The sequence below is a fragment of the Sphingomonas sp. genome, assembly GCF_041661825.1.
In the GTDB taxonomy this organism is placed as follows: domain Bacteria; phylum Pseudomonadota; class Alphaproteobacteria; order Sphingomonadales; family Sphingomonadaceae; genus Sphingomonas.
Window position 1 is genome coordinate 115,343 of the sequence record NZ_JBAZTU010000007.1, and the last position, 113,624, is coordinate 228,966.

At 66.2% G+C, this 113,624-nt stretch carries 108 protein-coding genes, 1 tRNA gene and 2 pseudogenes (1 of these 111 cut by a window edge); 49 read left to right on the plus strand and 62 right to left on the minus strand.

All coding sequences use genetic code 11. The annotated features are described in order from the left end of the window. From WC729_RS27915 to hisG, 10 genes are all read right to left on the minus strand, one after another. Positions 1-198, minus strand: a complete 198-nt coding sequence (locus tag WC729_RS27915; protein ID WP_372857963.1) for a DNA gyrase inhibitor YacG — start codon at positions 196-198, stop codon at positions 1-3. 1 nt (position 199) lies between these two features. Next, a complete protein-coding gene (locus WC729_RS27920; RefSeq protein WP_372857964.1) occupies positions 200-1,168 on the minus strand; it encodes a ribonuclease in 969 nt (322 codons plus the stop codon). Then, on the minus strand, positions 1,161-1,730 hold the full coding sequence (locus WC729_RS27925; protein WP_372857966.1) for a nucleoside triphosphate pyrophosphatase: 570 nt from the start codon (positions 1,728-1,730) through the stop codon (positions 1,161-1,163). The genes WC729_RS27920 and WC729_RS27925 overlap by 8 nt, the downstream gene beginning before the upstream one ends. Before the next feature lie 11 nt (positions 1,731-1,741). After that, positions 1,742-1,960 carry a translation initiation factor IF-1 gene (gene infA, locus WC729_RS27930; protein WP_010162480.1) on the minus strand — a complete coding sequence of 73 codons (219 nt, stop codon included), beginning with the start codon at positions 1,958-1,960 and terminating at the stop codon, positions 1,742-1,744. Between the two features lie 105 nt (positions 1,961-2,065). Then, positions 2,066-4,030, minus strand: a complete 1,965-nt coding sequence (locus WC729_RS27935) for an alpha/beta hydrolase family protein (protein ID WP_372857968.1) — start codon at positions 4,028-4,030, stop codon at positions 2,066-2,068. Between the two features lie 200 nt (positions 4,031-4,230). Beyond that, on the minus strand, positions 4,231-6,366 hold the full coding sequence (locus tag WC729_RS27940) for a sodium-translocating pyrophosphatase (protein WP_372857970.1): 2,136 nt from the start codon (positions 6,364-6,366) through the stop codon (positions 4,231-4,233). 99 nt (positions 6,367-6,465) lie between these two features. Beyond that, complete coding sequence (thiL, locus tag WC729_RS27945) at positions 6,466-7,365, minus strand: thiamine-phosphate kinase (RefSeq protein ID WP_372857971.1); 900 nt, start codon at positions 7,363-7,365, stop codon at positions 6,466-6,468. A gap of 126 nt (positions 7,366-7,491) precedes the next feature. Beyond that, the gene (gene nusB / locus WC729_RS27950) at positions 7,492-7,947 is read right to left on the minus strand and encodes a transcription antitermination factor NusB (protein ID WP_372857972.1); all 456 of its coding nucleotides are present in this window, start codon (positions 7,945-7,947) and stop codon (positions 7,492-7,494) included. Then, the gene (hisD, locus tag WC729_RS27955) at positions 7,944-9,254 is read right to left on the minus strand and encodes a histidinol dehydrogenase (RefSeq protein WP_372857974.1); all 1,311 of its coding nucleotides are present in this window, start codon (positions 9,252-9,254) and stop codon (positions 7,944-7,946) included. Before hisD ends, nusB begins: the two co-directional genes overlap by 4 nt. A gap of 124 nt (positions 9,255-9,378) precedes the next feature. Then, positions 9,379-10,041 carry an ATP phosphoribosyltransferase gene (gene hisG / locus WC729_RS27960; RefSeq protein WP_372857975.1) on the minus strand — a complete coding sequence of 221 codons (663 nt, stop codon included), beginning with the start codon at positions 10,039-10,041 and terminating at the stop codon, positions 9,379-9,381. A 66-nt stretch (positions 10,042-10,107) separates the two neighbouring features. Here hisG and WC729_RS27965 point away from each other — a divergent pair, with 66 nt between their 5' ends. Continuing rightward, positions 10,108-11,151: a DUF2332 domain-containing protein gene (locus WC729_RS27965; RefSeq protein ID WP_372857976.1), complete on the plus strand. Its 1,044-nt coding sequence runs from the start codon at positions 10,108-10,110 to the stop codon at positions 11,149-11,151. Between the two features lie 123 nt (positions 11,152-11,274). On the opposite strand, the gene WC729_RS27970 is transcribed toward WC729_RS27965, so the two are convergent. From WC729_RS27970 to WC729_RS27990, 5 genes are all read right to left on the minus strand, one after another. Next, positions 11,275-12,162, minus strand: coding sequence for an alpha/beta fold hydrolase (locus tag WC729_RS27970; RefSeq protein WP_372857977.1), 888 nt, complete (start codon positions 12,160-12,162; stop codon positions 11,275-11,277). A gap of 115 nt (positions 12,163-12,277) precedes the next feature. Next, entirely contained in the window at positions 12,278-13,177 is a 900-nt protein-coding gene (locus WC729_RS27975) for a pirin family protein (RefSeq protein ID WP_372857978.1), read from the minus strand. Then, positions 13,174-13,620 (minus strand): NUDIX hydrolase, encoded by a 447-nt coding sequence (locus WC729_RS27980; RefSeq protein WP_372857979.1) that lies wholly within the window; start codon positions 13,618-13,620, stop codon positions 13,174-13,176. Before WC729_RS27980 ends, WC729_RS27975 begins: the two co-directional genes overlap by 4 nt. After that, entirely contained in the window at positions 13,617-14,318 is a 702-nt protein-coding gene (locus WC729_RS27985; protein WP_372857980.1) for a glutathione S-transferase, read from the minus strand. The genes WC729_RS27980 and WC729_RS27985 overlap by 4 nt, the downstream gene beginning before the upstream one ends. 2 nt (positions 14,319-14,320) lie before the next feature. Continuing rightward, on the minus strand, positions 14,321-14,605 hold the full coding sequence (locus tag WC729_RS27990; protein ID WP_372857981.1) for a BolA family protein: 285 nt from the start codon (positions 14,603-14,605) through the stop codon (positions 14,321-14,323). Between the two features lie 40 nt (positions 14,606-14,645). Between WC729_RS27990 and WC729_RS27995 the strand changes: the two genes are divergently transcribed. Next, the gene (locus WC729_RS27995) at positions 14,646-15,257 is read left to right on the plus strand and encodes a J domain-containing protein (protein ID WP_372857983.1); all 612 of its coding nucleotides are present in this window, start codon (positions 14,646-14,648) and stop codon (positions 15,255-15,257) included. A 30-nt stretch (positions 15,258-15,287) separates the two neighbouring features. On the opposite strand, the gene WC729_RS28000 is transcribed toward WC729_RS27995, so the two are convergent. The 9 genes and pseudogenes from WC729_RS28000 to WC729_RS28040 all read right to left on the minus strand — a co-directional run bounded on the left by WC729_RS28000 (position 15,288) and on the right by WC729_RS28040 (position 19,844). After that, complete coding sequence (locus WC729_RS28000) at positions 15,288-15,689, minus strand: DUF899 family protein (protein WP_372857984.1); 402 nt, start codon at positions 15,687-15,689, stop codon at positions 15,288-15,290. Positions 15,690-15,804: 115 nt separating this feature from the next. After that, a pseudogene (locus WC729_RS28005) lies at positions 15,805-15,954 on the minus strand (DUF899 family protein); the annotation flags it as partial. A 14-nt stretch (positions 15,955-15,968) separates the two neighbouring features. Continuing rightward, the gene (locus tag WC729_RS28010) at positions 15,969-16,631 is read right to left on the minus strand and encodes a dihydrofolate reductase family protein (protein WP_372857985.1); all 663 of its coding nucleotides are present in this window, start codon (positions 16,629-16,631) and stop codon (positions 15,969-15,971) included. 88 nt (positions 16,632-16,719) lie between these two features. Further along, positions 16,720-17,208 (minus strand): VOC family protein, encoded by a 489-nt coding sequence (locus tag WC729_RS28015; protein ID WP_372857986.1) that lies wholly within the window; start codon positions 17,206-17,208, stop codon positions 16,720-16,722. A 53-nt stretch (positions 17,209-17,261) separates the two neighbouring features. After that, positions 17,262-18,044 carry a VOC family protein gene (locus WC729_RS28020; protein ID WP_372857988.1) on the minus strand — a complete coding sequence of 261 codons (783 nt, stop codon included), beginning with the start codon at positions 18,042-18,044 and terminating at the stop codon, positions 17,262-17,264. A gap of 46 nt (positions 18,045-18,090) precedes the next feature. Continuing rightward, positions 18,091-18,498, minus strand: coding sequence for a DUF1428 domain-containing protein (locus tag WC729_RS28025; RefSeq protein ID WP_372858127.1), 408 nt, complete (start codon positions 18,496-18,498; stop codon positions 18,091-18,093). A gap of 18 nt (positions 18,499-18,516) precedes the next feature. Then, a pseudogene (locus tag WC729_RS28030) lies at positions 18,517-18,810 on the minus strand (DUF1428 domain-containing protein); the annotation flags it as partial. Positions 18,811-18,943: 133 nt separating this feature from the next. Further along, on the minus strand, positions 18,944-19,378 hold the full coding sequence (locus tag WC729_RS28035) for a DoxX family protein (RefSeq protein WP_372857989.1): 435 nt from the start codon (positions 19,376-19,378) through the stop codon (positions 18,944-18,946). A 22-nt stretch (positions 19,379-19,400) separates the two neighbouring features. After that, positions 19,401-19,844: a VOC family protein gene (locus WC729_RS28040; protein WP_372857990.1), complete on the minus strand. Its 444-nt coding sequence runs from the start codon at positions 19,842-19,844 to the stop codon at positions 19,401-19,403. 75 nt (positions 19,845-19,919) lie between these two features. On the opposite strand from WC729_RS28040, the gene WC729_RS28045 reads away from it, so the two are divergent. The 8 genes from WC729_RS28045 (at position 19,920) to WC729_RS28080 (ending at position 28,113) form a co-directional block, all read left to right on the plus strand. After that, positions 19,920-20,618: a winged helix-turn-helix transcriptional regulator gene (locus WC729_RS28045; RefSeq protein WP_372857991.1), complete on the plus strand. Its 699-nt coding sequence runs from the start codon at positions 19,920-19,922 to the stop codon at positions 20,616-20,618. 106 nt (positions 20,619-20,724) lie between these two features. Next, on the plus strand, positions 20,725-21,729 hold the full coding sequence (cobS, locus tag WC729_RS28050) for a cobaltochelatase subunit CobS (RefSeq protein WP_372857992.1): 1,005 nt from the start codon (positions 20,725-20,727) through the stop codon (positions 21,727-21,729). 214 nt (positions 21,730-21,943) lie between these two features. Continuing rightward, positions 21,944-22,723, plus strand: coding sequence for a hypothetical protein (locus WC729_RS28055; protein WP_372857993.1), 780 nt, complete (start codon positions 21,944-21,946; stop codon positions 22,721-22,723). After that, positions 22,720-24,549, plus strand: a complete 1,830-nt coding sequence (gene cobT, locus WC729_RS28060) for a cobaltochelatase subunit CobT (RefSeq protein WP_372857995.1) — start codon at positions 22,720-22,722, stop codon at positions 24,547-24,549. The genes WC729_RS28055 and cobT overlap by 4 nt, the downstream gene beginning before the upstream one ends. Before the next feature lie 13 nt (positions 24,550-24,562). Next, the gene (locus WC729_RS28065; protein WP_372857996.1) at positions 24,563-24,808 is read left to right on the plus strand and encodes a ribbon-helix-helix domain-containing protein; all 246 of its coding nucleotides are present in this window, start codon (positions 24,563-24,565) and stop codon (positions 24,806-24,808) included. 5 nt (positions 24,809-24,813) lie between these two features. Then, on the plus strand, positions 24,814-25,167 hold the full coding sequence (locus WC729_RS28070) for a GIY-YIG nuclease family protein (protein ID WP_372857998.1): 354 nt from the start codon (positions 24,814-24,816) through the stop codon (positions 25,165-25,167). Positions 25,168-25,410: 243 nt separating this feature from the next. Then, positions 25,411-27,864: a TonB-dependent receptor gene (locus WC729_RS28075; RefSeq protein WP_372857999.1), complete on the plus strand. Its 2,454-nt coding sequence runs from the start codon at positions 25,411-25,413 to the stop codon at positions 27,862-27,864. 105 nt (positions 27,865-27,969) lie between these two features. Next, the gene (locus WC729_RS28080) at positions 27,970-28,113 is read left to right on the plus strand and encodes a hypothetical protein (RefSeq protein ID WP_372858001.1); all 144 of its coding nucleotides are present in this window, start codon (positions 27,970-27,972) and stop codon (positions 28,111-28,113) included. Position 28,114: 1 nt separating this feature from the next. Here WC729_RS28080 and WC729_RS28085 read toward each other — a convergent pair whose 3' ends face one another. The 3 genes from WC729_RS28085 to WC729_RS28095 form a co-directional block, all read right to left on the minus strand. Then, on the minus strand, positions 28,115-32,740 hold the full coding sequence (locus WC729_RS28085) for an NAD-glutamate dehydrogenase (protein ID WP_372858002.1): 4,626 nt from the start codon (positions 32,738-32,740) through the stop codon (positions 28,115-28,117). A 242-nt stretch (positions 32,741-32,982) separates the two neighbouring features. Continuing rightward, positions 32,983-34,557, minus strand: a complete 1,575-nt coding sequence (locus WC729_RS28090; RefSeq protein WP_372858004.1) for a terminase — start codon at positions 34,555-34,557, stop codon at positions 32,983-32,985. Further along, positions 34,550-35,005, minus strand: a complete 456-nt coding sequence (locus WC729_RS28095) for a helix-turn-helix domain-containing protein (protein WP_372858005.1) — start codon at positions 35,003-35,005, stop codon at positions 34,550-34,552. Before WC729_RS28095 ends, WC729_RS28090 begins: the two co-directional genes overlap by 8 nt. A 178-nt stretch (positions 35,006-35,183) precedes the next feature. On the opposite strand from WC729_RS28095, the gene WC729_RS28100 reads away from it, so the two are divergent. From WC729_RS28100 to WC729_RS28115, 4 genes are read left to right on the plus strand one after another with little or no spacing between them, the layout of a single operon-like run. Further along, positions 35,184-38,030, plus strand: a complete 2,847-nt coding sequence (locus tag WC729_RS28100; RefSeq protein WP_372858006.1) for an SNF2-related protein — start codon at positions 35,184-35,186, stop codon at positions 38,028-38,030. Positions 38,031-38,033: 3 nt separating this feature from the next. After that, positions 38,034-38,915: a hypothetical protein gene (locus WC729_RS28105; protein WP_372858007.1), complete on the plus strand. Its 882-nt coding sequence runs from the start codon at positions 38,034-38,036 to the stop codon at positions 38,913-38,915. A gap of 4 nt (positions 38,916-38,919) precedes the next feature. Then, a complete protein-coding gene (locus WC729_RS28110; RefSeq protein ID WP_372858010.1) occupies positions 38,920-40,566 on the plus strand; it encodes a site-specific DNA-methyltransferase in 1,647 nt (548 codons plus the stop codon). Continuing rightward, complete coding sequence (locus tag WC729_RS28115; RefSeq protein WP_372858011.1) at positions 40,559-43,273, plus strand: DEAD/DEAH box helicase family protein; 2,715 nt, start codon at positions 40,559-40,561, stop codon at positions 43,271-43,273. Before WC729_RS28110 ends, WC729_RS28115 begins: the two co-directional genes overlap by 8 nt. 409 nt (positions 43,274-43,682) lie before the next feature. Here WC729_RS28115 and WC729_RS28120 read toward each other — a convergent pair whose 3' ends face one another. Beyond that, positions 43,683-44,918, minus strand: a complete 1,236-nt coding sequence (locus WC729_RS28120) for a diguanylate cyclase domain-containing protein (RefSeq protein ID WP_372858014.1) — start codon at positions 44,916-44,918, stop codon at positions 43,683-43,685. Between the two features lie 161 nt (positions 44,919-45,079). On the opposite strand from WC729_RS28120, the gene WC729_RS28125 reads away from it, so the two are divergent. The 4 genes from WC729_RS28125 to WC729_RS28140 are packed head-to-tail and all read left to right on the plus strand — an operon-like array spanning position 45,080 to position 47,214. Continuing rightward, positions 45,080-45,778, plus strand: a complete 699-nt coding sequence (locus WC729_RS28125; RefSeq protein ID WP_372858015.1) for an SRPBCC family protein — start codon at positions 45,080-45,082, stop codon at positions 45,776-45,778. Then, a complete protein-coding gene (locus WC729_RS28130; protein ID WP_372858016.1) occupies positions 45,778-46,110 on the plus strand; it encodes an ArsR/SmtB family transcription factor in 333 nt (110 codons plus the stop codon). Before WC729_RS28125 ends, WC729_RS28130 begins: the two co-directional genes overlap by 1 nt. A 1-nt stretch (position 46,111) precedes the next feature. Then, positions 46,112-46,375: a toxin-antitoxin system YwqK family antitoxin gene (locus tag WC729_RS28135; protein WP_372858017.1), complete on the plus strand. Its 264-nt coding sequence runs from the start codon at positions 46,112-46,114 to the stop codon at positions 46,373-46,375. Then, the gene (locus tag WC729_RS28140; protein ID WP_372858019.1) at positions 46,372-47,214 is read left to right on the plus strand and encodes a methyltransferase domain-containing protein; all 843 of its coding nucleotides are present in this window, start codon (positions 46,372-46,374) and stop codon (positions 47,212-47,214) included. The genes WC729_RS28135 and WC729_RS28140 overlap by 4 nt, the downstream gene beginning before the upstream one ends. A 23-nt stretch (positions 47,215-47,237) precedes the next feature. On the opposite strand, the gene WC729_RS28145 is transcribed toward WC729_RS28140, so the two are convergent. The 4 genes from WC729_RS28145 to WC729_RS28160 form a co-directional block, all read right to left on the minus strand. Then, positions 47,238-47,762 (minus strand): DUF6438 domain-containing protein, encoded by a 525-nt coding sequence (locus tag WC729_RS28145; RefSeq protein ID WP_372858020.1) that lies wholly within the window; start codon positions 47,760-47,762, stop codon positions 47,238-47,240. Positions 47,763-47,841: 79 nt separating this feature from the next. After that, entirely contained in the window at positions 47,842-49,236 is a 1,395-nt protein-coding gene (locus tag WC729_RS28150; protein ID WP_372858021.1) for an efflux transporter outer membrane subunit, read from the minus strand. Continuing rightward, a complete protein-coding gene (locus WC729_RS28155; protein WP_372858023.1) occupies positions 49,233-50,381 on the minus strand; it encodes an HlyD family secretion protein in 1,149 nt (382 codons plus the stop codon). Before WC729_RS28155 ends, WC729_RS28150 begins: the two co-directional genes overlap by 4 nt. A gap of 1 nt (position 50,382) precedes the next feature. Continuing rightward, positions 50,383-52,044: an MFS transporter gene (locus WC729_RS28160; RefSeq protein ID WP_372858024.1), complete on the minus strand. Its 1,662-nt coding sequence runs from the start codon at positions 52,042-52,044 to the stop codon at positions 50,383-50,385. Positions 52,045-52,243: 199 nt separating this feature from the next. Here WC729_RS28160 and WC729_RS28165 point away from each other — a divergent pair, with 199 nt between their 5' ends. Then, entirely contained in the window at positions 52,244-53,203 is a 960-nt protein-coding gene (locus WC729_RS28165; protein ID WP_372858025.1) for a hypothetical protein, read from the plus strand. Here the strand turns inward: WC729_RS28165 and WC729_RS28170 are convergent. Next, positions 53,196-54,479 (minus strand): hypothetical protein, encoded by a 1,284-nt coding sequence (locus WC729_RS28170; RefSeq protein WP_372858027.1) that lies wholly within the window; start codon positions 54,477-54,479, stop codon positions 53,196-53,198. The genes WC729_RS28165 and WC729_RS28170 overlap by 8 nt on opposite strands. Positions 54,480-54,662: 183 nt before the next feature. Here WC729_RS28170 and WC729_RS28175 point away from each other — a divergent pair. The 9 genes from WC729_RS28175 to WC729_RS28215 all read left to right on the plus strand — a co-directional run bounded on the left by WC729_RS28175 (position 54,663) and on the right by WC729_RS28215 (position 60,850). After that, a tRNA-Thr gene (locus WC729_RS28175) sits at positions 54,663-54,738 on the plus strand. A gap of 151 nt (positions 54,739-54,889) precedes the next feature. Further along, the gene (locus WC729_RS28180) at positions 54,890-55,387 is read left to right on the plus strand and encodes an Arm DNA-binding domain-containing protein (protein WP_372858029.1); all 498 of its coding nucleotides are present in this window, start codon (positions 54,890-54,892) and stop codon (positions 55,385-55,387) included. Next, complete coding sequence (locus WC729_RS28185) at positions 55,375-55,707, plus strand: hypothetical protein (RefSeq protein ID WP_372858030.1); 333 nt, start codon at positions 55,375-55,377, stop codon at positions 55,705-55,707. The genes WC729_RS28180 and WC729_RS28185 overlap by 13 nt, the downstream gene beginning before the upstream one ends. A gap of 1 nt (position 55,708) precedes the next feature. Then, a complete protein-coding gene (locus tag WC729_RS28190) occupies positions 55,709-56,317 on the plus strand; it encodes a hypothetical protein (RefSeq protein WP_372858032.1) in 609 nt (202 codons plus the stop codon). 182 nt (positions 56,318-56,499) lie between these two features. After that, the gene (locus WC729_RS28195; RefSeq protein WP_372858033.1) at positions 56,500-57,312 is read left to right on the plus strand and encodes a universal stress protein; all 813 of its coding nucleotides are present in this window, start codon (positions 56,500-56,502) and stop codon (positions 57,310-57,312) included. A 591-nt stretch (positions 57,313-57,903) separates the two neighbouring features. Further along, complete coding sequence (locus tag WC729_RS28200) at positions 57,904-58,560, plus strand: NAD(P)H-dependent oxidoreductase (RefSeq protein WP_372858035.1); 657 nt, start codon at positions 57,904-57,906, stop codon at positions 58,558-58,560. Between the two features lie 234 nt (positions 58,561-58,794). Next, on the plus strand, positions 58,795-59,604 hold the full coding sequence (locus WC729_RS28205) for a universal stress protein (RefSeq protein WP_372858036.1): 810 nt from the start codon (positions 58,795-58,797) through the stop codon (positions 59,602-59,604). 82 nt (positions 59,605-59,686) lie between these two features. Further along, positions 59,687-60,133, plus strand: coding sequence for a potassium channel family protein (locus WC729_RS28210; protein WP_372858038.1), 447 nt, complete (start codon positions 59,687-59,689; stop codon positions 60,131-60,133). Positions 60,134-60,286: 153 nt separating this feature from the next. Next, a complete protein-coding gene (locus WC729_RS28215) occupies positions 60,287-60,850 on the plus strand; it encodes a transcriptional regulator (RefSeq protein ID WP_372858039.1) in 564 nt (187 codons plus the stop codon). On the opposite strand, the gene WC729_RS28220 is transcribed toward WC729_RS28215, so the two are convergent. Then, on the minus strand, positions 60,847-61,473 hold the full coding sequence (locus WC729_RS28220; RefSeq protein WP_372858040.1) for a hypothetical protein: 627 nt from the start codon (positions 61,471-61,473) through the stop codon (positions 60,847-60,849). The two genes, WC729_RS28215 and WC729_RS28220, sit on opposite strands and share 4 nt — an antisense overlap. Before the next feature lie 281 nt (positions 61,474-61,754). On the opposite strand from WC729_RS28220, the gene WC729_RS28225 reads away from it, so the two are divergent. Continuing rightward, positions 61,755-61,937, plus strand: coding sequence for a hypothetical protein (locus WC729_RS28225; protein ID WP_372858041.1), 183 nt, complete (start codon positions 61,755-61,757; stop codon positions 61,935-61,937). 65 nt (positions 61,938-62,002) lie between these two features. Here the strand turns inward: WC729_RS28225 and WC729_RS28230 are convergent, their stop codons facing one another. Beyond that, positions 62,003-62,206, minus strand: coding sequence for a DUF5818 domain-containing protein (locus WC729_RS28230; RefSeq protein ID WP_372858042.1), 204 nt, complete (start codon positions 62,204-62,206; stop codon positions 62,003-62,005). 145 nt (positions 62,207-62,351) lie between these two features. Between WC729_RS28230 and WC729_RS28235 the strand changes: the two genes are divergently transcribed. From WC729_RS28235 to WC729_RS28245, 3 genes are all read left to right on the plus strand, one after another. Then, on the plus strand, positions 62,352-63,149 hold the full coding sequence (locus WC729_RS28235; protein WP_372858044.1) for a universal stress protein: 798 nt from the start codon (positions 62,352-62,354) through the stop codon (positions 63,147-63,149). Positions 63,150-63,266: 117 nt separating this feature from the next. Then, a complete protein-coding gene (locus tag WC729_RS28240; protein WP_372858045.1) occupies positions 63,267-64,586 on the plus strand; it encodes a glycosyltransferase family 4 protein in 1,320 nt (439 codons plus the stop codon). After that, on the plus strand, positions 64,555-64,809 hold the full coding sequence (locus tag WC729_RS28245; RefSeq protein WP_372858046.1) for a hypothetical protein: 255 nt from the start codon (positions 64,555-64,557) through the stop codon (positions 64,807-64,809). The genes WC729_RS28240 and WC729_RS28245 overlap by 32 nt, the downstream gene beginning before the upstream one ends. 332 nt (positions 64,810-65,141) lie before the next feature. Here the strand turns inward: WC729_RS28245 and WC729_RS28250 are convergent, their stop codons facing one another. Both WC729_RS28250 and WC729_RS28255 read right to left on the minus strand, forming a co-directional pair. Next, complete coding sequence (locus WC729_RS28250) at positions 65,142-66,752, minus strand: phosphoenolpyruvate carboxykinase (protein WP_372858047.1); 1,611 nt, start codon at positions 66,750-66,752, stop codon at positions 65,142-65,144. Continuing rightward, positions 66,749-67,039 (minus strand): hypothetical protein, encoded by a 291-nt coding sequence (locus WC729_RS28255; RefSeq protein WP_372858048.1) that lies wholly within the window; start codon positions 67,037-67,039, stop codon positions 66,749-66,751. Before WC729_RS28255 ends, WC729_RS28250 begins: the two co-directional genes overlap by 4 nt. Before the next feature lie 138 nt (positions 67,040-67,177). Here WC729_RS28255 and WC729_RS28260 point away from each other — a divergent pair, with 138 nt between their 5' ends. Both WC729_RS28260 and WC729_RS28265 read left to right on the plus strand, forming a co-directional pair. Continuing rightward, entirely contained in the window at positions 67,178-67,507 is a 330-nt protein-coding gene (locus WC729_RS28260) for a helix-turn-helix domain-containing protein (protein ID WP_372858050.1), read from the plus strand. Then, positions 67,497-69,164: a SulP family inorganic anion transporter gene (locus WC729_RS28265; RefSeq protein WP_372858051.1), complete on the plus strand. Its 1,668-nt coding sequence runs from the start codon at positions 67,497-67,499 to the stop codon at positions 69,162-69,164. Before WC729_RS28260 ends, WC729_RS28265 begins: the two co-directional genes overlap by 11 nt. Before the next feature lie 82 nt (positions 69,165-69,246). Here WC729_RS28265 and WC729_RS28270 read toward each other — a convergent pair whose 3' ends face one another. Together WC729_RS28270 and WC729_RS28275 are read right to left on the minus strand one after the other, a co-directional pair. Beyond that, the gene (locus WC729_RS28270) at positions 69,247-70,359 is read right to left on the minus strand and encodes an AI-2E family transporter (protein ID WP_372858052.1); all 1,113 of its coding nucleotides are present in this window, start codon (positions 70,357-70,359) and stop codon (positions 69,247-69,249) included. A gap of 4 nt (positions 70,360-70,363) precedes the next feature. Continuing rightward, positions 70,364-71,224 (minus strand): universal stress protein, encoded by an 861-nt coding sequence (locus tag WC729_RS28275; RefSeq protein ID WP_372858054.1) that lies wholly within the window; start codon positions 71,222-71,224, stop codon positions 70,364-70,366. Between the two features lie 260 nt (positions 71,225-71,484). On the opposite strand from WC729_RS28275, the gene WC729_RS28280 reads away from it, so the two are divergent. Together WC729_RS28280 and WC729_RS28285 are read left to right on the plus strand one after the other, a co-directional pair. Then, complete coding sequence (locus tag WC729_RS28280; protein WP_372858056.1) at positions 71,485-72,126, plus strand: alpha/beta hydrolase; 642 nt, start codon at positions 71,485-71,487, stop codon at positions 72,124-72,126. A 41-nt stretch (positions 72,127-72,167) separates the two neighbouring features. Beyond that, on the plus strand, positions 72,168-73,184 hold the full coding sequence (locus tag WC729_RS28285; RefSeq protein WP_372858059.1) for a zinc-dependent alcohol dehydrogenase family protein: 1,017 nt from the start codon (positions 72,168-72,170) through the stop codon (positions 73,182-73,184). Between the two features lie 40 nt (positions 73,185-73,224). Here WC729_RS28285 and WC729_RS28290 read toward each other — a convergent pair whose 3' ends face one another. The 4 genes from WC729_RS28290 to WC729_RS28305 all read right to left on the minus strand — a co-directional run bounded on the left by WC729_RS28290 (position 73,225) and on the right by WC729_RS28305 (position 81,888). Beyond that, positions 73,225-74,424 carry an acetate/propionate family kinase gene (locus WC729_RS28290; protein WP_372858060.1) on the minus strand — a complete coding sequence of 400 codons (1,200 nt, stop codon included), beginning with the start codon at positions 74,422-74,424 and terminating at the stop codon, positions 73,225-73,227. A 3-nt stretch (positions 74,425-74,427) separates the two neighbouring features. Then, on the minus strand, positions 74,428-76,836 hold the full coding sequence (locus tag WC729_RS28295; protein ID WP_372858062.1) for a phosphoketolase: 2,409 nt from the start codon (positions 76,834-76,836) through the stop codon (positions 74,428-74,430). A 109-nt stretch (positions 76,837-76,945) separates the two neighbouring features. After that, entirely contained in the window at positions 76,946-79,564 is a 2,619-nt protein-coding gene (gene mgtA, locus WC729_RS28300; RefSeq protein WP_372858064.1) for a magnesium-translocating P-type ATPase, read from the minus strand. Positions 79,565-79,710: 146 nt separating this feature from the next. Further along, positions 79,711-81,888 carry a copper-translocating P-type ATPase gene (locus WC729_RS28305; RefSeq protein WP_372858065.1) on the minus strand — a complete coding sequence of 726 codons (2,178 nt, stop codon included), beginning with the start codon at positions 81,886-81,888 and terminating at the stop codon, positions 79,711-79,713. Between the two features lie 264 nt (positions 81,889-82,152). Between WC729_RS28305 and WC729_RS28310 the strand changes: the two genes are divergently transcribed. The 4 genes from WC729_RS28310 to WC729_RS28325 all read left to right on the plus strand — a co-directional run bounded on the left by WC729_RS28310 (position 82,153) and on the right by WC729_RS28325 (position 85,798). After that, on the plus strand, positions 82,153-82,395 hold the full coding sequence (locus WC729_RS28310; protein ID WP_372858067.1) for a hypothetical protein: 243 nt from the start codon (positions 82,153-82,155) through the stop codon (positions 82,393-82,395). A 35-nt stretch (positions 82,396-82,430) separates the two neighbouring features. Continuing rightward, positions 82,431-82,586, plus strand: a complete 156-nt coding sequence (locus tag WC729_RS28315) for a hypothetical protein (RefSeq protein WP_372858068.1) — start codon at positions 82,431-82,433, stop codon at positions 82,584-82,586. A gap of 2 nt (positions 82,587-82,588) precedes the next feature. After that, positions 82,589-84,151: an AAA family ATPase gene (locus WC729_RS28320; protein ID WP_372858129.1), complete on the plus strand. Its 1,563-nt coding sequence runs from the start codon at positions 82,589-82,591 to the stop codon at positions 84,149-84,151. Positions 84,152-85,027: 876 nt separating this feature from the next. Continuing rightward, the gene (locus tag WC729_RS28325; protein WP_372858069.1) at positions 85,028-85,798 is read left to right on the plus strand and encodes a Crp/Fnr family transcriptional regulator; all 771 of its coding nucleotides are present in this window, start codon (positions 85,028-85,030) and stop codon (positions 85,796-85,798) included. 134 nt (positions 85,799-85,932) lie between these two features. Here the strand turns inward: WC729_RS28325 and WC729_RS28330 are convergent, their stop codons facing one another. After that, positions 85,933-86,559 (minus strand): murein L,D-transpeptidase catalytic domain family protein, encoded by a 627-nt coding sequence (locus WC729_RS28330; RefSeq protein WP_372858071.1) that lies wholly within the window; start codon positions 86,557-86,559, stop codon positions 85,933-85,935. 300 nt (positions 86,560-86,859) lie between these two features. On the opposite strand from WC729_RS28330, the gene WC729_RS28335 reads away from it, so the two are divergent. Continuing rightward, complete coding sequence (locus tag WC729_RS28335) at positions 86,860-87,843, plus strand: L,D-transpeptidase family protein (protein ID WP_372858072.1); 984 nt, start codon at positions 86,860-86,862, stop codon at positions 87,841-87,843. Between the two features lie 236 nt (positions 87,844-88,079). After that, positions 88,080-88,697 (plus strand): response regulator transcription factor, encoded by a 618-nt coding sequence (locus WC729_RS28340; protein WP_372858073.1) that lies wholly within the window; start codon positions 88,080-88,082, stop codon positions 88,695-88,697. A gap of 18 nt (positions 88,698-88,715) precedes the next feature. On the opposite strand, the gene WC729_RS28345 is transcribed toward WC729_RS28340, so the two are convergent. From WC729_RS28345 to WC729_RS28370, 6 genes are all read right to left on the minus strand, one after another. After that, complete coding sequence (locus WC729_RS28345) at positions 88,716-90,047, minus strand: glycoside hydrolase family 130 protein (protein WP_372858075.1); 1,332 nt, start codon at positions 90,045-90,047, stop codon at positions 88,716-88,718. 205 nt (positions 90,048-90,252) lie between these two features. Then, positions 90,253-91,896, minus strand: coding sequence for an MBL fold metallo-hydrolase (locus tag WC729_RS28350; RefSeq protein ID WP_372858077.1), 1,644 nt, complete (start codon positions 91,894-91,896; stop codon positions 90,253-90,255). 2 nt (positions 91,897-91,898) lie between these two features. Continuing rightward, a complete protein-coding gene (locus tag WC729_RS28355) occupies positions 91,899-92,723 on the minus strand; it encodes a universal stress protein (protein WP_372858078.1) in 825 nt (274 codons plus the stop codon). A 58-nt stretch (positions 92,724-92,781) separates the two neighbouring features. Further along, positions 92,782-95,346: a cation-translocating P-type ATPase gene (locus tag WC729_RS28360; protein WP_372858079.1), complete on the minus strand. Its 2,565-nt coding sequence runs from the start codon at positions 95,344-95,346 to the stop codon at positions 92,782-92,784. A 101-nt stretch (positions 95,347-95,447) separates the two neighbouring features. Continuing rightward, a complete protein-coding gene (locus WC729_RS28365; protein ID WP_372858080.1) occupies positions 95,448-96,290 on the minus strand; it encodes an alpha/beta hydrolase in 843 nt (280 codons plus the stop codon). Positions 96,291-96,440: 150 nt separating this feature from the next. After that, a complete protein-coding gene (locus tag WC729_RS28370) occupies positions 96,441-97,013 on the minus strand; it encodes a hypothetical protein (protein ID WP_372858081.1) in 573 nt (190 codons plus the stop codon). Here WC729_RS28370 and WC729_RS28375 point away from each other — a divergent pair. Further along, positions 97,012-97,809 (plus strand): universal stress protein, encoded by a 798-nt coding sequence (locus tag WC729_RS28375; RefSeq protein WP_372858082.1) that lies wholly within the window; start codon positions 97,012-97,014, stop codon positions 97,807-97,809. The genes WC729_RS28370 and WC729_RS28375 overlap by 2 nt on opposite strands. Positions 97,810-97,859: 50 nt before the next feature. Here the strand turns inward: WC729_RS28375 and WC729_RS28380 are convergent, their stop codons facing one another. After that, positions 97,860-98,510 (minus strand): BON domain-containing protein, encoded by a 651-nt coding sequence (locus WC729_RS28380; RefSeq protein ID WP_372858083.1) that lies wholly within the window; start codon positions 98,508-98,510, stop codon positions 97,860-97,862. Further along, positions 98,482-99,165, minus strand: coding sequence for an ATP-binding protein (locus tag WC729_RS28385; RefSeq protein WP_372858084.1), 684 nt, complete (start codon positions 99,163-99,165; stop codon positions 98,482-98,484). The genes WC729_RS28380 and WC729_RS28385 overlap by 29 nt, the downstream gene beginning before the upstream one ends. 575 nt (positions 99,166-99,740) lie before the next feature. Between WC729_RS28385 and WC729_RS28390 the strand changes: the two genes are divergently transcribed. Next, a complete protein-coding gene (locus WC729_RS28390; RefSeq protein WP_372858085.1) occupies positions 99,741-100,391 on the plus strand; it encodes a BON domain-containing protein in 651 nt (216 codons plus the stop codon). A 106-nt stretch (positions 100,392-100,497) separates the two neighbouring features. Here the strand turns inward: WC729_RS28390 and WC729_RS28395 are convergent, their stop codons facing one another. Then, the gene (locus tag WC729_RS28395; protein WP_372858086.1) at positions 100,498-101,199 is read right to left on the minus strand and encodes a sterol desaturase family protein; all 702 of its coding nucleotides are present in this window, start codon (positions 101,197-101,199) and stop codon (positions 100,498-100,500) included. A gap of 294 nt (positions 101,200-101,493) precedes the next feature. Here WC729_RS28395 and WC729_RS28400 point away from each other — a divergent pair, with 294 nt between their 5' ends. Together WC729_RS28400 and WC729_RS28405 are read left to right on the plus strand one after the other, a co-directional pair. Next, positions 101,494-102,540 carry a zinc-dependent alcohol dehydrogenase family protein gene (locus WC729_RS28400; protein ID WP_372858087.1) on the plus strand — a complete coding sequence of 349 codons (1,047 nt, stop codon included), beginning with the start codon at positions 101,494-101,496 and terminating at the stop codon, positions 102,538-102,540. Then, positions 102,537-103,145 carry a hypothetical protein gene (locus tag WC729_RS28405; protein ID WP_372858088.1) on the plus strand — a complete coding sequence of 203 codons (609 nt, stop codon included), beginning with the start codon at positions 102,537-102,539 and terminating at the stop codon, positions 103,143-103,145. The genes WC729_RS28400 and WC729_RS28405 overlap by 4 nt, the downstream gene beginning before the upstream one ends. 4 nt (positions 103,146-103,149) lie before the next feature. On the opposite strand, the gene WC729_RS28410 is transcribed toward WC729_RS28405, so the two are convergent. From WC729_RS28410 to WC729_RS28420, 3 genes are read right to left on the minus strand one after another with little or no spacing between them, the layout of a single operon-like run. Continuing rightward, the gene (locus WC729_RS28410; protein WP_372858089.1) at positions 103,150-104,400 is read right to left on the minus strand and encodes an MgtC/SapB family protein; all 1,251 of its coding nucleotides are present in this window, start codon (positions 104,398-104,400) and stop codon (positions 103,150-103,152) included. Positions 104,401-104,415: 15 nt separating this feature from the next. After that, entirely contained in the window at positions 104,416-105,087 is a 672-nt protein-coding gene (locus tag WC729_RS28415) for an NAD(P)H-dependent oxidoreductase (protein ID WP_372858091.1), read from the minus strand. Next, complete coding sequence (locus WC729_RS28420) at positions 105,087-105,230, minus strand: hypothetical protein (RefSeq protein ID WP_372858093.1); 144 nt, start codon at positions 105,228-105,230, stop codon at positions 105,087-105,089. The genes WC729_RS28415 and WC729_RS28420 overlap by 1 nt, the downstream gene beginning before the upstream one ends. Before the next feature lie 149 nt (positions 105,231-105,379). On the opposite strand from WC729_RS28420, the gene WC729_RS28425 reads away from it, so the two are divergent. Continuing rightward, positions 105,380-108,037, plus strand: a complete 2,658-nt coding sequence (locus tag WC729_RS28425; protein WP_372858094.1) for a GNAT family N-acetyltransferase — start codon at positions 105,380-105,382, stop codon at positions 108,035-108,037. Between the two features lie 27 nt (positions 108,038-108,064). Then, positions 108,065-108,643 (plus strand): NAD(P)H-dependent oxidoreductase, encoded by a 579-nt coding sequence (locus WC729_RS28430; RefSeq protein ID WP_372858096.1) that lies wholly within the window; start codon positions 108,065-108,067, stop codon positions 108,641-108,643. Here WC729_RS28430 and WC729_RS28435 read toward each other — a convergent pair. The 4 genes from WC729_RS28435 to WC729_RS28450 all read right to left on the minus strand — a co-directional run bounded on the left by WC729_RS28435 (position 108,640) and on the right by WC729_RS28450 (position 111,948). Then, complete coding sequence (locus tag WC729_RS28435) at positions 108,640-109,719, minus strand: L,D-transpeptidase family protein (protein ID WP_372858097.1); 1,080 nt, start codon at positions 109,717-109,719, stop codon at positions 108,640-108,642. The genes WC729_RS28430 and WC729_RS28435 overlap by 4 nt on opposite strands. A gap of 99 nt (positions 109,720-109,818) precedes the next feature. Beyond that, on the minus strand, positions 109,819-110,622 hold the full coding sequence (locus WC729_RS28440) for a universal stress protein (RefSeq protein WP_372858098.1): 804 nt from the start codon (positions 110,620-110,622) through the stop codon (positions 109,819-109,821). A gap of 63 nt (positions 110,623-110,685) precedes the next feature. After that, entirely contained in the window at positions 110,686-111,063 is a 378-nt protein-coding gene (locus WC729_RS28445; protein WP_372858100.1) for a response regulator, read from the minus strand. A gap of 75 nt (positions 111,064-111,138) precedes the next feature. Next, the gene (locus tag WC729_RS28450; protein ID WP_372858101.1) at positions 111,139-111,948 is read right to left on the minus strand and encodes a universal stress protein; all 810 of its coding nucleotides are present in this window, start codon (positions 111,946-111,948) and stop codon (positions 111,139-111,141) included. A 141-nt stretch (positions 111,949-112,089) separates the two neighbouring features. Between WC729_RS28450 and WC729_RS28455 the strand changes: the two genes are divergently transcribed. Further along, complete coding sequence (locus WC729_RS28455) at positions 112,090-112,587, plus strand: hypothetical protein (RefSeq protein ID WP_372858103.1); 498 nt, start codon at positions 112,090-112,092, stop codon at positions 112,585-112,587. A 4-nt stretch (positions 112,588-112,591) separates the two neighbouring features. Here the strand turns inward: WC729_RS28455 and WC729_RS28460 are convergent, their stop codons facing one another. Further along, a complete protein-coding gene (locus tag WC729_RS28460) occupies positions 112,592-113,296 on the minus strand; it encodes a Crp/Fnr family transcriptional regulator (RefSeq protein ID WP_372858104.1) in 705 nt (234 codons plus the stop codon). 265 nt (positions 113,297-113,561) lie between these two features. Next, a protein-coding gene (gene hemN, locus WC729_RS28465; protein ID WP_372858105.1) for an oxygen-independent coproporphyrinogen III oxidase crosses the window boundary here: on the minus strand, positions 113,562-113,624 show its end. Its footprint extends 1,260 nt past the window's final position; 63 of the gene's 1,323 nt are visible here — the last part of the coding sequence; the start codon falls outside the window, past its right edge; it ends in the stop codon at positions 113,562-113,564.

Below are 113,624 nucleotides of genomic sequence, written 5' to 3' on the forward strand. Positions count from 1 at the left end.
TTAATCGGCGTCGTTGGCGCTGTCCAGCCCGGGCGTTGCAGCGGATGGATCTTCCGGATCGGCAGGCCCCGCGGGAAGCCGATACCCCTCGCCGAGCCATTGCAGCAGATCGCGGTCGCGGCAGCCGCGGCTGCAGAACGGCGTATGCTCCGGGGATACGGGCTTGCCGCAGATCGGGCATTTGTCGGTCTTCGCCATATCAGATCGCCTCGAAATCATGGGTCATGCCGGTCCGCCGCGCCAGTTCGGCGAGGAGCGCAGGCCGCGCCGTCAGCCAGGCCAGAACGCCCGGGCGGATCCTGTGGTGCCGTGTGCCCGGTGGCGGGATACGCTCGATCGCGCGGAGCAGCGCGCGCGCCTCCGCGCCCGCCCGGTCGGCGCGGAGCAGCTCGGGCAGCGACACGCGGGCGCGGCGGCGCACGATCTGCAGGAAGCCGAATCCGTTCATCGCGGTGCGCTCGAACGGCAAGGGCAGCGCCGCATCGATCGCTGCCGCCACTGCCTGCCGCGCCGCCTTGCCCTCGATCGTCGGGAAGTCGATGCCGATCGAGCCGCCGATATCGTGCCGCAGGATCGCCGCGCCCACCGCCTGCGCCGCATTGACCGCCAGCGCTTCCAGCGGCGGATAGCCGTCGACATCGAACAGGGTCATCGCCGGCGTCGGCGACAGCCGCAGCGCGCCGCCGGGAAAGGCGATCTCGCCGGTCAGTGCCTCTTCCAGCACCTCGGACCAGCCCGCGGCCTCGAGCGCGTCCGGCTCATGCGCACGCAAAGTGCGGATCGGAAGCCCGGAGGCGGTGATCCGGGCGAGCAGGTCGGGGGCGGGGGCAGGATGCGTGCCTGGTTCGGCCGGCATGGCTTTGGCGAGCTTCGCGCGGCCCGCTTCGGGGATCGCCTCACGCACGATCTCGACCGTAAGCGCCGCACCCTGGGTGATGCCCGCCGGCAAGGGAGAAAGGATCGCCTCGCCGCCCGCGACCGTCACGCGCCCCTCGCGGCCCTTGACGGTGATTTCGACCAGCCGCGCCGCCAGCACCGCGCCGACCCGCAGCGCGCCGTCATCCAGCTCGATCCGTGCCTCGACGATCGCGCCGTCCTCGACCAGCGCGGCGCGCGCCTCGCCGATCCCGGCCTCGAACAACCATTCGATGGGGGCACACTCAGCCAAGGGGCATGCCCGCCGCGATCAGCAGCGCGCGGGTCTCGAACAGGGGCAGGCCGATCACGCCGGAATGGCTGCCGGAGAGGAAGCGCACGAACGCCTCGGCCCGGCCCTGGATGGCATAGCCGCCCGCCTTGCCCAGCCCTTCGCCGCTCGCGACATAGGCGTCGACCTCGGCACTGGTCAGCGGCTTGAATGCGACGATCGTGTCGGAGAGGCGGGTGCGCGCCTTGCCCGCGGTATCGATCACGCACACCGCGGTCAGGCAATGATGGCGGCGGCCGGAAAGCAGCCCGAGCATGCGACGCAGCTCGGCCTCGTCCTCGGCCTTGCCCAGTACGCGGCGGCCCAGCGCGATCACCGTATCGCCCGCCAGCACGATCTCGCCCTCGCCCCGCTCGACCGCGCGCGCCTTCGCCTCGGCCAGGCGCAGCGCATGGTTGCGCGGCGCCTCGCCGGGCAGCGGGGTCTCGTCGATATCGGGGTCGGCGACGCGCGCCGGCTCGACACCGAGCCGCGCGAGAAGGTCGCGCCGGCGCGGGGAGGTTGAGGCAAGAACGAGCCGCACTGGCCCGCGGCTTATTTGAAGCGGTAGGTGATGCGACCCTTGGTCAGGTCGTACGGGGTCAGCTCGACAAGAACCTCGTCGCCCACCAGCACGCGGATGCGGTTCTTGCGCATCTTGCCGGCGGTGTGGCCGAGAATTTCATGGTCGTTTTCGAGTTTTACGCGGAACATGGCGTTGGGCAGAAGCTCCACCACCTGGCCGCGCATTTCGAGCAATTCTTCCTTGGCCAAACAAACCTCTAGCGATGTTGGGAAATCGTGAGCGGGCGCCTTAGCGCCAAAGCGCTCAAAAGGGAAGCCGCGCGTGATTCGCCGGCCGAGCCCGGCGCCCGCCCATCACGCCGGGTTGTTTTCCTTCAGGAACGCCTCGAGCTCCTTCAGCCATTGCACCCGATCCGCCTCTTCCGAGAAATGATGGTCGCCCTTGGGCTGCTCGACATAACGATAGGGCTTGCCCGCCGCTTTCAGCTTCTCGACCATCTCGCGCGATTGCTTCACCGGCACGACCCGGTCGGCCTTGCCGTGCATGATCAGGATCGGGATCGAGAAGTCCGCGGCATAGTTGACCGGCGACACGGCCTTCAGGTCCGGCGCCTGGGCGCGCAGCCAGTCCTTGCGCCGCCCCGCGTTCAGGAAATTGCCGTCGTAACGGACCATCGCCGACATGTCGGAAACGCCGGCATAGGACACCGCGCACCGATAGACGCCCTTGTCGCGCTGCGCTGCCCGGAACGCGGCATAGCCGCCATAGGAGCCGCCGACGATGCAGACGCGCTTCGCATCGGCAATGCCCTCGCCCACCGCCCATTTCACGGCGTCGGTCAGGTCGTCCTGCATGGCCAGGCCCCATTGGCCGCGGCCCTTTTCGGCAAAGCTGTTGCCGAAGCCTGAGGAGCCCCGGTAGTTGGGCTGAAGTACCACATAGCCGCGGCTGGCGAGGAACTGGGCCCACCAGTCCCAGCTCTCGTCGTCGCGCGCGAACGGGCCGCCATGGGGCATGAGGATCAGCGGCAGGTTCTTCGCCGATGCGCCCTTGGGCGTGGTCAGCACCGCCTGGATCTCCAGCCCGTCGCGCGCCTTGTAGCGGATCGTCCTGACGGGAGAGAGCGCGTCGTTGCCAAGGTCCTCGTTCACCTTGGCGAGGACATGCATCACGCCTTCGTCGGGCCGGTAGAGATAATAGGCGCCTGGCCGGTCGGCGCCGCCGACATAGACGATCAGCAGGCTGAAATCGCGGCTCCAGGACGTGATGAGGGCCTGGCGGGTGCCGACCGCCTTGTCGAGATCCGCCTGCACCTTCGCCAGCACCGGGTCGAACCAATGGGTGTGGGGGCGGGTGTCGATATAGCGGGCGCCGATCATCTTCGTGCCGCCGGCGCCGGTGATCAGATTGTCGATATCATATCCCGCCACCCCGAACAGCTTGCTGCCGGTCTTCAGCGAGGCGAGGTCGAGATCATAGACTGCGTCGAAGCCGTCCGGATCGTCATAGGCGATTGCCTTGCCGGGTTCGGGCAGGAACATCGCCGGCACGTTGCCAAGCGTGGCATCCTTGCCGCGGGCCTTGACGACGGTCCGGAAGGAGGCATCGGCATTGTCCCGGTACAACAGCCGCGAACTGCGTCGGTCGTCGTCATAGGCGATGCCCATCCGCACGGTGCCGGTGCCGTCCGCATACCAGTCGAACACCTGCGTCACGGGGTTCACCACGCGCTTGCTCTTGCCGGTCGACACGTCGAATCGCAGCACCTCGGGCCAGAATCCGAGGTCGTCGGAATAGATCGAGGTCTGCATCGACAGCAAAACATTGGGCGATCCGTCGCTTGCGATCCACAACAGGTCGTCGGCATTCTGGGCGGCAGTGGTCTTGCCCAGGATCTGCGTCGCCTTGCCATCGGCGCTGATGCCGATGGCCCGGCGGATATACCATTCGGAGCCCTGAACGCTTGAGATCGCCCCGACCTTGGCGACCAGCCAGTCGTCATTCACCCAGGTCCAGTCGTTCAGGTCGGCATCGCCCGCGCTGAGCTGTTTGGTCTTCTTGAAATCGTCCAGCGGGATGATCGCCAGTCGCTGAATGCCGTTGACGGCGAGGCGCGTCGCGATCTTGCTGCCATTGGGCGACAGCTCGGGTCCTTCCATGAAGGGCAGCCGCGCGAACAGTTCGAGCGGGATCGGGGAAGGCAGCTTCGCCTGGGGCGCGGTGGGGGCCGGGGCGGGTGCTGCCGCCTGGTCCTGTGCCATGACGCTCATCGGCGCGAACAACAGCGCCGCACCCGCACACAACAGCATCCAACGCATGAACAAGCCCCCTGATTCCCCGCGCCTGCCTAGCCTATCCGGGGGGCGGCGAAAAGCGGTCAGGTTACGGATATTAGGGCCGAAATGAAGCGTTTAGCAGTTTTGTAAAATGTAGCGCGCTTACAAAAACCGCGCCGGGATCGCTCCCGACGCGGTCTTGTCGACAGGGGCGGCAGCCTGCCGCCCCTGAAGGGGTGGCTTCAGGCCGCGTGCGCCAATGCAGCGAGCAGCAGCAAGGCCACGATGTTGGTGATCTTGATCATCGGGTTCACCGCGGGACCCGCCGTGTCCTTGTAGGGATCGCCGACGGTATCGCCGGTCACCGCGGCCTTGTGAGCCTCGCTGCCCTTGCCGCCGTGATTGCCGTCCTCGATATATTTCTTGGCATTGTCCCATGCGCCGCCGCCCGAGGTCATCGAGATGGCGACGAACAGGCCCGACACGATCACGCCGAGCAGCAGCGCGCCGAGCGCCGCGAAGCCGCTCGCCTGGCCGGCCACCGCCGTGATGATGAAATACACCACGATCGGCGCAAGCACCGGCAGCAGCGACGGGATGATCATCTCCTTGATCGCTGCCTTGGTGACGAGATCGACGGTGCGGGCATAGTTCGGGCGAACCGTGCCCTCCATGATGCCCGGATTGTCGCGGAACTGGGCGCGGACGTCCTCGACGACCGCACCTGCCGCACGACCCACTGCGGTCATGCCGAACGCACCGAAGCTGAACGGCAGCAGCGCGCCGAGCAGCAGGCCGACGATGACGTACGGATTGCTCAGCGAGAAATCGACCGCGAGATCGGGGAAGTAGATGCCCAGATCGGTCGTGTAGGCGCCGAACAGCACCAAAGCGGCAAGCGCGGCGGAGCCGATCGCATAGCCCTTGGTCACTGCCTTGGTGGTGTTGCCCACGGCGTCGAGCGCGTCGGTGCGGTGGCGGACATCGTCGGGCAGGCCCGCCATCTCGGCGATGCCGCCCGCATTGTCCGTGACCGGGCCGTACGCGTCGAGCGCCACGACCATGCCGGCCAGCGCCAGCATTGCGGTCGCGCCGAACGCGATGCCGATCACGCCGGCGAGCTGATAGGTCGCGATCACGGCGACCGAGATCACCAGCGTCGGCAGTGCCGGGCTTTCGAGGCTGACCGCGAGACCCTGGATGACGTTGGTGCCGTGGCCGGTCTCGGACGCCTTGGCGATCGAGCGGACCGGGCGATAATTGGTGCCGGTATAATATTCGGTGATCCACACCAGAGCGCCGGTAAGCGCGAGGCCGATCATCATGCACCAGAACAGCGCCATGCCGGTGAAGCCGGTGGTGACTTCGGTGTTGCCGTCGAGGAACGATCCCCCGCCGATAACGGTGTTCATGTCGCCCAGGACGTACTGGGTCGCGAAGTAGATCGCCGGGATCGAAAGGATCACCGTGGTCCAGAAGCCCTTGTAGAGCGCGCCCATGATCGAGTTGTTGGCGCCGAGGCGGACCATGTAGGTGCCGATGATCGAGGTGATGACGCAGACGCCGCCGACGAGCAGCGGCAGGGTCATCAGCTGGAACAGATGGTCGGCGTTCGGGAGGAGCAGGGCGATCGAGGCCATGGTCACGCCGATGGTGACGACATAGGTCTCGAACAGATCGGCCGCCATGCCGGCGCAGTCGCCGACATTGTCGCCCACGTTATCGGCGATGGTGGCGGGGTTGCGGGGGTCGTCCTCGGGAATGCCGGCCTCGACCTTGCCCACCAGATCGGCGCCGACATCGGCTGCCTTGGTGAAGATGCCGCCGCCGAGACGCGCGAAGATCGAGATCAGCGAGGCACCAAAGGCGAGCGCGACGAGCGAATCCACCACGATACGGCGATCGGCCTGCACCGCCAGGTCCATATGCGCCTGAGCGATCAGGTACCAGAACAGCCCGGTGATCGAGAGCAGACCCAGGCCCGCGACCAGCATGCCGGTGACCGCGCCCGAACGGAACGCCATGGTCAGGCCGCCCTGCAGCGAGGTGCGCGCGGCTTCTGCCGTGCGGACGTTCGCCTTCACCGACACGTTCATGCCGATGAAACCGGTCACGCCCGACAGGATCGCGCCGATCGCGAAGGCGATAGCCGAGGTGATGCCGAGGAAATAGCCGACCACCACCGCGACGACGACGCCGACGATGGCGATGGTGCGATATTGCCGGCCGAGATAGGCCTTGGCGCCTTCCGCGATGGCGGCGGCGATATCCTGCATCTTCTCGTTGCCGGCACTGGCCGCGAGAATCTGCCGGCTGGTAATGATGCCATAAAGTACGGCGATCAGGCCGCAGATCATGGCCGCATAGACAATCGTCATATATATCCTTCCCCTAATGGTACCGCGCCAGGCCTTTTGGCCTGTGTCCTCGGCATTTGGGCGGAAGGTATAGAGGCGCTCTACGAGAGCGCAAGCCGTTCAGGCAGTGTGCAGAAAGCCCAGCCGTGCCGGTAGTGCCACCGCTTCGGCGGCATCCATCAGGCTCAGTCCGGAACCGATGGAGAAGCGGCCGATCTGGGTGGCTGGCACCGGCAGGTCGAAGCCGGCGGGCGCTGCGAACAGCAGCTGATAATCGTCTCCCGCCGTTGCGGCGGCGATCCGCGCTTCGCGATCGTCGCCGGCGAAGCTGCGATACGCAGTCGACAACGGTACGGCGGCCAGGTCGATTTCGAGCGCCAGCCCGCTTGCCTCGGCCATCCGCGCACCGTCGATCAGCAGCCCGTCGGAGACGTCCATCATGGCATGGACAAGCGGCGCGAGCGCCCGGCCGTCGCCGATCCGCGGCATCGGGCGGCGATAGGCGGCGAGCAGTTCGTCCGGTCCTTCCGCGCCGCGCGCGATGGCGAGGCCCGCGCCGGCATCGCCGATCGTCCCAGTGACGTAGAGCGCATCGCCGGCCTGCGCCCCGCTCCGGGGCGGAGCGGCAGCGTCGGTGCCGAACGCGGTCAGGGTCAGCACGCGCGGGGCGCCCCAGGGCAGCGACACGGTGTCGCCGCCGATCAGGTTGAAGTCGAGTTGCCTGAGCCCATCGATGAAGCCGGCATCCCAGGCGGAATCGCCAGCGAGCGTGTAGTTGAGCATCACCCCGAGCGGCAGCGCGCCCTTGGCGGCCAGATCGGACAGATTCACTGCGCCGAGCTTCCAGGCAACGTCCTCGGCCGGGTCGGAGGGGAGGAAGTGAATGCCTTCGACGATGGTGTCGCTGGTCAGCACGAGCGGCCCGCCCACGTCGAGCAGTGCGGTATCGTCAAGCAACCCCCGTGCCGCTGGATGAAGCGGCAGGGTGCGGAGTGCGGCGAGGAATTCGGCTTCGTTCAAGCGATTCCTCCCCGGAACGGGGAGGGGGACCGCGAAGCGGTGGAGGGTGGCCTCCTCAGATGAAACGCTTGGGACGAGCCCCCTCCACCGTCCTTCGGACGGTCCCCCTCCCCGTTCCGGGGAGGATTAAGAGCGAACATCCTTCGCGATCGCATCCAGCAGCCCGTTCACGAACCCCGCCTCGCGCTTGTCGAAGAACGCATGCGCCACATCGACATATTCCGTGATCACCGTCGCCACCGGCACATCCGCCCGCGCCATCAGCTCGTACGTGCCCGCGCGCAGGATCGCGCGCATCGACCGGTCGAGCCGCTCCAGCGCCCAACCCTTGGCCAGCTTGCCCTTGATCGCTTCGTCGATCTCCGCCTGGCGCGCGACCGCGCCCTTCACGATATCGTCGAAGAAATCGACTTCGGCCTCGGCATATTCGGCGTCCTCGATCGTCGCGCCCAACCGATGCTGGTGGAATTCGTGCAGCAGCGGCGCGATCGCCGTGCCCTCCATCTCGTGCTGATAGAGTGCCTGGGTCGCGGCAAGCCGGGCGGCGGCGCGGGCCGTGGAGCGGGCTGAGGTTCGGCTCATAGGTTCAATTCCGTCTGGTCGCCCGCGAGGCGGAGCGCCACTGATTTCGCATGGGCAGGGAGCCCTTCCGCCTCCGCCAGCGCCACGGCCGCGGGGCCGATGGCGCCGAGCGCGGCGTGATCGAGCTGGAGGAAGCTGGTGCGCTTCATGAAGTCGAGCACCGACAGGCCGGAGGCGAAGCGCGCGCGCCGGCCGGTCGGGAGGACATGGTTGGGCCCGGCGACATAATCGCCGATCGCCTCGGGCGTGTGGCGGCCCATGAACACGGATCCGGCATGGCGAACCCGGTCGAACAAGGCCTGGGGATCGTCGCAGGCAAGTTCGAGATGCTCGGGCGCGAGCCGGTCGACCAGCGGGATCGCCTCGAACAGATCGGCAGTGACGATGATCGCGCCGTTCGCATCCCAGCTTTCGCGCGTCACCTTGGCGGTGGAAAGCTGGCCGATCTGCAGGTCGACCGCATCGGCGACGGCCTTGCCGAACGCGGCATCGTCCGTGAACAGGATCGACTGGCTGGTCGGGTCGTGCTCGGCCTGGCTGAGCAGGTCGGCGGCGATCCAGTCGGGATCGTTCTTCCCGTCAGCGACGACGACGATCTCGCTCGGTCCGGCAACCATGTCGATGCCGACCACACCGTAGAGCTGGCGCTTCGCCTCGGCGACCCAGGCATTGCCCGGGCCGGTGATGACATCCACAGCGGCAATCCGGCCGGTGCCGTAAGCCAAAGCGGCGATCGCCTGCGCCCCGCCGACGCGCCAGATTTCGTCCACGCCGGCGATGTACGCGGCGGCCAGCACCAGTGGATTGACCTCGCCGTCGGGCGTGGGCGTCACCATCACCAGCCGCTCGACCCCGGCGACCTTGGCCGGGATCGCGTTCATCAGCACTGAGGAGGGATAGGCCGCGCGACCGCCCGGGATATAGATGCCGGCGTTCTGAATCGCATTCCACCGCGCGCCGAGCCGGACGCCGGCCGAGTCGGTCGAATCGCTATCTTCGGGCTTCTGCTTCAGGTGATAGGCAGCGATCCGTTCCGCCGCGAGCTCGATCGCGTCGCGCAATTCCGGCTCGAGCCCGTCGAGCGCGGCCAGCCAGTCGGCTTTCTCGATCCGCCAGCCGGTCTCGTTGAGATCGTGCCGGTCGAATTTCTTCGTGAACGCGTGAAGCGCAGCATCCCCTTCGTCACGCACGCTGGCGACGATGGTCCGCACGTCGCGCGCGACATCGGCATCAGCCTCGCGCCGCGCGTTGACGAGCGCGGTGAAGTCGCGCTCGAACCCCGGATCGGAAGTGGAGAGACGGATCATCTAAAAGCCCCTCCCCTTCAGGGGAGGGGTTGGGGTGGGGGATTCCGCCAACCCGAAACGATGACGATTGCGGGAAGGCCCCACCCCCGACCCCTCCCCTGAAGGGGAGGGGAGATAGTGAGCATCACGCCCCATCGCGCATCTCCACTGCCCGCCGGAAAGCATCCACCAGCGGCACCACCTCCGCCCGTGTCTTGAACGCAGCCCGGTTGACGATCAGCCGCGACGTGACCTCGGCGATCACCTCGACCTCGACCAACCCATTTTCCTTGAGCGTTTTGCCCGACGACACCAGATCCACGATCCGCGGCGCCAGCCCAAGCGTCGGCGCCAACTCCATCGCCCCGTTGAGCTTCACGCACTCGGCCTGAACCCCGCGCGCCTCGAAATGCTGACGCGTCACGTGCGGATATTTGGTCGCGATGCGCACATGGCTCCAGCCGCGTGGATCGTCGCCCGCCGCCATATCGGCCGGTTCCGCGACCGACAGTCGGCAATGCCCGATGCCGAGATCCACCGGGGCGTAGAGCTCCGAATAATCGAACTCCGCCAGCACGTCCGATCCCACGATGCCCAGCTGCGCCGCGCCATGCGCGACGAAGGTCGCGACATCGAACGCGCGCACCCGGATCAGGTCGATCCCGGGGTTGCTGGTGGAGAAGCGCAGCGCGCGGCTGTCCTCGTCGGAGAAGGCCGCTTCAGGCGTGATTCCGGCGCGCTCGAGCAGCGGCACGGCCTCGGCGAGGATGCGCCCTTTGGGGACGGCGATGATGATCGGATCGGCCATGAGTGAGCGGGGCTTTACTTGCGCCCCTTCGCGGGCGCAACAGACGCGGCGACAGGAGAAGAGGCCATGTCCAGCGAAGAGAACAACCGCGGCGCATTCCTGATCCAGGAACATTTCTGCACCGTGATGGGCGCGCCAATCACCGCGCGCCTGTGCGCTGCGCTCTCGCTCAGCCTGAATCGCGATACCAGGACCGGCAGGCGCGTGCTCGACTGGCCGGGCGAACCGACCACCGATGCGTTGCCGCTCAGACTGGTCGGCGGGCTGCACGCACTCGACCTTTCCGGGCAGGCACCAGGCTTGTCCGATGTGTTCGCCGGCAAGGTAACCGATTCGGATGCGGTGCAGCAGGTGCTTCGCGACACGTTCCTCGCGCACGACGACGCGCTGCTTCCCTGGCTCGATGGCCCGCCCCAGACCAACGAGGCAGGCCGCTCCGCTGCGCTGATGACGGGCCTGATTCAGGTTGCGCATCGTCACGGCCCGAAGCTGGAACTGCTCGAGATCGGCTCCAGCGCCGGGCTCAACCTGCTGATCGACCGCTTCCACTTCGATCTGGGTGGCGTAGCGGTTGGCCCGGCCAATTCGTCGATCACGATCAAGCCCGAATGGCGCGGCGCACCCCCGCCCGACGTGCCGATCGAGATCGAGTCGGTCCGTGGCGTCGAAATCCATCCGATCGACGTCAGCGATCCCGCCGCCGCCGACCGGTTGCGCGCCTATGTGTGGGCGGACAATCCCGACCGGCTCGACCGCCTGTCGCGCGCCATCGCGATGATCGCCGAGAAGCCGGTGAACCTGACGCAGGGTGACGCGGCCGACTGGGTCGAGGCGCGGCTCGCCGAAGCACAGCCGCCCGGGGTTGCGCGCGTCCTGATGCACTCTGTCGTCTGGCAATATCTCGGCGAAGAGCGCCAGGCGCGGATCGAGGCGGCGATGGCCGTCGCAGCGGAGCAGGCAACGGCGGAGCGCCCGCTTGCCTGGGTGCGCATGGAGCCCAACCGCGTCGCAGCGAAGCAACAAGTGTGGATTCAGAGCTGGCCGGATCATGGCGACCCCATCATCCTCGCCGACGTGCAGGCTCATGGCGCCTGGATCGAACCGGTCTGATGTTCGCAGAAATGTCAGTTACCCTACTGACATTTCCAACCTGTCTCGCCGCTCATGGGACTCGCGTCCTGCGGCCTGTTGATTCAACGGGGTGTCCGCCGCGGCTATCCCACGGGTATGATCTTAGCCAAGCCAGTCCTGGATCGCCTGCGTCACCGCTTCCGGCGCTTCCCACGGCACGAAATGCCCGGCATCGACTTTCACCAACGTCATGTCGGGCACCAGCGTATCGAGCCCCTCGAGCTGGCTCGGCAGCAGCGCCTTGTCGCCCATGCCCCAGATCACCAATGTCGGTTGCTTGATCGGCGGGAAAGGCGCGCTCAGGAAAGCGGGAGGCTCGGCTTCCTCGCCGATCTCCGGCACGACGATCGCGCTGGCGCGGTACCAGTTGAGCATCGCGGTCATCGCGCCCGGCTGGCCCCATTCGTCGAGATAGGCGTCTTTCTCCGCCGCGACGTTCCCGAAATCGGTGTGGCGCATGAAGCTGCCGTCGAAAAAGGCAGGCAGGCCGATCGAGTCGATATATGTCTCGAAGTCGGGGTTGCGGAACGCCCGGATATACTGGCTCGCCTCGCGCTGCGCCGGGTCGTCGAACATCGACTTCTGGAAGACGAACGGGTGCGGCGCGTTGACGATGATCAGCCTCGCGATGCGATCGGGCCGGGTCAGCGCCGCCATCCACGCGATGGCGCCACCCCAGTCATGGCCGACCAGGGTGAAGGTCGCGATCTCGAAATGATCCGCCAGCGCGATCAGGTCGCCGACCATCTTGTCGGGGGTATAGTCGCTGACGTTCGCAGGCTTCGACGACCGCGCAAAACCGCGCTGGTCGGGGGCGAGCACGAAATGGGTCTTCGCCAGCTCCGGGATCTGGTGGCGCCAGGTGCGGTGCGATTCCGGGAAGCCGTGGAGCAGGATGATGGCGGGGCTGGTTGGGTCGCCGGCGACCGCCACGTCGAGGGTGACGCCGGTGGGCAGGTCCACGTGTTGGAGCTCAAAGGTGTCAGGCATGACTCTCTCCTTAAGCCCCTCCCCTTCGGGGGAGGGGTTGGGGTGGGGGAGTCACGGGAACGTTCGAGTTAGTCCCCCACCCCCGGCCCCTCCCCTGACGGGGAGGGGAGAAGAATTACGGATAGCTCACGGTCTTCGGCACCTCAGGAATTGGAATAAATTCCTTCTCGTCCCCCGGCACCTTGGGGAACCGCCCCGCATTCCAGTCTTCCTTCGCCTGGTTGATCCGCTCCCGGCTCGACGAGACGAAGTTCCACCACACATGCCGCGGCGTCGAAAAGGCATCGCCGCCGCACAGCATCACGCGCCCGCCGTCGCGCGACTTGAGCGAGGTCGCGACCCCCGGCTTCAGCACATAGAGCGTCATCGGTGCGAGCGGCACGCCGTCCAGGCTCGCCTCGCCCAGCGCGAGATAGACCGCGCGCTCGTCCGCATCGGCATCGACCGGCACTTCACCGCCGGGATCGAGGATGATGTCGGCATAGATCGTCCCCGCATAGGTCGTGGTCGGTGCGGTCTGGCCCCACAGGCTGCCCATGATGATCCGGGCGCGCGCATTGGGCGTCTCGATCACCGGCAGCGCGGCTTTCTCGACATGCTCGAACGCCGGGTCCATTTCCTCCTGCGCCTCGGGCAGCGCGATCCAGGTCTGGATGCCCGACAGGTCCGGCCCCTGCGCGCGCTGGCCGGCGGGCGAGCGTTCCGAATGGACGATGCCGTGCCCCGCGGTCATCAGGTTCACCGCCCCTGGCTCGATCGTCGCAAAGGTGCCGATCGAATCGCGATGGTCGATCGCACCCTCGAACAAATAGGTCACCGTCGCCAGGTTGATGTGCGGATGCGGCCGCACGTCGATGCCGGTGCCGACTTCGAGATGTGCCGGCCCCATCTGGTCGAAGAACAGGAACGGCCCGACCATCGTCCTGGGCTTGGACGGCAGGGTGCGATGCACCTTGAACCCGCCCAAATCGTGCGTGGTCGGCAGGATGGTCTGCAGCACGAAATCGTCGATCATGAAGCGGCTCCGTTCAGGTCCCGAAGAATCTCGGCAAGGTCTTCGGGATAGATCAGCTCATGGTGCGCGGCGATGGCCTCGCGGTCAAACCATTGCCAGTGCTGCATCACGCGCTGCTCCAGTTCGGTGTGGCGCGCGGTGTCGATCTCGGCGGTGTCGGTGCGGATCAGGAAATAGCGCTCGTCGGCGGTGACCGGCACGCCCTCCAGCGTGACGAACTCGACCAGCCGCCGGAAGATCTCCGGCCCGGGTTCGGCATGGATGCCCGTTTCCTCGATCAACTCGCGCCGCGCCGCCTCTTCATAGGTCTCGCCAGGGTCGACCGCCCCGCCCGGGGTCGCCCAGAAAGGCGGGCGGTCCGCCGCGACGAAGCGGAACAGCAGCACGCGCCCGGCAGGGTCCATCAGCAGGATGCGCGCCGCCGGGCGCTCGGCCAGGCTCATGCCGCGTCGAGCTCGGGATAATGGCGGAAGATGCCGTCCTCGTTGAACGCGATGCGCCGCTCGCTCTCCAGATAGGCCGCGATGCCCGGCAGCGCCACCACCCGGTCGTGAAGCGCGACCAGCCCGGGATAATCGCTCTCGATCGCCGCCATCCGTTTCGGGAACATGTAACGCAGCCCTTCGACGATCTGGAACAGCGAGGTGTCGCCATAGCTCCAGCGCGCGCCGGTCAGCCAGTCGCCCTTGTGCGCCCTGGTCGAGGCCTCGAAATGCTCCAGGAACTTCGGCAAACGCTCCTCGCGCATCGTTGTCGCCGCACGCGCCGCCTCGGGTTTCTGGTCGCGATAATAGTCGGAGATGCTCACCGGATGATGCACATTGTGTACCTCGGCGACGAGATCGGCGACGGTCAGCTGGAGCTGGTTGACCCAGTGGCGCTGCGCCGCCGGCACCAGATCATGCTTCTCGCCCAGATAGAGCAGGATATTGGCGACCTGCGCGACCGTGCCGTCTTCCAGCTCGAGATAGGGCGGGGCGAACGGGCCGTCGGTGCCGTGCCGCTCCATATTCGCCATCAGCGCTTCTTCGTCGGTCTCGCGCGCGCAATCGCGATAGGCGATGCCCGCTGCCTCGAGCGGCAGCCGCACGAATTCTCCGCGCCCCTGGATCGAGGGCCAGTACCAGAGCCTGTACGCCATGCTTATTCTCCCGGCGCGCGCGCCCGGATGGCAAGCGCATGGATGCGCGAGGACAGCAGATCGGCGAGCGCCTGGTTCACCAGCCGCTGGCGCTGGACGCGATTCAGCCCCTCGAAGGCGGGGCTTTCGACGATCACGGTGAAGTGCGATTCGCCCGTGCCGTCATCGCCCATATGCCCGGCGTGCTGGGCGCTGTCGTTGACCACTTCGAGATGCGTCGGTTCGAGCGCTGAAGCGAGGCGGGTCGCGATTTCGGAGGCGACGGGACCGGTGGCGATACTGGACATCGCTCTTATATAGGCCGCTTTGTTCAAATCGGGGAGCCGCGTGGCGCGGGATAGTGAAAAGAAGGATCGACCGAACGCTCGCTTTCACGGCCGTGTGGAAGGGACGGGCAGGCTGTGCGCGCATCCGGGCTGCGAAGTTCCGGGCGAATTCCGCGCGCCGCCGGAGGAAGGCCCGGCCAATGGCTTCGAGGGACCGCGGCCCTATCGCTGGTTCTGCCTCGACCATGTCCGCGAATTCAACGCGCGGTACAATTTCTTCCAGGGCATGAGCGCGGACGAAATCCACGACGCGCAGCGCCCCTTTTCCGGCTGGGAACGCGAAACCCGCGCTTTCACGCAGACGGGTGGCGCCGACCGTCCACCGCGATGGGCCGATTTCAGCGACCCGCTCGACGCGATCGGCGCACGGTTCCAACGCAGGATGGACGAAGCGCGCAAGGACGGCCGGCCTTTGTCGGACAGCGACCGGCGCTCGCTCAAGGTGCTGGGCCTTCCCACCGACACGGACCGCCGCGGCCTGCGCCAGCGCTATGCCGAACTCGTCCGCCGCTACCATCCCGACCGCAACGGCGGCGACCGCAGCCATGAAAAGGCGCTGCAGGAAGTGATCGCAGCCTACACCCAGCTGAAAGGCGCGCCGGCGTTTGCCTGAGCTGACTCCCCCGCTGGGCGAGGGACGGATTCAGTAGGCCAGCTTCGGCTGGAAATCGCCGCGTCCCTCTGGCGTCGTGTCGAACAACGCCCAGAGCGGATCGAGCAGATCATTGTGCCGATAATCCTGCCCTGGCTCGGCGGGCACATAGAGAAGTTCGCTTCCCCAGCAATGCCGCACTGCATCGCCATCCTTTCGGAAGACGTTGAGCACCGGCATGTCCCATTCTTCGCCGGGCTTGAAATCCTGCTGCACCCGCATTGCCGGGCTTAGCTTCAATGAGTCGCCAAAATAATCGGCGTCATAGTCGTTGCCTGCGGTCGACAGGAACCGGAGATGCGGCCAATCGCGATCCCGCGCCCATGCAAGCAGCCTCGCCAGGGGGGACTTCGCGACGATATACAGCGTCACCCGTTCCGGTGCATGCCGCATCACCCCGTCCCAGCTGTCGAGCGTGTGGGTGCAGCCCGGGCAAGGCGCGTCGCGACAGCTCCGAAAGCCTGACCTTCACCGGATTGTCGTCCGGCCCGATCCGTTCGAACACATAATCTTCTTTCGCCACCCCGCCTGGCGGCAGGGCACGGCGCTGCGCCGCGACAGCTTCGATCTGCCGGCGCAATTCCATCTCCGCATCGAGCAATGCGTTGCGCGCGGTCCGGTATTCCTGGCTCTCATTGGGATAAGCGAGATGTTCCATGACAGTGCTCCTTGTCAGCCCTGCCGCGCCATCTTCTCGCGCCGGGCGATCTCCAGCGCCGACGGCGCCTGCGTCGCGAACGATCCGATCGGCACCGGCCCGGCAGGTTCATAGGTCGCGATGATCACCCCGGTGGTCGACACCTTCGCCTCGACCAGTTTCATCGCGCCGGATGTCACGCCCTCGGCGAACAGCCGCTTCCCGCCGCCCAGCACCACCGGGAAGGTCATCACGAACAGCCGGTCGATCAGCCCGGCCGCGAGCAGCGCCGGATATAATTTGCTGCTGCCCTGGATCAGCAGGTCGGGGCCGTCGCTCGCCTTGACCCTCGCGACCCCCGCGGCCGCATCGCCGTTGATCGCGACCGAATTGGCCCAGCCCAGCGGTTCGGTCGACGACGTGACCACATATTTGGTCACGGCATCGAACTTCTCGCCGATCGGATCGCCCTGCTGGAAAGGCCAATAGGCGGCAAAGATGTCATAGGTGAACCGCCCGAGCAGCAGATCGAAATCGTCGCCCAGCACGCCGCCCATCTGCTGCTGCATCACCTCGTCCCACAGGGTCGCGGTCCAGCCGCCCAAAGTGAAGCCGCCGGTCGTGTCCTCCTCGGGCGCGCCGGGGCCCTGGATGACGCCGTCGAGCGACTGGAACACGCCAGCGATGATCTTTCTCATGGAGAATTCCTTGATCGATATGGTGCGGCGCACGCCGCCCGGGCCGTGCTCACCCGACCGGCAAGCGACAACCCGGGCGGCTTCGCGCTCAGGCCACCTTTTCGCCTTCGAAGGCACGCTCGATCGCGGCGATGTCGATCTTCTTCATCTCCATCATCGCATCCATCGCGCGCTTCGCTGCGGCACGATCCGGGCTGGTCATCGCGTCGAGCAGCTTTTGCGGCGTGATCTGCCAGGACAGGCCGAACCTGTCCTTGCACCAGCCGCACGGCCCTTCCGATCCGCCATCGGCGATCAGCGCGTTCCAGTAGCGGTCGGTCTCCGCCTGGTCCTTCGTATGGACCTGGAACGAGATCGCCTCGTTGAACTTGAACAGCGGCCCGCCGTTCAGCCCGAGGAACGGGTTGCCCAATACGGTGAACTCCACGGTGAGCACGTCGCCCGCCTTGCCGCTCGGATGGTCGCCGGGCGCGCGGTGGACCTTGTCGACATGGCTGTCGGGGAAGATGCCGGCATAGAGCGCGGCTGCTTCTTCGGCCTGTCCGTCAAACCACAGGCACGGTGCGATCTTCGTCATTTCACTCTCCTCGATACGCTGAAGGTAACCCCCGTTCTTGTCGGGTCGGTCCGTCACTGGTTGCCCGGGCCGACCACCCCGAACATCACGCCGAGCGTATCGCTCGCGACGATGATGCGATCCCCGCCGGGCACGTCCATCGGCCCGGCATGGACGGTTCCGCCATTCTTCGTGACCTTGGCGGCGGCCTCCTCGATATCCGGCGCGCGGAAATAGAATTGCCAGGCGGGTGGCGGGCCCTGCGGCGGTGCCTGCATGGTCGCGCCGATCGTCTGGCCGCCGGCTTCGACGAAGATGTAATCGCCGTTCTCGCCCATCGGCATCTTGTCGGGATAGGTCCAGCCGAACACCTCGGCGTAAAAGGCATTGGCGCCGGCCTGGTCGGGCGTCGACAGCTCGTTCCAGTTGCACTTGCCCATGCCCATCCGGTCCCAGGCAGTGCTGTCACCTTCGCTGGCGCCGCGCATGACGTAGAAGGGGATGCCCTGCGGGTCGGTGACCATCGCGATCCGGCCGACATCGGGGATGTCCCAGGCGGGCATCATCACCTTGCCGCCCGCCGCCTCGATCTTCTCGACCGAGGCATCGACGTCGTTCACGCCGATATAGAAGAGCCAGGTCGGTTTCGCCCCGCCGGCGACCATCTGCTCGGTCAGGCGGAACACGCCGCCGACGAAGTCGCCGTTGCTGCCGCTGTCGATCATGCGGTAATCCATGTCGCCATCCGGCTTGTCCTGCACCGTCCAGCCGATCACGTCGTCGTAAAAGGCCTTGGACGCCTCGGGATCGGTCGTCATCAGCTCGTACCAGATCGGCGTGCCTTCGGGATTGGCCATCGTCGTTCTCCTGGGGATTTGGGGCCTGGGGATTGGGGGCGGGGCGTCAGGCGTCGAGGATAGGAGCGAAGCCGCCATAGACCATGCGCTTGCCGTCGAACGGCATCTCCGCATCGGCGGACGGCTTCATCCGCTCGTCCTCCATCACCTTGGCCATGCCGGCATCGCGGGTCGCCTTGTCGGGCCATTCGACCCAGGAGAAGACGACTTTCTCGCCCTCGGTCGCCGCCACGGCGCCCTGGAAATCGGTGACCTCGCCTTTGGGCACATGATCGCCCCAGGCCTCGACCACGCGGGTCGCGCCATGGTCGCGGAACACCTCGGACGCCTTGTCCGCCATGCCGCGATAGGCGTCTTGCTTGCCGTCCTCGACCGGCACCAGATAGCCGTCGACATAGCCGGTCGATGCGCCCGTGCCATGGTCCAGCAGCGGGGCGAAACCGCCATAGATCATGCGCTTGCCGTCGAAGGGCATATTGGCCATCTCGGCCATGCGCGGGTCTTCCATCATCTTCTGCATGCCGGATTCGAGCACCTCTTTCGAAGGCCATTCGATCCAGCTGAACAGCACGACCTCGTCGTCCTTCGCCTTCACCGCGCGCTTGAAATCGGTGACCTTGCCGTCCGGCACCTCGTCACCCCAATTCTCGACCATGCGAGTCATGCCGAATTCGCGGAAGAACGGCACTGCCTTGGTGGCGTGGTCGATATAGGCCTGTTTGTTGGCGGCCGGCACGGCCAGCACGAAACCCTGAATATAGCTCATCGATCGTCTCCTAGATGTCCGGCGGGTGCCGGGGGCCCGCCCCGGATGTTTCCGGTGGCGCAATGGGGGCCCCGGATGTTTCCGGCGGCGTAATGGGGGGCGCCCCGGATCTTTCCGGTGGCAGGGTGGGTGGTCAGTCGCGGCGCGCCATCAGCGCACGAAGGGCCGGAGTACGCAGATACAGCCCGGCCCAGGCAAGCACGCCGATATACACCCCGAACAACGTGTGGGTGAACAACGGGCTCCCGATCCGGGCGTGCGTAGCGACCGCTCCGCCGAGATATGCGGTCAGGATGATCGCACCGAGCAGCGCGGTGCGCGGCCAGGCGTAGAGCAGTACCGATCCCAGCGTCAGCACGCCGAGCAGGCGCGCGGTCGCGATATCGGTCGGCCAGCCAAGCGTGGCCATGGTGTCGATCACTGGCTGGATCGGCACGAGCTTGATCGCGCCATCGAGCAGCAGGAACAGGATCACCAGCCCGCTCATCGCGCGTCCGGCGATGACGGCGCCGTTGCGGGGCAGGGCGCCGCGGACCGGTGCGGGCGAGTCGAGAGTGATGGCGTTCATCGTCCGTCTCCTTGAAAGAGGTTCAGGCGTCGACCGGCTCGCCGCCGCCCGACATCGCGGCCATCGCCGCCTCGACGTCCATCCAGGTCAACTCGATGATATGGCCGTCCGGATCCTCGAAGCTGCGGCCGTACATGAAGCCGAAATCCTGCGCCGGGACCGGATCGGGCCGGGCACCGGCGGCAATCGCCTTGGCCAGGGTCTGGTCGACCTCGTCGCGGCTGTCCTCGGTCAGGCAGATCAGCACTTCGCAATCGGTGCGCGCATCGACGATTGTCTTGGAGGTGAAGTCGCTGAACCGGGCATGGCTCAGCAGCATCAGGCTGATCGACTCGGAGAACATCAGCATCGCGGTGCTGCTCTCCTGGCAGAAGCGCTCGTCCTTGGTCCCGCCGATCGCCTGATAAAAGGCGGTCGAGCGTTCGACGTCGGCAACGGGCAGGTTCACGAAGATCATCTTGGGCATGGCAAATCCTTTCCTGTGTGTTTCTGGCGAATCACTGTTTGACGGTGATGACGCATCGAGTTATTAAAAGCAACCATGGAGTTAGAAAAAATAACCGACTCGGCGAAAAAGGCGGAAAAGCGTTGGTATGACGACGCCTGCGGCACCGCGCTGGCGATGGAGCTGGTCGGCGAGCGCTGGTCGCTGCTGATCGTGCGCGAATTGATGTTCGGCCCGCGCCGCTTCGGCGAGCTGAAGAAAGCGCTCGGCGGGATCAGCGCGAATGTGCTGACTCAGCGGCTGGAGGGCATGGAGGAAGTCGGCATCCTCACGCGCCAGAAGCTGCCGCCGCCCGCCTCGGTGCAGGTCTATGGCCTCACCCCCTGGGGTTATGCGAGCGAACGCGCGATCCAGGAGCTTGGCCGCTGGGCGGTGCAGTCGCACCGGCACGACACGACGCTGCCGCTCAGCGCCGCCTCGATCATGCTGTCCTTCCGCACGATGATCGACCGGTCCCGATCGGGCGAGGTGAATCGCACCATCGGCTTCCGTTTCGGCGAGGACGAATTCGTCGCGACGGTCGATGCGGAGGGCATCGCGATTCGCCGGACCGACCCGCGCGCAGCCGATGTGATGGTCGATACCGACCCGGTGACCTTGGCGTCGGTCGTTTATGGCGGGCGCCCGATCGAGGACGCGGAATCGGCCGGATCGTTGAAATTATCGGGCGATCGCCCCCTTGCGGAGCAGTTCGTGACGCTGTTTCCGTTGCCGCCCAAGACGGGTTCGGCTTGACGAACGGTATTTCCGTTCGCACTGAGCTTGTCGAAGTGCCGTTCTTCCTTCTCGATCGTTGAAGAGGAGCAGGGCTTCTGCAGATCAGCCCGAACGGTACGAGATCATGACGGACATACCCAACACCCAGCCCGACAGCCGCGAGACGACGATCATGGACGCCCCCGACAAGGTGGTGAAGGTCCGTGATCTGTTCGGCATCGATTCGGACATGGAGGTTCCCGCCTTCTCCGAGGCGGACGAGCGCGTGCCCGATCTCGATCCCGCCTATGTGTTCGACGGCGACACCACGCTCGCGATCTGCGCCGGCTTCGCGCACAACCGCCGCGTGATGGTCCAGGGCTATCACGGTACCGGCAAGTCGACTCATATCGAGCAGGTCGCGGCGCGCCTGAAATGGCCGTGCATCCGCATCAACCTCGATGCGCATATCAGCCGCATCGACCTGGTCGGCCGTGACGCGATCGTGCTCAAGGACGGCCAGCAGGTCACCGAATTCCGCGAAGGCCTGCTGCCCTGGGCGCTGCAGACGCCGACGGCCCTGGTATTCGACGAATACGACGCCGGCCGCCCGGACGTGATGTTCGTCATCCAGCGCGTGCTGGAGACCGAGGGCAAGTTGACCCTGCTCGATCAGAACCGCGTGATCCGCCCCAACCCCTGGTTCCGCCTGTTCGCCACCGCCAACACGGTCGGCCTGGGCGACACGAGCGGGCTCTATCACGGCACGCAGCAGATCAACCAGGGCCAGATGGACCGCTGGAACATCGTCGTCACGCTCAACTATCTGCCTGCCGCGGTCGAGGCGCAGATCGTGCTCGCCAAGTCGGGCGAATATGACAAGCCCGAGGGCAAGCAGGTCGTCGACAACATGGTCCGCGTCGCCGATCTGACGCGCCGCGGCTTCATCAACGGCGACATCTCGACCGTGATGAGCCCGCGTACCGTGATCACCTGGGCGCAGAACGCGCTGATCTTCGGTGACGTCGGCTTCGCCTTCCGCTTGTCCTTCCTCAACAAGTGCGACGAGGCGGAGCGGGCACTGGTTGCCGAATATTATCAGCGCGTGTTCGGCAAGGATCTGCCCGAGAGCGTGGTCGGCAAGGGTTGAGCCTCGGTTTCACCCATAATCTTCTTCCCCGGCGAAGGCCGGGGCCCAGTTGGGGGACTTGTCTGATCGGCCGAAGCCCGTCTCTTTCTGTTCCGGAATTGGACCCCGGCCTCCGCCGGGGAAGCTCTAATCGGGTGATGTCGAGGTGTTGGCAATGAACGTCAGGCCCGGCTTCCCTCCCAGCAATAGTAGATTGGCAAAAGCCGCGGTCATCATGGCCGCCGCCCTTCTGCTCGCCGCCGCCAAAACCCCCGACTACAAGGTCAAGCCGGCCTCGGTCCCGCTACTCCCCGGCCGCACGCTCAAGGGCGAGCAGATCGCCGTACCCGGCGCGATCATCGCGCAGAGCCCGCTCGGCCGCCCCGAAACGGTGCTGCTGGTCGATCCGATCGCGCTCGACCGGCTCGGCCAGAAGCGCAACTTCACCCGCGAGACGGTGTTCGAATCCGCCCGGGTGGACGGCATCCCCGGCGATCCGCCGGTGGTGTTCTGCGAAACCGAGCAGGATCCGTCGCTCGCCAAGGCGATGGTCGGATCGATGGGGTTCGGGCTGGTCGGCCTGCTCAGGCCGACCAAATTGGTCACGCGCTACTGCCTCTACGACGCGAATGACGACGAGACGCTCGACCATGCGATCCTGATCGGCGCCAAGGGCGATTCGGGCCGCGAGCCCTTCGCGATCACGCCCGCGCATTACGGGCTGATCCGCGGCATGCTGCTCGGCAATGGCAGCGAGTTGCGGCTGCGCTATGCCGGCACCGCGGGCGACAAGGACAGCCTGTCCGTCGATGCCGAGCTGATACTCTACGGCATGAACCGCCCGCTGCCCGAGACCCGGCACAAGATCTCGATCGCGAAGCTCCCGGCGTACGGCGTGATCCAGGGTGCGGTGGTGACCGTGCTCGAGTTCGATCCGGAAACGAAGATCGCGCGGATCAGGATCGACCGCGATCTTGCGCCCGGGCGTTTGGTGGTGCCAGAGCAGAAGCCATGACGACGGAAACGCCCCTCGATCGCTTCAAGGCCGTGCTCGGCGGTGCCGCGCGCGCGATCGCGCACGAGCCCGAGATCGAGCTCGCCTTCACCGCCGACGCGCCGACTCAATCGGGCAAGCATATCAAAGTGCCGATGCCGGCGCGTACCCTGCCGGCCGATCAGGTCGCCGAAGCCCGCGGTTTCGCTGACGGCTTCGCGCTGCGCCTGCGCCACCACAATGCCGCGCTCCACGCGAAGCAGGCGCCCGCCGAGGCGGTTGCGCGTTCCGTATTCGACGCCGTCGAGGGCGCCCGCGTCGAGGCACTCGGCGCACGCGGCTATGCCGGCATCGCTGCCAACCTCGCGACCGCGCTCGACCTGAAGCTGCGCGCCGATCCGATCACCCGCGCGCGCAACCGTGACGAAGTGCCGCTGTCGACCGCGCTCGGGTTGATGGTGCGCGAGCGGCTGACCGGCGCCGAGGCGCCCGCCGTCACGGCGCCGGGCATGGCGCTGGTGCGCGACTGGATCGAGGAGAAGGCCGGCAAGGATCTCGACGCGCTGGCGCTTGCGATCGACGATCAGCGCACCTTTGCCAGCCTCGTCACCCGCCTGCTCGAGGATCTCGAACTGGTCGAGGGCGATATGATCCCCGATGAAGCCGATGAGGGCGGATCCGAGGACGAAGGCACTGACGAGCAGCAGTCCGACGAAGGCGAGGACGGCGAGGGCGAAGGGGAGCAGGGCCAGGGCGAGATCGAGGCGCGCGGCTCGGACCGCGATGCGGAATCGCAGGATGGCGAGGGCGCCGAGACCAGCGACGACGAATTCCAGGACATGGACGGCGAGGCGGGTGATGACGGCGAGGAGGGCATGCTCCCCGTCCGCCCCAACCGGCCCTTCTCCGATTTCGCGCCGCAGTTCGAATATAAGGCCTGGACGACCAGCTTCGACGAAGTGATCGCCGCGACCGACCTGTGCGACGCTGACGAGCTGACGCGGCTGCGTTCCTATCTCGACCAGCAGCTCGTGCATCTGCAGGGTGCGGTGACCAAGCTCGCCAACCGGCTGCAGCGCCGGCTGATGGCGCAGCAGAACCGCAGCTGGGATTTCGACCAGGAGGAAGGGCTGCTCGACGCGGCCCGCCTCGCGCGCGTCGTCGTCAATCCGACTCAGTCGCTCAGCTACAAGATCGAACGCGAGACCGATTTCCGCGACACCGTCGTCACCTTGCTGATCGACAATAGCGGTTCGATGCGTGGCCGCCCGATCTCGATCGCCGCGATCAGCGCCGACATCCTCGCCCGCACGCTGGAGCGTTGCGGCGTCAAGACCGAGATCCTCGGCTTCACCACCCGCGCCTGGAAGGGCGGGCAGGCGCGCGAGACCTGGCTCGCCGCGGGGCGTCCGCCCCAGCCGGGCCGGCTCAACGATGTGCGCCACATCGTCTATAAAAAGGCCGACGAGCCATGGCGCCGCGCGCGCACCTCGCTCGGGCTGATGATGCGCGAAGGGCTGCTCAAGGAGAATATCGACGGCGAGGCGCTGCTCTGGGCGCACAGCCGGCTGATCGCGCGGCCCGAGGAGCGCAAGATCCTGATGGTCATCTCGGACGGCGCGCCGGTCGACGATTCGACGCTCAGCGTGAACTCCGGCAGCTATCTCGAACGCCATCTGCGCCAGGTGATCAACTGGATCGAGACCCGCTCGCCGGTCGAGCTCGCCGCGATCGGCATCGGCCATGACGTGACGCGCTATTACTCGCGCGCTGTGACGATCATGGATGCCGAGCAGCTCGGCGGCACGATCATCGAGCAGCTTGCCGCTCTGTTCGACACTGACTGAAAGCGGAGACTGAATGATCGCCGCGCCGCCGGGCGGGTTTGTCGGCCCGGTCAAGCGATCGGTCACGATCGCCGGCCACGCGACCTCGATCAGCCTGGAACCCTTGTTCTGGGAAGCGCTTGAGGCGGCCGCCGATACCCGCACCCTGCCGCTCAACGCGCTGATCGCGGAGATCGACGCGCTGCGTATCACGGCCGATGACCCGCCCAACCTCGCCAGCGCGCTGCGGAGCTGGCTTTTGGCAGAGCGCCAACCCTAACCGTCATGCCGGACTTGTTCCGGCATCCACCGCTCGGCACTATCTACGGCATGAGAGAACGCGAACCCTGCGTCTATATCCTGGCGAGCGAATTCAACGGTCGCCTCTACACGGGCGTAACCTCAAACCTCATCGGCCGCATCATGCAGCATCGCGATGGCACCTTCGACGGCTTCACTAAGCGCTATAATATCAAACGCCTCGTCTGGTACGAAGTCGGCGACACAATGGAAATCGTCATCGCCACCGAGAAGCGCATCAAAGGATGGTGCCGCGACTGGAAAAAGAATCTCATCGAACGCGACAATCCCAAATGGGATGATCTGGCCGTCGCGCTCGACCTCGACCCTTTGCGTTGAAACACCGGTGGACCCCGGAACAAGTCCGGGGTGACGGTCGTGGACGTCGAATGGCCACCAAAATCCGTCATGCCGGACTCGTTCCGGCATCCACCGCGCCGGCACTTTCTACGGCTATTGGCTCTCGGCACGCTGGAAAGCGAGAGCTCTCACGCACGCCAAGTTAGTGAGAATACCTCTCAATAGCATTGACAATGAGAGTGACTCGCAATAGCCGGACCCCGACACCAAAGGGGACCTTACTTGCGCACCACCAACTCCCGCCGCTCGTCCGGCGTAAACCCGGCTTTCCTCGCTCTTTCGTGTGTCGGCTTCATCGCCTCGGCACCAGCTTTCGCGGCCGAGCCCGCGCGCCCCGCCGACGTCGTGGCAAAGGACGGCGACGATCAGGACCTGCGCGGCGATATCGTGGTGACCGGCAAGAACGAGGTCAGCACCGGCAGCAACAAGGCGACCCGCCCGCTGATCGATACACCTCAGACGATCACCGTGATCAGCGATCAGGTGCTCAAGAAGCAGAATCTGCTGACCTTGCGCGACGCGCTGCAGACGATCCCCGGAATCACCTTCGGCGCGGGCGAGGGCGGCGGTGGCTATGGCGACAGCATCAACCTTCGCGGTTATTCGGCTAACAACGACGTCACCATCGACGGCGTGCGCGACAGCGCGCAGTACAGCCGCACCGAGACGTTCAACCTCCAGCAGATCGAGGTCTATAACGGCGCGAACAGCGTGTTCAGCGGCGGCGGCTCGGTCGGCGGCACGATCAACCTTGTCACCAAGACGCCTCAGGGCAACGATCTGACGATCGTCCAGGCGGGCATCGGCACCGACAATTATTACCGCGCTGCGGTCGACACCAATATGCGGGTCAATGATCTCGTCGCCGTCCGGCTCAATGCCGTCTATCACCGGAACGACGTTCCCGGCCGGGATGTGGAGAAGAACAAGCGCTGGGGCGTGGCGCCGTCGCTCACCATCGGCATCGATTCGCCGACCAGCCTGACCTTCCAGTATCTCCATCAGAAGGACGACAATGTCCCGGTCTATGGCGTCCCCTATTTCCGCAACGCGGTGAATTCAGGGCCGCTGCCCGGTGTCGACGATTCCGACTATTTCGGCATCTCGAATCTCGATGCGCAGAATATCCTGGTCGATCAGGTGACGGTGCGCTTCAACCATGCGTTCAGCGACAAGGTGTCGATCCGAAACCTCAGCCGCTGGCAACGCGTCGGCCAGGATTCGAGCACCAGCGCCCCACAGGGCGTCTTCTGTCTCGCCAATGGCTTCCAGCCGTTGCCCGCGACCAACGTCGCGACCACGCCGCTCGCCTGCGCTGCCCCGCAAAACACGCCCGGCACCTATTATCCGAGCGGCCCGCGCGGCAATATCCGTAACCAGGAGAACCAGCTTCTCTATAACCAGACGGATCTGCGAGCCGTGTTCAACACCGGCGGCCTGGAGCATACCGCGGTCCTCGGCGTGTCCTTCACCAAGGAGGATTACCGCATGATCAACGGCAACGTGCTGCGCGGTACCGACGGCAGCACCATCGCTCAGCCGCCGATCAGCATCTCCAACCCGAACACCGTCTATACGGGGCCGGTGAACTTCATCCAGGCGGGCCATTCGCAGGGCGAGAGCAGCAACATCGCGGCCTATCTGTTCGACACCGTCAAGATCGTGCCGCAGCTCGAATTCAATGTCGGCCTGCGCTACGAAAAGGCCAAGGGAACCTTTCGCGCCGACACCTATTCGATCGTGGTCGGCCCGACGCTCGGGGCCTATACTCGCGGCCTGAACCAGGTCAGCGACGAGACGCTGTTTTCCTATCGCTTCGGCCTGAACTTCAAGCCAATCGAGACTGTCAGCCTGTATGCTTCCTATGGCAACTCCAAGACGCCGACGTCTGCCACGGTGCGACTGGGCTGCGGCACGCTGATCGCGGCGCCTTCCGGCTCGCTCGACCCCTGCGCCGTCGCGCCGGAAAAGGCGGTCAATTACGAGATCGGCGCCAAGGCCGACCTGTTTGGCCGCAAGCTCCAACTCACTGCCGCCCTGTTCCGCAACGAGCGCACCAACTACCGCGTCGCGACCAATGATCCGATCGTGACGACGCTCGCGGTGACCGACGGCCGCTCACGCGTCGACGGCCTCGCGCTGGGCGCCAGCGGGGCGATCACGAAGTCGTGGTCGGTCTTCGCCAACTACACCTATCTCGATAGCGAAGTTCTGCAGAGCGTATCCAATTACTGCCTCGCCAATCCGGGGCCGCGGCCGGGCTCGCCGGTGACCAACCCGTGCGGGAACAACGCGTCGGTTCTCGACCCGCAAAAGGGCCAAGACCTGACCAATACGCCGAAGCATTCGGGCAGCCTCTTCACTACCTATACCCTGCCGTTCGGGCTGCAGATCGGCTACGGCTTGACCTATCAGGGCAGCTTCAAGCTCAATAATAGCGCTCTGGCGGCTCCGCTTGCGGTGCCCGCGACGACAGTTGTGACTCCTGTCTTCGCGTCGAAGTCCTATCTCACGCACCGCGCCTTCCTGTCCTATCCGGTGACGAAGGGCCTGACCGCGCAGATCAACGTGCAGAACTTCACCAACGAGCGCTACTTCACCGGCATCCGCAACAATGGCTGGGCAACTCCGGGCGAGGCACGGTCGGCCGCGCTGAGCATCTACTACAGCTTCTGATCCGACCTTTCCGGCGCGGTGCGGGCCCCGGCCCGCGCCGCGCCGTATTTCCCCTTAATATTGGGGAAAGCGGACGCGCCGTACAGTCCCGCTCAGGAGGGCGAGATGTTCCAGCCACGGCATGACCTGTCCGGCCCGTTCCGGACCGATGACGACGACAGCAGCGCAGTGCACGGCCTGTTCTACGCCGTGCCCGTCAGCCTGATGATCTGGGCCGCGTTGCTCTACTGGCTGTTCCTCGCGCGCTGACCTAGCGCCCCAGCAGCACCCGCGCCTGGCCCGCGATCTGCGCCAGCATCGCGGCGTTCGGCGCCGGCGCGTGCCGGGCCCGATCCACCACTGACTTGAACTGCGCGACGCGGCCGGCATTGGCGGCGAGCCATGTCTCGACCAAAGCCTGCGGATCGCCTCCGCCGCGGCCGAGGAATTCGAGCCGCAGCTGCTGGAAATCGCGCGCGAGCCCGGCGATGAGCAGCCGCTCCCACGGATCGCTCGACGAGATGCGCGCGGCATTGGCCTGCGCCCAGTCGAGCCCGAGCGCCTGGCCGAGCCGGGTGAAGGCCCGCGTCAGCACTGCTTCGTCCAGCCCGAGCCGCTCGCCGAGATCGGCGAGACCGACCGCGCCGTCCAGTTCGAACAGCCGCACCACCTTCTGCACCAGTTTGCGGGGCGCGCCCGCCTCTTCCAGCGTGGCGGCGATGCGCGCGCTCTGCGCGCTCGCTTCCTCGAGCAGCAGCGCCTTGGTCTGCTTGTCGAGCTGCGCGGTGCCCTTGGCCAGCCGCGCCAACGCCGGGCCGGGCCCGGTGCCCGAACGCACCACGCGCAGCAGGTCGGCGATCTGCGAGCGAGTCGCCACCGCGACCTCGTCGAACAGTGCGAGGCGCGCTGCCTCGGGCATGACCGCGGTCTCGATCTCGGCCCAGAGCGCGGGCAGGCCGAACAGCCGCTCGGTGACGACGAACATCGCGGCGATGTCGCTCATCGCCGCGCCTTCTTCCTCGGCGAGTTCGAACGGGTGGAGCACGCCGAGCCGGTTGACGATGCGATTGGCCAGCTTGGTCGCGACGATCTCGCCGCGCAGGCGGTGCTCGTCGATCGCCTTGCCGAACTTCTTGCGCATCGCGGGCGGGAAGGCAGCGTGGAGATCGGGCGCCAGTTCGGCATCGAGGCCGAGATCGGCGAGTTCGATCGCTTCCTGCAGCGCGAGTTTGGCGGTCGCGAGCAGCACGGCCAGTTCGGGCCGGGTAAGGCCATGTCCCTCCTGCGAGCGGCGCAGCAGATCGTCGTTCGAGGCAAGCCCCTCGACCGCGCGGTCCAGTTTGCCCGATGCCTCGAAGATCTCGATCAGCCGGACGTAACTCGGCACCGCCAGCGCGCCGTCATTCTCCGCAATCGACAGCGCGAGCGTCTGGAGGCGATTATCCTCCAGCACGATATGCGCGACGTCGTCGGTCATCGAGGCGAGGAAGGTGTTGCGCTTCTCGTACGCGAGCCGGCCCTCGATCATCTCGCGGTTGAGCGCGATCTTGATGTTGACCTCGTTGTCCGAACAATCGACGCCGGCCGAATTGTCGATGAAGTCGGTGTTGATCCGCCCGCCATGCGCCGCGAACGCGATGCGCCCGGCCTGCGTGACGCCCAGGTTCGCGCCCTCGCCGATCGCGGTGGCGCGGATCTCCTCGGCATTGACGCGCAGCCGGTCATTGGCCGGATCGCCGACCTGGATGTTGTTTTCGGACGCCGCCTTCACATAGGTGCCGATGCCGCCGAACCAGATCAGGTCCACGGGCGCCTTCAGGATCGCCGAGATCAACGCGCCCGGCTCCATCTCGCTTGCGTCGAGCCCCAGCGCGGCACGCACTTGTTTCGAGAGTTTGATCGTCTTGTCAGTGCGCGGGAACACGCCGCCGCCCTTGGAGATCAAGGACGGGTTGTAGTCCGCCCAACTCGAGCGCGGCAGCGCGAACATGCGCGCGCGCTCCTCCCAACTCGCGGCGGGATCGGGATCGGGGTCGAGGAAGATGTGGCGGTGATCGAACGCCGCGACGATCTTCAGGGTCTGCGACAACAGCATGCCGTTGCCGAACACGTCGCCCGACATGTCGCCGCAGCCGACCACGCGGATCGACTCGCTCTGCACGTCGACGCCGCGCTCCGCAAAGTGGCGCTGGACCGAGACCCAGGCGCCGCGCGCGGTGATCGCCATCGCCTTGTGGTCGTACCCGACCGACCCGCCCGAGGCGAAGGCATCGCCCAGCCAGAAGCCATGGTCGAGCGCGATGGCATTGGCCACGTCGGAGAAGGTCGCGGTGCCCTTGTCGGCGGCGACGACGAAATAGGGATCGTCGCCGTCATGGACGAGAACGCCCGCGGGATGGACCACCTTGCCTTCGACGATATTGTCGGTGATCGACAGCAGCGAGCGGATGAACACCCGGTAACTCTCGGTCCCCTCGGCCAGCCACGCGTCGCGGTTGGAGACGGGCGGCAACTGCTTGGGATAGAATCCGCCCTTGGCCCCGGTCGGCACGATCACGGCGTTCTTCACGCGCTGCGCCTTCATCAGGCCGAGGATCTCGGTGCGGAAGTCGTCGCGCCGGTCCGACCAGCGAAGCCCGCCGCGCGCCACCGGGCCCGCGCGCAGATGGATGCCCTCGACCCGCGGCGAATAGACCCAGATCTCGCGCCACGGCACGGGCGCGGGCAGGCCGGGGATCAGATGGCTGTCGAGTTTGAACGCCAGCGCCGCCTGGCCCGCGGGCGCAAAGGCGTTGGTGCGCAAGGTCGCCGCGATCACGTTGCGCAGCGCGCGCAGGATACGGTCGTCGTCGATCGCCGAGACGGCATCGAGCCCCGCATCGATCGCGGCATCGGCGGCGAGGATCGCCTCCACCTTCGGCCCGCCCTTTGCGGCGCGCGCCGGATCATGCGCCGCGCCGAAGCGCTCGATCAGCGCCGCCGCGACCTTGGGCGCGCGCCGCAGCGCATCGACCACCGTCACGAGCGAATAGGGCAGCCCGGCCTGGCGCAGATAACGGAACCAGGCGCGGAACAGCACCACCGACGCCGGCGCCATGCCCGCATCGACGATCAGCCGGTTGAACGCGTCATTCTCCGCCTGCGCCTCGAGCACCGCCGCGACGGCATCCTCCAGCACCGCGGGGTCGCCGCGGGCGGGATTGGCGCTCTCGACCAGGAACTCGTGCACGAATCCCTGCGCGTCGTCGGCCAGCGCGGTCGGCACTTCCTCGATCACGCGGAAGCCGAAATTCTCCAGCACCGGCACCGCATCCGACAGCGCCAGCGCACCGCCGACGCGGTAGATCTTCAGCCGCGTCGCGCCGTTCGCATCGCGGTACAGCCGCGCCGAGCGGTCGCCGGGCGTGTCGAGCCGGCACAGCCGCAGGATGTCGCGCGCTGCCTCCTCCGCACTGCCGGCCGCGCGATAGCCTTGCGGGAAGGTCGCGGCATGGCGCAGCGCGAGCCGCGTCGCCCGTGCGGGTTCCACCGCCTCGGCCAAAGCCGCCTCGACCGCCGGCACCCAGCCGCGCACCATGCGCGCGATGCGGGCGTCGAGCGCCGCCGCATCGGGCATCACGCCCTCACCGCGCAAGTCGATGGTGTAGCGGATCTGCGCGACCACGCTGCCCTCCATCGCGATGCCCCAGTTGAGCAGCCCGCCATTCGCCGCCTCGGCCAGCATGTCGCCGATCGCGACGCGCCGCGCGGTGGTCAGGTCGTCGCGCGGCAGCCACACGAACGCGAACAGATGCCGCCCCAGGATCGATCGCACCAGCACCAGCGCCGGCCGCGGCCGATCCGCCAGCGACATGGCGGTCAGCGCGACATCCTCGAGCGAGGCGACGTCGAACGCCGTGATCAGATCATGCGGCAGCGAGGCGAGCGCATGCGTGAGCGCCTTGCCGGTATGCCCCTTGGGATCGAACCCGAACTTCGCCTCCAGCGCGGCGAGCCGGGTGCGCAGCACCGGCACTTCCTGCGGCGGCGCGTTGAGCGCGGCGCTGGTCCACAGCCCCGCATGGATCGACAGGCCCGTGACCTTCTTGCCTTCACGCACCGGCACCAGCACCAGGTCGAGCGGCACATGGCGGTGCACGCCGGAGATCTGGTTGGACTTGAGCAGTAGCGGTGCTTCCCCGCCCTTCTCGAACCAGGCCATGGCGAGCGTGCGCGACGCCTCGGCCAGGATCGGCACGGCATGCGCATGGCGTGCGATGCCGAGCGGCTTCTCGCCCTTGCCGCCCTGCCACAGTTCATGGCCGAGCAGGGTGAAGTTGCGGTCGAGGAACCACAGCAGCAATTCGCCGCCTTCGCTCGCGGCCAGCGTCTCGGCGTCCGCCGCCATGCGCGCCTGCATCGCGGGCCAGTCGGCCACGGCGGAGCGCACATCCGCCAGATTATGCTCGAGCGCCGACAGGAGCTCGCGCCGCTCGCGCGAATCGGCGCGCTCCATCTCGATATAGATCATCGATTCGGGGGAACCGCCTTCGCCGCTCGCGCCGCCGACGCTGGTCAGTCCGCCTGCGGGATCGCGCGTGACGCTCAGCACCGGGTGGATGATGCGATCGATCACGATGTTCTTCGCGCCGATCGTCGCGGCGATCGAATCGACCAGGAAGGGCATGTCGTCATTGACGATGGCGAGTCGCATCGTGCGGCGCGGTTCGGAGCCGGAGATCGGCTCCAGCGCGATGACGGGCTTGCCCGGCGGCCGGTGTTCGGCGGTGGCGGCGACGAAGGCGGCGGCGTCTGCCCGCTCGGCCTTTCCGAACCCCTGCAATTCCCCTGGAAGTGCGCCCTTGGTCAGCCGAACGGCAAGCGCGTCCGACAGCGATTTCAGCGTGGTCTTGGCCATCCGCGCCCTATGCTCCCGTGGCTTGCGGGCTTCAACCCCCGCCGCTTGCGGCTTCAAGCATTGTGGCGGTGCACAATGAACTCCCTCAAATCTCCTCCTCCTTCCTCCCTCTCCCAGCGGGAGAGGGAAGGGGCCCATCGCGAAGCGATGGGAAGGGTGAGGGTGAGCGTCTCGCGCCCTATCAACCTCACCCTTCCGTCGCTTCGCTCCTCCCTCCCTCTCCTGAAAGGAGAGGGATTTCCTCAATCGTCCCGATAAAGCTCCCGATAAATCCAGGACGCATCCTCCTCCTTCAGCTCCTTGTAGATGTCCTCCCACTCCTCCTCCCGGGTCGGTTGCCGCTCCACCCGGTACCGCTCCGCATCCAGCCAGTTCGGCTGCCGCGGCATCACCGGTTCGGCAAAGGTCAGCGCCAGCGCGTCGGCATCGTCGGGGGAGGCGAGCCCGCGCGCCTTCATATGCGCCTTCTTCTCGAGCAGGATCGACACCTGGTCCGCCGCATAGCCATATTCGACGCCCGTCAGATCGCCCGCCAGCGCCTCCTCGTCCGGGATCGCCCCGCCGCTCAGCCAGCCGCGCATGTTGGTCCACATCTCGGACCTCTTGTTGGCAGTCTGCACCCGCATCTCCCCGGCCCACACCGCCTCGCGCCCCTTCGCGCCGAACCACACTTCATGGACATTCTCGACGCCCAGCTGGCGCAGCCGATCGACCACCGCCCCGCCGATATTGCCCGCATCGACGAAGATCGCATCGGGGTGGAAGCCCTGCACCTGCAGCGCCACGTCCCCGGCGAGCGTCATCGCGTCCACCCCCTGCCAGCGTTTCCACGGCCGCGTCCGCGCATCCCGCCCGCAACGGATGGCGAGCGTCGAATGGTCGTCGCCGAAACGCGCGCAATCCAGCCCGAAGATCACCGGATCCCAGGTCACCCCGCCGAACAGCTCGCGCCGCCGCGCCCCCTCCACCAGGTCATGCCCGATGAACTGCATCGAGGAGGAGGAGGGGAATTGCCCGCGCACGCGCACCCGCACCACGTCGCTGTCCTCGCCGAAGGTCGCGACCAGCTCGTCCAGATAGGCGCGGTTCACCCCCTCCACCGTGCGGCTGTCGATCTGCGCTGCGTTCCACAAATGCCGGTGCCGCCCGAAACATTCGCGGAAAGGGCCGGTATTGTGCGTCGGGTTGCCGAAGGCGAGGAAGATGATCTCGGTCTGCTCGTCGGTCAGCGCACCCAGCGCCACCTCCCACACTTTCGGCGCAATGCCCGATGCCTCGTCGAAGATCAGGATGATGCGCTTGCCCTGGTTGTGCAGCCCGGCGAACGCCTCGGTATTGGCGACGCTCCAGGTGACGAGGTCGGATCGCCAGCTCCGGTCGTGCCCCGCCACATTGGAGACGAGCGCGGTCGCCGTCGCGTTGAACCAGTCCTTGGTGATCGACAGATTGTGCCACTTCACGATTTCCGGCGCGGTCTTGGTCAGCAACTGCACTTCGGTATTGGCGGTCGCGACGATGCGCGTGTCGATGCCGGTGTCGAGCCCCCATTTGATCAGCATCGCGATCAGCGCCGATTTGCCGATGCCGTGGCCGGAGGCGCGGGCGATACGGCACGGCATGTGCCGCGTGGCGGGGTTGGAGAGATGCGCGCCGATCGTCTCCATCACCTCGCGCTGCCAGGCGCGCGGGCCGGACACGCCGGACAGCGGCCCTTCGCCCCAGCGAAAGGCGATGTCGGTGTAGCCGATCGGATCATGCGCCAGCTTCTTCAGCTCGTTGGCGAGCGCCCGGCGTGATTTGGGCAGGGGCTCAGTCATAATCGGGTGTCTTTCCCACGCGGGCAAAGGCCTGCAGGATGATGTCGCCCAGCTCGTCCTTGTCCCGCTCCTCCACGGGGATGCGCCACTCGTCCGGCCGGCGCCGGCGCAGCCATTGCAGCGCCGCCTGCGGGTCGGCGAGCACGCGCTTGGTGAACTGTGCGATGATCGGCTTTTCCCAGGTCGCGAACATGAAGGCGCGCTCGGCGGTATAATCATATCCGCACGCCCGCTGGTACAGTGACACCTCGACCCGACTGTCGGCATGTTCCTTCCCGAGCGTACAAGCAGCGGCGAACGCCTCGTGCTGGTGGCGCCACCGGTAGAAGGTGCGGATAGTGATTTCGAAGAACCGCGCGATATCCTCGTCGCATGCGCCAAGCGCATAGGCTTGACGTGCCTGTTCGGCATATTCGGGGCGATAGCTGGTGGGGCGTCCTCTTGGCATGGGGACTAAATGGACTCGATTCGGTGCAGTTTGAATCGACAAGCGAAAATTTTAGGGTTGGTGCGCGGCGGGCTTAGGAAGGAAGGTTCCGAATTTTTCTGCTTTACCCGCCCGGGAATTAGTACAACATCCGCACGCGTCGCGCGTTTGTGCGGGCCTATCCAAGTGAATGGTTTTCATGCCTGAATATCTGCCGATACAAGCACACTACCATGCCCATCGTTTGACTGTCGCAGGGACAGCTGAAGATGCTTTCACCCGCTCGCTGACATCTGCTCGCGTTGAGATGAACCCACATCAGGTGGACGCTGCACTATTCGCGCTTGCAGCTCCTTACGCGAAAGGGGTTCTGCTCGCCGACGAGGTCGGGCTTGGCAAGACGATCGAAGCTGGCCTCGTCATGTCGCAGAAATGGGCAGAGCAGAAGCAGCGCATATTATTGATCGTCCCCGCTTCCCTACGCAAACAATGGCAGCAAGAGCTCTTTGATAAGTTCTCTCTCAAGAGCCGCATTCTCGAGGCCAAGACGCATAGCGAAATGCGGAAAGCAGGTCAGGCGCGTCCGTTCGAAACGGCTGGCAGCGTGCTTATTAGCTCATATGAATTCGCCGCCAGAAAGGCGGACGAGATCAGGGCCGTAAAGTGGGATCTCGTCGTGTTCGACGAGGCACATCGCTTGCGGAACGTCCATCGCAAGAACACTGCGAAGGGTGCGAAAGCTCTCAAGCATGCGGTCGATGGATGCTTCAAGATATTACTGACCGCCACGCCGCTCCAGAATTCGCTGATGGAGCTTTTCGGTATCGTGTCGATGATCGACGATACGCACTTCGGTGGAGAGAACGCCTTCAGGACTCAGTACGCCGGAGCGGGAACAACGCCTGCGTCGCAGGAGATATTGCGCGAGCGGCTTAAGTCGATTTGTCACCGAACGCTACGTCGCCAAGTTCAAGAAGCTGGTCATATTAATTTCAGGCAACGTCATGCGGTAACCTTCAAGTTCGAGCCATATGATCAGGAAACAAATCTTTATGATATGCTATCCTCATATCTCCAGGACACCGGCACGATAGCTTATGGGGGAAAGACAAACGCCTTGGTTGTCTTGCAGGCGCGCAAGAGTCTCGGCTCCTCGACATTTGCGGTGGCGCGCTATCTCGATACGCTCTTGGAGCGCCTTAGGAAGCAGCAGCGCGCATCACCAGCGATGACCGATGATTTCGAAGATGTCTTCCAGGAAGAGCGGGAGGCTTTCGACGACGGGAGCGATGAGTCAGACGACGCTGTAGTCGATCCGGTAGCGCTCGCGGCTGAAATTGTGCTGGTCGAGTCCATGCGCGATCTCGCACAGTCGATTGGCGTCAATGCGAAGGGCGAGAAGCTGATCAAGAACCTCCCGGAGGTGTTGGATCAGATCAAGGCAAAGGGCGGACAGCGAAAGGCGGTTATTTTCACGGAGAGCGTCCGCACCCAAAAATACCTGCGTCAGCTGTTGACGGATCATGGCTACGAAGGCCGGATCGTCATGATGAACGGCTCCAACAACGACGACGACAGCCGTGAAATCTATGCGCGTTGGAAGGAGCGCCACGCCGGGACTGATCGCATTTCCGGGTCCAAGACGGCGGACATGAAGGCCGCGATCGTCGAAGCGTTCAAGAGCGACGACAGAACCATCCTGATCGCCACCGAAAGCGGTGCCGAAGGCATCAACCTTCAATTCTGCTCGCTGCTTATAAACTACGATCTGCCGTGGAATCCGCAGCGGGTCGAACAGCGCATCGGCCGATGCCATCGATACGGCCAGTTGGTCGATGTCACCGTAGTCAACATGCTCAATATGAAGAATCGGGCCGAGGCGCGTATCCATGAGTTGTTGGAACACAAGCTCCATTTGTTCGAAGGCGTATTCGGTTCGAGCGACGAGGTGCTGGGCATCCTGACCGACGGCATCGATTTCGAAAAGGAAGTGCTGCGCATCATGCAGCAGTGCCGCAGCGACGAACAGGCTGACCGTGAGTTCGACGAGCTGACCGCTCGTATTCATGACAGCATCACCGCTGACCTCGAAGCCGCCCGCGCCAAGGTGCTGGAGAATATGGACGCCGACGTTGTGGCAAAGCTTCATCGCCGGAACGAGGCGCTGGCGCAGATTCTGCCGGAATTCAAACAGCGCCTGCTGATGGTTGCGAAGGCAGAATTGCCCGAGGCGCGGTTCCCTACACCGGACAGCGAAAGTTTCGGTTGGGACGGTAAGCAGTGGACCACGAAATGGCCGCTTGCCGACGAGAATGATTGGCAATTCTTCCGGGTGAACGAGGGGCTGGGCGATGACCTGATCAAGCGAGCGAAGGCGCGAGTGGTTCAGGATGGAGCGGAATATGTGCGCTTCGATCCGTCTGCCTATCCCTATCCGGGGCAGCTTGGTGGCGTGTCTGACCTCATAGGTCAGTCCGGATGGCTCCGCGCATTCAAGGCAACGATGCCTACCGCCGGCGCGGAGCGTGAAGAGGTAATCGTCATCGCGGAAACCGATGCGGGCGAATTGGTGAAGCCGCAGGTCTGCGACAAGATGATGATGGCACCCGCGCAATCGCTGGGGCCAGTCGATGGAAACATCCCCCACGACCGGCTTACGCGGCTTCAGGATTTCGAGTTCGGGCACTTCTCCGAGCGCGTGAAGCGCGAAAACTACGCTTGGTTGATCGAGGAGGAAGAGCGCCTCGGTCGCTATGCCCGCGATATGGAAATCGAGATCGAGGCCCAGATTGCCGACCTCGACGCCGAGCTGAAGGACCTGCAGCGCCAGAAGCTTTCGCCCCTGCTCGACATGGAGGAAAAGGTCGCGATTATGCGTGACATCCGAAAAAAGGAAGGCGCCCGCGACGATCTTAAAATGAGCCAGTTCGAAGCCAAGAAAGCGGTGAATAAGGACATCGGCGACAAACTCGATGCCTTTTCTACACTGTTGGATCAGAAACCGCGGCTTGAGGAAATGTTCACGCTACGCTGGTCGGTTGCGTAGTCGGTGCTGGGCGAGTTCGGTCAAGCACCGCTTTGCCTGGAACTCGATCTTGATAGCTATGAAGGGCATTGGTCACATGTCGCCCGCTTTCGGGGACGTAGTGGATGGGTGGTTGGCGCGCGGGCGACGCTCGAAAGCGCAACCGACATTTTTCGCACGGTGATCGCTGCGGGATGCGACGAATGGGACAATCCTATTCCCGCGTTTCAGGCAGCGCACCTGCTGGAATGCACATGGTCCGATCTGGGGCCGTGCTACGAACCTCCGCCCGAAATACTCGACGACTTGCTTTGCGAGGAGGAGGGACAGGTTTACGCCCGCTGGCAACGGGAAACCAACACCGCGCTGCAACGCCACCTGATTGCGACCGAAGATCGCATCGCGACGCTGGAACGCGCCGCGAGGAGGGAAACCGATCGTCTGCTGCGACAGATCGACGACCTGCGTCGTCGCCGACGCTTCGCTGGGCTAACGAATGAGACACGCTCGATTTTCGACACGCTCATCGCCGAGCTGGACGCGGAAAACGACAATGCCTTTGAAGCATGTCGCTGCCAGGTCGGGCGCATACGGATCGAAGCCGAGCAAGTTGAAGAAAGCCTGTGGCGGCGGGAGGATGTGTTAATCGAGGTCCTGCCCTTCTGCGTCATCGCATGGCACGCACCGCAAGCTATGGAATCATGGGTGCGGGAATCGGCACCGGTAACGCGTGCATCCGCGGAAATGGTGCGGACGACCTTGAGGCAGCAACTGCCAGGTCGTATCCGGGAATTGGAGCTAACGGCGGAGGCCAAACGGCCCTATCGCTGGAACGATGCAGAAGTCCGCGCCCTGGATCGCGACGTTCGGCGGCTGCGGAAAAAATTGAATGAAGTCAGGACATAAGCCGTTGACGAAGAAGACCAAACTCGAATTGACCTGGCCCGGCAAGGAGGAGCGTCCCAAGCTGGAGCCACGCATCCTGATCGAGCATCCCGACAACAGCTATCACGCCGCCACGCGCCGTGAAGGCGACTTGTTCGACAATTTGCTCATCAAGGGCGACAATCTGCTCGCGCTCAAGGCGCTGGAGGCCGACTATGCCGGGCGGGTGAAATGCGTGTTTATCGATCCGCCTTACAATACGGGATCAGCGTTCGAGCACTATGATGACGGCGTGGAGCACTCACTTTGGTTGTCGCTGATTCGCGATCGTTTAGAACTGCTTCGTAAGCTTCTCACGCCTGACGGGAGCATTTGGATAACGATAGACGACAACGAGGCGCACTACCTAAAAGTCCTTTGCGATGAAATATTTGGGCGTTTGAACTTCGTATCCAATATCGTTTGGCAATCAAAGGATACTCCCGGCAATAATGCGACAACCATATCCCAGACGCACAATATGGTGCTGGTTTATCGCGCTTCTGAGGCTTGGGCACCCAATCTCATCCCTCGGAGTGAGAAGCAGATTGCGAACTATAAAAACCTCGATGACGACAAGCGCGGACCGTGGCTTGGTACACCCCTAACTCGCGCAGAATACCGTGAGCGCGACGTTTATGGATTGGTCAACGACGCAGGACGAGAGGTTTGGCCCCCAAAGGGAAGTTCGTGGCGTCGGCCCCCGGCAGAACTCGCAAAACTGAAAGATGATCATCGCATATATTGGGGGAAAAACGGCGATGCCGATTTTCCCGTCGAGAAGAAGTTTCTGAGTGAAGTGAAAGATGGCGTCGTTCCTCAAAGCTGGTGGCCCTATGAATTCGCGGGAAGTACGCGCAATGCGTCTGCGGAGATGAAGGGCTTGTTCGAGGGTGCGAAAACATTCGATACGCCGAAGCCTGAGAGGATAGTCCAGCGTGCGCTGGAGATCGCAACGTTCAAGGAAGACCTTGTTCTGGACTCCTTTGCCGGTTCCGGCACGACAGGTGCGGTTGCGCACAAAATGGGGCGCCGATGGATTATGGTGGAGGTCGGCAGTCACGCCGATACTCTTGTGGTCCCGCGTCTAAAAAAGGTGATCGACGGCACCGATCAAGGGGGTGTTTCAAAAACAGCCGATTGGAAGGGTGGCGGCGGTTTCCGCTATTGCACGCTCGCGCCATCGCTGCTGGAAAGAGATCGCTGGGGCAATTGGGTTATCGCGCGCGAATATAACGCGGCGATGCTCGCAGAGGCGATGTGCAAGCATCTGGGCTTCGCCTACGCGCCATCGCAGGATGAGGCGGAATATTGGCGGCATGGCCAGTCGAGCGAGACGGACTTCCTCTATGTCACGACACAAAGTCTGACGCATGACGCCTTGCGCCTGCTGTCCGAGGAGGTCGGGTCGAAGCGGACGCTCATGGTCTGCGCGCGGGCGTTCAGCGGCAACCTCGATACGATCCCGAACCTGACGTGCCGCAAGATACCCTCGACCATTCTCACCAAATGCGAATGGGGACGAGACGATTATTCGCTAAACGTCGCGGCGTTGCCGGAAGCCGAATCGGAACATGCCGAAAGTGCTGGGCCGCTCTTCGACACGCACGCGGAGGACCGGACCAATGGCTGATGCCAAACCGGTCACGCTGACCCCGAACGAACGTATTCGCCGTCAGGTGGCGCAGCGGCTTTCGCTGCGAACTCCGCAGGAAGCGGCGTTGACGATCCTCGCCGACATCGCCGACCGGATCGACTGGCGCGGTGAGGTCGATACGCAGGTGTTGCTCTTGGAGATTGCGGCCGCCTATCCATCGGTGGAAGACTTCGAGCGCGCCTTTCCCTCACTATGCTTCGCACTGGCGACCGGCGTGGGCAAGACACGGCTGATGGGTGCGTTCATCACCTATCTCTACCTGACGGGCCGATCGAAAAACTTCTTTCTGCTCGCGCCGAACACGACGATCTACGACAAGCTGGTCGAGGACTTCTCGCGCCAGTCCTCCCCCAAATATGTTTTCCGAGGCGTCGCCGAGTTCGCGCAGAACCCGCCGATCATCGTCACCGGCGATACCTGGGACGAAGGGCGCGGCATCCGGGGAAGCCAGCTCATCGGCGACGCGATCATCAACATCTTCAATGTCGACAAGATCAACAAGGAAAGGGGACGTATCCGCAGCTTCCGCGAGACGTTGGGCGAAAGTTATTTCGACTATCTCGCCAATCTCGACGACCTGGTAATGATGATGGATGAAGCGCATCGCTATCGCGCCAAGGCGGCGGCGAACGCCGTCTATGATCTCAAGCCGAAGCTGGGGCTGGAGATGACCGCTACACCCAAGACCGTCGGCGCCAGTCCGAAGGACTTCCGCAATGTCATCTACCGATACGGCCTCGGGCAGGCGATGGCAGACGGTTATGTGAAGGAGCCGGCGGTAGCCACGCGCGAGAATTTCCGCCGCGCCGACTACGACGACGCGCAGCTTGAACGGATCATGCTGGAAGATGGAGCTACCTATCACGAGCAGGTCAAGGTTGAGCTGGAGCTATATGCCCGCCAGTCTGGCCGCGAAGTGGTCCACCCCTTCATGCTTGTCGTCGCCCGCGACACGATCCACGCGAAGGACCTGCACGCCTATCTGGAAAGCGACGACTTCTTCACCGGCGCGTATCGTGGCCGGGTGATCGAGGTTCACTCCAACCAGACCGGCGAGGAAAGCAACGAGGCGATGGCGCGGCTCGTCGGGCTGGAGCACGATGCGCAAACCGATATCGTGATCCACGTCAACAAGCTCAAGGAAGGTTGGGACGTCACCAACCTCTACACGATCGTGCCGTTGCGCGCTTCGGCATCGGAAATCTTGACGGAGCAGACCTTGGGGCGGGGCCTTCGCCTTCCCTATGGGGTGCGCACCGGGAATGAGATGGTCGATACCCTGACCGTCATCGCACATGACCGGTTCGACGAGGTTATCCGGGAGGCGCGCAAGCCCGACTCCGTGATCGCGATGAAGACGCTCACGATCGGCGAAGGCGGCGATATCACGCCCGAGCACCGGGAGGTCGTTTCAATGCCGACGGCCGCTGAGGCGGTCTTCACTGGCTGGCAGCTGGATTTGCCAGGTGCGGGTGGCCCAACTCAGGTTTCCGACGAACACGCCGCCTATGTTCCGCCTACGCCAGAGCAGGTGGCATATGCGGATACGACAATGCAGTTCATCCGCGACAAATATGAGCGCACGCTACCCGGCGGCCTCGCCGATCTTCGCAAGCCCGAGGTCCAGGCCGAGATCGCTCGCGATGTGCGGAAGGCGACCGAGGCGGCACAAGGCACATTGGATACGGTGCTCCCGACGACCAACGTGGAGCAGTTGGTCGCACTGATCGCCATCTCCATCGCCGAAAACAGTATAGAAATTCCCGAGATAGTCGTTCTCCCCAGTCGTGAGGTGAACTTTTGGTTCGACGATTTCGACCTCAAGAACCTTGAGGGCATCCGTTTCCAGCCCAGTTCGGACACCATCCTCATCCGCAATCTGCGGACCGAAACGCAACGCGAACTTGCGCGGTCGCTCGACGGCCCGCGCGAGACGCGCGTGGAGAATTATATCATCCGGCATTTGATGGACTTCTCGGAGGTCGATTACGACAGCCAGGCGGACTTACTCTACCAGCTTGCCGGACAGATGATCGACCGGCTGCGCACCTATCTCCCGACTGAAGAGGAGGTTGAAGCCGTCGCTCTGGAACAGGGCAAGGCGCTTGCCCGGGTCATCTTCGAGCAGATGCGCGAGCATTACAGAGAAACCCCGACGGAGTATCGTGCGCGTCGCGTGCGTTCCTTCAAGGCGTTGAAGCCACAACAGATTGGGGTGAGTCTCACCAAACGCTTGCCTCTAACGGAGGCGGCGACGCCGCTTTCCTCGACCTCAGGCTACTTGTTCTTTGGATCGAAAAAGTGCCCGTATCAGTTTCAGAAGTTCGATAGCGATCCGGAGCGGCGCTTCGCCGCGATAGTCGACAGCGACCGAATGTCGGCGGTTCTGAAATGGCTGCGGCCCGCAAGCGGGCAATTCGACATCGAATATGATCGGGGCCGTCGGTACGAGCCGGATTTCGTCGTCGAATGCACGGACTGCAAGCTGATCGTAGAGATCAAGGCAGAACGAGACTTGAACGACCCCATCGTAATTGAAAAGGCACGCGCGGCGAGGGCGTGGGTCAGCAACGCCAACGAGTTCGTCGGTGAGGGTGATGGGAAGCCATGGCGCTACGTCCTACTCGCTGAAACGCTTGTCACGGAGAGTTTGACGCTCTCCGGGCTGCTTGCGCTCGGTTAACGCTAAGGCGTTGCTGATTCACTCAAGCTGCCTTCTGTGCTGAAGTTTGCGGGCAACCCTAGTGGGACTGGCCGGGAGTTTCTGCATCGTGTCCAGATTTCGGTTCGAAAGTATCGGTATAATAAATCCGATACCTATGACAAAAAGATTCAAGAATATGGTAAGGGTCGGAAGGAGCGTTTCGGCGCGCGGAGTCCGCCGCGCCGCGGTATTCGGGATTCGGAAAGAGGTCGGATCTAAGAAAAAACGCAAAGAGGTGCACGACCGGTCGAATCTACCCCGCTCAGGTGTGGGTGACAAAATTACCCGTATACTTGGTGGAGCGGCGCGAGTGGCGCCGTTGGCTGATCTAGTTTTTTGGCTTCTTCTTGCGGGGCCACGCCGCAAACACTTGAAGTCGCCACCACCCCTAAGCCGCCACCTCGCGCAATCCGGCCGCCGGCTCCTCCGCCCCGCCAAACCGCAACTGGCCCTTGCCGGCGCGCTTGGCCTGGTACAGCGCGCGGTCGGCGCAGCTGATCAGGCGTTCCAGGTCCATCCCCTGCTCCGGCGCCAGGGCGATGCCCACGCTGGCGGCGATGCGGATGGTCTTGCCGTCGATCTCATAGGGCTGGCTGAGCTGCTTGATGATCCGGCGGGCGAGCATCTCCGCCTCGCTGTCATGCTCCAGGCCCGTTTGCACCACGACGAACTCGTCCCCGCCGATCCGCGCGATCGTGTCGTCGGCGCGCACCGCCGCCGTCAGCCGCCGCGCCACTTCGCGCAACAGGGCGTCGCCCGCGGGGTGGCCGTGCACGTCGTTGACGGGCTTGAACCCGTCGAGATCGAGGCAGTGCAGCGCCAGCCGGCCGCCCCCCTGCGCAACGGTCGCGAGATTGGCCTGGAAGCGCTCGCGCAGCAGCAGGCGGTTGGGCAGGTCGGTCAGCGCATCGCGCTTCGCCAGCAGCGACAGGTCGTGCTCGGCGGTGAGATGCTTCACCATCGAGCGGTAGAGATGGGCGACGCTCTGCAGGCACAGCGCAAGGGTGCCCGCCACGAGCAGCGCCTCGACCGCGAAGAGCTGGGTGTGGAGCGGGCCGTTGTTGTTCATGAAGGCATGCAGGCCCAGCGCGACCGCGGTCGGCACCACCGCCAGCAACAGGCTGGTCACGCAGATCCGCGGCCGGATCGCAATGCGCGAGACCACCCCGGCGCCGAACACGAACACCAGGCTGACGGTGATCATGTGCACGACCGGCAGATGGAACATCAGCATCCGGGCGTTGAGCAGGCCGAGCAGGCCCGCGAACGCATAATTGCCGATCGCATAACGCCGCTCCCACCGGCGGATGGTCGCCAGGTCCATCGTCGCCGGGTCCTGCCGCCGATAGCCGCGCAGCGTGATCAGCCGAAGCAGGGTGACGATCCCGCTGCCCGCCGTCAGTCCGATCACCATCGGATCGCCCCATTGCAGCGCGAGCATCGCGCCCACGCCGGTGACCACCACGCCCATCGCGACGACCGGCAGGGTCATGCTGAACAGCATGTCGACCAGCTCGCGATAGACCACGTCCGGCAACAAGGTGCGCTTCGGCCGCCCGCGCGGCGGCGTGCCCGCGCGTGTCCGACGATCTTCGCTACGCCCCTGCTTGTCCGGGTTCTCCATGACCGCAGTCTAACGAGGGTTCGGTTAATAGAACCGTATCGGGGCTATCGGTATTTTTGCTGGTGTTGCCGGGCGGTTGCGCTGTGTCGGCTTATATTAGGTATTGCTTATATAAGTCCATGCTGTCAGGTTTCCGCGCATTCGAGAGGAGGCTGATTCCCATGTCCGAGATTACCAGCAGCAACGCCATCGGTGCCGAATTCCGCGGCTATGAGGAGCGCGAGCGGGAGGGGCAGCCCGTCCGCGTCGCGGTCGCCGCGCGCACCTATCCGACTGACCCTGCCGACCTGTGGGAAGCGATGACCAGCGCCGAGCGGTTGCCGCGCTGGTTCCTGCCGATCGAGGGCGATCTGAAGCTGGGCGGGCGCTATCAGCTGATCGGCAATGCCGGGGGCACCATCCTGCGCTGCGATCCGCCGCACGCGCTCGACCTGAGCTGGGAATTCGCCGGCGCGACCAGCTGGGTGGCGGTGCGGCTTGCGGGCGCGGGAGAAGGGACGCGGCTGACGCTCGAGCATATCTTCCCCAAATCGGACGACGACGCCTTCTGGCAGAAGTTCGGGCCCGGCGCGGTCGGGGTCGGGTGGGACCTCAGCTTCATGGGGCTGGGCATGCATATCGCCTCGGGCGGCGCGCAGGTCGATATCGAGGCAGCGCATGGCTGGACGGCGTCCGACGAGGGCAAGGCCTTCATGCGGGCAAGCGCGGACGCCTGGGCCGCGGCGCATATCGCCGGGGGCGAGGCGGACGAGGTCGCGCAGGGCATGGCGGGGCGGACGGCGGCCTTTTATTGCGGCGAGGGCGGGCACGATCATGGTGAGGGCGGGGGCGAGGACCAGGGCGGGGGCGGGGGCGGCTGATGCATGCGTTCGACGTCCTGGGCGATCCCGTCCGCCGCCGGCTGCTCGAGCTGCTGGCGGAGGGCGAGCGCTCGTCCGGCGACATGACAGATGTGGTGCGCGCCGAATTCGGCATCACCCAATCGGCGGTGTCGCAGCATCTGAAGGTGCTGCGCGACAGCGGCTTCGCGGCGGTGCGGGTGGAGGGCGCGCGGCGGATCTACGCGGTCGACGCGGCGCCGATGGAGGAGGTCGACGCTTGGCTCGCCCGCTTCCGCAGCTTCTGGGCGCCGAAGCTGGAGGCGCTGGCGACCGAGGTCGCGCGCGGCCGGAAGCAGCGGGGGGAGCTTTAGGGTGGCGTCGCCGGTCCCCTATGAGAAGCGCCACCGCGACGGCAGCCTCTGGGCGCGGGGCCAGACGGTCGACGACGTGCCGAGCGGCTTTTGGGAATGGTTCCGCAAGGACGGCACCCTGATGCGCTCCGGCCATTTCCGGAACGGCGAACAGGCCGGGGAATGGACGACCTATGATTCCGCCGGCGCGGTGTACAAGGTCACGCGGATGAAGCTTGCGGCGAACGGTGCCGCGGACTCCGCTGGCAATGGAAGGCGCGCATGATTCTGCCCCGGACCTCCCAGAACAGCGCGGCCGTCGCCGATCATTATGACGAGCTCGATCCGGTCTATCGTCGGCTCTGGGGCGAGCATGTCCATCACGGGCTGTGGCGGACCGGGCGGGAGAGCCCTGAGGATGCGGTCGAGGCGCTGAGCGACCTGGTCGGCGCGCGGCTCGGCTTCGGGAGGGGCGACCGGCTGGTCGATATCGGTTGCGGGTACGGCGCGACGGCGCGGCGCTTTGCCGGGCCCGGAACCGGACGGGGCGCGATCGTCACGGGGTTCACCCTGTCGGCCGAGCAGGTGGGGCAGGCGCCGGCGGCCGGGGGCGTCACGCTGGTGTGCCGCGACTGGCTGGACAATGGGCTCGCCGCGGCATCCGCCGACGGGGCCTATTCGATCGAGAGCTCGGAGCACATGACCGACAAGCCGCGCTTCTTCGCCGAAGCCTGGCGCGTGCTGAAGCCGGGCGGGCGGCTGGTGGTGTGTGCCTGGCTGGCGAAGGAGGCGCCGTCGGCCTGGGAGGTGCGGCACCTGCTCGAGCCGATCTGCCGTGAAGGCAGCCTGCCCTCGATGGGCAGCGAGACCGAGTATCGCGCGATGGCGCAAGGCGCGGGGTTCGTCTGCGCGGGGTTCGAGGATGTCAGCCGATCGGTCGCGCGGACCTGGTCGATCTGCCTCGGGCGGCTGGTGCGCGGCGTGGCCACGGACCGCGACCTTCGCCGCCTGGTGTTCGGCGCGCGCAACCGCCTGTTCGCGCTCAGCGTGCCGCGGCTGATGCTCGCCTATCGCACCGGCGCGATGCGCTACGGCGTGTTCACCTTCGAAAAGGGGGCGGCGTGACGCGCATGCCGCCCCCTTCCGGATCAGCCGCGCGAGACGCCGGGGCGGGTCTGCTGGCGGGCCCAGGGCTCGATGCCGAGGCGTGTCGGCAGGTCCTGGAGCAGGGCGTTGAGTTGCTCGTTGGTGGCCGAGCGGCAGCCCTTGTCGTGGTCGAGCGTCGTTACGGTCTTGTCAGGCGCCGTCCAGGTGATGCGGGTATGCGACTGATCGCTGATCCGCGTCTCGCAACTGGTCTCGCCGGTGGTGCCGGTGGCGGGGCGATAGGACGCGAGCGCGGCGGCGAGTGCGCGGTATTCCGCGGGGCCGGCGTCGCGGGTCTTCGCGCCCAGCTCGGCAGTGTGGCGCTCGCCGTTGAAGGTCACCGTGCCGGCCGGGCTCACCGCGACCGTGTAGACCGGGCAGAAGCCGAAGCACGGGCCGACCGACACCGCGATCGTCTCCGCTGCGGGCTGGGAACTGGTCTCAGGCGGCGTGGCGGTGGCGGTGGCGGCGCAGGCGCCGAGGCTCAGCAGGACGGATGCCAGCGCGATTCTTGGGAACGAAACCATGTCTTCTCCGATGCAGGGCAGTTCGCGATAGGCTCGGGAACATGAACGAAGACGGAGCCGCGCCGCGCTTCCCGCCCGGTCAGGGCGTCGATTCACATGGCCTCGCGTCGGGCATACACATGCTCCATCCGCCGCCCATCGCCTGGTAGAGCTGGATGCGGGCGGTGAGCGCGTCGGTGCGGACCTGGAGGAGCGACAATTGTGCCCCGAGCAGCCCGCGCTGGGCATCGAGCTGTTCGAGATAGGGCGAATAGCCCTCGCGGTAGCGATTGGTCGCGAGCCTGAGCCCCTCGGCCAGGGCATCGCGCTGGCGCTGGGCGGAGGCGGCCTGTTCGTCGAGCCGGGCCGCGGCGGCGAGCGCGTCCTCGACCTCGCGGAACGCGGTGAGCGCGGCGCGGCGATAGGCGAAGGCGGCCTGGTCGCGCTGGGCGCCCGCCGCTTCGGCCTGGGCGGTGAGGCGGCCGCCCGAGAAGATCGGGGCAAGCACGCTGCCGCCTGCGGACCAGATCGTGATCGGGTCCTGGAGCAGGGTGGAAAAGGCAGCGCCGAGCGCGGCGGTGAGGCGGACCTGCGGCAGGAACCGTTTCCGCGCCGCGGCGAGGGCCTTGTCGGTCGCGGCGAGCTGATACTCGGCCTGCGCCACATCGGGGCGGCGGCGGAGCAACTCGGAGGGCAGGCCGGCGGGGATGGCGGGTTCGGTCAGCGCGTCGAGCGACAGGCCGCGCGCGATCGCCTGCGGGGTCTCGCCGGTGAGGGTGCTGAGCACATCCTCGGTGCGGGCGATGCCGAGTTCGATCTGGGGCACGATCTGCGCGGTCGCCTCATATTCGGCCTCGGCCTGTTGCAGCTCGAGCTTGGGGGAATAGCCCCGGCTGACACGCGACCGGGCGATGCGCAGCGACTCGGTGCGCGCGGCAAGGGTGGAGCGGGCGACCTCCAGCCGCGCGTCGAGACCGCGCAGGGTGACATAGCCGCTCGCCGTGGCGGCCGCGACCGAGAGCCGGACGGCGTCGCGCGCTGCCTCGCTCGCCAGATACGCGTCGCGCGCGGCCGAGCGCTGGTCGGCGAGGCGGCCGAACAGGTCGATCTCATAGCTCGCCTGAAGCTGTGGCTGCAATGCGTTCTGTTCGAGCGGCTGGCCGAAGGCGCTGACCGAGCGCGAGCGGGCACCGCCGATGCCGGCATCGATCGCCGGCAGCATCTGCGCCCGGGCAAGGTCGAGATTGGCCCGCGCCTCACGGATGCGGCCGGCGGCGATGGCAATGTCCGGGTTGTTGGCCAGCGCCTTCTCGACCAGCGCGGTCAGCGCGGGATCGCCGAACGCCTGCCACCAGTCGCGGTCGAGCGGCGCCACCGGCCCGGCATCGGTACGCCAGGCAGGGGGCGAGGCGACAGGCGCGACGCTCGCCGTCTCCACCGCCGGGCCGGCGCAGGACGCGAGCAGGAGCAGCGCGACGGATGCGGCCCGGATCATGGGCGCTTCCGGGTATCGATGCTGAGCTCGACCGACATGCCGGGCCGCAGCCGCGCGGCGAGCGGCTGGCCCGGGTCGATCCGGATGCGCACGGCGATACGCTGCGCGACCTTCACGAAATTGCCCGTCGCATTGTCCGACTTCAGCACGGCGAATTCGGAACCGGCGGCGGGGGCCATGTTCTCGACATGACCGGTCAGCGCCGCATTGCCCAGCGCGTCGACCTTGAAGCGCGCGCTTTGGCCGACGACCATGTCGCGCGTCTGCGCTTCCTTGTAATTGGCGACCACCCAGACATTGTGCGGTACCAGGAACAGCAATTGCGTGCCAGCCGTGACATAGGCGCCGCGGCGCACGCCGATCTCGGACAGCTGGCCCGCCTCGGGCGCGCGGATGATGGTGTTGTCGAGATCGATCTGGGCGAGGCGGAGCTGCGCCCTCGCTGCCTCGACCGAAGCCTCGAGCCCGCCGCGGCCGACCACCACGGTGCGCACGTCCTGCGTGCCGATCGAGCGGCTCGCCTGGGCCTGGCGCACGCCTGCCTCCGCCGCGAGCAGGGTGGCGCGGGTCTGGTCGAACTCGCGGGTGGAGATGGAGCCATCGGCGACCAGCGCCTGGGCACGCTTCATATCGGCCCGGGCGCGGACGAGCTGGGCGGCGGCATTGGCGATGCCCGCATCCTGGCTCTGGATCGCGACTTCGCGCGAGCGCTGCGCCTGGCTGGAATTGGCGAGCGCTGCCTGTTGCGCCGCGACGTTCGCCTCGGCCTGGGCGACGCGCGCGCGGTAGATACGGTCGTCGATCGTGGCCAGGACCTGGCCCGCCTTCACTTCGGCGAAATCCTGCACGGGGACTTCGGTGACATAACCGCTGACCTGTGGGCTGATGATCGTCACCCGGCCGCGGACATAGGCATTGTCGGTCTTCTCGTTCCAGCCGGCAAAGGGCGGCAGCCGCCAGGCGTAGAGGATGGTCAGGATCGCGACGATCGCCACCACGACGATCAGGATGACGGTCGGCGTGGTCTTGGCGGCCGGGCGCCAGCCGCTCGGGGCCGCTTCGGCGGGCAGGGCAGCGGCCGGGGCAGCTTCGGCTGCGGGGGCTGCTGCGGCGGGTGGTGGCGCTTTCGCCTCGGTGTCGCTCATCTCATTGTCCCTGTTGCGCCTGTGCCTTTTGCATCGCCTGCTGCAGCAGCACGACCGGCGATTTTTCGCCCCGCCGCCGGATCGACCAGCGGATCGCGAAGCCCCAAAGGGCGACGAGGATCGCGAGCACGCCGACCAGCAGGAACACATCGTTGAAGGCGAGGATGTTCGCCTCGCGCGCGACCTGCTGTGCCAGGATCGCCGTGCCCTGTGCACTCCGCAGCGCCGGATCGCCGACCACGCCGGCGATCGCGCCGCCGCCGGCGCGGATCCGCGCCGCGACCAGCGGATCGGTCATCACGATATGCTGGACCAGCTCGTGCGAATGAAATTTCTCGCGCATCACCTGGAAGGTGCTGAGCAGGGCGTTGCCGACCAGGCCGCCCATGCTCTGGCTGACGCTGAACAGCACGACGAAGCTGATGAAGTTGCGCCCGCCCGCCAGCAAGGTGCGCGCGATGCCGATGACCATCGCCTGGGCGAGGAACAGCAGCGACGCAAAGCCGATCAGCGCCTGGCTGATATAGAAGCTGCTCGGGCGGGTGAGGTTGTTGGCGTCGGCATCCATGAAGGACGCGATGACGATCAGGATGACCGCGAAGGTGATCGGGCGGGCGACATTGTCCGGCCGGAAGGTCAGCACCGCGGTGGCAAGCCCGGCGATCGAGGCGAGCACGACGATGACGTTGAGCACGACCATCTGGTCGTTGATCATGCCGACCACGTTGAGCAGCCCGACCGATCCAAAGGCCTGTTCCGACAGCAGGACGCGGACCGAGGCCGCGACCGCCATCAGCCGCAGCACTTCCCGTGTGGCGAGCCAGCGCGTGTTGATCAGCGGGTTGGCGCGGCGGTGCTCGACGATCACCGCGGCGGCGATCAGCGCGATGCTGGCGGCCAGCGCCCAGCCCATCCAGGCCCGATCGGTCCACCATTCGATCCGCCCTTCGGACAGGACCGCGATGAGCAGCCACAGACCGGGCGCGAGCAGGGAGAAAGTGAGGAAATCGAGTGGTTCGAACACCTCCTCGCGTTCGCTCGGCGGGAGCGGCAGGGTGACCACCGCCGCCAGGGTCGCCAGCGCCAGCCCCAGTTCGAACCAGTAGAGATTGTGCCAGTCGCCCCATTCGAGCAGCCGGGGGGAGAAGACCCGCGCCAACGGCGAGGCAAGCTGCGGGATGCTGATGCCGATCATCACCGCGGCCAGTCGCTTCGGCGCGGGCATCGCCTGGAAGAAATAGAGGATGGTGAGCGTGGTCAGGCCGCTGGCGGCGACGCCGCTCATCGCGCGCACCGCCACCGAGGTCCAGAAATCATGGATGAACAGATGCAACAGCGTCGTCGCGGCATAGGCGCCGAGCGTGTAGCGGATGAAGGGCTGAAGCCCGAATTGCTGGCGGTATTTCACCAGCAGCAGGTTCGCCGTGACGTTGGTCATGAAATAGGCGGCGGTGAGCCACGCGCTTTCATTGCTGTTGAGGCCGAGCGTGCCCTGCGCGAAGTTGAGATTGACCGTGACCAGCGCGTTGCCGAGGCCGCCGGTGATGCCGATCAGGCAGCCGATAAGGAAATAGAAGACGCGGCGGTGCGACGGGTGGTCGGGATTGGCCGGCGACCCCGGCAGCGTCGGCTTTTCGTGCGGCTTGAAGACGTATTCCGCCACGCTCCTGCCTTCCCTTGCCCCAGCGCGTTTTCCGACTCGATCCGGGCGATCGGCCGGAAGTGGCAATGACGCGCTTAGGAGGACGACGTTGCAAGCGTCAATTACGCCCTAGGTACAGGGTGAAAAGCGGATCGCACGGCCTATCTATGCCCTTGGGCGGAGGCCGCGGGCTTCCGCCGAGTGACTGAGGATCAACCCCGTGACGACGCCAATCCGCATCCTGCTGCAAACCACGATCGAGCCGGCCGAGGACGACTGGAGCATCGCGCGCTTCTCCGTGCTGCGCGGGCTGCTGGAGGGCGCGCGCGGTGATGACGGCACACCGCTCTACGACGTGACGGCGCGCGACCGGGCGGCACCGCCGGGCGCCGACGACCCCGTGCTGGCGCGGATAGACGAGAGCGATTTCGACGAATTGTGGCTGTTCGCGGTCGATGTCGGCGACGGGCTGAACGCGACCGAATGCGCCGCGATCGGCCGGTTCCGCGCGGGCGGGGGCGGCCTGCTCGTCTCGCGCGACCATATGGACCTGGGCTCCTCGGTCTGCGAGCTGGGTGGAGTCGGCAGGGCGCATCATTTCCATACGCACAATGTCGATCCCGACCCGGCGCGCCAGGCGATCGACGATCCCTATACGACCTATATTCTCTGGCCGAACTTTCACTCCGGCTCGAACGGCGATTATCAGGAGATCGTGCCGGTGGACCCGGTCCATCCGCTGCTCGCCGACGCCGGCTCGCCGGACGGTTTCCTGCGCTATCTTCCCGCGCACCCGCATGAAGGCGATGTGTCGGCGCCGCCCGAGGATCCGAGTGCACGCGTCATCGCGACCGGCCGCAGCAAGGTGACCGGGGCCGAGTTCGCGATCGCAGTGGCGTTCGAGCCGCGGGACGGCGCAGGGCCGGCGGTGGCGCAATCCACCTTCCACCATTTCGTCGACTATAATTGGGACGTGGCCCACGGCGCGCCGAGCTTCGTGACCGAGCCGCCAGGCGGCAGCCTGGTCGCGACCCCCGAGGCATTGCGATCGGCGCAGCTTTATGTGGCCAATCTGGCGCGCTGGCTGGCCGGGACGGCGCAGGTACGGCGTCTCGATCAGCAGCTGGACGAAGCGCTGGAGGAAAGCTTCCCGGCCAGCGATCCGCCAGCGGTCAGCTGATCGCCTGGCGCATCGCGCGCTGGGTAAGGGCGATATCGCCGTCAACCGTCGCGACGATATCGAGCGTGTCGCCGTCGCCCGCACGGGCGAGCAGGACGACATAGTCGCCGAGGTGAAGCCCCGTCTCCAGGGTCAGGCTGGCGAGCACCGGGCGCGCATCCAGCACAGTGGCCGGATCGGCTGATTTCGGTGCTGACGCCGGCTTCCTGGCCTCGCGCTCGGCCTTGACCACGCCCTTGATGCCGCCCTCGAAGCCATCGAGGAAGTCGGTCAACCCCCCCGGCGCCACGCCGATGCGGCGGGCATGGGAGAGCACGGCGGCATATTCGGTCAGGCGGGTCTTGTCGTAATCGGCGCCGAAGACGAGCTTCACCACCGGCGTCATCGGCGCGCGCAGCTGCACCGCGATGCCGGCATGATCGAGCAGCAGCTCATAAGCGCCCGGATCGGCATCGGCGGCGGCGGCGAAATCATGCGCGCGGGCGAGCGCGCGGTAGAGCGTGCTGCGCGTCCGCGTGTCGGCGGCGCGGACCGCGGCGGCGGTCTGCTGTGCGAGCATCAGCTGGTCGGTCAGGCTGCCGCTCGGCGCGTTCGATCCGATACCGCGGCCTGCCGGCTCTTCCTCTTCCACCGACTCGATGCCCGCGCTCGGACCATCGGCCCAGGCCGGCGCGGTTGCAGCGGGCTTGGGCGCGGTGCGGTGCGAGGCATCGACTTCGGCGTCGAGCCTTGCCTGAGTCTCGGCGTCGACCAGTTCCTTCCAGTTGATCACGCCGTAAATGTAATCGATCGAATCCTCGTCCGAGGAAAAGGGCATCAGGATGCCGCGATACATGGTGTTGTGGCCGCGCGTGTTGACGAACTCGGCCTCGAAGCCGATCGGCGCGCGATTCGCGATGATCTGCAGATAATGGTCGGTCAGGCGCGACAGCAGCGAGCGGCTGGGCACCTGGGCGATATGGGTGACCCCATGGTCGAGCGCGCATTCCTCGCGCAGCAGCTTGCCGAGCCAGGGAATCGCCGGATCCTCGATGCCGTTCGAGAAATCGAGCAGCACGCTGTGCGGGCCGAAATCGGAGATGCTGGCGGGATCGAGGTCCTCGATCGACGGATAGGCGCGGCCGCGCAGCAGCGAGACCCAGTGATTATAGGCGCGCACATGCATGCGCCGCTCATCGGTGCCGATATCGAGTCGGGGATCCTCGACGCCGCTCGCGCCCGTATCGTGATCGTGCTCGATCCCCCGATCCTCTTCGAAACCGCGGACGTTATCCATGCAGAAAGCTACCCTTAAGGGCTTGGACCAGCCCGTTACAGATGCTGTTTGCACCCGGCGTGGTAAACGTTGCGTAAAGGGGTGGCACGGGCAGATCGTCGGCGTGAGCGCTTGTCAGGCGCCAAACCAGATGATAAGCGCCGCCCCCTCGCGACAGCCCGTCCAGGGCCGCACGGGGGATATGCCGCTTTAGCTCAGTTGGTAGAGCATCGCATTCGTAATGCGGGGGTCACAGGTTCGAGTCCTGTAAGCGGCACCAGCCCAAACCGAGAACGCCCCTAGAAAACCGCAGAAATCTGCGGTAAAATGGCTCTCGGCGGTCCCACGAAATCTCATTATGTTCCGCCGTGGCCCACTCAAAAGGGGCCACGAATCGAGGGGCCACGAGCAGTTCGAGGAGGCGTGGCCCCATGCTTACCGTTGTGGAGATTCGGGCGCTGAAACCAGCGAAGCGTCCATTCAAGGTTGCAGACTCAGACGGCCTCTATTTGCTCGTTCAACCTTCCGGAGCGTTGCTCTGGCGTTTTCGCTATCGGATTGTCGGTACCGAGCGGAAGCTGTCGTTGGGCAGCTTCCCGGACGTCAGCTTGCAGCAGGCCCGCAAGCTGCGCGACGTTGCGCTGCGCAGCATGGTCCATTCCCCTCCCCATGAACGGACAGGCTTGCTCGGATTCCCATCAGCAGGGCGCGGAGGCAAAGGCCCAATCCGGATGTATCATCATATGCGACAGCCTTTGCTGCGGGCCAGCAATGGATCGGACCGGTTGACCGGGCCGGGCGGCCGGCATCGCCGCGCCTGCCAGCTGATGGCGGGCGGCCGGCTGATCCGGGTTTCTACGCATTGGGCCCAGGCGCCGGGCAGTTCATCACTCCGTCGACCAATGGGAGATACTCGATGCGCATCATGATGTCCGCGATCGCAGTGCTGGCGCTTGCCGGCTGCCAGGCGCCGCCGGATCTGAACGTGGCCCAGCCGGACGAGCCGGCAGCCACCATCACCAACGCCACTGCCGAAGTGCTCAAGCTTCCGGAGGGCCAGCGCGACATGGTCTTCCTGCGCGCGATCCGCGACGCCGGTCTCGACTGCCAGGGCGTGACCAGGTCGGAGCGGCTCGACGACACAGCTGGAAAGCCGACCTGGCGGGTCGAATGTACCGACAGGACCGCCCACCTGGTGCAGGTGACGCCCGACGGAACGGCGCTCGTCGCAAGCCGCATCAAGCCCTGACATGCGCGCTTCCTGGTGGAACCCGCACATTGCCGCCGGCGGCATCGTCGGGGCGAACCGGGGACGATGCTGTGTCGCGGTGCTCCTGCTGCTCGCGGCCGGCTGCTCCACGACGGGACTGACGTACCAGCCCGAGACGGCCGGCGGCCGTGGCGGTTATGCCGAACAGAGGCTTTGGGACGGTCGGTACCGCGTCACCTTCACGGCGCCCCCCGGCACCGAGGTCGCATCGATCGACGCGATGGCGCACCGTCACGCCGCGGAGCTCGCCCTCTCGCTTGGGTTCAAGGGGTTCGTCGTGCTCGACCGGAGCGTGACGCGCGACATCTATGTGCTGCTCGGGCCCGAGGATGCACGCACAACCTATGGCGGGGACTATCGGGCATGGCGGCGCTTCTGGCGCATCTACTGTCTCGCCGAGGGCCTCCAGCGCTGCGACGATGATCCGCTCTGGCCGTCCCGCCAGAAGTCCAAGCGGTATATGCAGGTCGCCTATACGATCCGGATGACCAACGAGCTCGACGCACCGGCGATCGACGCGCGCGCTGCGCTCGGTCCTTCCGGGAAACTGACTTCCTTCGGGCCGTCGATCCCCGTCGACGCCCCTTGACGTGATGCGCGGGTATACCGTCGCCCCCACGCCCGGGATCGGGCCTGGTTTTCATCCATGCTGGGGTGGGCGGCGCGTGACCGGTGCTGTGCCGGCAACAGGCGTCGATCTCCGTAGCTGTACGTACAGACGACCCATCACCGTCCTGCCTAGGTCGCGCCAATCCTCTTGAGGTGGCTGAAATGAAAACGATCCTTTTGCATCTCTATCCCGATGGCCAGCAAGATGCGCGGGTCCAGTGCGCGCTCGATCTGGCGCGACTGTTCGACAGTCACATCACCTGCCTACAGGTACTGCCGTTCGAGCAGTTCGTCGGGGCCGATCCGCTGGGCGGGGTCCAGGTCTATGGCGATGTGCTGGCCGCGCTCCGCGCGCAGGAACAGGCGGAAATGGAGCGCATTGCCGACTGGATGCGGAACGACGGCGTGCACTTCGACTGGCTCCAGGCCGAGGGCGATATTGGCCGGACGATCATCGTCCAGTCGTCGCTCGCCGACGTGACAATCCTCAGCCAGCCGGGGCAGGGCGGCCCCGGTCGTCTCCATTCGGCATCGGTCGTCGGCGAGGTTGTGACCCGAGCGCTTGGACCCATCGTTGCACTGCCCTCGACGGGCAAGAAGTTCGATCCGGCCGGAACCGCGATGGTCGCGTGGAACGGGTCGACGGAAAGCGCGCATGCGATTCGCCTCGCCCTGCCTTTTCTGCGGATGGCGGGATCGGTGCGCGTCGTCGAGGTGACGAACGACGATGGAGCAGCGGGGGAATGCAGCGCCGTGCGGTATCTCGCCCGCTACGATATCAAGGCGGATTACATCACCGAGAAGCGCGAAGGCCACTCGACCGGCGACGCCATCCTCGCCGCAGCCGTGCGCCTGGGCGCCGACTATATCGTGATGGGTGCCTTTGGGCATGCGCGGCTGATGGAGACGATCCTCGGCGGCGTGACGCACAATCTGATCGCCGGTTGCCCGCTGCCGCTGCTCCTGGCGCACTGAGCGAACGGGTGGGGCAGGTGGCGCCCGGCATGGTGTGGAGCTCAGGTCCGCCTCCACGTCACCGGCCCCTCAATGGGCGGAGCGGAATCGAGCGCCGCGACCACGCAGGGGCCATTGGCCGGTTTTGATGGTCGCGTCGCCAGCGATATATGCTGAAGCGCGCAGCTACCCTGTCAGGGCGCAGTGTTGATGAAGGGTGCCATCACACCTGCGTAGCGGCCGACCGGGGTCGCCCAGGTTGCGCCTAAATGGATACAATCAATGGCCCCTCGCGGCCTTGCCCTTTGCACGGGCCGGCTCAGGATTCGGGCTGCGCTGCCTGATCGCAGCGCCGAGGCGTGAGAACGTTACTGTGGAGGTAATTGCCGCCAATTCGGAGGCTTTTGCGGGCTTGACGGTCGCCCGATCGCGCGTAGCGCAGGATGCCGAAAGCCTCTGCAGGCCCTGTCAGTGCCGTTTGACGCGGAAGCTGGTCGCGCCTCCCGCCATGGTTGAAAGCGAACGCCACGCCTGCAGGTCGCCGGCACTGCGTACATATCCCAAGGGCGCTCTGGAGCCGGCACCGGTACGGATCGGCAAAGGAGAAGTGCCATGAACGACCAGCCCCTGTCACCCACGCCGCGTCACGTCGTCATCCTCTGCCATCCCGAGCAGGAAAGCTTCAATGCGTCGGTCGCTCACGCCTATAGTGCTGAGGTCCGGCAACACGGCCATGAAGTGATCGTCCGCGACCTGTACGCGATGGGATTCCACCCGGTCCTGAAGTCGCCTGAACGTCCCGGGCCCGACTTCACGCAGTTCAGGGATGTCGAGGACGAGCTCGCCATTCTGAGCGCCACCGATGTCTTCGTGCTCGTATACCCGCTCTGGTTCGGGACGCCGCCGGCAATGATGAAGGGCTATATCGAGCGCGTGCTTGGCAGCGGCGTCCTGCCACGCGACGTCCATGACCGCTCCGCCAAGGGGGTTCTGGCCGGAAAACGCATGCTGAGCTTCACCTCGTCCGGCCTCAAGGATATCTGGCTCGACGAGCAGGGCCAGCTACAGTCGCTGATCACCTGTTTCGATCATTATCTGCAGCATGCCTTCGCCATGGGCCCGTCACAGCATCACCATTATGGCTCGATCGCCTCTGGCATGGAGCCACGCTGGGTCGCCCAGCATCTCGAAGATGTGCGCGTGCATGCCCGTGCGTTGGTGTCCGACCTCGATGCGGAACGCGCCGCGGGCATAGCCATGGCAACCTGATCGGGCGCGTGCCGGCGTGCGAGCGCACGAGCTGACCCGTCGCCCTTTGGCGGCGTCGGGAAGCGCGCCGGCCGGCGGGTTCAGCTCGACACAATGCTCCGGCTCTCTGCGGGCGCGGCGAGATCCGCGCAGGGCTTGGGCTTCACCGGCAGACACTGCCCATCCGTACACTTCCCAATGCCGCCGCGCTCCGGCGCGTCCTACCCCCGGGCCGTCCCACCGCAGGAGGTCACCATGAAGAATATTCTGCTGCTCGCCCATGACGACCATGGACAGGAAGCCCGTCTGAAGGCTGGGCTCGACGTGACACGTGCCGTCGGCGGGCATCTGACCTGTCTCGACGTCATCATCATGCCGGAGCTGATGAGCGACTTTGTATCGATGGGTGGCGGTGCGCTGGCCCTCGCCGATGAAGAGCGCAGCGAGCTGCGCAACCGCGTCCAGATCCGCGACCGGCTGGTGCGAGAGGGGGTGCCCTTCGATTGGGTCGAGAAGACCGGCGACCTTGCCGACTGTATCCGCGCCACCGCCAGGCTGACTGACCTCGTCGTGGTCAATCGCCAGCTCGACTCGGCGCTCTTCCCGAACACGCTCGACCTGGTCGGCAGGCTCGTCGTCGAGGAGAAGCTTCCTGTGCTGGCGGTGCCCGAGCGCGCAACCGGCTTCAGGTCCAATGGCCGCGCGCTTGTCGCCTGGGATGGCTCACCTTCCGCCGAGGCGGCTCTCCGCGCCGCCATGCCGCTGCTGCAGTGCGCGAGCAAGGTGACCCTGTTCCATATCGACGACGGATCGATCGCGATCCCGGTAGAAGAGGCGGAAAGCTATCTGACGCGCTACGGGATCACGCCGGTCATACGCCGCGAGAAGGCGTTGACGGCTCGTCCGGGCACCATCCTCCTCGCAGAGGTAACGAAGAGCGAGGCCGACTATGTCGTCATGGGCGGCTATGGCCATGCGCGCCTTCTCGAGCAGGTGTTCGGCGGCACGACCCAGCGCATGCTGACCGAGAGCCCGGTGCCGGTTCTCCTCGCGCATTGCCGATGAGGCCGCGCCGGTGCCGATGGATGCGCCCATACGCGTCCTTGCCGGCGACGGCGCGGGGGCCGTTGCGCCACCGACCGGACCGATGACGCTGTTCACCGAGCTTGCTGTCGCGACCGCCATGGTTGCTTTTACCGTGGCGCTTCATCTCGGCGGGCTGGCCTTCCTGCTGTCAATGCTGCGCCGTCACCGGATCCGGACCGGCGACGCGGGAGCACTGGTCCGGGATGGCATCGGCATCCTCCTAGCGGCGTTCGGGCTGTTCCTGCTCCACGCCGCCGAGATCTGGGGCTATGCCCTTTTGTATGTAATGCTCGGTGCGTTGAGCGACTTCGAGTCCGCCCTGTATTTTTCGACCTCAACCTATGCGACGATTGGCTATGGCGACGTCGTGCTGCCTCCGGGCTGGCGCGTCCTCGGCGCCATCGAAGGCGCCAATGGCGTCATCTTGCTCGGCTGGTCCACCGCCTTCTTCGTCGCGATTGTCAGCCGCATCAGGCTGCTTGAACGCGAGCTTGAGGTTTTGCGGTGAGGGGCCGAGCGCCTGCGATGACGGGCCCGTCATTGCCGCATGCGTGGCACTGCCCGGAACGCCTACGCGACGGGCGCGGTCGCTTCATTGCGTTGGCTCGTTGCAGCCGTCGCGGGGGTGGATAAGGACATTCCGGTCGGGCATGGGCGCAGCATGCGTGTCTTTCTCGACTTCGAGGCATCGTCGCTTTCGCGGCAAAGCTATCCCATCGAAATTGGCTGGGTGTTCGAGGATGGGCGATCCGGGACCTGTCTGATCAAGCCCGCCGAGACCTGGACGGAGTGGGACCCCGCTGCCGAGGCCATCCACCATATCAGCCGCGACATGCTCGAACGGGACGGCGTTCCGTACGACATTGTCGCCCGGAAGACGGTAGATGCGCTGACCGGCCATGCGCTTCTCGCGAGCGCCCCGTCCTGGGACGGCAAATGGATGAGCCGGCTGCTCAGGGCCGCCGGGTTCCCGCGGCACAGCCTGCGGCTCGGCGACAGCGACACGGATGCTCTCGCCTGCGCCCGGGCGATCCTCGACCCGGTCGTTCCCGCGGCGCAGATCGACACGGTGCTCCAGCACCTTCTTGCCGGGGTAAGGGAACCGGCCGGCGGTCAGCCACCGGCCCATCGCGCGCTGCCCGACGCGCTGGAGGAACGACGGCGTCATCGCGCGTTGACCTGCGCCGCCGAGGCCCTTGCCGTCGCGTACCGGCAGGGCTGCTAGGGGCGGTCGGCCGGGCCGGCCTCAGGGTCGCTGTTGCCGTCTTCCGTGCGCAGGCCCTGTCTGAAAGCTTCCAGACGCTGCCGATAGCCTTCCGCATCGCCATATTCGAGAAACTGATAGTAGCGCTGATGAGGATCGCTGATCTTCAGGGCGTGCTTGATCGGGCACCAATATTGCTCGGTCCGGCTCGCGATCTCGCGGGCATAGGCAATCAGGCCGTTCGCATAGCCGCAATAGAGGCAGTTCAGGGCTTCGATCCAGTTGAGATAGGTTAGCTGTCCCCGGTCGAACGCGATATAGTCGGCGCGGCGCACGCGCGGGATGCGGTACACCCGAAAGCAGATCGCCTGATAGAGGCTCATCCAGGCATCGAGCAGCAGCAGCGGCCCGATCAGCGAGTAGATGACCGGGGCCACGAGGTTGGTCGCCAGCGAGGATCTTGCCACGAAGCGCGCCGCGCCCAGTCGCCAGCGACGCTGTTCCGCCGTGATCCCGTGCTCGAACTCGACCAGGCCGGCCTTGAGCTTCCAGCCTAGCGCCGTGCGCCGCTGCTCGATCTCGCGGTCGAGCTCCCGCTGAAGGTGTACGATTTCGCCAGCGATCTCCCGCATGCGCGTCGTCATTTGATCCCTCCTGTCGGGACGGCCGGTTTGACGCTCGCCGCAGCAATGGCGGATATCCCCCGAGGCGGCACGCCAGCCCCGGCGGGATAGGGCGCATCATTGTTCATCGATGCAACGCGCTTCGTCATGGCCTGAGCATGATCGGCTACGGGCACGCGATGAATACGCAATGCTACGCATGCGTCCTCGTACCTTCACGGATAGCGGCGCCTTCCGCGGCACCGCAGGATTGTCGCCGGTCCCGCTCGAGGACCGATGTGACGGAATGAGAGGCTTTCGCGATGGCAATCCCCCCACCTATCTCCCCGACCGACCCGGTCGTCGTCCCAGGCGAGCCGGAGACGCCGCGCTGGCAGGCTCCTGTCGAGGAACCGGTCCCGGACGATCCCGAGGTCAGATCGCCGCCGCCGGACCGGGACTTTCCCGAGCAGACGCCCGGCGAGATGCCCGCTCCCGAGGCCTGAGCGCGACCCCGGCTTCGATTCGGCTCTTCCAGGGACCTGTGCCGGCGGGCCGTACCGTTGGCCGGTCAGGCGGGGGCGACGCCGTCCACGCTGACGAGCCGTTCGCCGACCAGCACCCCGGTGATGCGTACACGCTTTTCGACATGGTCGACCGGCACACGCTGGAGCTCGAGTTCATATCTGCCGCCCAGGTCGCGACGGAGGATGAAGGCGCCCGATTCCCGGATCAGCGTTCCGGTCTCGACGATGCGGCTGCCGATCATGGTCATGGCTGTAGAATAGGGGGCGGCGCATCTCCGTTCAACGGCGGGTCGCCAGTCTCCGGGTCGGGGAAGCATCCGGGACATTGCGCATATCGAGGCCGGCCCTGACGGTGAGACACTCCGCGGCGTCACTCGAACGACGGAGCCGATCATGAAGAACATATTGGTGCTGGTGCACGACGATGCCGGGCAGGAAGCGCGCATCCAGGTCGCGCTCGACATGACGCGCGCGCTCGAGGGGCATCTGACGTGTCTCGACGTCGCCATCCCCGCAGCCGTGGTCGGGGAGATGGACGGCGTCCCCGCCGTGCTGGCACTGGATGAACGCGTCGTCGAGGCGCACAATCGCGCGCGCATCGAGCCGCGCGTCCGCGCCGAGCAGGTGCCGTACAGCTGGGTCGACGCACAGGGTTATCTCGGTCCGACGGTCAGGCAGGCAGCAGGGCTGGCCGATGTGATCATCCTCAATCGAGACCTTGACGGCCGTGCCTTTCCCGACATGTACGGCGTTGCCGGCGAGGTGCTGATCGAGACCGGCAGGCCGATCGTCGCGGTGCCCAGGGATGCCGCGGGCATCGACCTGGGCGGGCATGCGCTGGTCGCCTGGGATGGCTCGGCGCAGGCCGACGCGGCGTTGCGCGCTTCGGTTCCGCTGCTGCAGCTCGCCGAAGGCGTGACGTTGATCGAGATCGATGACGGCTCGCTCGTCCTGCCTGTCACGGACGCCGCGACCTATCTGTCGCGTCACGGCATGCATGCCATTGTCCGCCAGGAACGCGCGACGTTCGACCTTCCCAGCTCGATCATCCTCGATGCGATCGACGAGATGAAGGCCGCCTATCTCGTGATGGGCGGGTTCGGGCACAGCCGCTTCGTCGAGGCGGCGCTCGGCGGCGTCAGCAGGCGCGTCCTGCACGAATGCCCGGTTCCGGTCTTCCTTGCCCGATAGGCGCGATGGTGAAGCTGGTGCCTTCGATTCCTTGGCCAAACCCCGCGACGATGATCTCCACCCGTCGCGGGCACCGCTGACCTCCGCCCTCCGACCTGTCCTTTGAGAATCGGAAAAATGAGCATGCTGGATGCGTCGATCGCCTACCCGGCCGATAAGGGGCCTGTCGCCGGCTTGCGCGGGCGACCGTCGCATATCGCGCTGATCGGAAATTACCTCCCGCGCCTGTGCGGTCTCGCCACCTACACGACCCATGTCCGGCAGGCGCTGCGCGCCCGCTTTCCGGACACCGAAGTCGATGTCTATGCGATGGTCGATCTGGGCCATTCCTACGCGTTTCCCGAGGCTGTGGTCCGCACGATCGACCAGGACGATCGCGCCAGCTACCAGGCCGCTGCCCGAGCGATCGTCGCGAGCGGCGCCGACCTGATCTGGGTCCAGCATGAGTTCGGGATATTCGGCGGACCGGCCGGCGCCTATCTGCTCGAGCTGATCGACGCCGTGACGACTCCTGTCGCCGTGACGTTTCATACCATTCTCGAAACGCCGTCCACCGAACAGCAAGACGTGATCGACCGCCTGGCCGCACGGGCGTCCCTGCTGATCGTGATGGCTGATCGGGCGCGGGCGATCCTTGAGCGCGCCTACGGGGTCCCGCCCGGCAAGATCGCGGTGGTGCCGCACGGCGTGCCCGACCGTGATTATATCGACCCGCCGGTGGCCCGTCGCGCGCTCGGCCTCGAGGACCGCCCGTCGATCATGACGTTCGGCCTCCTGTCGCCGGGCAAGGGGATCGAGACGATGATCCGGGCGATGCCGGCGATCCTCGAACAATGCCCGGATGCGCTGTACTGGATCGTTGGAGCAACCCACCCGCATCTCGTCTCCCGGGAAGGCGAAGCCTATCGTGAAAGCCTTCGGCATCTTGCCCGATCGCTCGGCGTCGATCGCTGGCTCCGCTGGCATGACGGTTTCCTCGAGGAACGCGACTTGCTCGACCGCATCGCGGCGGCCGATGTCTATGTCACGCCCTATCGCAATCCGGCCCAGATCACCTCCGGAACACTCGCCTATGCCATGGGCCTGGGAAAGCCGATCGTATCCACGCCCTATGCCCATGCCAGCGAACTGCTCGCCGACGGCTATGGAAGCCTGGTCCCGTTCGATGATCCCCCTGCCATGGCTGACGCGCTCCTCGAGATCCTGACGCAGGACGCCGCCCGCCGGGCGATGGCGGCCCGCTCTTATCTCCGGGGCAGGGACATGACCTGGCGGAGGATGGTCGAGCGCTCGATCATGAGGATGAGCGCTGCCCTTCGCCCGCCAGCGACAATCCCTGCCGGCGCGGTGATGCCCCTTGGCTGCCGCGCTGCGGCCGAACGTCCCCCGAACGGAGTATTGAATCATGCAGCGCTATTTTTTCCATGTCCGGAATGATGTCGGGCACGCCTCCGATGAGGAGGGTGTCGAACTTGCGGACCTCAACGCCGCCTGTGCCAAGGCGCGAAGGGCCGCCGCCGATATCGTTGCGGAAGAGGTCGCCGGCGACCGGGATTCCATCCATCTGGAAATCATGGTGGACGATGCGGGGGGGCGCCGTGTGGCGGCGCTCACTGTCTCGGCGACCATAAGCCTTTCGGTCAGTTCCCTTATCGGGTGACGGCACCGCGATCAGCCCGAGGGCGGCGGCAGATGGCAGGCCGATCGCCCAGGCCCCAGGCCGGTCACCAGGCCCACGACGAGCATGACCAGCACCTTGTCCCACCAGCCAACGCTTCAGAGCAGACACGACCGCTTCGAGCACCCTGGCCGTGGCGCGCAGGCCTCTACAGGGCACGAGCATGAGCATCCCCCAGCGATAGAGTCCTGGTTGCGCCGCCAGATAGGCCGCACCGACCAGGGCCAGGAGCAGGGCGCTACGGCTCTGCCCGCCACCATGCGGTGGTTGCAGCCAGGCAGCCCCAAGCCCGCCTGGAAACCGGGCATGCCAGCTCAGATGTCGATGTTTGCGGTCGGCCCTGCGGCCAGGACCGAGCTGTCCACCGCATCTTCGAACTGCCTGAAATTCTCGGTGAACAGCAGGACAAGCCGCTCCGCGGTCGCGTCGTACCAATCCTTGTCGGTCCACGTCCTGCGGGGATCGAGCATCCTGCTGTCGACGTCACGCACCTCGATTGGCACCTCGAACCCGAAATACGGGTCGGTGCGAAAGTCGGCATCGTCGAGACGGCCATCGAGTGCTGCGTTGAGCAAGGTGCGGGTAACCTTGATGGGCATGCGCCGGCCGGTGCCGTAAGGGCCGCCTGTCCAACCGGTGTTGACCAGCCAGCATTTGACCGCGCCCGCCGCGATGCGTTCTTTCAGGAGATTGCCATAAACGGACGGGTGGCGCGGCATGAACGGCGCACCGAAGCAGGTCGAGAAGGTCGCCTCGGGTTCGCGAACGCCAATCTCGGTACCCGCCACTTTGGCGGTATAGCCCGACAGGAAATGATACATTGCCTGGTCGGGCGTCAGCCGGGCGATCGGCGGCAGCACGCCGAAGGCATCAGCCGTCAGCATGACGATATTGCGGGGAACGGGACCCCTATTCTCGGCCGAGGCATTGGGGATGAAGTCGATTGGATAGGCGGCGCGCGTGTTCTCAGCGAGCGTCGCGTCGTCCAGATCGAGCAGCCGCGTCTTTGGATCCATCACGACATTTTCGAGGATCGTGCCGAACCGCTCGGTGGTCGCGAAGATCTCGGGCTCCGCTTCGGCCGAGAGCCGGATCATCTTGGCGTAACACCCGCCCTCGAAGTTGAACACCGAGGTGTCCGACCATCCATGTTCGTCATCGCCGATCAGCGTGCGGCTGGCATCGGCCGAGAGCGTGGTCTTGCCGGTCCCGGACAGCCCGAAGAACACTGCCGTATCGCCATCGGGCCCGATATTGGCCGAACAGTGCATCGGCATCACGCCGCGCTGCGGCAGCACATAGTTGAGGATCGAGAAGACCGCCTTCTTCATCTCGCCGGCATAGGCGGTGCCGCCGATCAGGATCATGCGCCGGGTAAGGTCGACCGCGACGATCGTCTCGGATCGACAGCCATGGCGGGATGGATCGGCCTTGAAGCTCGGCAGATCGATGATCAGATAATCCGACGCGAATGCCGCTCTTTGCGCATCGGTCGGCCGTACCAGCATCGTCCGCACGAAGAGCGAATGCCAGGCCAGTTCGGTGATGACCCTGACCTTGATCTGGTGCTCCGGCTGCGATCCGCCCAGCAGATCCTGGACATAGACCTCGTCCATCGTGCCGAGCTGGGCGAGGAAATCCTGCTCGAGCGCGGCGAAGGCCGTGGCCGACAGTGGCCGGTTGACCTTGCCCCACCAGACGGCGTGCTCGGTCTCGTCGTCCCTGACGATGAACTTGTCCTGCGCCGACCGCCCGGTATGGGCGCCGGTTGCGACCACGAGCGGGCCGCCGTCCGCAAGGCGCCCCTCGGCGCGGCGCAGCGCGTGCTCCACCAGTTCCGGCGTGCCCAGATTATGATGGACGCGCGTGTCGGCTTTGAACGCAAAACTGCTGGCGGTGTGCACCCAGCGTTCGGCGATGGTCATGGCAAGCCTCCACTAGGCAAGACGCGTGCGTGGTCGGCGGTCCGGACCGGGCGATTGCCTGATTCTGCCAGCCGATTGGCCTGTTCGAGCGCATGGCCGATCTCGAACATCAGCATTGCCGCTTCGCCGGCGGACAGGACGATCTCGACTGCCCCCGCGCTGGTTGTCGTGTTGAGGATCAAGGCACGTGACGAGGTTGGCGTCGGGAGAGGTGCCGGCCGGACGTCGATCCGGTCACCCATGAGGCACACACGGTCACCGTCTATGCGCGGCAGATAGAGGAACACGCTCACCCCTTTCAGTTTCGATTATCCCATCAGACGAAGCCAACGCATTCATGGATTAGCTATTGTAATGCCAATCTAGCACATGGTATTGAAATGTTAATACTGAGATTTGATGTATAAAACATCAAGCGAGGCCCAATGATCACCTCACTGCAAATGCGCGCCGCACGGGCCCTGCTCGGCATCGATCAGAAGCAGCTCGCCGAACTCGCCGGCCTGTCGCTGCCGACCATCCAGCGGATGGAAGCCTCGGGCGGGCAGGTCCGCGGCGTGGTCGATACGTTGGTCAAGGTGATCACGGCGCTCGAGGGCGCGGGGATCGAGCTGATCGGCGAGCATGCGCCAAGCAGCGGACGGGGCCGGGGTGTTCGCCTGGTCGAAGCGCGCATCGGGTCGTCGGGCTTGCGCGTTCCGTCGATGCTGTTCGATCAGGCTCGGGCAGGCGGAAGCACCGACGGTGCCGCATAGGGCATTCGTCCCGAAATCCTTCAGCCTGCTTCGCCAGGGCTATAGCCTGGATGCCTTTCGCGCGGATGCGGTTGCCGGGCTAACCGTCGCAATCGTCGCCCTGCCGCTGGCCATGGCGCTGGGCATCGCCAGCGGCGCGTCGCCGGACAAGGGCCTCATCACCGCGGTCGTGGCTGGCTTCCTGATCTCCGGGCTGGGGGGATCCCGTGTCCAGGTCGGCGGTCCGACCGGCGCCTTTGTCGTGGTGATCTTCAACGTCATCGCGAAGCATGGCTATGACGGGCTGCTGCTCGCGACGTTGCTCGCCGGCCTGATTCTTCTCGTCGCCGGGCTCGCCAGATTCGGGCAGATCATCAAGTTCATCCCGCGCCCGGTCGTGACCGGGTTCACCGCGGGCATCGCCGTCATCATCGCGTCGAGCCAGGTGAAGGATTTTCTGGGGCTCGCCCTCGACAAGGTGCCCGCCGATTTCCTGCCGAAATGGCAAGCCTATTTCTCGGCGATTGGCAGCATCAGTCTTGCAACGCTCGCGGTCGGAGTTGGCTCGCTGGTCCTGATCATCCTGCTGCGCAAGCTTGCCCCGCGCCTGCCGGGCTTCTTGATCGTTGTCGTGCTCGCGTCGCTGGTGGTGCTATTCCTGAAATTGCCGGTCGATACGATCGGAACGCGCTTTCCCCATATCCCGGCGGGCCTGCCGCTCCCGTCGCTTCCGGATATCAGCCTGACCAAGATCGGCGCCGTCCTGCCGTCCGCGTTCACGATTGCCTTTCTCGCCGGGATCGAAGCGCTGCTCTCTGCCGTCGTGGCGGATGGCATGATCGGGTCGCGTCACCGCTCGAACCAGGAACTGGTAGGGCAGGGGGTGGCCAACATCGCCTCCGCGCTGTTCGGTGGCCTGCCGGCGACGGGCGCGATCGCCAGGACCGCGACCAACATCAAGGCCGGCGCGCGTACCCCCGTGGCCGGAATGCTCCACGCTGCGTTCCTGCTGTTGTTCATGCTGTTCGCGACCGGCCTGATGGCGTTCGTGCCGATGGCGACGCTTGCCGCGATCCTGTTCATGGTCGCCTGGGGCATGAGCGAATATCAGGGTTTTCTGACTCTGTTGCGCATGCCCAATGGCGATCGCTCGGTGCTGTTGATCACCTTTGGATTGACCGTGCTGGTCGATCTCACGGTGGCGATCGGGGTGGGCGTGACGCTTGCATCGCTGATTTTCATGATGCGGATGAGCGAGACGGTCCATGTCGAGAACGATGCGACCCTGGACCCGGACGATGACCTCGACGATGAGGAAGGGCATCAGCGCGATGCGCTCCCCCCCGGTGTCGAAGTATTCCGGATCACGGGGCCCTTCTTCTTCGGGGTCGCCGGTGAACTGCTCGATACCTTGCGGCGGCTGGGCCAGTCGCCTCGGGTCATCATCCTGCGCATGCGCCTTGTGCCGTTGCTCGACGCGAGCGGTGTCACCGCCGTCGAGGAGTTCGTCGTCCAGGCAGGAATTGCCGGCGCGCGCGTCATCCTGTCCGGCGTCCAGCCGCAACCGGCCTCGATGCTCGCGCGTGTTTATCTCGGGCCGGAATCGGATCGAGTCCACTATGCGGTCGACTATTCGGCAGCACTTCGCCGCGCGGCTGAATATGCGGCCGCTCCTTAGCCAGCACGCCATCGGCCGCATCCAGAATTCGCGAGCTCAAATCTGTGCGAGCGGTTGCCGCGGCGTTATTCGATTGTCCGTTTCACTCGGCCGCCTTGCCGTTCGCTGACGGGTGCCGGGATCCCGGCCGGTGACGCGCTTTCCTGCCGGAAACATGCGCGGCACGGCCAAGCAGGTGGTTCACGACGACATAGGCGCTGACCGTCAGCGGGGCGGCAAGCAGGACCCCGGCCGGACCCAGGAGGATACCCATGGCGAAGATGGAGAAGAGCGTAAGCGCCGGCGGCAGGGCGACCGCCCTGTTCTGCACCAGCGGCGTCAGGATATATCCCTCGAGCTGCTGGACGATGAGGAGAAGGCCGAGCGTCAATCCGGCGGTCTCGGCGCTGATCGCAAAGGCCAGCAGCAGGGCGGGCACGGCGGTGAGGATGGGGCCGACATAAGGGACGAACTCGAGGACCGCCGCGATCAGCCCGAGGGCGGCGGCAGATGGCAGGCCGATCGCCCACGCCCCCAGGCCGGTCATCAGGCCCACGACGACCATGACCAGCAATTGTCCCACCAGCCAGCGCTTCAGAGCGGACACGACCGCTTCGAGCATCCTGGCCGTGGCGCGCAGGCGTTCGCGGGGCACGAGCATGAGCACCCCCCGGCGATAGGTTCCTGGTTGCGCCGCCAGATAGGCCGCACCGACCAGGGCCAGGAGCAGGGCGCCGATCGCGGTGAGAGCCGTCGCCGCGATCTCGCCGATCGCGGCTGCGCCGGTGCCGTCGATCAGCCGCGCCCTGATTGCGTCGAGGCTCCCCGGGTCGATGCCGAGGGGCTGAAGGCGGGCCTGGAGCGAATGCCAGGCTGCCGGCAACCGGGCCGCCAGCGTCCTCAGTTCGTGCGCGACCTCAACGCCGAACAGCGCCACCAGTCCCAGGAGAAGCAGGAAGCTCCCTGCGACCACGACGGCAAGACTCCAGTGGACCGGCAGCCGCGTCACGGACGAGAGGGCTTCGGCGAGCGCATGAAACAGCAAGGCGACCAGCACTGCGGCATAGAAGAGGAGCAGCAGGTCGAGCAGGCGCCAGGCAGCAACCGCTGCAACCGCCATGCCGAGCACGATCGCAGCCCTCAGGGCGAACTCATGCCGGCTTTGCCCGGGGCGCGGGGAGAGTGATCGCGCTGCGGCGCCGAGTCCGGATTTCACGCGATCAGGACCCGGTGCTGCTGTCGGCCGCAGTGCCGGCCGGCAGCCGCTGCACGAGCATATCGAAGGGAAGCTGGTCGATCATCGAATCGGCGACGCTGCCGACAAGGATGCGCGCCAGGCCGGACCGGCCATGGCTCGCCACGACCAGCAGGTCGGGACGGAAGACCTCCCAGGCGCTGATCATCGCCGATGTCGGATCGCCGGGCAGCGCTGCCGCTTGCACATGGACCGACAGGTCGGTGCGGCCGGCGAGCGCATCGCGGACGGCCTTTTCCAGCTCGCGCTGCTCGAGATCCTGGAGACCGGCCTTCCCGCCGGCCCGCACGAGCCCGGACAGGTTCGGGGCAAAGGCATGAACCGCGAAGATCGTATCCGCCGACGAGATCTGGCAGGCGAGCCGCAACGGCCCGGCGGCGCCCATCCCGGTGTCGACGGCTGCCAGCACGCGCCGATACGGACCGGTCGCGTCGTGCCGGACGATCAGCACCGGCGGGCCCGCCGCGTGCATGATCCGCTCACCCGCAGTGCCGAACAGTGAATCCCTCCAGTCGCGATCCGCATGCGCGCCGGCGACGATGAGGTCCGCCCGGTACGCCTCCGCCTCGCGGCAGACCGCGTCGACCAGCGCTCCCTTCAGGACGCAGGCGCTGACCTCGCCGACGCACGGATAGTGCACAGCCGCCTCCCTGGCCGCTTCATCGGCCCGAGTCTGGGCGGCATCGACCTCGCCCGTGCGCGCGGAAGGTTTCACGACATGGACCAGCCGGACGTCGGCGCAATGCCCGGACGCCAGATCGCAGGCGCGCCGAATGGCGAGCATCCCCGCAGGGGTCAGGTTGGCGGCGACGAGGATGCGCTGCATGAGGTTTCCCCGGTGAAGTTCAGGCGGCGAGCTTTCATCTTGGGGGCTGGCGGATTCTATCCGTGACTTCACGGATGCGGCTGATGCCCCGACGTGCGTTCGGGGCTCTACGGGTATCTTCGTATTCAGTCCGCCTTGCGATTGGTGGACAGCGACGGCTCGAAGGGAGCGCGACAGATGGATCAATCGGCGAGGAGACATTGCGGGCACGCACGCGCCGGATGCGGCAGGGGCGGCCTTTGCTCCACCGGCCGACGGTCATGACCGTCAACGTCCATGACCACCGGCCAGTCTTCATCGACACCGTCGGACTCCATGGAGTGCTCGGGTCACCCGGTAACGCGGTCGCCACGATCATCCTCGCTTTTGCCAGTGCCACCGGCCGCCTCGGACCGCGCAACAACCAGCTGGCCGAGGGGCTCCGCGCGGCCGGATTCGGGACGTTGCTGCTCGACCTGCTGAGCCAGCGAGAGGAGAGCGACCCCGATCTGGCTGGCGATGTCGAGCTGCTCGCGGCCCGGCTTTTGGCCGCCACCGCATGGCTTGAGACCTCGTCCGTCACGCCGGTGCCGACCGGCTATCTGGGTACTGGCCTGGCCGTGGCAGGGGTGCTGCGCGCCGCGTCGATCGCGCCACGCCAGGCCGGGGCGATTGTCTCCTGTGGCGGCCGGCCCGATCTGGCGGGGTCGCCGGCGCTGTCGCGGGTACGGGCACCGGTCCAGCTGATCGCCGGCGGGCGTGACCTGCCGGCCCTCGAGGCCAGCCGCGAGGCGATATGTCATCTGCGCTGCGCGCATGAGCTGGTCGTCGTCCCCAATGCGCATCACCATTTCGAGGATCCGGGCGCGATCGATTCGGTGGTCGGTCACGCCGCGCACTGGTTTAACCGTCACCTGGCCTGACGTTGCGACCGGGACTGGGGCTTGAGGAAAGGATAGTGCCAATGACGGCCAGCGCGAGCGCAGCTGCCGCGACGACCATGCGGGCGATGCAGTCCGACGGGCCCGGCCGGCCGTTGCGGCTCGTGACTCGTGCGGTCCCGAGGCCAGCCCCTGACGAGGTCCTGCTGAAGGTCTCGGCATGCGGGATCTGCCGGACCGACCTCCATGTCCTCGACGGCGATATCCCGGCGCTCTATCCGGTCATCCCCGGGCACGAGATCGTCGGGCGGATCGTCGCGCTGGGCGCTGCGGTGGCTGGCTTTCGTATCGGACAGCGCGTGGGCGTGCCCTGGCTCGGCCATAGCTGCGGTACATGCCCCTATTGCCGATCGGGCCGCGAGAATCTCTGCGACTACCCCGCCTTCACGGGATGCACGCGCGACGGTGGCTTCGCCACCCATGTGCGAGCCGATGCGCGATTCTGCTTTTCGATCCCGGATCGCTTCTCCGACATCGAAGCCGCGCCGTTGCTCTGTGCCGGCCTGATCGGGTGGCGGGCGCTGCGCCTGGCGGGTGACGGGAAAGCGATCGGCCTGTACGGTTTCGGTGCGGCCGCCCATATCCTCGCCCAGGTCGCTGCATGGCAGGGAAGGGACGTTTATGCCTTCACCAAGCCGGGGGACGAGAAGGGCCGGGCCTTCGCGCGCTCGCTCGGCTGTATCTGGGCGGGATCCTCGGAGGAAAGGCCGCCGGTCGCGCTCGATGCAGCGCTGATCTTCGCGCCGGTCGGTGCGCTCGTGCCGCTGGCGCTCAAGGCAGTCCGAAAGGGCGGGCGGGTGGTCTGCGCTGGCATCCACATGAGCGACATTCCATCATTCCGTTACGTCGATCTCTGGGGGGAGCGATCGATCCTGTCAGTCGCCAACCTCACGCGCGAGGACGGGCTTTCCTTTTTCGAGGTTGTGGCAAGATCCGGGATCAGGACGGTCACCGAATCCGTTGCGCTCGACCAGGCGAATGAGGCTATCGCCCGGCTCCGCGCGGGTCACGTTTCCGGTGCGATCGTGCTGGTGCCCTGAACATCCGCCCGTTGCACCGTTCGTGCCCTGGTCGGCCGGATCATGCGCCGCGTGCCGGCCGGGGCAGAAGCGCCACCACATGCGCGGCAATGACGTGCTCTTCCCGCGCAGGCAGGACCTGAAGGCGAAGACGGCTTTCCGCCGCTGACAGGAGGGGCGCCCGTCCGGCTAGGTTCGCGGCGTCGTCGAGTACTGCCCCCATCCATTCGAGCCGGCGCGCGATCATTGCCCGGACTGTCGGCGCATGCTCGCCAATGCCCCCGGTGAATACGAACCGATCGATGCCGCCCATTGTCGCCGCCAGGGCGGCCGTCTGACGCGCGACCTGAAACGCGAAGAGGTCGAGCGCTTCGGCGGCCGCGGGCGACCCGGCCTGAAGGAGGGTGGCGACATCGGCCGAGACCCCGGACACGCCGAGCAGGCCCGATTCATGGTAGAGCAGGTGCTCGACCCGATCGAGCGAATAGCCTTTCTCGCGCTGCAGATAGAGCAGGATACCGGGATCGAGCGGGCCGGGCCTGGTGCCCATCACCAGACCGTCGAGCGCGGTGAAGCCCATGGTCGTGTCGACGCTGCGAAGCCCCTGAAGGGCGCAGAGACTCGCACCATTGCCGAGATGAGCGACGACGATCCGGGCATCGCCGGCCCCATCCTCCTGCGCCGCAAGTTGCGCTGCGATCGACTCATAGGACAGGCCGTGAAAGCCATAGCGGCGGATCCCTTCCGCCTCCAGCGCGCGCGGCACGCCGTAGCGGCTGACGGGTGGCGCGAGATCGTGATGGAACGCCGTGTCGAAACAGGCGATCTGAAGCAGGGCGGGGCGGAGCGCACGAAGCCGCCTGACGGGCGCAAGACCGAGCGGCTGGTGAAGGGGCGCGAGCGGCGTCAGCGCGTCCAGCCGCGCGAGCACATGGTCGTCGATGGCGACCGGCTCAAAGAAATCGCGCCCGCCATGCACGATGCGGTGGCCGACCGCCGCAAGGCGGGCTGGTCCGAGATGCGCCTCGACCCAGTCGATCAGCCGCGCCGTCACCGCGTCCGGGCCAAGGCCCACCCAATCCTCCTGTGCGACCAGGCTGCCGTCCGGCGCCCGGGCCGTGAAGGTCGGCGCGGCACCGCCGAGGCCGGTCATGCTTCCGCCCAGGAGCTCGGTCGGGCCGTCGCGGTTCGCGTCGATGGGGTAGAGCCCGAACTTCAGGCTTGACGAGCCAGCGTTCAGCGCCAGGATCGCCTCGGTCACGGGTCAGCGAGCCACATCGGGATTGCCGTGCGGCCAGGTCCAGTCGCGGATTTCCGGCAAGTCGTCGCCATGCTCGATGATATAGGCGTGGTGCTCGATCAATTTGTCGCGAAACGCCTGCTTGGCATGGGCGGCGGTGTCGATCAGCCCGGGCACGCGATCGATCACATCCATGGCGAGGTGGTAGCGATCGAGATCGTTGCGCACCACCATGTCGAACGGCGTGGTCGTGGTGCCCTCCTCCTTGAATCCGCGGACATGGAAATTGTCATGGTTGGTTCGCCGGTAGGTCAGCCGATGGATCAGATAGGGATAACCGTGAAAGGCGAAGATCACCGGCCGGTCGCGAGTGAACAGCGCATCGAAGTCGCTGTCGCTCAGGCCGTGCGGATGCTCGCTTTCCGGTTGCAGCGTCATCAGGTCGACCACATTGACGACTCTGATCTTCAGGTCCGGCACATGCCGGCGCAGCAGGTCGACCGCAGCGAGCGTCTCGAGGGTCGGCACGTCGCCGGCACAGGCGAGGACGACGTCCGGTGCCGCGCCGTCCCGATCGGTGCCGGCCCATTCCCAGATCCCGGCGCCGGCCGCGCAATGCGTCTCCGCCTGGTCGGCGGTGAGCCATTGCGGGGCGGGCTGCTTGCCGGCGACGATCACGTTGATCCGGTCATACGTGCCGAGGCAATGGTCGGCGACGCGCAGCAGGGTGTTCGCATCGGGCGGCAGATAGACGCGAACGACATCGGCCTTCTTGTTCACGACATGATCGATGAAGCCCGGGTCCTGGTGGCTGAACCCGTTATGGTCCTGCCGCCAGACATGGCTGGTCAGCAGATAGTTGAACGAGGCGATCGGCACGCGCCAGTCCAGCTCGCGCGACACCTTCAGCCATTTGGCATGCTGGTTGAACATCGAATCGACGATGTGGACAAAGGCTTCGTAGCAATTGAACAGCCCGTGCCGGCCGGTCAGCAGATAGCCTTCGAGCCATCCCTGGCAGAGATGCTCGGACAGGACCTCCATCACCCTGCCGCCCCGGGCGAGATGCTCGTCATAAGGCTCGACCCGCTCCATCCAGGCACGGTCGGTCACGTCGAACACGGCATCGAGCCGGTTCGAGGCGGTCTCGTCAGGCCCCATGATCCGGAAATTCCGGGTGTCGGCGCTCAGTTCCATCACCCGGGCGAGGTACTGGCCGAGCGACCGGGTCGCCTCTCCGACGGCGCCGCCGGGTGTCGGCACGTCCAGGGCGAAGTCGCGCCAGGCGGGCCGCTTCAGGCTATGCCGTCTCAGGCCGCCATTGGCATAGGGCGTCGAGCCCATTCGCTTGTCGCCCTCCGGCGCGAGTCCCCGCAGCTCGGGCAGAAGCCGTCCGTTCGCGTCGAACAGCTCTTCGGGACGGTAGCTGCGCATCCATGCCTCGAGCAGGTGACGATGGGCGTCATTGTCATGCGCCGCTGCGATCGGGACCTGATGCGCACGCCAGAAGCCTTCGACCTTCTTGCCATCCACTTCTTTCGGGCCGGTCCACCCCTTGGGGCTGCGCAGGACGATCATCGGCCAGCGGACCGGCCCATCCAGCGTCCCGGAACGCGCCGCACGCTGGATCCCGGCGATCCGGTCGAACACGCGCTCGAGCGTTGCGGCCATCTGCCCATGCATGTCGGCGGGGTCGTCGCCCACCACGAAGAAAGGTTCATGGCCATAGCCTTCGAACAGCTGACGAAGGACCGCGTCGTCCATCCGTCCCAGGATCGTCGGGCCGGCGATCTTGTAGCCGTTGAGGTGGAGGATCGGCAGGACGGCGCCGTCATGGACCGGGTCGAGGAACTTGTTGCTGTGCCAGGAGGCGGCGAGCGGCCCGGTCTCGGCCTCGCCGTCGCCGATCACGCAGGCCACGATCAGGTCGGGGTTGTCGAAGGCCGCGCCATAGCCATGGACGAGCGCATAGCCGAGTTCGCCGCCCTCATGGATCGAACCGGGCGTCTCCGGCGCTGCGTGGCTGGGGATGCCGCCCGGGAAGGAGAATTGCCGGAACAGCCGGCGCATGCCGTCCTCGTCCTCGCCGACCGCCGGGTAGATTTCACTGTAGCTGCCCTCGAGCCAGGTGTTCGCGACCATGCCCGGCCCGCCATGGCCGGGGCCGCAGACATAGAGCACATCGCAATCGCGGGCGCGGATCACCCGGTTGAGATGGGCGTAGATGAAGTTCAGGCCCGGCGTCGTCCCCCAATGCCCCAGGAGCCGCTGTTTCACATGCGCCTGCTCGAGCGGCGCGCGCAGCAGCGGGTTGTCGAGCAGGTAGATCTGGCCGACCGAGAGATAGTTGGCGGCCCGCCAGTAGCGGTCGATGAGCGCGGTTTCCCCGGTAGTCAGCGGAGGGGCCGATAAAGGGCTGACGGTCTGGTTCATGATCAGTCTCCGGGAGAACGCCTGGCACGCGACAAAGGCCCCTCGTGTTGCCGCCTGCAGGCCCGGCCCGAAATACGTAGTCGTACTAGCCGCCCCGCCGGCGCGGCGCTCAGTCGGTCGCCGGCATGGGGCTCCTTACCGACACTCCTGTCGCGAACCGCCGAAAGAACCGGTGTTTGACGGCCTCCGTCGCCGCTGAATAGGCAGCGACGACGCCGATCAGCGCGACAAGCAATGTCGGAGGGAGCGGTGTGAGACCGAACAGGGCTGACCCGTACCCGGCATAGGGCGACGCGACCGCGATCATTGCGACGATGACCGTCGTCCACACCAGAAGCTTGCCGGGCCGGCTCCGCCAGGACGCGCGGTGCGTCCGGAGCACGAGCAGGACCGCCAGCTCGGTCAGGAGCGACACGACGAACCAGGACGTCTGGAAGGTCCCCATATCGGCCCTGAAGAGTCGCAGGAGGAGATAGAAGGTCGCCAGGTCGAAGGCCGAGCTGACCAGGCCGAACACGATCATGAAGCGCTGGATGTCGCCGATACCCATGCGCTGTGCCTTCGCCACCTGTTCCGGCTCGACGGTATCGGACGACAGCATGACCGCCGGCAGGTCCGACAGGAAGTTGTTGAGCAGGATCTGGACCGCGGTCATCGGCAGGAAAGGCAAGAAGGGCGTTGCCAGCGCCATGCTCACCATATTGCCGAAATTGGCGCTGATGGTGATGCAGATATATTTGAGGGTATTGGCAAAGGTACGCCTGCCGCCCTCGATGCCGGCCCTCAAGACCCCCAGGTCGCGGTGCAACAGGACGATGTCGGCGCTGGCGCGCGCGACGTCGACCGCCGAGTTCACCGAAATACCGACATCGGCCGCATAGAGCGCGGGCGCGTCGTTGATGCCGTCGCCAAGATAGCCCACCGACTGACCGGTCCGCTGCAGGGCGCGGATGATCCTTTCCTTTTGCTGGGGATCGATCTCGGCGAAGAGCGATGTCCGGTTCGCCCGGTTCCACAGCGCCTCGTCCTTCATCGCGGCGATCTCCCCGCCCGTCAGAACGTCGCCGGCATCAAGGCCGAGCGCGCTCGCCACATGCGCGACGACGTGGCGGTTGTCGCCACTGATCACCTTGACCGCAACACCGAGCGCCGCGAGGTCGGCGATGGCCGAGGCAGCTTCCGGCTTGGGCGGATCGTAGAAGGCGAGGAAGCCGGCGAAGCACAGCGCCGTCTCGTCGGCGATCGTATAGTCGCGGCGGACATCCATCCGGCGCACGGCAAGGGCGAGGACGCGCAGTCCTTCCTCGCCGCGGGCCTGGGCATAAAGGCCGAGCTCGGCGCGCTTCCGGTCCGAGAGCGGCTGCTCCTCGCCGGCGACCCGCACCATCGTGCACAGGTCGAGCACATTGGCGACCGCGCCCTTTGTGATGAGCAGGCGCGAGCCCGGCCGGTCGGCCTGCTCGACCACGATGGTCAGGCGCCGGCGCGTGAAATCATAGCAGATCTCATCGACCTTGGTCGCACCTGCCGTGGTCAGGCCCTTTGCACTGCCCGATGCGACGATTGCCGCATCGAGCGGATTGGCGATGCCGGTCTCGAAGGTTGCGTTGAGGAAGGCCAGGCGTTCGACGTCGGGCGCATCGCGACCCGATGCATCGACCACTGCCTTCAGCGTGATCTCGCCTTCGGTGAGCGTGCCGGTCTTGTCGGTGCACAGGACGGTCATGCCGCCGAGATTCTCGATTGCCTCCAGCTGACGGACGATGACGCCCCGCTTTGCGAGCTCCCGCGCGCCCGCCGAGAGCGTGACGCTGAGGATCGCCGGGAGCAGTTCCGGCGACAGGCCCACGCCGAGCGCGACCGCGAACAGCAGGGATTCCAGGAACGGACGGCCCAGCAATTGATTCATCGTCAGGACGAAGATGATCACCACGATCATGATGCCGATCAGCATGCTGCCGAACCGGCGAATCCCGCGGGCGAAGTCGGTCTCGACGGACTTTGACGTCAGCTGAGCGGCGATGGCGCCATATTGCGTCCGCTGGCCCGTGCGGGCGACCAGGATCTCAGCCGTGCCGCTGCGGACCGAGGTTCCCAGGAACACCGCGTTGGTTCGCGCCGCAAGCGGAGCGGATTCCGGCACGATCCCGGCGCGCTTCTCGACCGGAAACGACTCGCCTGTCAGCGCGGCCTCGCTCACCAGCAGGTCGCTGGCCGCCAGCACGAGGGCGTCCGCCGGTACCACGGCCCCGGCCGAAAGCAGCACCACGTCGCCGGCCACGACCTCGCTGAACGGTACCGGCACGACGGAGCCGTCGCGCCTGACGCGCGCCGTCAGCGCCAGCCGACGGCGAAGCGCGGCGACCGCGCTGGAAGCGCGATATTCCTGGGCAAAGCCGAGCGTGCTGCTCCCCAGCACGATGGCGAGGATGATGCCGGCCTCGAACCATTCCTGCACCACGCCGGCTACCACCGCCGCGAAGATCAGGATGAGCACAAGCGGGCTCGCAAACTGGCGCAGGAGCAGCGACCGGATCGATCTTCCCGACTCTTCCCTGACCGCATTCGGGCCGTCGCGGCGCAGCCGCGCTGCCGCCTCGATCGTGGACAGTCCCTGGCTGCGGCTGTCGAGCGCGCCGAAGAGTGTCTGAGCGGATCCGCTCCAATAGGCGATGCCGGAGCCTGGCCCGGACGACTGCGGTATCGTCTTGATCCTGGGGGCAATCATGAGCGGCGTCTCTCCGGGCGATGGATGCAGCGACTGTCGTTGATCAGCCGGCGCGCAGCGCCTTGTCCCGCACCGCAACCCGCGCATCTATCGGGAAAGGTACGCAGCCCATGGCCTTGCCGGTGCCGACGCCGGGGCGCAGGGGCTCACAGTCTCTGGCGATCGAGACGCAGCGCGTTCACGACCACGCTGACCGAGGACAGGGCCATCGCCGCAGCGGCGATCATCGGGGAGAGCAGCACACCGAACAGCGGATAGAGCACCCCCGCCGCAACCGGGACGCCCGCAGCGTTGTAGATAAAGGCAAAGGCCAGGTTCTGGCGAATGTTCGACATGGTGGCCTGCGACAGGCGCCGCGCCCGCACGATGCCCGTCAGATCGCCCTTGAGCAGCGTGATCCCCGCGCTCTCGATCGCCACATCGGTCCCGGACCCCATGGCGATCCCGACGGCCGCCGCGGCAAGTGCCGGCGCATCGTTCACGCCGTCGCCCGCCATCGCGACGACGCGCCCTTCGCGCGTCAGGCGATCGACCACCGCGCTTTTCTGCTCGGGCAACACATCGGCTTCGATCTCGGTGATGCCCAGAGTCCGCGCCACCGCTTGCGCGGTCGTCAGGTTGTCGCCGGTCAGCATGACGATGCGGATGCCATCCTTGCGCAACGCAGCCAGCGCGTCCGCCGTTGTCGGCTTGATCGGGTCGGCGATCGCCAGGACCGCGGCGATCCTGCCGTCGATCGCGGCGAAGATCGCCGTGGCACCATCCTCTCGCAGCGCGTCCGCCTGAGCGGCGAGCGGTGCTGTATCGACGCCCTTCTCCAGGAGGAAGGCGGCGTTGCCGAGCAGGACGCGCCTGCCGTCCACGACGCCGAGCGCGCCGCGGCCGGTCGGGGAATCGAAGTCGCTGACCTGCGGGAGTACAATGCCCCGGGCATTGGCCGCCTCGACGATTGCGCGGGCGATCGGGTGCTCGGAGGCCTGTTCGACCGCCGCGGCGATCCGCAGGACCTCGTCCGGCCCGAATCCGGCGGCAGCAACGATCCCGGTCACCGACGCGCGTCCCTCGGTGAGCGTGCCGGTCTTGTCCACGACCAGCGTATCGACCTTCTCCATGCGCTCCAGCGCCTCGGCGTTCCTGACCAGCACGCCGAGCCGCGCGCCGCGACCAACGGCCACCATGATCGACATCGGCGTCGCGAGGCCCAGCGCGCAGGGACAGGCGATGATCAGCACGGCGACGGCAGATACCATGCCATAGGCGAGGCGCGGCTCCGGTCCCCAGATCGCCCAGCCGCCAAAGGCAAGCAGGGCGGCGGCGAGCACGAGAGGCACGAACCAGGCGGAGACCCGGTCAGCCACGCGCTGGATCGGCGCACGGGAGCGCTGGGCGGCGGCTACCATCTCGACTATCTGCGCTAGCATGGTGTCGGCGCCGACGCGTTCGGCGCGCATGACCAGCGCGCCGGTCTGGTTGAGCGTCCCACCGACCACCTGGTCGCCCATCGCCCTGGTGGTCGGCATCGATTCGCCCGTCACCATGGATTCATCGACCGAGGAGCGGCCGCCGACGACCACCCCATCCACGGGCACCTTTTCGCCGGGGCGCACCCGCAGGCGGTCGCCGACCACGACCAGGCCGAGAGCGACTTCCTCTTCCCGATCATCCGGGCCGATGCGCCGCGCGCGCTTCGGCGCCAGGTCGACCAGTACCCTGATCGCCCCGGACGTGCGGTCTCGCGCACGTAGCTCGAGGAGCTGGCCAAGCAGAACCAGCATGGTGATGACGGCCGCCGCCTCGAAATAGATCGCGACCGAGCCATCGGCTGCCCGGAAGGCCGGCGGGAAGCTCCCGGGTGCGAGCGTTGCCACGACGCTGTAGCACCAGGCGATGCCGGTCCCCATCGCGACCAGGGTGAACATGTTGAGCTTCAGCGTTCTGACCGACATCCAGGCACGGTCGAAAAAAGTCCAGCCTGTCCACCACACCACGGGCGTCGCGAGTGCGAGCTGAATCCAGGCGGAGACGTGCTCCGGGACCACATGGTGCAGTGACGGGACAAGATGGCGGCCCATTTCGAGGACGAAGACCGGCACGGTCAGCAGGACTGCGTTGCGGAACCGCCACGCCATGTCCGCCAGCGCTGCATCGGGACTTGAGTCCGCAACCGGCCGGACCGGCTCAAGCGCCATGCCGCAGATCGGGCAGGTGCCAGGATGGTCCCGTCTGATGTTGGGATGCATCGGGCAGGTCCAGCTCGTATCCGGGGGCGAAGAGCGCTTTGTCTCGACTTGAGCAGCTGATGGCTCGACAATGCGTTCGGTCATGAGGGTTCCTTCAGGCACCGGGGGACGCCGGAGCCAGAGCCGAGGTCCGCCCCGACGCTTCCTTAGCGCGTCGGGAGCAAGGCCGGTGTCCGGTACATTGCGTAGAATGACCGCGCATCATGGCGGCGCGCCGTGTTCCATCCTGGCCATAGCCAGCCACCGTGCGTCCAGGCGGCAGCAAACGGCCGCGCTTACGGATATCTACCAATAGAGCGCGCCACAGGCGGCACTAGCTTCACGGGCAACCCGAACGAGGAGATCAACATGGCGGAGCCAGATGCGAATCCGATCGACCATCTACTGAACCCGTTCGCCCCCAAGTGGATGCTTCCGGTGCTGCGCCTGTGGCAGTTTCCCCTGATGTGCGGGACCGCCTGGTGGAATGCGAGCGTGGACATGCTTTGGCCAGGAGACCCGGAACGGTCGCGCTGCCTCGGTGATTCGCATGCACAGCTGGTGGTGCCGGAACCGATCGAGTCGACCGGTGAGCACGGCCTGCTCGCCTGATCGATGGCGATCGCCCCTGACGGATGGAGGTCGTGATGACCGAACGTCCCGACACTCCGGTCAGGACCAGCCGGGCGCTGTCCCCACCGCGCGGCGCTGCCGCCGCGCAGCTGTCCGGCCTTCTTCGGTCCGAGCGCGTCCGCCTGTTCGATGATGGGCGCGCCCGCAATGTTCCCGCCGAAAGGCCGTGACCATGGGGACCGCGCCCACGCAGAATTCACCGGCGGATAGTCAGGCGGGCATCATATCCTTTCTCGCCACCGGCGGCGTTCTGGGCGTCGAATGGCCGAAGCAGATCGACACGCATGCGGCGAGCGTGTTCCTCTGCCAGGGACGCGCGTTCAAGCTGAAGCGCGCGGTGCGCCTTGGTTATCTCGATTTTTCGACGTGCGAACGACGCCGGGCGGCACTCGAGGCGGAGCTGCAATTCAATCGCCGGACCGCGCCCGACCTCTATCTCGGCCTGAGGGCGATCAGGCGCGCGGCGGACGGAACACTGCGGATCGACTGGTCGGGAGACGGCCAGGGTGACGTGGTCGACTGGCTGCTCGAGATGCGGCGTTTTCCCGACGGCGCGCTACTTGACGACCTCGCCGCGCGCGGCCCGCTCGACCCAGCCTTGCTCGTGCGCCTCGCGGCACGGGTGTTCGCGTTCCACGCAGAGGCAGCGGTGTCGCAGGGTTCCGGCGCTGCGGCGTTCCGCGCGGTTATCGAAGGCAATGCCGAGAGCATGGCGGCCTTTCCCGCGATCCTTGGTGCCGGTGCGGTGCGGCAACTGACCTCGGCGCTGCTGATGCAATGGCGGGCGCACGCGCCGCTGCTCGACCAGCGGTCGCGCACCGGACGCGTGCGCCGCGCGCATGGCGACCTCCACCTCGCGAATATCGCGGTCATCGACGGCGAGCCGACGCTGTTCGACTGCCTCGAGTTCAGCGCGGAGCTGGCGACGATCGACCTGCTGTACGATCTCGCCTTCCTGCTCATGGACCTGTGGCACCGTGGCGATTGCACCGGCGCCAATATCGTCCTCAATCGCTATCTCGATCTCTCCGCGATCGACGAGGCGGGCATCGGCCTGATGCCCATGTTCCTGGCGACACGCGCGGCGATCAGGAGTCATGTGGCGGCGGCGCGCGCGCGGCATGCCGAGGATCCTGCCGGCTGCGCTTCGATGGCCCGGTCCTATCTCGACCTGGCGATGTCGCTTGTTGCGCCCGTGCCGGCGCGACTGGTTGCGGTCGGCGGCTTGTCAGGTTCCGGGAAGTCCACATTGGCACGAGCGCTTGGCGGCGGGCTTGGCCGGGCGCCGGGCGCCCGCATCCTGCGCAGCGATGTCGTGCGCAAGCGGCTCGCCGGGGTCGAGCCTGAAACACGGCTTGGTGCCGAGCACTATACGCCTGAGGCGGGATCACGCGTCTATGCGACGCTCGATGGCCTCGCCGATGCAGCCCTGGGGCACGGCGCCGCCGTCATCCTCGATGCGACGTTCGCGTTGCCTCGAGAGCGAGAGGCCGCCGAACGGCTAGCCCGGCGCACCGGCGTCCGGTTCGACGGCCTCTGGCTGGCAAGCTCCGAATCGCGCCGGGTGAAGCGTGTCCTCGGGCGGCGGGCCGATGCATCGGACGCAGATGCCGGGATAGCCCGGTCACAGACCGACCTTGCGATCGGCGACCTTGGGGCGTGGCGGAAATTGTCTGCGGAGGGGAGTGTCGTCGCGACGGCGACCGCCGCACGCGAGCTGCTCGGCATGACATGACGCGCGGCCCGATCGCTCCCGCGTCCCGACAGCGCGTCCTCGCCATCGTCCTGATGGTGTCGATCGTCGCGCTCGGCGCTCTGGGCACAGTCGCCGTCGCGAGAGCGGGATTCTGGTTGAGCGCGCGGTATCTCATGCAAAGCTATGCAGGAGTGCTCTGAGTCTTCCGGCGGCACGGCGTGCGGCCTGCGCCGGAGGCACGCGGATTGACCGAGGTTGAAGATTTGCAGGTGGCCCAGATTTGTGCCGGCACCCGGGGCTGGCCGCCGCATGCCGATCAACCCCAGGGTGCCGACGCGTTGGGGGGCGCTGCCCCATCCCAATCCGACAGGACGTCGTGGTCCCCGGCGACCCTGACCGTAACGCTTTTGTCGGGCGGAATTGGTTTACCGCGGGCGCGGGGGAGCCGTTCCGGCAACCATCCGGGTATCTACCGATAGAGTCTCGCGCGCCGCGCCCTAGCTTCACGAGTCAGCTGAATGGAGGGGCAGGACGTGACTCAAGGCGAGAGGAATCGGAGCGGGCCCGTGGCCAAGACGCTCGGGCTAACCGTCCTTGGGTTCTCGATTCTGCGCCTGTCGCGACTGGCCCCGACCATCGGTGATAGCGCCTGGAATGCAACCTTGGACCTTTCGTGGCGGCGGAATCCGATCCGCATCGCGGCCATGGCGGCGTGCGCGCGCAGGCGCTGGGGTCAGGCATTGGTCGACGTCACTGGCGAGCAGCGCCGCCCACCGCTTCTGCGATGGCGCCTCGATATGAAACCGCGGACCTGGTTGCCGCCGCCCCTCCGTGCGCGCCGCTGTGGAACCCCGGGGATGGGCACACGCGGCACAATGCGGCTGTCGCGTTCGGCTCGTTTCAGAGGCGCAGCGCATGGCTGATCGGGCCGCCATCGCCGCCGGCCCCGGGCGAACCGCGGCTTTTTTCAGCAAGCTGCGTGCGTGTGCGTGCCTGTCGGGCGATGAAGAGCGGGCCCTTCAGAACGCGATGAGGGATGTCCGTTTCTTCTCGGCCGGGACCCATATCGTGGAGAAGGGCGACCGGCCCCATTATGTCCACATCCTGCTCAGCGGATGGGCTGCCCGGTACGAGCTGCTATCCGACGGCTCCCGGTCGATAACGGCGTTCCTGGTGCCAGGCGATATCTGCGACCAGCACGCCACGGCGATCGGGCGGATGGACCATTCGATCCTGACGCTCACGCCGGCGACGGTCGCCTATGTGCCGAACGGCCGGCTCGAGGCCATCGCAAGGGCATATCCGCGCGTTGCGCAAGCCTTGTGGTGGGCCACCCTCGTCGATGAGGCAGTGCTGAGAGCCTGGCTGGTCAACATTGGAAGGCGGGGCGCCTTCGAGGCGATAGGTCACCTGCTTTGTGAGCTGCACGTGCGGCTCGGCACGGCGGGCCTCACCGGGAATGCGCATTTCGAATTGCCGATCACCCAGAACGAGATCGCTGATGCGCAAGGGCTGACGACGGTCCATGTCAATCGCATGCTGCGGCGCCTTCGGAAAGAAGGATATATCACCCTTGCGTCGGGCAGGCTGGTCATCAACGATGTGGCGCGGCTCGAAGCCGCAACCGGCTTCGATCCCGGCTATCTGCACAATGGACCCGCAGGCCTGCTCCGGATCATCGGGTGATGGCACACAAGAAGCGCACAACGGGCGGCAATCAATGGCATCCTGTTGCCATGCCCGACGATGGGCGCGACCGCGGCGATGGCCGTTGATCCGGCAGACGGCGGCCGGGCCCCGCAGGAGCCGCGGCATTGGGCCTAGAGCCTGGCTGCATAGAGCAATCTGCCGGGACCCAGACGCCCAAAGACCTGGTCGAGGGCAGCTTCTGCGACGGCGAAGCATCCCTGGCTACGGCCGAGCTGTCCATGGGTGCTCAGCATCTCCTTGTTCGCATACCAGGCCGAGTGGATGACGATCGCCCGGTCCAGCGCATTGCTGTTCGTCGCGTCCAGTCCGATCAGGCGCTGGGAGCGTCCATGCTTGCCGGCGTAATAGTCGCCGGTCAGGAACGCGCCCTCGCTGCTGGCATTGGAGCGGGGAGCGTTGGAGAAATGCTGCAACCATCCGGTGTGCCCCGGGTCGGAACCCCGGCCATGGGCCACCAACAGAGCGGTCGCGGCACCACTTTCAAGATCGATGAGATGGAAGCGGGGCAGCGATGAGGGGACGCTGAAATCGGCAATGGCGATGCGATCGCGGAAGGCAAAACGATCCTGATGACGTTCCATCGCCCGCAACGCCTCCCGCAACAGCGCGGGCCGAACGACGCGCGGCGATGCGAGCGCATCGGTCGCCGCCTCTGCCCGCCCGCTCACAAGCGATGGTATCGCGAGTGCACAGGCAGCGCTGCCCGCGGCCTTCAACAGTCCGCGCCGCGACTGCATCGGTTCCGAAAACGTCCTGGTCATGATCGATCCCCACTCCACGATCGCACGATAGGCGGGCTGTTGAGCGGCAATGTAACTTTTGTTTATCCGCCGACGCTTCGCCGCAAGCCAGCGTCATCCCGGCGAAATGTTCACGTTGATGCATGGCCGGCGGTGGGACCGGCAGTCGCCGGCGACGCTGGACCGGCGACGCCACGCGCCTGACGCTGCCGGGCCTCGCGGCGATTAGGTATAGTTCCGCATGGTGCCGACCTGAGCCGGGCCTAAAAAAATGGCCACGTTGTTCACGAGGCCGCCATGAGACCATCTCGCAAATACGCCCTGCCGCTCCTGGCTGGTGCTGCCCTGTTCCTGGGAGGCTGGGCGCCGTCACCGGTCGAAATCCGGCCCGCCGACCCCGTCTCGCTCGCGGCGGGGACGGTGCTCGACGCCGTCAAGCGGCTCAAGGCCGGTCAATATATCTGGGCGCCGCAGATCGCGCCGGCCGGACCCCTATTGATGATCATCAACATCACGACGCAGCGTGCGGTCCTGTATCGCAACGGCGTTCCCATCGGCATCACGACCGTCTCGACCGGACGGTCGGGACACCTCACCCCGACTGGCGTCTTCACCGTTCTCCAGAAGCAGGTCCGCCATTATTCAAGCATCTACGACAATGCGCCGATGCCCTATATGCAACGCCTTACCTGGGGTGGCGTGGCGCTGCACGGCGGGAGTCTGCCCGGCTATCCGGCCTCGCACGGGTGCATCCGGTTGCCGAAGGAACTCGCCCGCCTGCTATATGGCGAGACCCATCTTGGCATGACGGTCATGATCGTCCGAAGCGACCTGCTCCCGGCGTTCGCGCCGAGCGTCGACCCGCTGCTCCCGCCGACGACAGGCGAGGCGCCAGCCAGCGACTTTATCTGGCAACCGGATCGTGCACCTGCAGGGCCACTGACCATATTCCTTAGTGCCGCCGACGGGGCTGTCGTCGTTATCCGCAACGGTCGGCAGATCGGCTCTGCAGCCGTCACAATCGACACGCCAGTCACCCGGCCGATGCTTTTCGTGCTGCAATCAGTCGATGCTGGTGGACCGCACTGGGCGAGAATGCCCCTTCCAGGCCAGGAAGGCGCCGCGGCGACCGAACTGCCGGTCAAGAGCATCCGGATGCCCGAGGCTTTCCGTTCGCTTGTCCTGAGCGCGGTGCGGCCAGGCACGACGGTGCTGGTCACTGCGGATTCGCTGAGGTCGGGCCGCAAGCCGAAAGAACAGAAGCTTCTGGAAAGCGAGTAGTCCATTAGCGGACCGTCGAGGGGTGATGGCCGGGCACGCCGCACCGACTCGCGACGCCTGGACATTCTTGCGCAGCCAGACATTTGAGCGCGCAGAGTGGCTTCCGATGTACTATCATGCGACGGGTCTTCGGTCGCCGGGAGTAGTGAGGTGCGGACGCGCCTCTTCAACATCGGACTTTCGTCGAACGCTCTGGACCCTTCGCCTGCGGATCATGGCAAACGGGATGTCGCGCGATGAGTGATCGAAAGTTGATCCATATCGTCGACGATGAGGAAGCGATCCGGCGCTCGACCTCGTTCGTGCTCAAGACGTCCGGTTTTGCGGTCGAGACCTGGAAGTCCGGCGCCGCATTCCTAAAGGAAGTGCGTCACGCGCCCCATGGCTGCATCCTGCTCGACATGCGCATGCCCGAGATGGACGGGCTCAAGGTGCAGCAACTGCTCAACGAGCGCGGCATCACCATGCCGGTGATCCTGCTGACGGGACATGGCGACATCTCGATGGCTGTCCGGGCGATGAAGGCCGGCGCGGTGGACTTCATCGAGAAGCCGTTCGAGAAGGCAATCCTGATGACCGCGATCAAGGCTGCTTTCGACAGGATCGACGCCGCTGGCTCGGCCGTCGCGCGCGCCGAGGAAGCGACGATCATCGTCGGGACGCTGACCGGTCGCGAGCGGGAGGTGCTCGACGGCCTGGCCCGGGGCCTGCCCAACAAGACCGTCGCCTATGACCTCGGCATCTCGCCGCGCACCGTCGAGGTTCACCGCGCGAACATCATGACCAAGCTTGAGGTGCGCAGCCTGTCCGACGCCTTGCGCATCGCCTTCGCGGCCGGGTTCGGCCAGGATTGACCGCTCGGGCCTGTGGGCTCACCGCATCTCGTCGAGGAGCTGGTCCAGATTGACGGTCGCGAACGCCGTGAAGCTGTCCGCGACCCCATAGGGCAGGAGCAGCTCGCGATCGCGGAGCAACGCCCCACAGCTGTAGATCACATTGGGCACATAGCCGTCACGCTCGGCGCCGCTGGGCCTGAGCAGGGGCGTCACCGTTCGCGCGAGGACCTTGCCTGGATCGTCCCGATCGAGGAGGCAGGCGCCAAGGCAATAATTGCGCACCGGGCCGACGCCATGGGTGACCAGGAGCCAACCCTCGGCGATCTCGATCGGCGCGCCGCAATTGCCGAGCTGGACGAACTCCCAGGGCCATTGCGGCGTCACCGCAACCGTCCCGCCGCTCCAATCCTGGAGATCGTCCGACTGAACGAACCAGATATTCTCGTGATCCTTGCGGCTCAGCGCCGCGTAGCGCCCGCCAATCCTGCGTGGGAACAACACCAGACCCTTGTCCCTGGTGGCCTCGCCGCTGACGGGCGCAAGATCGAACGTAACGAAGTCTTCGGTGCGGAGCAGTTCCTGGCGGATCGCGCTACCGCTGAATGCGACGCAAGTGCCGAGATAGGTCATCCGCCCGTCTTCCTCGACAAAGGGGACGAGCCGCAGGTCCTCGATCCCGTGGCGCTGCGTGGGCGTGATCGGGAAGATCACGATCTCCGACAGGTCGGTGACCGCATCGCAATGCAGCCGGATCGCCTCGCCGCCTTGCATGCCGCCGGCGATCTGCTCGATCCGCGGCGACACGGCCATGGGGCTGGCCGGATGAATCCGAACGTTACCCGCGGCGCTCCAGGTGCCGGTCCGAAAGGTGATGGACGAGACATCCCCCTCGCCCATGCTGCGCAGGGAAAGAATGAACCGCGTGGCGCCGGGGGCGAGGGCCGACTGGTCGGGATGGGCGACGATGCTGGGGTTGAGCACGGCACCTGCCTCGAAAGCATATTCCTCGCTGAAATAGGCGCCAATGAGCTGCGCCTGTTCGGCTGACGCCGGGCGGTTGGCGATAATCAGGCCATTGATTGCCTCGAAGCGGCGCATCAGGACCTGTTCGATATCGCGGTGACGTTCGGCCAGGTGCGCAATGACATGGTAGAGCTCGTCCCGCAGCGCCGCGTCGCTCAATGCCATGACCCGGTCGGCAAGCCGGTCCGCGCGCCCTGTGGACGGGTCCGGTTCCGCAGGCGCGAACGGTCGGATCACCAACCGTGTCGGATCGGGCGTGACATGAATCGCCGGATGCGGGGTGATGGCGCCTGAGGCACCGTGTCGCTCCTCGCCCGCGTTGCCGGGTGCTGGTTCAGGTCGCATGAGGGCAAAAGCTGAAGCGGTCCCGGGCTGATGACCTGCAAACGGGCGGGGAGGTGGTGCGATCGCCATCAACGGCCCATGGCCGAGAGCGGCGCACAAGTCCGGCCCCTGCTGGTGACGGTCTTCATCGGTCCCTGATGGATGGTTTCAGTCTCTGACCAGCTTAGGGCGCCGGCCCGGCGAGCCGGGCGTATCGCCTTTCGCGTCATGAAGCCTCGGCCTCTACAATATCCGCATTTGCCGTTTTCGTCCGCTGCGGCGTGGGGGCATGACGGACCGATCGCGCCTCTAGGGCCCGGCGGAGCGCCTCGTCCGCTGCAAGCAGGGCCTGTTCCCGCGCAGAATTGGTGGGCAACTGCCGGAGGCGCCGCTCCAGCGATGAGGTGAACGCCGCATAGCGGTTGCGCCAGTCCAGCGGCGCGACAAGTTCGGGGGCATCCTTCCTCGGAGCAGCGATACGACGGGGTGGGGCGCCAGGCGCGAGTGCGAAGCGCTCGTCCAACGCCGGGATGATGATATGGGACACGCCGGCGATCGTGGATGCATCCAGCGCGAGCCGGTCGAGCGCCGGCGCCTCGCCATGCGTGAGGAACAATCCGCCGCGCACCGGCGCGCAGGCACTGATCCAGCGGAGCAGTCCGGCACGGTCTGCGTGGGCGGAATAGGCATCGAGCCTCTCGACGTGCGCCAGCACATCGAAATCGTTCCCGGAGATGCGGACCGTCGCCGCACCGCCGCGAATGACCGAGCCAAGCGTGCCGGGCACCTGATAGCCGACGAACAGGATGGTCGAGTCGGGCCGTGAGATGTTCCGGGCGAGATGCTCCCTGATCCGGCCGCCGGTGCACATGCCAGAGCCGGCGATGATGATCGCGCCCGAAAGACCGCTCAGCCCGCGCGACTGGGCCGTGCTCTGGGTGAAATGCACATTGGCATCATCGAAGGGCGAAGGGGTGCCGTCGATGTCGACGCCGCCACTCGCGCGGTAGGTGCGCGTCATGCGCTCGGCGAGGGGGGAATCGACATAGATCGGACAGGGTGCGAGCCCGCCAGTGGCGAACAGGGCGACCAGATCGGCAAGGATCACCTGGGTGCGCTCGAGCGCGAAGGCCGGAATCAGAAGATTGCCGCCCCGCGCCATGGCCGCCGTCACGATCGCTGCGAGCGCGGCACGGCGGTCTGCGACGGGCACCGCTGCCCGGTCCCGGTCGCCATAGGTGGATTCGCAGACCACATGATCGAAGGGTTCGCCGTCATCGCCGTGGAACGGATTGTCCGCGGCGCGGTCGCCGATGTCGCCCGAGAACAGAAGCCTCTGGCCGTCGGCCCTGATCTCCACCGATGCCGAGCCCAGGATATGACACGCGTCCCAGAAGCGGATCAGGACGCCGGGCACCGGCACTGCCCAGGTCCCGATCTCGAGCGGCCGGGTCTGCCGCACCGTGTGCTTCACGTCATTCGCGTCATACAGGCGCTTGAAGGGGGGAAGGCCGGCCCGGTCGGGCCGCTTGTTGCGGCGGTGGACATCGGCCTCCTGAAGCCGGGCAGCGTCCTGGAGCAGCGGATCGATCAGCTTCGACGTTGCGGGCGTGCACCAGATCTCGGCGGTTGACCCCAGCCTGGTGACCAAGGGTAGCCGGCCCGAGTGGTCGAGATGGGCATGCGTCAGGACGATCGCGTCGAGTCCTGCCGGATCGAAGGGCAGTTGCTCGTGATTGAGAGCCTCGAGCGTGCGCGATCCCTGGAACATGCCACAGTCGATCAGAATGCGGCGCTCGCCGATCGTCAATTCCATGCAGGAGCCGGTGACCGTGCCCGCTGCCCCATGAAAAGCAAGTTCGATAGCCATGGTCAGTGCGCCATCAGGATGGGGATGAATGGGTCTTCGATCATCGTTCTGGTCACGCCGCCCAGGACGATCTCGCGAATACGGGAATGGGCGAATCCGCCGACAGCGAGCAGGTCGACATTGCGCTCGATCGCGAACCCCTGAAGCTGCTCCGCCGTGGATCTGCCATCGTCAGCCCGGTGCATTTCGACCGCGAACCCATGGCGCGCGAGGTGACGTTCGATGCCGCTGCCCGGCAGGACATCGCCCGGCGCGACCTGCGGGTCGGGGCCGACCGTCACCACGTCGATGCGCGCGCCGGGTTCGGCCAGGGCAACCAGGTCGTGCAGCACACGGCCGGCTTCGGCCGACGGCTTCCAGCCCAGCACGGCGTGCCGAACCGGCGCCAGGCTGCGCTCCGGAGGCAGCAACAGAATCGGTGTGCCCGAGGAAAGCAGGAGCGTCTCGATGAGCCGGCGCCGCAACCACGGGGTCAGCCAGGTCTCCTGGGGGCCGATCAGGATCAGGTCGGCGACCTGCCGGGTGTCGCGCACATCCGCCGAGAGCCAGCCCACACTGTCATGAAGGCCGAAGACACTGACCGGGTCTGCCGCGTCGGCGACGAGCGCGCGGGTTCGTTCGACTTCCAGCGCGTTGTCAGCCCGGAGCACGGGCTCGGGCATATAGAACGTCATCAGGGGGGCGAGGTCGGGCACGAGCATCGGTGCCGCCGTGAGAACCCCGATCTCGCTGCTGGCGCCCAGTCTCTTCGAGACCTCGAGCAGCGTCTTCACGAAGGGCGCGGCCGTCCCGGCATCGTCGATGAAGGACAGGATTTCTCGTACCATCTGATCTCTCCTTGTCCGGACACCAACCCGAATTTGGGCGGAGCCGCATTTGGGTAATCTACGTACGCGCCGGTGCCGGTTCCGCACCGGGCATCCGGGCAACGAGGCCCGGCACGACCTTCTTCGTCGCCTCGAGCAGGGCAAGCAGAAGCAGTCCGGCGGCACCCGCGATCGTGAGGTCAAGCCAGGTCAGCGGTGAGAAACCGAACAGCCGCATCACGCCGGGGACCGCAAGAATGGCCGCGAGGGTCAGGGCAAGGACCGCGAGCACATAGCGCAAGGCGATATTGTGCCTTGCAAAGGCCTCGCGGATCGACGTGCTGAAGGACCGGTTGACCAGGATCAGCGCCAGGATCGATGCGATCAGGGCGAAGAAGGTGAGACCGCGGACCTCGGGGGCCGGTATCTCGGCGGTGCTGGCGATCACGAAGATCGCGCTGAGCAGGAGGAAGGCAAGGCCGCCCTGGAACACGGCCCAGGCGACAATGGGAATGTTCAGCAGGCGTTCGTCCGGACGACGCGGTGCCCGGCGCATGACGTCGGCTTCCTCGCGTTCGGCCTCGAAGACAAGGGCGCACACGGGGTCGATGATCATCTCGAGGAACGCGATGTGAATTGGCGCGAACAGGATCGGCAGGCCGAGCAGCAGCGGCAGCAGGGCAAGCCCGGCGATCGGGACATGCACCGCGAAGATGAAGGCGATCGCCTTGCGGATATTATCGTAGATGCGCCGGCCCAGGCGCACGGCGTCGACGATCGACCCGAAATCGTCGTCAAGCAGGACGATCGCCGCCGCCTCCCGCGCCACGTCAGTGCCGCGCCCGCCCATCGCAATGCCGATATGGGCCGCCTTGAGCGACGGCGCGTCGTTGACGCCGTCACCGGTCATCGCGACGATCTCGCCGCGGCGCTTGAGTGCTGTCACGATGCGCAGCTTCTGCTCGGGCTGGATCCGCGCGAACACCGTGACGCTGTCCAGGCGTGCATCGAGCCCGGCATCGTCGAGCGACGCGAGCTCGGCCCCCGTCATCACCTCCCCTTCGGCGATACCGGCCTGCCGCGCGATCGACCGGGCCGTCGCCGCATGATCGCCCGTGATCATCAGGACGCGGATGCCGGCCGCGCGGCAGCGCTCGACCGCGAGGGGCACGCCGGCGCGCAAGGGGTCAGCGAGACCGATCAGGCCGACAAGCGAGAAATCATAGTCGCGCGCCGCCGCCGCCGGTGGCGCATCACGGGTGCGGGCCATCGCGACGCCGAGCACCCGGATGCCCTTCGCCGCCATGGCCTGTACTGCCGCCATCATCGCCTGGTCGTCGGCGGGGGAGAGCCGGCACAGCTGGGCGATCGCCTCCGGTGCGCCCTTGGCGGCGATATGCAGCACGCCCTTCTCTCCGGTCTCCCAGACATTGGTGACGGCCAGCAATTCGGGCGTGAGCCCATGGACTCGAACCAGCGACCAGCCGACCGTCGTGACAGGGGACGTGCGCCCGGCCGCCTGCAGCGCAATCTCCATCGGATCGGCGGGCACCGGGGGACTGGCATGGACGCCGTTGCTGACCAGCTCCCGATAGGCGTCGGGCACGGGTCCGGCCGCCGGGAGCGCGGAGCTTCCCGCCGGCCGGGTCCAGAGCTCGGCGACGCGCATCCGGTTCTCGGTCAGGGTTCCGGTCTTGTCGGTGCACAGGACCGTCGCCGAGCCGAGCGCCTCGATCGCGGCGGCGCGGCGGGTCAGCACTCGTGCCTGGCCGATCCGCCACGCACCCATCGCAAGGAAGATGGTCAGGACGACCGGGAACTCCTCCGGCAGCAGCGACATGCCGATGGCGATCCCGGCCAGCAGCGCGTCGATCCAGCCCCCGCGCAGGAAGCCGAACAGCAGCACGACGGTGACGGCCGCAGCCGCGCCGCCGAGCGCGCAGAGCCGGACGATGACGGCCATCTCCCGGCGCAGCCGCGGCGCCTCGGTCTCGAGCGTCGCCAGCGCCCGGCCGATCTGGCCGATCCTGCTGGCATGGCCTGTCGCGATCGTGCGCGCGGTGCCGTTGCCATGGGTGACGAGCGATCCGGAAAACACCAGTCGCGGATCCTCCGTTCCCGCCCCGCCGTGCGGCACGCCTGCCAATTTGGCGACGGGGAGCGACTCGCCGGTCAGGAGCGATTCGTCGACCTCGAGGCTGTCGGCGTCGATGAGGGTCGCGTCCGCCGCGATGCGGTCGCCCTGCTGCAGCAGGAGGAGATCGCCGCGCACGACATCGCGACCCGCGACCCTGACCTGGACACCGTCGCGCACGACGAGCGCGCGGGGCGCGGAGATGTCGCGCAGCGCTTCGAGGACGTGCTCGGTGCGCACCTCCTGCACGATCGTGACGGTAATCGAGAAGCAGGCGAACCCGCCGAGGATCAGGGCCTCGCTATGGTCGCCCAGGATCAGATAGAGCACGGCACCGCCAAGCAGCAGCGCCAGCATCGGCTCGCGCAGTACCTCGCCCGCGATCAGAAGCGGCGACCGCCGTCGCGCCCGCGGCAGTTCGTTGGGCCCATCCGCGGCAAGGCGTGCCGCCGCCTCGGCCGCGGTCAGTCCGTCTCGCCACGCGGAATCCTGCCGTTCGACCAGCGCCATCAGTTGCTCCCGTTCTCGATGGGGCGTGGATAGGCGCAATACCGGGCCCGATCCGTACGTATTTGCCCGAATCACCGTCACGCGCCGGACCGGGCAATCGTTCAATCCGTCTCGGCGCGCTCGAAGTCGGCCTTGAGCAGCAGCCGGGCCGCCACAGCGGCTCGCTCGCACCGGCCCTGCTCGCTCCGATCGTCTCGAGTCAGCGGCAGGCTTTCGAAATCGCGGTGACGGGCATAGCCTTTTGCCAGGGCGATTCGTTCGACCGCGCTTCGAAGGGGCCCGCTGAGCCCGTCCAGCGTCGCATCGCTATAGTCGATATAGAGCCGGTGTGAGCGGGCCAGCGGCAAGGTCCGTGCGAGGTAGCGCGCTATGCCGCGCTCGAGATTCCGTGACCAGGACACATGGTCTGGCGCACGCGCGATCTCCGGGGGAACCAAGACCCGTTCAGTCGAGAAGGACGCGGCACCGCCGAACACCTGGGGATAGCTGGTAAGGGCGTAGACGGACGCAAGGCCGGCCATGTCGGCACCGGCGATGAAGGTGTGACGGCGCCCCGGCGCGGTCGGGAATGATGCATCGATTGCCGGCTTTAGCTCCTCGACGATGAACCTGAGATAGGCGTCGGACAAGGCCGGTCCGCCCAGCGCGATTTCCACCTGGCCGCGGAGCCCGGCGGCGCAAAGCGCCAGGGGCGCGCCCGGCGCAAAGTCGCGCAGGCTGGTTGAGGAGCACCCGATACCGACCACGATCGCCGGCCAGGATAGGGCCGCAGCGGCCAGCGCCGCTATGTGGCCGTCGGGGCCACTCGCGTCATGCCAGGGGCCCTCTCTGTCCGGCAGCTGCTCGAGATCGTTGATATAGACAACCGGGAGCGGGCGATTCCCTGAACGATCATCCGAAAGCCAGACGTTGATATCGCGGGGCTCGACGAATCGGGACGGCATTGCCGGGAAGCGCGCGGCCTTCCTTTGTCTTTCGAACGTCGCGGCTGACCGGCTCGGGGCGGCCGCCGCGACTGCGACAAGCGCTGCGGAGGCGATCAGCGTGCGGCGGTTGAGCGGGGCGGAGCACATGAAGGTCGGCCCGCGATCCGGTCAGGCGTCGGTCAGCTGATCGCACAGCGAGACGCGAAAGCAGAGCGCGCTGCCGTCGCGCTCGGTGATGGTGACATACTCGCCGAGGCGGAGCGGGTGGGTTTCGAGATGGAATATGGGCTCGTCGTCTTCGTCGCCCGGCGCATAGGACAGGACCCAACCCTTGCGGCCGTGGCGCAGATAGCCATGGACATCAGGCTCGTCCGGCCAGGAGCGCAGCACGGTCGCGCGTTCCGGCGCTGCCCGAAGCGAGTCGGGATCGACGATGCCGTGCTCGTCGAGCGGCAGCCGGAGCAAATAGGAATGAGCAGCGGAGCCTTGGGGAAGGTCTTCGGTGCGGGCGAGGTCCAGGCGGATCATGGTCCATGTCATGGAGCCGTTGTCGCCGCGGTCGTCCTTGCGCGAAATACGTGAATCACCGGATCGGCGTGCATCGCGTCGATGGTGCGGAGGCGCGACACTCCCAATGGGCTGGTCATTGCCCGGCGTGCCGGCATCCGGAACATTGCGCATGGCGCCCTGACCCCGAAGGAGGCGATGCCAGGATCGATACTTACTCTTCGAGGCTGCCATGAAGAATATCCTGGTGCTGGTGCACGACGATCCCGGACAGGAGGCACGGATCCAGGTTGCGCTCGACATCGTCCGCGCCGTCGACGGGCATCTCATCTGCCTGGAGGTTGAAGTGATGCCGGTCCTTTCGGGCGATATGGCCCGGACGAACGCGATCATCATGGCCGACGAAGACGAGTCCGGGAGCGCCAACCGTGCAAGGCTCGAGCCGCGCATCCTCGCCGAGCAACTGCCGTTCAGCTGGATCGAGCAGCGCGGATTCCTCAGCCCGACAATTCGCTCGATCGCGGGACCGGTGGATCTGATCGTGCTCAACCGCGATCTGGACGCCGCAGGCTCACCCGATATGGGCTGCCTGGTGGCCGAGGTCCTGAGCCAGTCGGCGATGCCCGTCGTCGCCGCGCCGGAGCAAGTCCGGCGGTTCGATATCTTCGGCCACGCCCTTGTCGCCTGGGATGGTTCGCCGCAGGCGGAGGCGGCGTTGCGCGCCGCGATACCCCTGCTCCGGCATGCCGGAGCAGTGTCGCTCCTCGAAGTCGATGACGGTTCGCTGAGCTTGCCGGTTTCCGAGGCGGCTGCCTATCTGGCGCGTCATGGAATTCAGGCGCGCATAGTGCGCGAGCGCCCCCTGTTCGCACTGCCCAGCTCGCTCATCCTCAAGGCGATCGGCACCATCCAGGCCGCTTATGTCGTGATGGGCGGGTTTGGCCACAGCCCGTTCGTCGAGGCGGCCTTTGGTGGCGTGACGCGGCACCTGCTGCAATCCTGCCCCGTGCCGATCCTCCTCGCCCGCTAGCAGGGAGAGCTGGTCGATCGACCAGCCCTCCCTGATATCGGTTGAAGGCGTCAGCCGACGACGATATTGGCCACGACGCTGCTCACACCGGGAGCGGCCCAGGCTGCCCGCTCGGCGATGCGGCGTTCGTTCCATGTGTCGACGCGGCCGCCGAGCGTGACCTTGCCGCCGTCCGTGACAATGGTGACTGCGGCTGCGTCAAGATCGGCCGACCGCTCGAACGCGGCCATGATCCGTTCGCGAACGTCACTTGCCGCCGGCATAGCGCGCAGCGCCACCAGGTCGCTGACGCCAGTCACGCCGTTGATCTTGCCGGCCGATCGCCGCGCTGCGTCTTTCTGGAAATACCAGTCCACCGTGCCGCTCAGGGTCACCCAGCCATGCTCGACCTTCACGCTGATGGCCTCGTCCGGGATGGAAACATCCCACGCGAACATGTCGGCGATGCGATTGGCGATCTCGGTGTCAGCCGTCTTCGGATCGGACGGATAGCGGACCTTCAGCTCCTCGGCCAGCGCCCGCACGCCCGCGACGCGTCGCACAGCTTTCTCGGCCGCGACCTTCTCGGCAAAGCTCCTCACATGACCGGACAGGGTAACGATGCCGTCAATCACGCCGACGCCGATATCTGTGTGGTGGACGCTCGGATCCCATTCGAGCTCGGCGATCACGTCATGCTGCAGCTGGCTGTCGCTCTTCATCGTGCTTCTCCTTGGTTCCGAACAGGTTCGACTCGGTCGCGTGCCGGGCAACGGGTGCTGCACGGAGCAGCGTCGGAAGGCTGATGGAGGCGACCGTACCTCGGCCCTTGCGGCTACGGATGCGCATTCGGCCATGGGCCGAGCTGACAAACGCCTGGACTCGTCCCAGGCCGTTGCCGCGCGTGCCGGACGGGCGTTCACCCAGCGCGCGAGCGAGCATTTCCGACGTCATGCCGTCGCCATCGTCCAGGATGGAAATCCATATGCGGTGCCCTGCGCCCCGCGCCCGGATCCTCACGCTATTCCCGGTCGACAGTGCCTTTCTGGCGTTCGTGACCAGCTCGAGGATCGCCGCGTCGAATGCGTCTGCGTCGAGCCGGGCGGGCAGGCGCCCCGGACGGCGCTCGATGCGCACCAATGCTCGCCCGGCAAGGGCGCGTATCATCGGCGCGAGGTTGCCGAGCCTGGCATTGACGTCGACCACGGCAAGGCCACTGGGTTGGCGTCGCGTTCGGGCTAGAAGATCGCTCGTCAGCTGACCACCCCGCAAGGCCGCCATCTCGATCGCATCCAGCAATGTTGCCCGTTGCCGGTCTTCCGGGTCGGCTTCGAGCAGGTGGCCAGCCGAGGCGACGATACCGAACAGGTTGCGCAAGTCGTGAACAATGTCACGGCTTGGGGATAGCTGTGGCGCTGCGGGACTTGGTGATCTGTGCATGGTCACTGCCCTTCGAGGGAACCGCTTTGTCGGTCGCAGCGGTGACGGACAAAATGCGTAGATATACGTATCCGCCCACGGTCATGCCGCCGCGTGCGATGGCTGAGCCGAGCAGTTCCTGGCGGTACGTGACGATCCCATCCCGGCCTGGTGAGCCAGCAGCAGGGGCACGGTGCGCTCGGCCAGCATGCGGCGAGTCACCCCGCCGAAAAGTGTTCGAAGAGTCGTGACTGGCCGGAGGCGCCCCTCACGCAATAGGCCGGCCTGGTCAGTTCATCGCGCTCACTTCGCGTCGCGTCATCCCCGGGCGCATGATGCCATCTCGATACGGCATCGATCCGTAACTGCGAGCGCCAGGGTCATCGCGGGCGGTCGATGCCTCCGTAAGTTTCCGGATAGGTTCGAGTATTGAGGGGGCGGAGAATGACAGGGTGACTCGCGTCGACCTTCGCATCCTGTCGCGATGGCAGCTGGCCACACCGTGCCCCCTTTGATGATCGATGGAGACCGACATGACCCGCGACAGCAAGATCCAACATGATGTGATGACCGAGCTCGCCTGGGAGCCAAGCATCGACGAGGCCGAGATCGGCGTCACCGTCCATGACGGCGTCGTCACGCTGTCGGGCTTCGTGACGAGCTTCCCCGAAAAGGCGGCGGCTGAGCATGCCGCGACGCGCGTCGCCGGTGTGAAGGCGATCGTTGAGGAGTTGAAGGTCCGGTTCTCAACCGCAACCCAATCGAGCGATGTCGAGATCGCCAAGCGGATCGCCAGCATCTTCGAGTGGGATCCATCCATTCCCGATAGCAGGATCAACGTGAAGGTGGAGCATGGCTGGGTGACGCTATCGGGGAAGGTCGCCTGGCACTTCCAGAGCGATGCTGCGCGCAAGGCCGCTGGCAGGGTCCAAGGCGTGCTCGGCGTCAGCAATCTGATCGAGGTCGCACAGCCGGCCAGCGCTGCGGACGTGCGCCAGAAGATCACCGCTGCCTTCGAGCGACAGGCGGATCTCGATGCGGCGGCCATCTCGGTGCGCACTGACGGCGGAACCGTGACGCTGAGCGGTCAAGTGAAAGCATGGAGCGAACGGCGTATCGCCGAACGCGCCGCCTGGGCGGCCCCGGGCGTAACCAAGGTCGACGATCAGCTGCGCGTGGCGTAGGCGATGGCCGTCATGCAGGGGCCGTTGCCGGTCCCTGCATGCATGCAGGGCCCTGGTGGCAGTGGCGTCGGCGACGGCATCTGAGCAGCAAGCCAGCCTCGACAGCTCAGCTGCGTCGACGCGGGTGCCCCTTCGCTACGCCGCCGGACAGGCGCGCTACCGTCGGATAGCGCGTCGCAACATCGTTTGTGTAACCGAGATTGAACATCGTGGCGCTCTTCGCCGGGCGCTCGCTGCGGGTGTAGAGCGTGCCGAACAGGCGATCCCACAGGAAGTTGGTGATCCCGAAATTGCCGGCCTCGTCATGGAAATGATGTTCCATGTGGCGCTGCTTGATCACCGCCAGCCATCGGATACGCGGCTTGTAGGCGAGGTGCTGGATGCAATGGAAGAATTCGTAGAAGCAGGTGGCGAGCAGTCCCGTGGCGAACCCTGCCGCGGCTCCGCCGGTACCTCCGATCACCCAGCCGGGAAGCGCTGAGACGAGCAGTAGCGTCGGCAGGGTCGTGTAGAGGGCGCCGAAGAGCACCTCCAGATGGTTGGGGTCCTGGTGATGGTCGTAGTGGATCCGCTTCCACAGGCCCGCGAGCGCCGGCACCTTGAACATCCAGTGGCAGTGAAGCACCCAGCGGTGCAACGCGTACCAGACCAGCGGATAGCACAGCACCACCAGCAGGATCGTCGCGACCGTCTGCAGCAGCGGTGCTGGAGACCACAGCCAGGCGCCGATCGATGCGGCGGTCAGCGCCAGATAGCAGAGGATCGTGTAATGCCCGAGATAGGCACGGACCAATTCGCCCAGCGTCATGCGATCGAGATGGTGCGTTCGTTTCCAGAACGCGCGGGATGGAGAGGCCTCAGGGTGCATCGGATTGTTTGTCCGGTTGAGCTCGTTGGCGAGCGACTGCGACCGGCGCCTATCATTGCCGCTGCGCCACCGGGTTGACGGCAATCAAATGGGCTCGGCGGATGTGGCTGTCATCTCGCGGCAGCCGGCGGGAACGCTGCACCCTATCGCGGCGGCTTCGTACTTCTACCAATATGACCGGCCCGGCGGACGTCGCATCGATCACGCAACGCCAACATCCGCAGGAATCCTATCATGAAAGCGCTCGTCTACCAGGGCCCCGGCAACAAGGCGCTGGAGGAACGGCCCAAGCCCGTCATCGTCGACGCAGGCGACGCGCTGGTGCGCATCACCAAGACCACGATCTGCGGCACCGATCTCCATATCCTGAAGGGTGACGTGCCGAGCTGCGCGCCGGGCCGCATCCTGGGCCATGAGGGTGTCGGCGTGATCGAGGCGGTCGGGCCAGGCGTGACCGCGTTCAAGCCGGGCGACCCTGTGCTGATCTCCTGCATCACCTCCTGCGGGCGCTGCGACTATTGCCGCCGTGGCATGTATTCGCACTGCGTCACGGGCGGCTGGATCCTGGGCAATGTGATCGACGGCACTCAGGCCGAGTTCGTGCGCATCCCCCATGCCGACACCAGCCTCTATCCGATCCCCGCCGGCGCGGACGAGGAAGCGCTGGTGATGCTCAGCGACATCCTGCCGACCGGCTTCGAATGCGGCGTGCTCAACGGCAAGGTCTCGCCGGGCTGCAGCGTCGCGATCGTCGGGGCCGGGCCGATCGGCCTCGCCACCCTGCTGACCGCGCAATTCTATTCGCCGGCGGAGATCATCATGATCGACCTCGACGACAACCGGCTGGAGGTAGCGCGTCGTTTCGGAGCGACCTGCACGATCAACAGCACCGATGGTGGGGCAGTCGAGGCCGTCAAGGCATTCACCGACGGCCGCGGCGTCGACGCGGCGATCGAAGCAGTGGGCATCCCGGCGACCTTCGAGCTGTGCGAGCGGATCGTCGCACCGGGCGGCGTGATCGCCAATATCGGCGTGCATGGCGCCAAGGTGGACCTGCATCTCGAGACGCTCTGGTCGCAGAACATCTCCATCACCACACGCCTGGTGGACACCGCGACCACTGCGATGCTGCTCAAGACGGTCGTCTCGAAGAAGCTGGATCCGACGAAGCTGATCACGCATCGCTTCGGCCTTGATGATGTCCTCGAAGCCTATGACGTGTTCGGTCGTGCAGCCGAAACAGGCGCGCTAAAGGTGATCATCGAGGCGAGCGCGCCATGAGCGCCGCGCTGGCCGAACGCCGCTTCGGCTATTGGGCGGCGATCGGCGCCTGCGCGGCAAGCGCCGCCTATGGCGTGCCGCAGATCCTGCAGGTGGCCGGATGGCTGCCGACGCCGCTCGACCGCTATCTCATCTTCGCCCCGTCGCTCGCGCTGGCGCCGATGTTCGTGCTCGCGATCGCGGCATCGTGCGCCCAGGCGGCGCCGGAGCATCGCGCCCGGCGGCTCGGGGCGCTGGGGCTCGCCGTGGTATACGCGACCCAGGTCAGCAGCGCCTATGCCATCCAGCTCGGATCGGTCCTGCCGCGCGAGGCGGCCGGGCAGATCGGGTCGTTCAGCGACTTCACCTGCTGCACCTTCCGTGCCCCGATCACGACGGTCGACCTGCTCGGCTATACCCATATGTGCCTGTCGCTGCTGTTGCTCGCGACGACCTGTCCGCCCGGATGGCTGCGCTGGATGCTGCTCGCCAATGGCGCGCTGGCGCCGGCGCTGTTCTTTCAGCTCATCTGGCCGGAACTGATCTATGTCGGGGCGATCTGGCTGGTCGTCTTTCCGCTGGCAATGGCGCTGCTTGCCCGCGACCTGGGTCGCAGAGACACCTGACGAGTCACGATAGGGCAACGCCGATCCCGAGCGCGATCGCAGCGGTCGCGGCGCACAGCGGTGCCGCCGCCAGGAAATGCGCGCGGGATCGGGAGGCGCCCAGCACAAGCCCCGTCTTCAGCACCATGTTGAGCAGCACTGGCATCGCCAGTACCACGCCGGCCATGCGCGGCGTGATCGCGTCGGGTGGCATGGCGGCGAAGGCGATCACCGCCGCATCGACATCGGCCAGCCCGATCACCGCCAGCACGCCGGCAACGCCCGCATCGCCGAACGCGACGAGCGCCCAGTGGCTCGCGATGGAGGAGATGGCAACGATCACCGTCAGGATGAGGGCCGCGCCCAGTTCGAGCGGATTGCCTAGTACTACGGCCTGTTCCTGCTGCGCCGTTTCGCGTCGAAGCCGCCACCAGGTCGTGCCGGCAAGCAGGGCCACTGCCGGCCCCAGGATGATCGCAAGGGGCGCGATGGCGCGGGGCGCGAGGATAGCGACGAGCACGCAGACCCGCGCGACGCTGATCGCCGAGGCAAGCGCGATCCCCGCCGACAGCGCGGCCGTCGCAGTCGGACTGGTTGCCAGCCTGCGCGCAAACGCCAGCGTCACGGCGGTAGACGAAACCAGCGCCCCACAGGCCGCGATCAGCACCATGCTCCGCGACGCCCGGGCCCGACGCGCGAGGATGTAGCCGGCGAAGGACAGACCGGTGACGAAGATGATCACCAGCATCAGCTTGTGCGGGTTCAGTGCCGCATAGGGACCCATCGCGCGATCGGGCATCAGCGGCAGCAGGACAAGCGTCAGGATCGCGAACCGGGCCGCTGCGCGAAGCTCCGCCGCGCTCAGGCCGCGCACGATGCCGTGCAGCTGCCCGCGCATCGACAGCAACAGGGTCGCAGCCGCCGCGGCGCCGAGCGCGATCGCCGGCCTTCCGAGGGTGGCGAGCATGCCGAGCGCGAGCACGACGACGCCTGCAATGGCGCTGGTCGCACTCAGGTCGCCTGGCTCGCTGCTTTGGCGGAGATAGCCGATCAGGATGAGCAGCACGGCGCCGCCGAGCAGCACGGCTGCAGCCATCGTCGGCAAAAAGCCGGCAATGCCGCCGGCTAGCCCAAGCAGTCCGAAGGTGCGGAATCCCGCCACCCGGGTGCCTGCCCGCTCGTGGCGACTGGTCCAGCCGCGTTCCAGGCCGATCAGCAGACCGATGGCGAGCGCATAGCCGAGCGTGGACGCAGTCACCGGGTCGATATCAGCCATACTCGCTCCGGTCGTTCAAACGGTCCCGCCACGCCCGAGCGACTGGATCTGTGCCGCATGCCGCTCGCTCAGCACCGTGCTGCACGTCGAGCGCGCGAGCTCGCGGACGCGTTCGAAATCCTCTCGCATGAAACGTTCGTTGCGGCCATCGACGATGGCGTCGAAATGGGTGTGCGTACTGCCGGTCATCGCGAAGATCGTGGCGAGATAGGTGTCGAATGCCTGGCGCATCGACGCCCATTGGCCATGCTCCTCGAGCCAGGGCATGGTCGAGGCTGAGGAGCTGAGGATCACGAGGCGCTTGCCCTGCAGCAGCCGCGGGCCGGTACCGGTCTTGATGTCGCGGGCGATCAGCCCGGCGCCCATCACACGGTCGACATAGCCCTTGATGATGGCCGGGGGCATGCCGAACCAGATCGGATAGACCAGCACGATCACGGAGCTGGCCTTGATGAGCTCGACTTCGTCCTGGACTTCCGGGCTGGGAACGAAGCCTGGCTGATCGGGCCGTTCCTCATTCTTCAGCAAGGGATCGAACCCGATCGCATAGAGGTCGCGCAGCATCGCCGTCTGGCCGCAGGCGCGGACTGCGTCGCAATATTCGGCGGCGACCGAGCCGTTGAAGCTCGAGGACGCCGGATGGCCCAGGATCACCAGATGGCGGATCTCGTGAGGATCGACGCGCATTACAGGCTTCCGTTGATTGCGATCGCCGCAAGCAGCTCAGCCAGGACGATGCAGCACAGGATTGAGCCGCCGATGGCCGCGCGAGGCTGGCGGACGGCGAAGGACGCCGCGCGGTCGGAAAGCGCATGCAGGGCAGTTGCCATATCGAGTCCTCCGGTTGGGATGAGCGAAATCTAGCGACTGGGCCTCGCGGCCATATGCGGAACTATACGGATGTCTCACCGCGGGCGGGGCGTGGGAAAACACTGGTGTTGGAGACGCGCGTCGCGTCGACTCGCACAGGAGCGATCCCATGACCGTCCGCAACCTCCAGGCCCTTCTTCATCCGCGCAGCGTCGCCGTGATCGGCGGGTCGCAGCGACAAGGTTCGATGGGCGAGATGGTGCTGTCGAATATCGCCGACGGAGGGTTCGAAGGCACGATCTTTGCCGTGAACCCGAAACTGGTCGAGATGAAGGGCGTGGTATGGGTGGCGTCGGTAACCGAGCTGCCCGTCGCGCCGGACCTGGCGGTGATCGTCACGCCTGCGGCAACGGTCGCGACGATCGTGGGCGAGCTCGGTGCGCTCGGCACCAAGGTCGCGGTGATCGTTTCGGCCGGCTTGCACGACCCGGTGACGCGCCAGGCGATCCTCGATGCAGCGAAGCCGCATATGCTGCGCATCGTCGGCCCGAACTGTCTCGGCGCGTTGCTGCCCCATGCGAAGCTCGACGCGTCTTTCGCGCCGCGCGCGGCTGTGCCGGGAGGGCTGGCGTTTGTATCGCAGAGCGGCGCCCTGGTCACTGCGATGCTCGACTGGGCGGCGGCGAAGAATATCGGTTTCTCGGGGGTCGTCTCGGTCGGCGACATGGTCGATGTCGATCTCGGCGACCTTATCGACCTGTTCGCGGCAGACCCGAAGACCGATGCGATCCTGCTCTATATCGAGGGCGTCACTAATCCGGCCAAGTTCATGTCGGCCGCCCGCGCCGCGTCGCGGATCAAGCCGGTGATCGCGATCAAGGCCGGGCGGACCGATGCGGCAGGCAAGGCGGCTACCTCGCATACCGGCGCGCTGACCGGTGCCTATGACGTGCACGCCGCTGCGTTCCGCCGTGCCGGAATCATCCTGGTCGACAGCCTGACCGAATTGTTCGACGCGGCGCAGATGCTGAGCCGGCATCGGCCGTGGTGTGGCGAGCGGCTCGCGATCGTCACGAATGGCGGCGGCGCTGGCGTGCTCGCAGCCGACGCGCTGCCCGCTAGCGGCGGGACCCTGGCGGCGCTGACGCCGGAGACGATCGCGGCGCTCGATCCGGTGCTTCCAGCTTCCTGGTCGCGTGCCAACCCGATCGATGTGGTCGGCGACGCACGGCCCGAACGATTCGCCTCAGCGACGCGCGCTGCACTGGCCGATCCTGGTGTCGATGCGGTGCTGGTCGTGCATTGTCCGACCGCCGCGGCCACCGGCACCGATATCGCGCAGGCGGTGATCGCGACGGTCGCCGAGCGTGTGCCCGCAACCAAGCCGGTGATCGCCTGCTGGCTCGGCACGCACAATGCCGACGCGGCGCGAGCCGCGTTCGATGCGGCCGGCATAGCGCTGTTCGACAATCTCGACGATGCGGTGCGCGGCTTTGGCTATCTGTTGCAAGCCAGCAAGGGTCGCGATGCCGTGATGCGCGCGCCGGCCCACGTCACCGTCGCTGAGGGGGACCGGGCCCGGGTTAGGGCGATTCTCACCGGCGCTCGGGGCGAAGGGCGCACGATCCTCACTGGGTGCGAGGTCCGCTCAATACTCGGTGCCTATGGCATCCCGGTGGTGGAGGCGGTGCTGGCGCGCACGATCGAGGCCATCCCTTCCGCCTGTGCGCGCGTCTCGGCGCCCTATGTCCTGAAACTCATCTCGCCGCAGTTTCCGCACAAGTCCGACATTGGCGGGGTCGCACTCAACCTCGCCAGCGAACAGGAGGCGGTGGCCGCCGCGCACGTGATGGTGCGCCGCCTCTCCCAGGATCACCCCCGGGCCTCGATCACCGGTTTCGAGATCGAACCGATGATCGCTCCCGCGCATGGGCGCGAGCTGCTCGTCGGAATCGCCGAAGATTCGGTGTTCGGGCCGGTCATCGCCTTTGGCGCCGGCGGCAAGGCCGTCGAACTGATCCGTGACCGCGCGCTCGGGCTGCCGCCGCTCGACGATGTCCTCGCCGAGGACATGATCGCCTCGACCCGGATTGCCCGCCTGCTCGACGGCTATCGTGACGTGCCGCCGGCCAACCGCATGGCCATCGTCGCTGCACTCAATGCGCTGTCGGCGCTGGTCCTGGATTTCCCCGAGATCGTCGAACTCGACATCAATCCGCTGGTGGTCGACGAGGCAGGCGCGATCGGGGTCGATGCGCGGGCCCGCATCTCGGGCGCACCGCGGGCGTCGCGCGCCGTGATCCGCCCGGTGCCGATGGAATGGGCGCGTGATCTCACCACCCGGGACGGCGTTGGGATGCGTGTTCGACCAGTGAAGCCCGGCGACGAAGCGGCGTTGGCCGAGTTCTTCCGTCACGTCACGCCTGAAGATCTTCGGTTCCGGTTCCTGACCGGCCTTCACGAGGTCGGGCATGATCGCCTCGTCGCGATGACCCAGATCGATTACCGACGGACCATGAACTTCCTCGCCTTTGCCGGGGACGGTCTGTTGATCGCCACGGCGATGCTGGCCTGCGATCCCGATGGCGTCCGGGCTGAGCTGGCCATCTCGGTCCGCGCAGACTTCAAGGGCCGCGGCGTCAGCTGGACGCTGTTGCAGCATGTGCTCGCCTATGCCCGAGCGGAGGGAATAGAGACGGTCGAATCGGTCGAAAGCAGCGATAACCACGCCGCGCTGAAGCTCGAGCGCGAGGCGGGTTTCGAGGCCGTTCCCAGCCAGACCTTCTCGACCGAAGTGACCGTCCGCCGGAAGGTCGAGACGAACTGATCGAAACTGCTCTCCCGGAGACGCCACATGACCCGCATTGCCCTGATCGACGGCCATCCCGATCCCGACCGCGCCAGGTTCGTCCACGCGCTCGCCGACAGCTATCGTGCCGGCGCTGTCGACGGCGGCCATGAGGTAAGGTCGGTTGAGCTTGCCACGCTCGATTTTCCGCTGCTCCGCTCGCGCGCCGCCTGGGAACAGGATCCCCCGCCGCCGGCCATCGTGGCAGCGCAGGAAACGCTCGCTTGGGCGGATCACTCCGTCATCCTGTATCCGCTTTGGCTGGGCGACATGCCTGCGTTGCTCAAGGCGTTCCTCGAACAGACGCTTCGGCCGGGTTTCGCGATCGACCCCAAGGGGGCGGGCCTCAACAGCGGCCTGCTGCGCGGCAAATCGGCGCGGCTGGTCGTGACCATGGGAATGCCGGCGATCTTCTATCGTTTCTATTTCGGCGCCCACAGCGTGAAGAGCTTCGAGCGCAATATCCTCAAGCTGGTCGGCATGAAGCCAGTGCGCCACACGCTCGTCGGCGGGGTGGAAGGCAGCCCCGAGGGCCGTGAGAAAGCGCTCGATGAGCTGTTCGAGCTTGGGCAGGACGGCGCTTAGAGCGCTGCCGCCACCCGCCCGTCACGGCGATAGAGATCTTCGAAGAAGCGCACGCCGCCTTCCGCCTCGGGATCCGGTTCGGCAGTGAAATAGACGATATAGGCCGGCACCGGCGTTGCCAGCGGCAGCGTCCTGTTGACCCCGCTCGCCATCAGGCTGTCGAACTCGGCCGCGCCATCGGGCGGCAGCAGGATCTTGGCCAGGATGTCGGGCCGCGCCGTGCGCACGCAGCCATGAGACAAAGCGCGCCGGTCCTGCTCGAACAGGTCGCGCGACGGGGTGTCGTGGATGAAGACGCTGTGCGCATTGGGCATCTCGAGCTTGACCAGGCCGAGCGCATTGCGCGGCCCGGGTCGCTGCCGGACCTGAAGGCGCCCATCGGCGCCGCGTGCCGCGACATAGCCCCGTTCCGCGGCCTCGGCCGGCCGGGCGCGCACCAGGGCGCCAACGCTCTCGGCCACGATGCTCTGGGGCACGTTCCACCAGGGATTGGCGGTGACGCCCGTCACCTGCGTCGCGAAGGTCGGCGTGGGGCTCGCTGGTTTGCCGACGATCACGCGGTGTGTGGAGATGACAATGCCCTGCTCGACAAGGTCAAGCCTGAAGGTGGCCGGGTTCACGAGGATATGGTTGGTGCCGAGCTCGCGCGGCAGCCAGCGCCACCGCTCCATGTTCACCCGGATCGTCAGGCAATGCGGCGGCGTGTCGCAATGCCCCAGGGCGTCGCGCAGCGCGGCATAAGCGCCCTCCGTCGGTAGCAAGGCCCGAAGGGAGCCCTCCATGTCGTGCCGGGCCAGCGCGCCGGCCAGCCAGGCGGTATAGTCGATCCGATCGCGCGGGATGCCCCACCCGGCACGCGCCGCCGCGGTCGTCGATCCTTCCGCATAGTCATGGGCGAGCGACAGGGCGATGCGATCGGCCAGGGCGTCGAGACCAGGCGCGGTAGCTTCGGCTTCACCCCGCAAGCCCGCTATGTCGTACCGCCCGGCACGGATTCCTTCGCCAGAGCTCCGCTCCGCCTCGCGAATCAGCGCTGCCACATCGTCGCCCGACCAGCGCGCGGAGGCTCGTGCCACCGCCTGGGCTGGAGCCGGGGCGGTCCAGCCACCGGAACATGCCGCCGCGGCCAACAGTATCGCAGCCAGCTTCTTGAACCCATGCACCGATCGTGCCGCTCAATGGGCCATGAACAAGGGCACCGGGCACCTGGTCAGCATCGCCCGGGTCACGCCGCCGAACAGCGCCTCGAGGAAGCGGCGATGCCCGAATCCCCCCATGACGACATAGCCGAACGCACCGGTGGCGATCCGGTCGGCCAGCACGTCAGCGGTGGTCCTGCCGCTGTGCGGCAGCCGCCGGACCATCGCATGGATATCGTGACGCGACAGATAGGCCGCGGCGTCCTCGACCGGCGCCCGGACCGAATCATCCTCGATCTCCACGATCTCGACCCGGCTGGCGAGCTTGAGCAGCGGTACCGCCGCGCGCAGCGCGGCAGCCGATGTGGCCGACCCGTCCCACGCGACCATGGCAGTTTCGAGATCCATGCGCTTGAGCGAGTCGGGCACTGCCAGGATCGGCTTGCCGGACTGGACGACGAGCTCGCCTGCGGCGGTGCGCATGTCAGGAATGGGAAACTCGTCGAGCTGCCGGTTGACCACGATCAGATCGGCGAGCGCCGATGCACCCTTGAGGCAGCCGGCGATCTGACCGGTCGCATCGATCCAGTCCCACGGCACGTCCTCCCGCGCCAATCGGGCCTCAAGCGTTGCACGGTTTGCCGCCTCGCGATTCCGCTCCTCGGCGAGCAGCATCCCGAATCCGGCGTCGCCGACATAGTCGGCACCAACCAGCGCCGGGAGGATCGCGACGTCGAGACAGGTGACGTGCCCCTCGACCGCGCGCCCAATATCAAGCGCGGCCTGGATGCGGGCTTCCTGGCCCGCATCGTCGTGGACCAGCAACAGAATGTTCTTCATGTCAGCCTCCATTCTTCAATTCTGCGCCGGCGCGGGATGCGGTCCGGCATTGTCCCAGGCCCTTCAGCCAGCGATCGCGCCCGCCAGTTCGTTGGGTCGCAAGGGTTTTTCGAGTACCACGTCAAAGCCGCAGGCCTTGGCGCTGTCCGTCAGCATCGACGACGGGAAAGCTGTCACAAGGATCGATCGGCCGTGCCAGCCGTCGCGAAGCAGCGCGCGCAGGACGCCGAGCCCATCGCCATCCGGCAGCCGGTAGTCGGTAACCAGCAGGTCGATCTCGTCCTGCCGCAGATTTTCCAGGAACGGCAGGGCTGAGGCATAGGCACGGACATCATAACCCCGCGCGTGAAGGACGAGTTGCAGCGACCGGCGCACACCTTCGTCGTCTTCAATCAGCACTGCTCGCGGGCGGGTTGCAATCGGGGGATCGGAACTGGTCATATGGTACCTGAGCGGTTGGGGTGAAGCCCTTGTGTGACCGGGGGTGCGGCCGGTCTGTACGCAGATATCCGGACCCTATCTGCCGTGGACGAGGAAGAGAGGAACCGGGCTTTCGGTGAGCAGGCGCTCGGTCGCGCCGCCGAACAGTTCCTCGATCACGCGCGCGCGACCAAAGGCACCCATCACGACATAGTCCGCCTTGGTCCAGTGCTGCGCCGACAGGATCACGGCACCGGGACGATCCATCAGGATCTTCTCGCGCTGGATCGTCGCCTCGATACCGTGACGCGACAAATAGATCGCGGCATCCTCCGGCGGGATCTTCAGCGATCCGTCTTCGACATAGAGGATCGTCACCGACCCGGCGTGCCGGAGCAGCGGCACGGCCGCCCTTAGCGCCGCTTCGGCGGAGGGAGAACCATCCCAGGCGATCAGGGCCCGGCCGCGTATGTCGAGGCCCTTGGCCGTTTCCGGTACCGCCAGCACCGGCAGACGGGCCTCCACCAGCAACCGGCCAGCCAGCTCGAGCGCGTTCGGGAACAAACTTGTCTGCAACTCGCGATTGACCACAACCAGGTCAGTGAGGGCGGCCGCGGCCCGCATCGACTCGGTGAGATCGCCGCTGGTATCGATCCAATCGAACGGCACATCGTCATTCTCAAGACGCTCGCGCACGCGGGTCCGGTTGCTCGCCTCGTTCAGCTCCTCATCGGCGCGCAGCAGCGCACCGCCGCCCATCGAGACATAGTCGGTCACTACCTCCGGCACGATCGAGACGTCGACGCAGCGCAGATGGCCTCCGACGGCGCGCGCCACATCGAGCGCGGTCTGGACCCGGGCGTTCTGCCCGCTGTCGTCATGGATGAGGACAAGGATGTTTTTCATGGGGATCGGCTCCTGATCGGTGCGGCAAGTCTGGGCCGGGCCGAGGATGGGGCATATCGGGAAGTTTACGGATACGGGCCCGGCACCAGCGGCTTGACCGGCGTCAAAGCCCGGGCGGCCGGGCCGGCCGAATAGTGCGGCATGATGGCGGACTCGCAGATATTGCCCGGCATGGTGCCGGATACCGAGCTGATCGACTTGCTCGGCCGGCAGCTGCGTGACGATCACGATGCGCAACTGGTCCTGTGCCTGGAGCTGGAGCGGCTTGCGGACATGCTGCCGGCGCTGCCGCCACCCCGGCGCGTCCGGCGCATCTGCAGCCATATCGATTTTGTGACGAGCCGGTACTTCCGGCGTGCAGAGACGGTCTTTGCGGATCTCATGGAGTTCCAGACCAATCCCGCGCTACGCCAGATGCTTGAATCGCTGGCCAGCATGCACGCGTTGGATGCGGTGCATGGCGAGGATGTCGTCGCCGCGCTGTGGGACGGCACAGCGCGCGGCAGCGCCGCCCGACCGGAAGAACTCGGCTATATGCTGCGATGCTTCTTCGACGGATGTCGCCGGGCGGTCGCGCTTGAAGAGGCGCTGATGTTGCTGATCGGCGCCGGGCTCGAGCGGAAGCCGGTACTGGCCTGAGGATTCAGCCGGCGTCGGCGATCGAACGGAGGACCGCCATGTCGGTCACGTCGATGCTGCGCCCGCCCTTGGCCAGGTCGATGGCGCCCATCGCCTTGAACCGGGTGAGCTGGCGGCTGACCGTCTCGATCGTCAGCCCCAGATAATCCGCCATGTCACCGCGACTGATCGGGACCTGCAACACGGCCGAGGATCCGCGACCGTCCTCCGCCGCGCGCCGGGCAAGATCCAGCAGGAAGCCGGCGATGCGCTCGCGCGCCGCGCGCTTGCCCAACGTCAGCATGCGTTCACGCGCGTCGTTGAGCGAGGCCATGGTCCGGCGCAGCAACGCATGGTCGAGCGCATGCGAGCTACGCAGCACATGCTCGAAACGCTCGCGCGGATAGAGGCACAGGTCGGATTCGGTCAGCGCCGTCACCGTCAAGGTCGCTTCCTGGAGGAAGAGCTGGCCGACGAAATCGCCCGCGAAGAGCAGGCCGACGATCTGCTCCCGCCCGTCCGCGGTTGAGCTGGTCACCTTGAGGATGCCGGACACCAGAGTGGCGCAGGCGAGATTGGCATCGCCGGCCCAGCCCAGCACCTGGCCGGCCGCGATCGTGCGACGGCGTCCGATCGCGCTCAACGCCTGGAGTTCGGGGTCGGCCAGGTCGGCGCATATGGCGTGGTCGCGCACCACGCAGGATCGGCAGCGGTCGATGACGGTGTTCATGCCCGCGACGTGCCAGCGCGCGGCGGCACTGGCTGTACGTAACTATCCGGATTCTGCGTCGCTGCCATGCTTTCGCGTGCAGGCTGCGTGGCAGGCAACGGGGCATTCCCGGTCGCGCGGAGGGAGCTTCGGCCCGAGGGGCAGGGGTATGCTGCGATGCTCACCGCAGATTGCGATCCAGACGACCTGGTTTCCGGCCACGCAGATCGGCGTCCCGGAGAGGACAAGACCTGCGACTGCCGGCAACGAAAGCAGGGCGAAGAAGCTAGACGGCACTGCTGAACCTCACCTGGTTGCCCGCGCGATAGGGATCGAGCGTCGCTGCGAT

Coding starts and splice junctions, on each gene's coding strand:
- WC729_RS28320 (WP_372858129.1), top strand. CDS start 82,589: ATGGGGACCGCGCCCACGCAGAATTCACCGGCGGATAGTCAGGCGGGC.
- WC729_RS28055 (WP_372857993.1), top strand. CDS start 21,944: ATGGCCGCCGCCCTTCTGCTCGCCGCCGCCAAAACCCCCGACTACAAG.
- WC729_RS27935 (WP_372857968.1), bottom strand. CDS start 4,030: ATGCGTTGGATGCTGTTGTGTGCGGGTGCGGCGCTGTTGTTCGCGCCG.
- WC729_RS28335 (WP_372858072.1), top strand. CDS start 86,860: ATGAGACCATCTCGCAAATACGCCCTGCCGCTCCTGGCTGGTGCTGCC.
- WC729_RS28400 (WP_372858087.1), top strand. CDS start 101,494: ATGAAAGCGCTCGTCTACCAGGGCCCCGGCAACAAGGCGCTGGAGGAA.
- WC729_RS28460 (WP_372858104.1), bottom strand. CDS start 113,296: ATGAACACCGTCATCGACCGCTGCCGATCCTGCGTGGTGCGCGACCAC.
- WC729_RS28115 (WP_372858011.1), top strand. CDS start 40,559: ATGGCTGATGCCAAACCGGTCACGCTGACCCCGAACGAACGTATTCGC.
- WC729_RS28010 (WP_372857985.1), bottom strand. CDS start 16,631: ATGAGAAAGATCATCGCTGGCGTGTTCCAGTCGCTCGACGGCGTCATC.
- WC729_RS27990 (WP_372857981.1), bottom strand. CDS start 14,605: ATGTCCAGTATCGCCACCGGTCCCGTCGCCTCCGAAATCGCGACCCGC.
- WC729_RS28375 (WP_372858082.1), top strand. CDS start 97,012: ATGAAGAATATCCTGGTGCTGGTGCACGACGATCCCGGACAGGAGGCA.
- WC729_RS27940 (WP_372857970.1), bottom strand. CDS start 6,366: ATGACGATTGTCTATGCGGCCATGATCTGCGGCCTGATCGCCGTACTT.
- WC729_RS28455 (WP_372858103.1), top strand. CDS start 112,090: ATGATGGCGGACTCGCAGATATTGCCCGGCATGGTGCCGGATACCGAG.
- WC729_RS28275 (WP_372858054.1), bottom strand. CDS start 71,224: ATGCAGCGCATCCTCGTCGCCGCCAACCTGACCCCTGCGGGGATGCTC.
- WC729_RS28080 (WP_372858001.1), top strand. CDS start 27,970: ATGTTCCAGCCACGGCATGACCTGTCCGGCCCGTTCCGGACCGATGAC.
- WC729_RS28155 (WP_372858023.1), bottom strand. CDS start 50,381: ATGAGCGACACCGAGGCGAAAGCGCCACCACCCGCCGCAGCAGCCCCC.
- WC729_RS28440 (WP_372858098.1), bottom strand. CDS start 110,622: ATGAAGAACATTCTGTTGCTGGTCCACGACGATGCGGGCCAGGAAGCC.
- WC729_RS28420 (WP_372858093.1), bottom strand. CDS start 105,230: ATGGCAACTGCCCTGCATGCGCTTTCCGACCGCGCGGCGTCCTTCGCC.
- WC729_RS28185 (WP_372858030.1), top strand. CDS start 55,375: ATGCGCATCATGATGTCCGCGATCGCAGTGCTGGCGCTTGCCGGCTGC.
- WC729_RS28245 (WP_372858046.1), top strand. CDS start 64,555: ATGCAGCGCTATTTTTTCCATGTCCGGAATGATGTCGGGCACGCCTCC.
- WC729_RS28205 (WP_372858036.1), top strand. CDS start 58,795: ATGAAGAATATTCTGCTGCTCGCCCATGACGACCATGGACAGGAAGCC.
- WC729_RS28405 (WP_372858088.1), top strand. CDS start 102,537: ATGAGCGCCGCGCTGGCCGAACGCCGCTTCGGCTATTGGGCGGCGATC.
- WC729_RS28365 (WP_372858080.1), bottom strand. CDS start 96,290: ATGCCGTCCCGATTCGTCGAGCCCCGCGATATCAACGTCTGGCTTTCG.
- WC729_RS28340 (WP_372858073.1), top strand. CDS start 88,080: ATGAGTGATCGAAAGTTGATCCATATCGTCGACGATGAGGAAGCGATC.
- mgtA (WP_372858064.1), bottom strand. CDS start 79,564: ATGATTGCCCCCAGGATCAAGACGATACCGCAGTCGTCCGGGCCAGGC.
- WC729_RS28000 (WP_372857984.1), bottom strand. CDS start 15,689: ATGCGGCATGCACCGGAACGGGTGACGCTGTATATCGTCGCGAAGTCC.
- WC729_RS28315 (WP_372858068.1), top strand. CDS start 82,431: ATGACCGAACGTCCCGACACTCCGGTCAGGACCAGCCGGGCGCTGTCC.
- WC729_RS28145 (WP_372858020.1), bottom strand. CDS start 47,762: ATGGTTTCGTTCCCAAGAATCGCGCTGGCATCCGTCCTGCTGAGCCTC.
- WC729_RS28305 (WP_372858065.1), bottom strand. CDS start 81,888: ATGACCGAACGCATTGTCGAGCCATCAGCTGCTCAAGTCGAGACAAAG.
- WC729_RS28025 (WP_372858127.1), bottom strand. CDS start 18,498: ATGATCTATGGCGGTTTCGCCCCGCTGCTGGACCATGGCACGGGCGCA.
- WC729_RS28140 (WP_372858019.1), top strand. CDS start 46,372: ATGATTCTGCCCCGGACCTCCCAGAACAGCGCGGCCGTCGCCGATCAT.
- WC729_RS28225 (WP_372858041.1), top strand. CDS start 61,755: ATGGCAATCCCCCCACCTATCTCCCCGACCGACCCGGTCGTCGTCCCA.
- WC729_RS28370 (WP_372858081.1), bottom strand. CDS start 97,013: ATGGCAGCCTCGAAGAGTAAGTATCGATCCTGGCATCGCCTCCTTCGG.
- WC729_RS28235 (WP_372858044.1), top strand. CDS start 62,352: ATGAAGAACATATTGGTGCTGGTGCACGACGATGCCGGGCAGGAAGCG.
- WC729_RS28325 (WP_372858069.1), top strand. CDS start 85,028: ATGGCTGATCGGGCCGCCATCGCCGCCGGCCCCGGGCGAACCGCGGCT.
- WC729_RS28410 (WP_372858089.1), bottom strand. CDS start 104,400: ATGGCTGATATCGACCCGGTGACTGCGTCCACGCTCGGCTATGCGCTC.
- WC729_RS28220 (WP_372858040.1), bottom strand. CDS start 61,473: ATGACGACGCGCATGCGGGAGATCGCTGGCGAAATCGTACACCTTCAG.
- WC729_RS27965 (WP_372857976.1), top strand. CDS start 10,108: ATGTCCAGCGAAGAGAACAACCGCGGCGCATTCCTGATCCAGGAACAT.
- WC729_RS27985 (WP_372857980.1), bottom strand. CDS start 14,318: ATGGCGTACAGGCTCTGGTACTGGCCCTCGATCCAGGGGCGCGGAGAA.
- WC729_RS28260 (WP_372858050.1), top strand. CDS start 67,178: ATGATCACCTCACTGCAAATGCGCGCCGCACGGGCCCTGCTCGGCATC.
- WC729_RS28395 (WP_372858086.1), bottom strand. CDS start 101,199: ATGACGCTGGGCGAATTGGTCCGTGCCTATCTCGGGCATTACACGATC.
- hisD (WP_372857974.1), bottom strand. CDS start 9,254: ATGATCCGTCTCTCCACTTCCGATCCGGGGTTCGAGCGCGACTTCACC.
- WC729_RS28295 (WP_372858062.1), bottom strand. CDS start 76,836: ATGAACCAGACCGTCAGCCCTTTATCGGCCCCTCCGCTGACTACCGGG.
- WC729_RS28020 (WP_372857988.1), bottom strand. CDS start 18,044: ATGGCCAATCCCGAAGGCACGCCGATCTGGTACGAGCTGATGACGACC.
- WC729_RS28100 (WP_372858006.1), top strand. CDS start 35,184: ATGCCTGAATATCTGCCGATACAAGCACACTACCATGCCCATCGTTTG.
- WC729_RS28450 (WP_372858101.1), bottom strand. CDS start 111,948: ATGAAAAACATCCTTGTCCTCATCCATGACGACAGCGGGCAGAACGCC.
- WC729_RS28210 (WP_372858038.1), top strand. CDS start 59,687: ATGACGCTGTTCACCGAGCTTGCTGTCGCGACCGCCATGGTTGCTTTT.
- WC729_RS27970 (WP_372857977.1), bottom strand. CDS start 12,162: ATGCCTGACACCTTTGAGCTCCAACACGTGGACCTGCCCACCGGCGTC.
- WC729_RS27975 (WP_372857978.1), bottom strand. CDS start 13,177: ATGATCGACGATTTCGTGCTGCAGACCATCCTGCCGACCACGCACGAT.
- cobS (WP_372857992.1), top strand. CDS start 20,725: ATGACGGACATACCCAACACCCAGCCCGACAGCCGCGAGACGACGATC.
- WC729_RS28065 (WP_372857996.1), top strand. CDS start 24,563: ATGATCGCCGCGCCGCCGGGCGGGTTTGTCGGCCCGGTCAAGCGATCG.
- WC729_RS28150 (WP_372858021.1), bottom strand. CDS start 49,236: ATGATCCGGGCCGCATCCGTCGCGCTGCTCCTGCTCGCGTCCTGCGCC.
- WC729_RS28445 (WP_372858100.1), bottom strand. CDS start 111,063: ATGACCAGTTCCGATCCCCCGATTGCAACCCGCCCGCGAGCAGTGCTG.
- WC729_RS28360 (WP_372858079.1), bottom strand. CDS start 95,346: ATGGCGCTGGTCGAACGGCAGGATTCCGCGTGGCGAGACGGACTGACC.
- WC729_RS28095 (WP_372858005.1), bottom strand. CDS start 35,005: ATGCCAAGAGGACGCCCCACCAGCTATCGCCCCGAATATGCCGAACAG.
- WC729_RS28085 (WP_372858002.1), bottom strand. CDS start 32,740: ATGGCCAAGACCACGCTGAAATCGCTGTCGGACGCGCTTGCCGTTCGG.
- hisG (WP_372857975.1), bottom strand. CDS start 10,041: ATGGCCGATCCGATCATCATCGCCGTCCCCAAAGGGCGCATCCTCGCC.
- WC729_RS28390 (WP_372858085.1), top strand. CDS start 99,741: ATGACCCGCGACAGCAAGATCCAACATGATGTGATGACCGAGCTCGCC.
- WC729_RS28380 (WP_372858083.1), bottom strand. CDS start 98,510: ATGAAGAGCGACAGCCAGCTGCAGCATGACGTGATCGCCGAGCTCGAA.
- WC729_RS28045 (WP_372857991.1), top strand. CDS start 19,920: ATGGAGTTAGAAAAAATAACCGACTCGGCGAAAAAGGCGGAAAAGCGT.
- WC729_RS28090 (WP_372858004.1), bottom strand. CDS start 34,557: ATGACTGAGCCCCTGCCCAAATCACGCCGGGCGCTCGCCAACGAGCTG.
- WC729_RS28240 (WP_372858045.1), top strand. CDS start 63,267: ATGAGCATGCTGGATGCGTCGATCGCCTACCCGGCCGATAAGGGGCCT.
- WC729_RS28035 (WP_372857989.1), bottom strand. CDS start 19,378: ATGAACGCCATCACTCTCGACTCGCCCGCACCGGTCCGCGGCGCCCTG.
- WC729_RS28280 (WP_372858056.1), top strand. CDS start 71,485: ATGACCGTCAACGTCCATGACCACCGGCCAGTCTTCATCGACACCGTC.
- WC729_RS28070 (WP_372857998.1), top strand. CDS start 24,814: ATGCCGGACTTGTTCCGGCATCCACCGCTCGGCACTATCTACGGCATG.
- WC729_RS28180 (WP_372858029.1), top strand. CDS start 54,890: ATGCTTACCGTTGTGGAGATTCGGGCGCTGAAACCAGCGAAGCGTCCA.
- WC729_RS28350 (WP_372858077.1), bottom strand. CDS start 91,896: ATGGCTATCGAACTTGCTTTTCATGGGGCAGCGGGCACGGTCACCGGC.
- WC729_RS28040 (WP_372857990.1), bottom strand. CDS start 19,844: ATGCCCAAGATGATCTTCGTGAACCTGCCCGTTGCCGACGTCGAACGC.
- WC729_RS28125 (WP_372858015.1), top strand. CDS start 45,080: ATGTCCGAGATTACCAGCAGCAACGCCATCGGTGCCGAATTCCGCGGC.
- WC729_RS28355 (WP_372858078.1), bottom strand. CDS start 92,723: ATGGTACGAGAAATCCTGTCCTTCATCGACGATGCCGGGACGGCCGCG.
- WC729_RS28250 (WP_372858047.1), bottom strand. CDS start 66,752: ATGACCATCGCCGAACGCTGGGTGCACACCGCCAGCAGTTTTGCGTTC.
- WC729_RS28230 (WP_372858042.1), bottom strand. CDS start 62,206: ATGACCATGATCGGCAGCCGCATCGTCGAGACCGGAACGCTGATCCGG.
- WC729_RS28215 (WP_372858039.1), top strand. CDS start 60,287: ATGCGTGTCTTTCTCGACTTCGAGGCATCGTCGCTTTCGCGGCAAAGC.
- WC729_RS28015 (WP_372857986.1), bottom strand. CDS start 17,208: ATGACGAAGATCGCACCGTGCCTGTGGTTTGACGGACAGGCCGAAGAA.
- WC729_RS28430 (WP_372858096.1), top strand. CDS start 108,065: ATGACCCGCATTGCCCTGATCGACGGCCATCCCGATCCCGACCGCGCC.
- WC729_RS28285 (WP_372858059.1), top strand. CDS start 72,168: ATGACGGCCAGCGCGAGCGCAGCTGCCGCGACGACCATGCGGGCGATG.
- WC729_RS27915 (WP_372857963.1), bottom strand. CDS start 198: ATGGCGAAGACCGACAAATGCCCGATCTGCGGCAAGCCCGTATCCCCG.
- WC729_RS28425 (WP_372858094.1), top strand. CDS start 105,380: ATGACCGTCCGCAACCTCCAGGCCCTTCTTCATCCGCGCAGCGTCGCC.
- WC729_RS28195 (WP_372858033.1), top strand. CDS start 56,500: ATGAAAACGATCCTTTTGCATCTCTATCCCGATGGCCAGCAAGATGCG.
- WC729_RS28415 (WP_372858091.1), bottom strand. CDS start 105,087: ATGCGCGTCGATCCTCACGAGATCCGCCATCTGGTGATCCTGGGCCAT.
- WC729_RS28200 (WP_372858035.1), top strand. CDS start 57,904: ATGAACGACCAGCCCCTGTCACCCACGCCGCGTCACGTCGTCATCCTC.
- cobT (WP_372857995.1), top strand. CDS start 22,720: ATGACGACGGAAACGCCCCTCGATCGCTTCAAGGCCGTGCTCGGCGGT.
- WC729_RS27980 (WP_372857979.1), bottom strand. CDS start 13,620: ATGAGCCTGGCCGAGCGCCCGGCGGCGCGCATCCTGCTGATGGACCCT.
- WC729_RS28330 (WP_372858071.1), bottom strand. CDS start 86,559: ATGCAGTCGCGGCGCGGACTGTTGAAGGCCGCGGGCAGCGCTGCCTGT.
- WC729_RS28310 (WP_372858067.1), top strand. CDS start 82,153: ATGGCGGAGCCAGATGCGAATCCGATCGACCATCTACTGAACCCGTTC.
- nusB (WP_372857972.1), bottom strand. CDS start 7,947: ATGAGCCGAACCTCAGCCCGCTCCACGGCCCGCGCCGCCGCCCGGCTT.
- WC729_RS28130 (WP_372858016.1), top strand. CDS start 45,778: ATGCATGCGTTCGACGTCCTGGGCGATCCCGTCCGCCGCCGGCTGCTC.
- WC729_RS28190 (WP_372858032.1), top strand. CDS start 55,709: ATGCGCGCTTCCTGGTGGAACCCGCACATTGCCGCCGGCGGCATCGTC.
- WC729_RS28120 (WP_372858014.1), bottom strand. CDS start 44,918: ATGGAGAACCCGGACAAGCAGGGGCGTAGCGAAGATCGTCGGACACGC.
- WC729_RS28170 (WP_372858027.1), bottom strand. CDS start 54,479: ATGGATAACGTCCGCGGTTTCGAAGAGGATCGGGGGATCGAGCACGAT.
- WC729_RS28345 (WP_372858075.1), bottom strand. CDS start 90,047: ATGCGACCTGAACCAGCACCCGGCAACGCGGGCGAGGAGCGACACGGT.